Here is a 111,330-nt window from a genome sequence, read left to right as displayed (position 1 = left end):
GGGCGGTTGCTCGTCGTCCACGCGCACGGACGGGTAGACGTAGGTGCGCTTGCGTTCGACGACGTCGTCCATCAGCCGGGCGATCGGTATCAGGGTCGCGTCCGCGCCGCGTGACACCGCGGCGTCCCAGTCCTCGTACCGCAGCAGCCGGGCGGCCGCCGGCCGGCCGAGCGGCACGTCGAACCGGAACTGCCCGTCGCCCTCGCTCGTGCCCGCGACGGTGATGGTCTCGAGGTGCTCGCGGCGCGTCAGCGTCAGCACCGGACTGGCATCGCCGAAGCTGCCCGCGACGATCCGGCCGGTCACCGTGATCGTTTCGAGCCCGTACCAGATCTGGCCCAGCTCGGCGTGCTCCTCGCGGTTCCACGCGGCCACCGCGACGAACTTGTCCTTGGTCGCATAGGGCACGTTGCGTGTGAACGGCGCGGTCTCGGCCCCGCCGATCAGGTCGCGGACGTCGAGCACCCCGGCCCGGAGCCGGTGCAGGCGGCCGCGGCGGTCGGCCAGGAACAGGTCCCACCGGCCCTCGGCGAACACCGGGGACTCGGCGGGGAAGGCGGCCGACCACTGCGCCTGGTCTGCGCTGAGCGGGAACCGTAGGGCCTTGGTGACGCCCTCGATGCGGCGGGGGCGGCAGACCAGGTGAGTCATCTGGCGCGGCAGGCCGTGGCCGGGAACGGTGACGACCACCCGCCCGTTCTCCAGCCGGCACGCCGCGACGGGCGAGGTCTCGCGGCGGGACCTGAGGTCGGGCAGGACGCGGAACAGCGCCCGCCCGCCCGAGCGCAGCGTGCGGGCCGGGGCCCGCAGCCGCGCGGCGGCGGTCCGCCGCGGACGGTCGCCCGGCAGGTGCCGCTGGAACAGCTCCTCGTAGCGGGCCGCGATCGGCGCGGGATCGTAGCGGCGGGCGCTCTCCCGGGCGGCGGCGCCGAGCCGGACCCGCAACTCGTCGTCGTTCATCAGGCGGACCAGGGCGGCCGCGATGGCGTCGATGTCGCCGGTCGGCACCAGCAGCCCGTCCACGCCGTCGTCGATGATCTCCACCGGGCCGACCGGGCACGCCGTGCTCACCACGGGCACGCCGCACCGCATCGCCTCGACGATGGTCATGCCGAAGGACTCCTGGTCCGAGGTGACCGCCGCGATCGAGCCCTTCACCCACTCCGCGTCGAGGGGCGCGTAGCCGCCCATCCGGAAGACGTGGTTCTGCAGGCCCAGATCGGCGATGAGGGCGCCGAGCTGGTGGGACTCGCCGCCGCTTCCGTAGATGCGCAGCGTCCAGTCCCGTCGTTCGGTGACGACCTTGGCGAAGGCCCGCACGAGCAGGTCGTAGCGCTTGATCGGGTGCAGCCGGCCGGCCGCCACCACGACCTTGCGGTCACCGCGGGCCGGCGCCACCTGCGGCTCCGGGACGCTGTTCGGGATGGCCAGCACCGGCGGCGCGCCCGCTCCCAGCAGCTCGCGCACGGCGGCGGCGTCGGCCTCGGTGACCGCGGTGACCGCCGAGAGCCGGCGGTAGTGGAGCCGCATCTGTTCGTGCACCGAGGCCGGGATCATGTCCTGCGTCATGTGCTCCTGGGCGACACGTACGCTGCCCGCGCGGCCGAGCCGGGCCACGTAGAGGTTGAGCGCCGAGCGGGTGCCCACCACCACGTCGTACGGGGTGCGCCCGAGGTACTCGGCGACCCGGTCGTCGGTCAGCCGGCTGTAGAACCGGTAGAACTCCTCCTCGACCGGCACCAGCGCCGACATCTCGCGGCCGCCGGGGTCCTTGCTGTCCGCCGTGCCCTTGCGCAGGTCGACGAGGCCCACGACGGAGACCCGGGACGGGATCTCCATCATCGGCCGGTCGAGGCGGCGCAGGATCGACACGATCTCGACGTCGTGCCGGTGCGAGAGCTCGGCGGCCAGGTTGATGACGGTACGGTTCGTGCCGCCGACGCCGTAGACGTTGTGGACCAGGATGGCGATCCGCATGTCAGCCCTGCTTCTCGTACGGGCTCGGCACCGGGAAGTAGCCGTCCAGGAAGGGCCGCAGCACGGCGTCCTGCGCGGCGAGCTCGTCCTCGGTGGAGTAGGCGTCGTTGATGCAGTACGCCTCCCAGTCGCGCCGCTCCAGCGCCCGGGCCAGACGGGCCGCGAGGTCGGGGACGGCCAGCTGGACGTAGCCGTACTTCACCGTTCCGGGCAGCGCCCGGCCACTGAGGAACGCGTAGTGGTGGTAGAGGTTCGAGACCGGCGACAGGTCATCGGTGCTGCGGAAGCGGGACGCCATGGTGGCCGCGTACTCGGCCGGGAACTCCGCCTCGATCTCGGCCATGACGCTACGGCGCAGGGCGTACGGGACGTGCTGGAGGACCTGGGTGGTGACCGGGCCGAACCTCTCCTGCAGCAGGCGGCGGTTGTTCTTGTGCGCGGCGTCGACCGGGGTGTCGTCCGCCCGGACCGGGCCGACCGGCACCCGCCCCTGCGAGAGGAAGAACTTCGACAGCCCGTTGCCCAGGAAGAACGCCTGCGGCACCATCGGGCGGCCGAAGAACATGTCGTCGTTGAGGTAGAGGAAGTGCTCGGCCAGGCCGTCGATGCGGTGCAGCTGGCTCTCGATCGCGTGCGAGTTGAACACGGGCAGCGCTGCCGGGTCGCTGAAGATCTCCTTGTGGCTCACCACCCGGATGTTCGGCTGGGTGCTGTCCAGCCAGGGCGGCGTCTGCTCGTCGGTGACGATGTAGATGTTGCGGACCCAGGGCGCGTTCGCGTGGATCGACCGCAGCGAGTAGCGCAACTCGTCCCGGCTGAGGAACCGGGCCGCGCTGGCCGATTCGGCGTGGTAGGTCTCGCCGGTGACCTGCGCGCGCTTCTGCTGCCAGAGCGGATCGGCGCCGTCGACCCAGGTGTAGACCACGTCGATCGGGAAGGTCACGTCGTCCGGCAGCGTGATGGTCATCTCCGGGCGCGTGCGCACCGCGGGAAGGGTCCGCCCCACCCCCGCGTACCGGGTGAACAGCTCCATCGGCGCCTGGACCGGCGTGCTCTCGCCGGGCAGCGCCCGGCCCACGCGGTTGTGCCGGGGCGCCCACAGCCGGCCGTCCCGCGCGGTTCCCCAGAACTCGATGTCGCAACCGTGCTCCCGGCCGTACACCAGCTTCTGCGTGGGGTCGGTGCGGAACCAGACCAGGCGCAGCACCTTCGCGCCGGCGACCTTGCCCCACGCGCCGTCGTCGGCGCCGTCCAGGAGCACGTCACGCAGCGCGGGCTTGGGCATGATCGAGGCCAGGTATGCGCCGGTCCGCCGGGCGAGGGCGGCGAGCGCGGCGACGACCGCGGCGCGCTCGTCGGCGCGCACCCCGATCACCGGCGCCCGGTCCTCCAGGCCGCGCACCGCGAAGTGCTCGACCCCTGCGGCCTCGAGCGCCTGCGCGACCGCGGTGTGGTTGAGCGTGCACACCCGCAGGGGCGTCAGGCCCGGATGGACGTGCACCGTCCGCGGCGTCATCTGGATGGACATCTCCACCGCGTGCAACGGCTCTCCTCGTGTGGTTTCTCGGTTGTCCGGCGATCAGTTGCGCTGGAGCGTGCCGGCGTGCGGCGTGTACTGGTGCGGGATGACCGCGGTCGTTCCGTTGCGCGCCTGGCGGGCCAGCTCGGTCGCGCTGAACTGCGCGCGCTCGGCGGCCACGTCGTCGGGCAGCTCGAAGGGCGAGCGGAACGGGAAGTACTTCGGGAGGAAGTCGGCCATCATCGCCGCCTGCTCGTCGAGCGCCACGGCCGCCGAGTCGGTGTCGTTGAGGCAGAAGACGTCGCAGTGCCGGCGGGACAGCAGGAACGCGAGCTGCACCGGCGTCGAGGGATGGGCCAGGTCCGCGTACGTGTATTTGATGGTGCCCGGCACCGCGCGCTTGGTGAGGTACGCCCAGTAGTGCTGCAGCGACGACGGGATCGACAGGTCGGCCGGGTGCCGGAACTGGTGCTCGGCGGTCTTGCCCACCACGTCGGGCAGCCACTGCTCGATCTCCTCGAGCACGCTCTTCTGCAGCGGGTACGGCACGTGCTGCATCTTGCGGGTGATGGTGCGGTCGAACAGCTCCTGGATGTGCCGCCGGTTGTTCTTGCCGGCCGCGGTCACCGGCGCGTCGAAGACGGTGGCCGGCCCGGCCTCGAGCTGCGCCGTCGACGGGAAGAACTTGGCGAGGCCGTTGGCGTGGAAGAACGCGGTCGGCAGCACCAGCCGGCCCAGGAACATGTCGTCGTTGAAGTAGACGAAGTGCTCGGACAGATCCGGGATGCGGTGCAGCCGGGACTCGATGGCGTGCGAGTTGAACGTCGGAAGCTTGCCGGTGTCGCCGAACAGCTCGCTGTGCCGGATGACGGTGAGCCACGGGTCCTGGTCGTTGAGCCACGGCGGCAGCTGGTCGTCGGTCACCAGGAAGATGTGCCGCACCCAGGGCGCGAACGACACGATCGAGCGCAGCGAGTAGCGCAGCTCGTCCCGGCTGATGAAGCGCGACTGGTTGGTGGCGATCGTGTTGATCTGCTCCTGGCCGACCGCGGCCAGCGAGGCGTTCTTGCGCTCGAGCCAGTCGTGGTCGCTGCCGTCGACCCAGGTGTAGACCACGTCGATCGGGAAGCGGACGTCCTCGGCGGGCATGCCGGCGAACTCGCTGCGGGTGCGGTAGCGCGGCCGGGTGTCGGTCGGCGGGAGGATCGGGTTCAGCGCCACCGCGGGCGCCTGCACGTACTCGGCCTCGGCGGGCAGCGTGGTCGCCACCTCGTTGCGGCGCGGGCCGACGATCGCGTCCGGCGCGCCGCCGGCGCCCTTCACCGTCCGCCAGAACTCGATCTCGCACGCCGTGCCGCTGCCCAGCACCGTGGCGCCGTGCGGGTCGGTCACCGGGAAGAAGACCTGGACGCCCGTCTTCCCGATCCGGCTGGGGCGGAAGCCCTGGTCGGTCGCCTCGCCGGTGCGGATCCGCGCGCCGGCGAGCCCGGCGTCCGCCCGCAGGGCCTCGAGCGTGCGCTCCCGGTCACGCCGGTGCACGGCGAGGGAGCTGTGCAGCCGGTCGCTGGGCGGGCGCAGGCAGAAATAGTCGATGCCGGCCCGGTCGAGGACCGTGGTGACCGCGGTGAGGTTGCGGTGCCACGCGACTGCGGGCGTCGTGTCGAGCTCGACCTTGGCGTGGATCGTGGCGCCGGCGTCCCGTGCCTTGATCAGCGTGCCGGCGGCCGCCGGGCGGGCCTGCGAGCGCTGCCGGGTGAGCCGGCGGACCAACCACAGTTGTCGATGCGGCGGAAGCACCTGCACCAGCCGCAGCCTGTAGTCCTTCGGCAGCAGCCGGTAGAACCGCAGGGCGATCACGCCTCGCTCCTCGCGGGCCGCACGGCCCCTGAGCAGCCCAGATCACGTCCCTCTATGCACAGCATCGACTTACATCCCCGTTTCGCCTAGCAGCACGGCGCGATCGACCACGTTCACGTCTATCGGTCGCCGTAGCGGATGCAGGGTAACGAACCCATGAACCCGAGACAATCTCAAGGTTGCGTAGCTGGAAGGTTTCCGAACTTTTCTCGCCCGATGAGCGGCCGTTTGCCCCTTTTTCAGGCGCCGCAGATCTCGTGAATCGACAAATTTCGAGACAGCAATCGGGGCAAAAGGTAATCGCGCAGGCCGGACAGGGAGGCGTTCTCCTCGGCCAGCCGGTCACGCAGCGCGAACAAAGAACGGACACCCTGGGTGAATTCGGCGATTATCTCGGAGGGCGGCAGGAGTACCGGAACCGCCAGGGCGTGCGATCGATTGAGCCCGGGAACGGCCGAGTCCTGATTCATCCGGTCAAGACCCAGATTCAGCAGCATATGGTACGCATACACAAAACTCAGTTTTTCCGATTTTATATGCACATAATAGGTCGTGTCGATCGGGAAGAACCCCGCCGCCGACCAGTGGACCGAACCGACCGTGCCCTTGCGGCCGACGATCACGCCCGGGCCCGCGACCAGGGGCGTGTCGTGCATGCCGAGCCGGCCGCCGCTGCCGAAGACGGGCACCTCGCCGGGGCGCCGGAGCCTCGCCGGCAGCGCCCGGCCGTAGACCAGGTCGAGAACGTCACCCAGCCGGGCCTGTGCGCTCGCCTCGGCCTGCGCCCGCGCGAACTCGGCCGCGGCCAGGTCATGGGCGGTGCGCGCGGTCGCCGCGTTGGCCGCGATCTTGTCGTCGAGGGCGCCGAGAACCTCGGCGATCGCCACCTGATCGCGCAGCGGGGGGATCACTATCGGCAGGGCGGCGAGGATGCCGAGGTTGATGTGCGGCACCCCGGTCGTGATGGCGCAGTTACGGATCGTGTCGACCATGGCCCGCGATCGGAACTGGTAGTAAACGAAACGAGGGTCGGCCTCGGCGGGGTCGACGCGCAGCCGCATCTGACTCTGCGAAATCACGTAGTTGTCATATTTCGCGGGCACGATCCCGACTTGGCCGAGCGTGCCCCGCTGGGTGAAGACGACATCGCCGGGCCGGGCCCGATTGCCGGCCAATTCTCGCGCTTTCTCCGGCGTCACGAAAACGAATTCGGCGGGGTCGAAATAGCCGTCCGATCCCAGATTCACGCCGCGAATGACCGGGACGCCGGACGCGACGTAGTCCTTGCCGCCCAGCGAGGACCCGAACGGCCCGCCGACCAGCCCCTTCGGCGCGGCCACGTCGCGCAGCGTCCCGGTCCGCCAGTCATCCATTTCGCCAGTCATCCATCCAGCCGCCCGAGCTGCTCGCGCACGACGGCCTCCAGCCGGCCGGACTCCTCGAACCGGGCGTAGAGCTCCTTGGTGAGCCGCTCGATTCTCTCGGCGACCGGCTCGTCGTCCGCCCGGCTTTCGGCCGCGCCCACATAGCGGCCGGGGGTGAGCACGAAATCCTGCGCGGCGACGTCCGCGGTCGTCGCCGCGAAGCAGAACCCCGGCACATTTTCGTACTCGTCCTTGCGCCAGGCGTGGTAGGTGTCCGCGATCCGGGCGATGTCGGCCTCGGTCAGGACCCGCTCGGTGCGATCGACCATCGTGCCCATCGCCCGCGCGTCGATGAACAGGATCTGCCCGCTCCGATCGCCCTTGTCGCGGGCGAGAAACCAGAGGCAGGCCGGGATCGCCGTGGTGCGGAAGAGGTTTCCCGGCAGCGCCACCATGCAGGCCACCAGGTCGTCCCGGACGAGGGCAGCCCGGATCGCGCCCTCCCCCGACTGCCGCGACGACATCGACCCGTTGGACAGGACGACGCCCGCGCTGCCCCGGAGTTTCGCGGCGATGTGCTGAAGCCAGGCGAAGTTCGCGTTGCTCAGCGGCGGCACGCCGTAGACCCAGCGCGGGTCGGCGGGATCCCGCTGCCAGTCCGACTGGTTGAACGGCGGGTTGGCGAGGATGAAGTCGGCGCGCAGCCCCGGGTGCAGGTCGCGGGCGAACGTGTCGGCCCACGTCTCGCCGAGCCCGCCCGGGTCCATCCCGTGGATGGCGAGGTTCATCTTCGCGAGCCGCCAGGTGCGCTCGTTGCTCTCCTGCCCGTGCACGGCGACATCGCGCCCGCGAAACTTGGCGGCCTGCACGAACATGCCCCCCGACCCGCAGCACGGGTCGTAGACGTCCCCCTCGCCGGGCTCCAGCATCTCGACGAGCAGCCGCACCACTCCCGCGGGCGTGTAGAACTCCCCCGCCCGCTTTCCTTCGGCGCGGGCGAATCGCTCGAGGAAATATTCGTAGGCCTCTCCCAGCACGTCCTGCGCCGGCCGGTCACCGTCCTCGGTGAACCGCGCGTCCCCGATCAGCTCGACGATCTCGCCGAGCCGCTTCGGGTCGACCTTGCCGAACACCTTGGGCAGCACCCCGGCGAGCGCCGGATTGTCCCGCATGACCGCGTCCATCGCGGCATCCAGCCGCTGCCCGATCGCCCCGCCCCCCGCGGCGAGGGTCGCCCACCGCACCCCGAGCACCCGGGCGTCCGACACGTACTTGAGGAAGACGAGCCCGAGGATGAACTCCCGATACTGCCCGGCGTCCACCGACCCGCGCAGCTTGCCGGCCGCCCGCCACAGGATGTCCTGGATCTCGCGGGTGCTGGATGCGCGTGCCGGCATCCGCACAGGCTGCCACAGACCTCGCTTTCTTTGCGGGATGGCTGATGGTGGCGGAGAGTTTCTCTCATGGGAGACACCATCGGCGCCGCGGATCAGGTGCTCGACGACGCGACCGTGCGGGATTTCGTCATGGAACGGCTCAGCGGGGCCGGCCTCGACGGGAAGTCGGTCTGCGTGATCGTGCCGGACGCCACTCGTAGCTGCCCGCTGCCGTTGCTGCTGGGCGCGGTGCACTCGGCGCTAGCCGGCCGGGCCTCACGGGTCACCGTGCTGGTGGCGCTGGGCACGCACGCCCCGATGAGCGCGGCGCACCTCGCGAAACATCTCGGCGGGCCGTATCCGGGGTTCGACGTGCTCAACCACGAATGGTGGGTGCCGTCGGCGCTGGTCTCCCTGGGACACATCTCCGCCGAGCGGGTGGGCGAGCTCTCGGAGGGACGGATGCGGCGGGCCGTCGACGTCACGCTCAACCGAGCCGTGGTCGACCACGACGTCTGCCTGGTGGTCGGGCCGGTGTTCCCGCACGAGGTGGTGGGTTTCTCGGGCGGGAACAAGTACTTCTTCCCGGGCGTCGCCGGCCAGGAGATCATCGACTTCTCGCACTGGCTGGGGGCGCTGATCACCAGCGCCGAGATCATCGGGACCCGCGGGATCACGCCCGTCCGTGCGCTGATCGACGAGGCCGCGGCCCTGATTCCCAGCCGCCGGCTGGCGTTGTGCCTGGTCGTGCAGTCCGGCACGGGCGCCCTGCACGCGGCCTCCTTCGGCCCTCCCGACCAGGCCTGGGCGGCCTGCGCCGACATCTCGGCCGAGACTCACGTGCGCTACCTGGACGCTCCCGTTCGCCGGATCCTGTCGATGATCCCCGAGAAATACGACGACATGTGGACCGGCGCCAAGGGCTTCTACAAGGTGGAGCCGGTGGTCGCCGACGACGGCCAGGTGATTCTGTACGCCCCGCACATCACCCGCATCTCCGAGATGCACCCCGAGATCGAGGAGATCGGCTACCACTGCCGCGACTATTTCCTGAAGCAGTGGGACAAGTTCTCGCACCACCACTGGGGCGTCCTGGCCCACTCCACCCACCTGCGGGGCGCCGGCGCCTGGGACCCGGAAACCGGCGAGCACGACCGGGTCACCGTCACCCTGGCCACCGGAATCCCCGAGGACGTCGTCCGCCGGGCCAACCTCGACTATCTCGACCCGGCCGACGTCGACATCGAGGCCCTGACCGCCGACCCCGGCACCATGGTGATCCCCCAGGCCGGCGAGGTCCTCTTCCGCCTTCGCTGACCGCGCCGAACGTCCCGGGCCGTAGGGTCCTCGGGCCCTGCCCGGCGCCGGGTCGCGGCGCGAGGCTGGGGGTATGAACTCCCTGGTCGACGTCGTCCGGTTCGCGGGGCTCGCGCCCTCGCTGCACAACAGCCAGCCGTGGCGGTGGCGGGTCGCGTCGGAGCGTGCGCTCGAGCTGTTCCTCGAGCGGCGCCGGGTGCTGCCGGCCACCGACCCCGACGGGCGGCTTGCCGTGCTGAGCTGCGGGGCCGGGCTGCATCACGCGAGCCTGCAGCGGGCGGCCGACATCGCGCGGCTTCCCGACCAGGACGATCCGGACCTGCTGGCCCGGCTGACCCTCCGCGACGGCGTCCCGGTCGATGTGGACTCGGCGCGGCTCGCGGAGGCGGCGCTGTGGCGCCGCACCGACCGGCGGGTCACGCTGGGCGAATCGGTCGACCTTCATCGGGTACGCAGCGTGCGCGCGGCCGTGCTCGCCCGCGGCGCCGATCTCAGCGTCGTGCGCCCGGACCAGATCTTCGAACTGGCGGCGGCCGCGTCGGCGGCGGTGGAGAGCGAGGCCGCAGAGAGCGCCTGGCGCGACGAGGCGGCGGTCTGGGTCGGCGGCTCGAGGGTCTCCGGCGTCGGTGTCCCGTCGTCGGCGTTGCCGCCGGGGTTGCCCACGGGGTTGCCGCCGGGGTTGCTTTCGGGGCTGCCGCCGGGGTTGCTTTCGGGGCTGCCGCCGGGGTTGCTTTCGGGGTTGCCGCCGGACACGGCGATCACGTTGCCGGCGCTCGCTCTGCGCAAGGCCGAGGCGGCCGAGATCAGGGGGTCGCTGCGCCGGGCCTGGGTCTTCGCGGTTCTGCACACGACCGGCGACACCCGGCTGGACTGGCTGATCGCGGGCGAGGCGCTGTCCGCGGGATGGCTCACCGCCACCGACCTCGGGCTGGGCGTGCTGCCGCTCAGCGTGGTCACCGAGGTGGCCCGGAGCCGGGATCGGATTCGCAAACTGCTCGGCTGGGCCGGCTACCCGCACCTGGTGCTGCGTTTCGCGGCGGCCGGGGTCGCGACGGCGCCGGCCACGCCGCGCCTGCCTCTGGAAGGGATCGTGCGGAGATGAAAGCCCTGGTGGTCTACGAATCGATGTTCGGAAACACCGCGGCGATCGCGCGGGCGATCGCGGAGGGCCTGGCCGGCGGGTACGAGGTGACGCTCGCCGACGCCGCGGCCCGGCCGTCGGCGGCGGGGGTGGATCTGCTGGTCGTGGGCGGACCGACGCACGCGCTGAGCATGAGCCGGCCGGCCACGCGCGCCGACGCGGTCAAACAGGGCGCGTCGGAGCACAGTGGCGGCGGCCTTCGCGAATACCTGGACGCCTCCCCCGGGCTTGCGGGGCTCGCGGCGGCCACGTTCGACACGAGGATCGACACCCGCTACCCGACCGGGTCGGCGGCCCGGAAAGCCCGGCGAAAGTTGCGCCGGCTCGGCTGCCGCGTGGTGGCGCCGGCGGAAAGTTTCCGCGTCTCCGGCACAGCCGGGCCGCTGCTCGACGGCGAGACGGCACGGGCGAGGAAATGGGCGGCCGGGCTACGGGTCGCGTAGCCCGGCCGCCAAGAAACTTTCGGTCAGCGGGACGTGCAGGTGATGGCCGGCGTGGACGCCGTGCCGTTGGCCAGGAACCCGAACTGCGCGGTGGCGTTCGAGGCGAGGGCGCCGTTCCACGAAACATTGCGGACGGTCACCGTGGGCGCGCCGGAGACGAGCTCACCGTTCCAGATCTGCGTGATCGATTGGCCCGAGCCGAGCGGCCAGGTGACCGTCCAGCCGGTGATCGCGGCGCTGCCGGCCTTGACCGTGACCATGCCCTGGAAGCCGCCCTGCCACACGCTGGCGGTCTGGTAGGTGGCGGAGCAGGCCCCGGCCGGCGCGGTCGTCGGCGGGGTGGTGGGCGTGGTCGTCGGCGGTGTGGTGGGCGGGGTCGTCGGCGGTGTGGTGGGTGTCGTCGTCGGGACGGTGGTGGGCGGGGTGGTCGGCGGGTTCGGTGCGCTGCTGGCCAGGCTGTACGCGAGATCCGGCTGGAACGACCCCGCCGCGTAACGGCAGCCGTCCGCCTCGCCCGGCGGCTTCACCCACAGATACGCGTCGATGTTCGCGTCGCCGGTATTGGTCGTCGGGTACTGGCCGATCCGCCGGTCGGTGTTGTCGTCGCCGCACCAGTCGCCGGACGCGCCACCGTTGCGGCTCGTGTCGATGACCTGGCGCTTGCCGTTGACGCCCTGGCCGGAAAGGGAGGACAGGATGCTCCGCCCGTACGCGGCCTCGGAATTTGTGGGGTTGAAGTTGGAAACGTTCGTGTAGAAGCCGTCGGCGTTGGCGACCCCCGCGGCGACCAGACGCCCGGCCTGGTCGCCCGCGCTGTTCCACGTGGAGTGGCCGGCGTCGAGGTAGACCTTCGCGTTCGCGTTGGCCGCCTTGAGCGTCTGCGTGGCGGTGCGCAGGGCCTGGTCGCGGGCGGTCTTCTCGCTCGCGCTCAGGCAGGTCTGCAGGGCGATGGAGTCGGGCTCCAGCATGATCAGGACGGTGCTGCCGCCGAGGCCGCGGGAAATGTTTCCGATCCACGTCTGATAGGTGGCGAGGTCGGGGGCGCCGCCGGCGGACGCGCCGCCGCAGTCCCGGTTGGGGATGCCGTAGAGGGTGAGGGCGGGGATCTGGCCGGCCGAGTTGGCTGCGCTCACGTAGGTGGAAACCTCGGCCTGGACGGTGCCGAGGTTGAACGAGGACAGCCACCGCGAGGCCGGCTGGCTGGCGACCTTGTCGCGGATCACGCCGACGCGGGAGTCGCCCGGGTTGGCGGCGACCCAGCGGGCGACGGCCGTGTTGGGGTCGCGGTAGAGGGCGCCGCTGACGGTGCCGGCGCTGGCAGTGCCGGTGGAGACCCACACGCCGGTGGCGGCGGTGAGGCAGGCGACGGTGGCGATGGTCAGGCGCCTGGTAGCGGGGAGAGGAGGCATGGGGAATCCCTTCCAGAGACGACGGTCTATGGGAGCGCTCCCAACGTAGCCTGCCGGAAATGTTCCGGGCAACACATCTGGACACCCGTTTGGGTGAGGGTCTGGTTGAGCGGACCGGCTGCCTCGCCCCGGCTGCCGCGCCCGGTGCAGATCTTGACAGGTGGCGGTTCGCCGCGAACTGGAACTCATCAGTGTTAGCCAAGCTCGTTCAACACCCGGTCGATATAGGCGGATATCGCTATCGGCACTGATTGAGCTCGAGCAGCCGGTCGAGGATCTCGCGCCGGGCCGCGGGGCCGACCGTGTACCGGTTCTCGTGGAAGCCGTGATCCAGGAGCAGATCACCCCACCCGTACGCGTCGGCGACCGCGAAATCTATCTCCCGGTGCAGTTCCCGCAGCCTCGCGATGTCGGCGTCCCCGCATCGGGAGTCGAAAACCCGGTTGTACGTGGCGGTGAGGCCCGCGCCGCGGCTCAGCATCACGTCGCGCCGCTCGAGGTCGAGCCGTGCGCCCAGCTCGCGAAGGCGCGAGGTCAGCACGGGCAGCGGGAAAGTCTCGAAGGCGTCCGAGGGCGTGTAGCGCAGCGTGGTGCCGAGCGTCGATGCCCGCCGGGCGGCCCACGAGTAGTGGTGCGAGCCGGACAACAGCGCCAGCATGGCGGTGTCCTCGGTCGCGAACACGCCGAGCATGTGCGAGAAGACCTGGCCGGTCGGCACCATCGCCGGCATCACCGACTTGCCGACCAGCGTGATCGCGACGACCCGCTCGAGATCCGCGATCGCCCCGCGCAGGCCGGGCGCAAGTTTCTCGTACTGCCACCATTTCTCGCGGGTGGCGCGTTTCGCGTCGGGCAGCGCGTCGCGGGCCGGCTTGACCAGGCGCTCGACCCGGGCGAGGCAGGCCCGGTAGGCGGCGGCCCGCTCGAGCGGCCAGCCGTGGAAGTCGATGATCCAGCGGCTCGCGGCCTGCCCCGGATGGGTGTTGAAGTCGCGGCCGTTCAGGTAGCGGTGGACCACCTCGGCCGATCGGGGCTCGGCCGCGAGCAGCGCGTCGTGCTCCTCGTCGGACAACACGAAACCGATGCCGTTGACGAAGTTGCCGATGTACGCGATGCCGGCGCTGCCGCGCAGGCGTTTCGGGGTGCCGGAGACGCGCGACGCGGGCTCGAGCGAGGACGTGATCGCGGGGATCTCCGCGGCCGGGCGCACCTTGCTGGTCCAGGCGACGCAGTACTGCAGGGCGGCCGAGCGGGACGGCCAGCGGCGGCTCTTCACCGCGCGGGTGATCGTGACGCCGCGGGCGACCAACTGGTCGAGGCCGACCTCGCGGGTGTCGCCCTGGGCGAGCGTGTTGGTGCCGATCAGCCCGGTCTGCCCGGTCGCGTTGAGCAGGCTGTGCGCGCGCAGCGCGAAATAGGCGATGAGGTCGGCGTTGCCCTTCACACCGCGCCCGACCACGTCGACGAGGTATTTGCGGTAGGCGGGGCCGTGGGCGCCGCTGATCCGCTTGCCGCCGAGGAAGGGCGGGTTGCCGACGATCGCGTCGAAGCCGCCGTTCGCGAACACCTCGGGAAACACCAGTGGCCAGTGCAGCGGCCGGCGGTCGAAGCCGCCCACGCCCCCGCCGGCCCGCGCGTCGCGCTTTCCCCGCACGTCCGCGGGCTTGATACGGGCCAGGGCGGCGGCGGTGACCAGGTCGGCGTGCTCCTCGTCGGCGGGCGACCCGCCGAGCTCGGCGAGGCCGGCGATGCCCAGCAGGGAGTCGCCGGCGACCAGGCGGTCGTCGAGGAACGTGAAGGGGCGTTGCTCGTCGCCCGCGACCAGCCACAGGGAAAGTTTCGCCATCTCGACGGCCATCGGGTTGACGTCGGCGCCGTAGAGGCAGCGCTCGACCACCAGCTTCTCGGGCACGTAGCGGCCGAGGTAGCGGGCCGCGGCGACCAGGAACGCGCCCGAGCCCATGGCGATGTCGGCCACGTTGAGCGCGAAGATCTCGCCGGCGGGACGGCGGCGCCATCGCGCCGGGTCGGTGGTCCGCAGCGGCCCGGGGTCGTGGATCAGCGGGGCGAGCGCGTGTTCGACGATCTCGTCGGCCAGCTCGCGCGGGGTGTAGTGCGTCCCGGTGGTGCGGCGCAGCGCCGAGGCGGCCACCCGGGCCGAGCCGTCGTCCGCCCGGCAGCCCTCGAACGAGAGCAGCCCCTCGTAGATGTACCCGATCTCCTCGACCTCGCGGAGGTCACCGACCCGCAGCAGCTGCGCCACGACATGGCCGGGGACCTCGGCCGGCAGCCACGGCAGCCGGGCCGGATCGAACAGCGACCCGCCGTGGCCACGGTGCACGGCGTCGAACACGGCGATCAGGTCGCGCCAGGAGGCGACCCGGCTCGTCCCGTACGCGATCAGGAGACCGCGACGCTCGGCGAACCGCAAGAAAACGATGCGCATCATCACGACGACCGCGCCTCGATGAATTTCGCGGGCCTCGACCTCCGGGAGTGGCCCGAACGCGCCGACCAGGGACGCGACCGCCTGGCGCGCCATGTCAGCGGCGACGACTTCCGCTCGCTGAAGCACCCCCGCAGTCTAGGGTCGCGATTCAGACCTGCCGAGAGAAACTTTCGAGCACGACCGGCACCGGCGGGTCAGGACGCCGGCGACCGGGCCGCGCGGAATGCGGCCGGCCAGGCCCACCTCACCTCCGGCTCGACCTCCCGCCCGGCGTACCCGGTGTGGCGGAGGCTTTTGTGGCCCCGCGTCTTGTCTCGGCGGAGTCCGGCTGCTAGACATCGGATGTATGGAGCGGGATGAGGTCGTTATGCCGGGCAGCGCGAGGACGAAGCGGCACAGTCATCGGATCACGGCGGTCGAGACGCACGACATCCGGTTTCCCACATCGCTGGAGCTCGACGGCTCCGACGCCATGAACCCGGATCCCGACTATTCGGCGGCCTACGTCGTGCTGCGCACCGACGACCCGGCGGGCCACGAGGGGCACGGTTTCGCGTTCACCATCGGGCGCGGAAACGACGTGCAGACGACGGCGATCGCGGCGCTGAGGCCCTACCTGGTGGGGCGGCCGGTCGACACCGACCTCGGCGACCTGTGGCGCGAGCTGGTGCACGACTCGCAGCTGCGCTGGCTGGGGCCCGAGAAGGGCGTCATGCACATGGCGATCGGCGCCGTGATCAACGCCTTCTGGGACCTCGCGGCCAAGCGGGCGGGCCTGCCCCTGTGGCAGCTGCTGGCCCGGATGTCGCCGGAGGAGATCGTCGGCCTGGTCGACTTCCGCTACCTGACCGACGTGCTGACGCCGGACGACGCGCTCCGCATCCTGCGGGACAAGTCGGACAGCCGGCCGGCCCGCGAGGCCGAGTTGATCAAGGTGGGCTACCCGGCCTACACGACGTCACCGGGCTGGCTCGGCTACGACGACGAAAAGTTGCGGCGGCTGTGCAAGGAGGCCATCGACGACGGTTTCCGGCAGATCAAGCTCAAGGTCGGCGCCGATCTCGAGGACGACATGCGCCGGATGCGGATCGCCCGCGAGGTCTGCGGCCCCGACATCCGGATCGCCGTGGACGCCAACCAGCGCTGGGACGTTCCCGTGGCCATTGAGTGGATCAAGGCGCTGAGCCCGTACGACCCTTGGTGGATCGAGGAGCCGACCAGCCCGGACGACATCCTCGGCCACGCGACCATCGCCCGCGCGATCGAGCCGATCCGGGTCGCGACCGGCGAGCACGTGCAGAACCGCATCGTCTTCAAGCAGCTCCTGCAGGCCCGCGGCCTCGACTACCTGCAGATCGACGCGGCCCGGGTCGCGGGCGTCAACGAGAACATCGCGATCCTGTTGCTGGCGGCCAAGTTCGGCGTGCCGGTCTGCCCGCACGCCGGCGGCGTCGGCCTGTGCGAGCTGGTGCAGCACCTGTCCATGTTCGACTACGTCGCCGTGTCGGGCTCGATGGAGAACCGCATCATCGAGTACGTCGATCACCTGCACGAACATTTCGTCGATCCCGTGGTGATCCGCGACGGCCGCTACACCGCCCCGGCGGCCCCCGGGTTCGGCTCGACCATGCGCCCGGAGACCCTCACGACGTACGCGCACGTGTCATCGGATGGATGATGCGGAAATTCACGACGATCCCTTGATTTCGGGCGCACAACACTGGTAAACATCCGATGTATTGCAGGCATGTTACCGATCCCAGCCTCTGTTCAACGTGAATCGAGGACCACGATGAGGTACGCATTCCGTTCGGCGCTCGCCGCCGTTCTCATCCTTTCGACCGCCGCCGCCTGTGGAGACGACTCCGCCTCGACGGGCGCCGGCAGCAGCAACCCCCCGATCGGCGTGGACCTCCCCCGCGCCGACTCCGACTTCTGGAACTCGTACGCGAAATACGTCCCCAAGTTCGCGGGCGAGCTGGGCATCAACATGATGACGCCCACCAACTCCCAGAACGACGTGTCCAAGCTCGTCGCCAACACCCAGGCCCTGGTCAGCCAGGGCGCCAAGGCGATCGTGATGGCGCCGCAGGACACCGGCGCCATCGCCTCGACGCTCGCCACGCTCGACTCCAAGAAGATCCCGGTCGTCTCCGTCGACACCCGCCCCGACAAGGGCAAGGTGTTCATGGTGGTGCGGGCCGACAACCGGGCCTACGGGCAGAAGGCCTGCGAGTTCCTGGGCGAGAAGCTCGGCGGCAAGGGCAAGGTCATCGAGTTCCAGGGATCGCTCTCGTCGATCAACGGACGGGACCGGTCCGAGGCGTTCGCCGAGTGCGTGAAGACCAAGTTCCCGGGCATCGAGGTCTTCGCCGAGCCGACCGAGTGGGAAGGCGCCAAGGCGGCGGCCGCCCTGCAGACCCGGCTCGCCCAGCACCCCGACATCAAGGGCATCTACATGCAGGCCGGCGGCGTCTTCCTGGCGCCGACGCTGCAGGTGCTCAAGTCGAAAGGGCTGCTGGTGCCGCCGAGCGACCCGAAGCACATCTTCGCGGTCTCCAACGACGGCATCCCGCAGGAGTTCGACGCCATCCGCAAGGGCGAGATCGACGCGACAGTTTCGCAACCCGCCGATCTGTACGCGAAGTACGCGCTCTTCTACGCTAAGGCCGCCCTCGACGGGAAAACTTTCCAGCCGGGCCCGACCGACCACGACTCGACCATCGTCGACGTCGGCAGCGGCACCCTCGAGGACCAGTTGGCCGCTCCCCTGGTGACCAAGGACAACGTGGACGACAAATCCCTGTGGGGCAACCAGCTATGACCGCGATCGAGGCGCGTGGGATCACCAAACGGTACGGCGCGACAACCGCCCTCGACGACGCGGGCATCGCGCTGACCAGCGGGGAGACCCACGCACTCGTGGGACGCAACGGCGCCGGCAAGTCGACGCTCGTGTCCATCCTGACCGGCCTGCAGAAGGCCGACGCCGGGGAGGTCACGTTCGACGGCGAGCCGGCGCCGCCGCCCGCCGATCGGGACGCCTGGCGGCAGAAAGTCGCCTGCGTCTACCAGAAATCCACCATCATCCCGACGCTCACGGTCGGCGAGAACCTGTTCCTCAACCGCCAGCAGAGCCGGCGCGGGCTGATCGACTGGCGCGGCCTGCGCCGGCGGGCCGGTGACCTGCTCGACCGCTACGGCGTCGACATCGACCCGGCGACCGTCGCGGGCGACCTCACGGTCGAGCAGGGTCAGCTCGTCGAGATCGCCCGGGCGCTGTCGTTCGGCGCGAAATTCATCATCCTCGACGAGCCGACGGCGCGGCTCGACGCCGCGGCGATCGAACGGCTCTTCGAGCGCATGCGCGACCTGCGGGCGTCCGGGGTCACGTTCCTGTTCATCTCGCATCACCTGCAGGAGGTGTACGAGGTGTGCCAGCGCGTCACCGTTTTCCGCGACGCGAAACACGTGCTCACCGCGCCGGTCGACGACCTGCCGCACGACGACCTGGTGCGGGCGATGACCGGGGACGCGCCGGTCGTCACCTCGGCCGGCCGGAGTCTCGCCGATGGCGGCCCGGTCGTCCTCGACGTGCGGAAACTTTCTCTGGCCGATCGCTACGAAGACGTGGACCTGGAGGTGCGGGCCGGCGAGATGGTCGGGCTCATCGGCTCGGGCAGCAGCGGGAAGAACGCGCTCGCCCAGACGATCGCCGGGCTGCTCAGGGCCGACTCGGGCACGGTCACCGTCGCCGGGCGAGTTCCGCGGCCGGGCAGCGTGCCGGCCGCGCTCGACGCCGGCCTGGGCTATCTGCCGCAGGACCGGCACCGGGAGGGCCTGGTGCCGCTGCTGTCCGTCGCCGAGAACGCGACGATGACGATCACCAACCGTCTGGGTCCGGCGGGCGTGACGCTGCCGGGCCGTCGCCGGCAGGCGGCCGTCAAGATGATCGACGCGTACGACATCCGCACCAGCGGACCGGATCAGCCGGTGAGCGGACTCTCCGGCGGGAACGCCCAGAAAGTGGTGCTCGCCCGCGCCCTCGCCAGCGATCCCCGCGCCCTCGTCCTGGTCAGCCCGACCGCCGGTGTCGATGTGCGATCGAAACTTTCTCTGCTGGGCGCGGTGTCCGACGCCGCGGCCGCCGGCACCGGGGTGCTGATCGTGTCCGACGAGCTCGACGACGTACGGGCCTGCGACCGGGTCCTCGTCATGTTCCACGGCCGGATCGTCCACGCCGCCGCCCGCGGCTGGGACGACGCGTCTCTCATCGGCGCCGTCGAAGGCGTACGGTCTCAGCCGCTTGAAGGGGGAGTTTGAAGAGTGAGCGAGACGCAAAGCCTGGCCACTCCCCGCGCCGCTCAGCCGCGCTCGCGGTTGCGGCTCGCACGTTTCCGCGACCTCGCGCTGGTGCCCGCGATCGTGGTGCTGCTGCTGGTCGGGGCGATCATCGATCCGGTGTTCCTGAGCAAGGCCAACCTGGTCAACGTGCTGCAGCAGCAGACGGAACTTTCGCTGCTCGTGCTGGCCGAGGCGATCATCCTGATCGCCGGGAAGTTCGACCTCTCGCTCGAGTCGACGATCGGTCTCGCGCCGGCGCTCGCGCTCGGGCTGGTCATCCCGACGGCGTCGCACGGGCTGGGCACCGACTGGCCGACCGCCCTGGCGATCCCGTTGTGCCTGCTGACCGGCGCGGTGATCGGGGCCTTCAACGGGCTGCTGATCCTGCGGTTCCGGCTGTCGGCGTTCATCGTGACGCTCGGCATGCTGATCGTGCTGCGCGGCCTGCAGATCGGGCTGACCGGCGGGCAGAATCTTTTCGACATCCCGCCGTCGGTGCTCTATCTCGGCAACGCGACGTGGCTGGGACTGCCGGCGTCGATCTGGATCTGCGCGGTGCTGTTCGCGGCGGGCATCCTGGCGCTCGGTTTCCTCCGGGCCGGGCGCGCGGTCTACGCGATCGGTGGGAACGTCGACGCCGCCCGGGCGGCCGGCATCCGTACCGATCGCGTGGTCTGGATCGTGCTCGTCGTGGGCGGGCTGCTGGCCGCGCTGGCCGGGCTGCTGATGACCGGACGGCTCGGGTCGGTGGCGGCCGCACAGGGCGAAGGCATGATCTTCACGGTCTTCGCCGCGGCGGTGATCGGCGGGATCAGCCTGGACGGCGGAAAGGGAACGCTGTTCGGAGCGTTGTGCGGCGTGCTGGTGCTCGGCCTGATCAACAACATCCTGACGCTGGGCGGGGTGTCGGCGCAGTGGATCCAGGCGATCTACGGGGCGATCATCCTGGGCGCGCTGGTGCTGGCCCGGCTGACCTCGGGCAAGGCCCAAGACTGAAGGCACGGTACTGATGGAGCGCATCGCCCTGCACACCCGGCTGAAGCCGGGCATGGAGAACGAGTACGAGAAGGTGCACGCCGGCATTCCCGCCGCGCTCGACGGCGCGCTGCGGGAGGCCGGGGTGCGCTCGTGGGAGATCTGGCGGGACGGGCTCGATCTGTTCCACGTGGTCGAGGTGCTCGACTACCGGCGCATGCGGGTGTTCCTGCGCGACCATCCGGCCAACGTGCCCTGGCAGAAAAGGATGGCGGAACTGCTCGAGGTCGAGGACGACTACTCCGGCAAGGACAACGGCCTGCCGCTGGTCTGGGAGCTGCCGTGACTACATTTCCGAGCCGGCGCGAAAGCCCGGCGAGCCCCCAGGCCCCCCGGGGGCTCGCCGGGCTGAGCCGGGCCGGCCTGGGGTGTGCCCAGCTCGGCAACCTCTACACGGCGATCGACGATGCGACCGCCGAGGCGACGGTCGCGGCGGCCTGGGACGCCGGGGTCAGGTACTTCGATACCGCGCCGCACTACGGGCTGGGCCTCTCCGAGCGACGGCTCGGCGCGGCGCTGCGCGGACGGCCCCGCGACACTTTCGTGGTCAGCACGAAAGTGGGACGCCTCCTCGAGCCTTCGCCTGCCACGGCCGCGTCGCTGGACTCGGCGGGTTTCGTGGTGCCGGCGACCCACCGCCGGGTGTGGGATTTCAGCGCGGAGGGGGTCTTGCGGTCGCTGACCGAGAGCCTGGACCGGCTGGGGCTCAACCGGGTCGACCTCGTGCTGATCCACGACCCCGAGGACCACGCGAAGGAAGCCCTGGAGAGCGCCTATCCGGCGCTGCACGCCCTGCGGGACGAAGGGGTGGTGCGGGCCATCGGGGTCGGGTCGATCAGGGCCGAGATCCTCGACCAGTTCGCCGCGGAGACGGACGTCGACGCCGTGCTGGTCGCGGGCCGGTACACGCTGCTCGAGCAACCGGCGTTGGACTCGCTGCTACCGGCCTGCGAGCGGCGGGGGATCTCGGTGCTCAACGCGGGGGTCTTCAACAGCGGGCTGCTCGCGGTGGACCGTCCGCACGCGGGGCTCCCCTACGACTACGTGGACGCGCCGTCCGCGGTGGTCGCGAAGGCCCAGGCCATCGCCGAGGTCTGCGCACGCCACGGGGTTTCGCTCCCGGGGGCGGCGCTCGCTTTCGCCGCCGCTCATCCCGCCATCGCGTCCATCATCGTCGGCACCCAGACGCCGGAACAGGCGCGGCGCAACTTCGGTCTGGCCGCCGCCCCGCCGCCACCCGGCGACCTCTGGGCCGAGCTGGTGGCCAAGGGTCTCCTGCGCGAGGACGCCCCGGTCCCGTCCGGGGCGGCAGGCGGGTCCGGGCCGGCGGCCGGGGGGACCTCGTGATCGTCGACGCGCATCACCACCTCTGGCGGGACGACCAGGGCTACGCCTGGCTCGACGATCCGAACCTCACCCCGATCCGGCGGACCTTCTCCCCCACCGACCTCCGGGCCGAGCTCGCCGCCAACGGCGTCGACCGCACGATCCTGGTCGAGGGCGGGCGGGGCGACACCGGCGAGGCCCGCCTCCTGCTCGGCTACCTCGCCGACGCTCCCGAGATCGCGGGGGTGGTGGCCTGGGCGGATCCGGCTTCCCCCACTCTCCTGGAGACTCTCGCGGGGTACCGGGCCCTGCCGGGCGGGGACCGGCTGGTCGGGGTCCGGGCGCAGATCCAGGGCATCGACGACCCGGGCTATCTCGACCGCGACGACGTGCGGCTCGGGCTGCGGGCGATCGGCGACGCGGGTCTGGCCTTCGACCTCTGCATCCGGGCCGATCAGATCGCGGCGGCCGCACGGGCCGCGCGGGACCTGCCGTCCGTACGTTTCGTGCTCGACCACCTCGGCAAGCCGGCCATTCGCGACGGCGGGCTCGCCTCCTGGTCGGCCGACCTAGCCACGCTGGCCGGGCGCCCCAACGTCACCGCGAAACTTTCCGGGCTGGCCACCGAGGCCTCCTGGAAAACATGGACGGCCGACGATCTGCGCCCCTACATCGAGGAGGCGTTGCGGCTCTTCGGGGCCGAACGGCTGATGTTCGGGTCGGACTGGCCTGTTTGTCTGCTGGCGACGCCGTACGCGGAATGGGTCTCGGTGTTGACTTCGATCTTGCCGGCGGACGCGCGGGAGATGGTCTTCGGTGGGACGGCGGAGCGGACCTACCATCTGACTCGGGACTAGGGAGAACGCGCGTGGCAGTCACCGACGAGGCGATCGAGAAGATCAAGGCGATGATCGTCGCGGGTGAGTTGCGGCCCGGCGATCGGCTGCCGCGCGAGGCCGACCTGGCCGAGCGGCTCGGACTTTCGCGAAATTCGCTGCGCGAGGCCGTGAAAGCGCTGTCGCTGATCCGGGTGCTCGACGTACGGCAGGGCGACGGCACGTACGTGACCAGCCTGGCGCCGCAGCTCCTGCTCGACGCGCTGAACTTCATCGTCGATTTCCACCGCGACGACACGGTGCTGGAGTTCTTCGAGGTCCGGCGCATCCTCGAGCCGTCCGCGACCGCGCTGGCCGCGCAACGGATGAGCGACGACGACGTGAGCGAACTGCGGAAAGTTCTCGCCAGCCTGACCGACGACGCCAGCATCGACGAGCTGGTCGCCAACGACCTGGAGTTCCACCACCGGATAGCCGCCGGCGCCGGCAACGCCCTGCTCTGCTCGCTGATCGACAGCCTGTCCGGCCCGACCACCCGGGCCCGCATCTGGCGCGGCCTGACCCAGGCCGGCGCCGTCGAGAAGACCCGCGAACAACACGCCGCGATCCTCGACGCCATCGCCGCCCGCCAACCCGAACTGGCCCGTTCGTGGGCGACCGTCCACGTGGCGGGCGTGGAGGACTGGCTGCGGGTCGCCCTCCAGGGCGCCTGACGTCCCTCCGGACGGGTGATCGACTACGCCTGATCAGCGGAAGCCCGCGCCCACCCGGATGCCTAGCGTTCCTGCCAAGGTGAGGGGGCGACATGGGTTTGCTCGTTCGGTTACGCGAGCGCGTGCGGCGGGACCGGCTGCCGACCGAGTTGTTCGTGCCGGCGCCGGCTTTTCCGGCCTATCAACCGGGCCTGTTCACGCCGGATTTCGTCCGGGCCGGCGCCGACGTCCCGGACGCGCTACGACTGCGTTTCGAGCCGCCGTCACCGGGGTGATCCGTGTAGTTGTGCATCTTTCCAGCGACGGCGCCACTCGGTGTCGGTCGGCTCGCCGGCGGCCTCGGCCAGCGCGTTGAGGGTGGCGGCGAAGGCCAGCGGCCGGGTCAGCGACAGCTCGGCCACCAGCGCGGAGACCTGATCGCGGCGGCGGCGCATGACGTCGCCGACCAGGACCCGGCCGGGCTCCGTGAGGGTCACCCATGCCGCGCGCCGGTCCTCCGGGCGCGAAACTCGCGACACCAGTCCCTTGCGGACGAGGCGGTTGCACATCCGCGTCGCCGTGGACGAGGTCACCGCGAGTTCCTGGGCCAGGTCGACGACCCGCTGCGGACCCCGCGAGACCAGGACCACCAGGGTGCGGAACTGCGGGATGGTCACGTCCTCGTCCAGCTCGTTCAGGGACCGCGCGGCCACACCGACGAAGACGCGGCTCACCGCCAGCAACGCGCCGACGACCTCCTCCTCGGCGGGCGACAGGGTTTCCGGGGACAGCAGTGTTTCCGTCACGCCCGCAAGGCTAGCGACGCGTGCGCATGATGCGGATGCTGGCGAAGGCCGCGATCGCCAGCATGCCGATCAGCATCGTCCACAGCACCATGGGGCTCACCGGCGGCTTGGTCCCCGCGTTGGCCGTGGCCATCCCCAGCGCCGACAGGTCCTGGGCCGGCGGCATCGCGGCGGGCGGCAGCTTCTCGTACCGGACGAGGCCGGTGCTCTCCAGCATTTTCATGTGGTTCGAGACGAAGGTGTTGGCCTGGTCGGCGAGTTTGCGCACGACCGGGTTGCGGGTGGCCGCCCGCACCGCGCCGATGACCGGGAAGATCTTGCCGTGCGCGGCCCGCAGCCGGGTCACGAAAGTTTGGTCGAAGCGGGCGCCCTCGGCGTTCTGCATCTCGGTGAGCCAGCCCGACTGCTCGGTCGTCGGCGTCGCCGGGATGGTCGCACCCAGCACGTTCGCCGCGTCCACGACCAGTTGGTCGAGCTGCACGTGCTGGCCGGCGATGTACTGGCCGGCCGCCCGGACCTTCTCGCTGCTGCCCTTCTGCGCGGCCATCTGACCGGCGGGCATCTCCCACAGCCCGGCCTGGCGCACGCCGTTGAGCAGGGCCTGGTCGGCGGCGTTGAGCTGCGTGGGCACGCCCGGGGCCGCCATCGCGGGCGCCGGGACTCCGGCGAGCGCGGCGACCACGGCGGCGCCGGTGAGCAAGGTACGGATCATCGAGGACCTCCCATCGACGGTCAGTACGGGCCGCCGGCCAGAAAGGTTCACCTGTGCACGTAAATTTGGGACGGCATGATCGACACTGCTCGCGGGTATCCCAAAAGCATGACCAACCAACTGGACGCAGAGGACCGCAACTCGCTGCCGGAGAGCACGTTCGCCTTCCCGCGCGAGCGCAAGGAGCCGCTCACCGACGCGAAGCACGTGCGCAACGCGATCGCCCGCTTCGACCAGGTGCGCGACGTGACCGACCAGGAGCGCGACGAGGCTTTCCGGCGCATCAAGAAAGCCGCCAAGAAGCACGGCGTGCAGATGACCGAGACCCGCTGGCAGGAGCTGGGCAAGCCCTCGGCCGGCCGCAAGTCGTCGGACAAGCCGAAGTCGAAGGCCCAGCTCTACTCGGAGGCCCGCGCCCGCGGCATCGAGGGCCGCTCCCAGATGACCAAGGACGAGCTAATCCAGGCCCTGAGCAAAAAGCGCTGAGGTGGTCACGTCGGCCTGTCGCGGGAAGACTTTCTCGACCAGGACCCGGTGCACCTCGGGATCGTTGTCGAGGCAGCAGTCACCGACGACGGTCAGCCGGAAATCGAGGTCGGCCGCCTGCCGGAGCGTGGAGAGCACGACACCGCTCGTGGCGATCCCGGTCAGGATCAGGTGGTCGATCTCCCCGGCCCGCAGCACCACGTCGAGGTCGCTGCCCGCGAAAGCCGAGACCCGCCGCTTCGTGACCACGACATCGCCGTCCAGCGGCGCCACGTCCGGGTGGATCTCGTTGGATCCGCTTCCGGCTCGCGCGGCGATTCCCCCGAAGATCTTGTTTCGCGGGCTGACCTCGGGAAATCCCGGCCGGAAGCCCACCATCACGGAGATCACCGGCAGACCTCCGGCGCGCGCCGCCGCGATGACGCCGCGCAGGCGCGGCAGATAGCCGGGGTCCGGGAAGCGGGCGACATTCGCTTCCTGCACATCCATCACCAGCAGGGCTGTTCCGGTCACGCTTTTCCTTCCGTGCGGGTGGAAGCGGCCCAACTGGCGAGCAGCCGCAGGGCAGTTTCGGACTCGGATCCGGGCTCGGCGAGGCCGGCCGTGATCCGCAGGTCGGGTTCGGCGACGAGCGCCATCGATTCGAAGGTGACGGTGACCGACCCGACGACGGGATGGTGGAACCGCTTGACGCCGCTCCGGCGCCGCCGCAGGTCGTACTCCGCCCACATTTCCCGAAATATTGTGCTTTCGGTGGTCAGCTCGCGAACCAGATCGGCCAGTCGCGGCTCATGCGGGTCGCGGCCGGCCTCGGCGCGCAACACCGCCACGGCGTCGTGCGCGAGCAGCTCCCAGTCGGGAAAGAAGCCCTGCGAAGTTTCGTCCAGGAAGAGAGAACGCGCCTGGTTGACCGGCTCGCCGCCGGGCGGGAACAGGGGCAGGAAGAGCGCCCGCCCGAGCGCGTTGGCGGCAAGCACATCGAGCCGGCCGTTCCACACGTACGCCGGGGCGTCGGTCATCGCGTCGAGCAGACGCTGCACGCCCGGCCGCACCGCCGCGGGATTGCCCGCCGATTTGCCCGCCGGCTTCCTGGCCGCCGCGGCGTTGGCCGCGTGCACCAGGTCAAGCAGGTGCTCCCGTTCGACGTCGTCGAGCCGCAGGGCCCGGGCGACCGCCGTCAGCACCGCGTCCGAGATTCCGCGACATTTTCCGCGCTCGAGCCGGCTGTAGTACTCCACGCTGACCCCGGCGAGTTGCGCCACCTCCTCGCGGCGCAGGCCCGCCACCCGCCGCGGGCCGTAGCCCGGCAGGCCCGCCGCCTCCGGCGTGATCCGAGCCCGCCGCGAGAGCAGGAAGTCCCGGATCTCGTCCTTGATCGCCACGTCCTCCACCGTAGGACGGCGCGCGGCCGTCGTGGGAGGAACAGGTTGTCCCTGGCGGCGCGCCGTCAGCAGCGGAACCTGTCGCCGGCAGCGGAACGCGTCGTCAGTAGCGGAACGTGGAGATGACGTCCTGGAGCTGGGTGGAGATGCGGGCCAGGTCGGTCGCCGCGTTCTCAGTGGCGTCCGCCGCCTCGCGGGTGGTGCTGGTGACGTGGACGACGTCGGCGAGCTGGGTGCTGATGTCGCCGGTGCCGGCGGCCGCCCGGCCCAGGTCGTCGGTCATGCCCTTGGTGGTCGCGCTCTGCTGCTCGACCGCCGAGGCGATGGTGTTCTGGAAATCGTTGATGTTGCCGATGATCTGGCCGATGCCGGAGATCGACTCGACGGCCTCCTTGGCGTCGCGCTGGATCGCCTCGATGCGGCGCGAAATTTCCTCGGTGGCTTTCGCGGTCTCCTGCGCAAGGTCCTTGACCTCGCCGGCGACGACCGCGAAACCCTTGCCGGTCTCCCCCGCGCGGGCCGCCTCGATGGTCGCGTTGAGAGCGAGCAGGTTGGTCTGCTCCGCGATCGCGGTGATCGTCTTGACCACGCTGTCGATCTCGGCGGAGGACGAGTCCAGCTTGGTCATCAGCTTCTCGGCCTCGGCGGCGGTGTCGACCGCGCTGGAGGCGACCTTCGCGGCCTCGCTGGCGCTGATCGCGATCTCCCGGATCGCCGCGCCCATCTGCTCGGCACCGCCGGCGACCGCCTGCACCCCGGCGGTGACCGCCTCGGCCGCCTGGTCGATCGAGTTGACCCGGCTGGAGGTCTGCTCCACGCCCCCGGCCAGGTTGCGGCTGGCTTCCTGCATGTCCTCGGAGCGCTGGGCCAGGCCGGAGCTCGCGTCGGAGAGCGTCTGCATCGCTGTACGCATGTGGTCGACGGCTTCGGACGCCGAGCGCGACATCCGGCCGATCTCGTCGGTGCCGGCGTCGGGCTCACGGGACCGCAGGTCGCCGGCGGCCATCGCCGACATCAACTCGGCCAGCGACCCCAGCCGCCGGCCCAGGACGCGCGCCGCCAGCAGCGCGATCGCCGCGGCCAGCAGGACGCCCGCCACGAGCGTGAGGATGATCGTGAGGCGGGCGTTGCGAGCGGTCGACTGCGCGGCGGACGCCGCCGCGGCGGCGTTGCCCTTCGAGAGCTTCTTGAGATCCTCGATGTGGCCGACGGCCTCGACGATTGTCGGGTTCAGCTTGGTGGTGCGCAGTTCCTGCCACTCGGCGATCCGTCCGGCCTTCTGCAGGACCTGGAGTTCGTTGCGGACGCTAATGTACTGCTGCCAGGACGCCTGGACATTGGCCATACCGGCCCGCTCGGCCGCGCTGACGTCGAGCTTCAGGTAGTTGGCGATGCCGGCGTCGATCTGCGTGAACAGTGCCGCGGCCTCGTCGTTGTAGGCCTTGGCCTTGGTGGCGTCCGTGTTGGTCGACCCGGACAGGCCCGCCCACCGGGAGTGCCAGATCATCTGCTGGACGTCCTGCACGACGACCAGGGGCTGGAGCGACTTGCGGTAGATCGCGTCGGCCCGGCCGGCGATCTGGTTCATCCGGAGTATGCCCGCGACCCCGACCACCACGGCCAGGGCGAGGCCGATGGCCGCCACCATGAGCAGGTTGCTGCGCATGCTCATCGTGCTGAGCCGTTTCCCCAGCGACACCATGGACTATCACCGAGCCCTTCTCCGTCGGCGAAACGACAGACTCACCATAGGAGCCAGGACCGGACATGAAGGTTATTTCGAGATTATCTGATATGTCCGACTTCTAGCGGGATGCGTCAGGCGGCCGACAGCACCGCGCCGGCCGGGACGGCCACCATGAAACAGCCGGGCCGGCGCGAAACTTCGGGCGAAACATCGAGCAGCCGCGCCGCACGTACGAGAACGGCGGCCATCTCATGATCACCCAGCCGGACCGACATCAGCTCGCCCCGGCGGCGCCGGCCGCCGGCGAGCAGCGCGGCGCGCCACGCCGCGTGCGCGAGAGTCACGCGCTGCGTGTGCCGCGGCGACGAGGAGCCCAGCGTCTCGGTGGACAGCAGCGCCCGCCGGCCCTGACGCCAGGCGGCGGCCACCATCCGGTCGGCCGCGCGGCGCTGTGTCTCGGGCACCAGCACGCGCTGCAGGTCGTAGCGCCGTCGGCCGCCCCCCGTGTGCACCTCGTGCTCCGCCGCACAGCCGAGGCGGGTGAACAACGAGGTCAGGCGGCCGGCGGCGTCCTCCCGGTCGAACTCGATCATGGAGGCGGGCTGCCCCTGGGCGACCGCGCACCGCACGAGGCACGCCGCCTCGAAAGCCGTCGGCAGCGCCGCGGCGAGCACGATGTCCCGGACCTGATCGTGGTTCATATCGACACCGTGGCCGATGGGCCGTTCGGCGGGTACACCACCGAGCAGGACTTGAGGGAAACTTGCGCGGGTGATACGCCGCCGTGCCCTATTAGGGGGACTTGTCGCGCTGGCGGTGTCCGGCTGTGTCGGCCGGCAGCCGCGCCACCGCACCGTGCGCATCGCCACCGGCAGCCCCACCGCGGTCTACTACGCGATCGGCACGGCGTTCGCCCGGGTCATCGAGCAGGATCTGCCCGGCACCGACGCGAGCGTGCTGGTCACGGCCGCGTCGGCGGAGAATCTCCAGCTGATCGCCTCCGGGCGGGCCGAGATCGCCTTCAGCCAGTCGGACGTCCTGGTCTCCGGGGGCGCCGCGGCGCCGTCGATGGTCGCGCTGGCCCGGGTGTACGACGATCTGCTGCACCTGGTGGTGCGGGCCGGCAGCCCGATCCGTTCCCTGGAGGATCTGCGCGGCAAGAAAGTTTCGGTCGGCGCCCTGGGGTCGGGCACGGTGATCACCGTGCGGCGGCTGCTCACCGTGGCCCGGATGACCGGCATCGACGAGCGGCAACTCAGCCTCGACAACTCGACCGTGGCGCTGACCAGCGGCGAGATCGACGCGTTCTTCTTTTCCGGCGGCCTGCCGGTGACGGGCATCCAGCAGCTCAGCGCCTCGTCCCCGACGCGGCTCGTGGACCTGTCGAAGTGGGCGAGCGAACTACGAAAGGCCTACAGCGACGTGTACGTGGTGCGCGACGTCCCCGTGTCGGCGTACCAGATGCCGGCCGTCGCCACCGTGGCGGTGCCCAACCTGCTGATCGTCGCGGCGACGATGGCCGACGACCTGGCGTTCGACCTGACCCGGCTGCTGTTGGAGCGGCGCGAGGTGCTGGCGGCGGCCCACCCGGCGGCCGAGCGGCTGGACCTCCGCTCGGCGATCGCCACCCTGCCGGTTCCCCTGCATCCCGGTGCGGCCCGCTACTACCGCTCGATCAAGCCGTAGGGCCGGGGACACCGGCGACGTCGTCCGTGGACAACTCGCCGCGGGCGACGAGTTGGAGGGCGAGCGCTTGGGCGCGGTCCGGGCCCTGGTCGCGGCGAACAGCCTGCACGGCCTGCAGGTGGCGGTCGCGTATCCAGCCGTCGGGGTCGGCGTCGTAGCGCTCGCCGTGGGCCAGCCAGGTGCCGAACAGGGCGCGGGTGCTGCCGCTCGCGCCGTACAGCTGCTGGATGCCCATCGCGGTGATGGGGTCGTCGACGGCCTCGGGGGTCTCCTCGACCCAGGGCCGGACGCGCTCGTGGGTCTCCTCCGGGCCGCAGCGGCCGTCGAGCAGGTCCCGCCACCACGCCGCGACGGTCTCGCGCGACGGCCCGGCGACGGGGCGGTGAGCGGTCTCGTCCTGCGGGTCCCAGATGGTCAGGCCGTACTCGGTGGCCAGTTCCCAGATCAGCCCGATCGCCGGGTTGCTGCGCTCGCTGTAGCTCAGGCACATGGACACGTGATCGATGCCGACGCCCAGCGGCGTGCTCATCCATGGGCTTTCGTCGAGGTTCCCGAACGGCGGGTGGTCCGGAAATCGGGCGCGCAGCTTTTCGTAGAAGCCGACGACCCGCTCGTCGAGCTCGCCTTCGACGTGATTTCCGCCCTCGCAGCGGCCGACCATGGCGGCGACCTCGGCCCGGTCGATCCGGCCGTCGGTCGCCAGGACCCAGAGATCGAAGCTCACGTCGGTCATTCTGCGGTGCGGCGAAAGGGAAAACCAGCTTGCACGGCGGGCGGCGGCTCAGCATCGTGGCACGATGAGTGACGCACCTCGGCGGTGGACCCAGGCCACCATCTACGCCGACATGTGGGCGGACCCCGACGACGACCCGCGCAACAGCGACGGCCCCGCTCCGGATGGAGAGTTGCCGACGTTTGTCGATGTTCTGCAAAACTTTCGGCTTACCCTGCGGATGAAATGCGACGGGCTCGACCCGGCGCAGCTGGCCCGCCGGTCGGTGCCGCCGTCAACGATGTCGCTGCTCGGCCTCGTGCGCCACATGGCCGAGGTGGAACGCGACTGGCGCACCTGGATCCGCCCCGAACCGGCCTCGAAACTTTACGGCGCGCGCGACGCGGACTTCGACGGCGCCGTCGCCGACCAGGCGGTCGTGGACGGCGCTTTCGCGGATCTGGCCCGCGAGCAGGCGGCGACGGACGCGGCGTTGCTGTCGCATCCCGACCTCGGCGAACGGCTGGGAAAGGACGGCATCGCCGTCCGCGAGCTGTGGGTGCACCGCATCGAGGAGTACGCCCGGCACTGCGGCCATGCCGATCTGCTCCGCGAATGCGTCGACGGCCGGGTCGGGCAATAGCGGTCCTCGCGACCCTCGTCCTGTGACCCAGGCCGGGCGGCCGGAGCCCGGCGGCGCCGGCCGTCCCACCTCCTGGGTAACGTCCGGGGAGCCGTCGGGCGACGGCCGCGGTGGTGGAAAGGTCGGGCACATGACTGATGCGGGTGAGCTGGTGCGCCGGCTGCGCCGGGCGGGGATCGCCGACGTGCTGGACGACGCGACCAACCGCTCGATGTACGCGTCCGACGCCTCGCTCTACCGCGTGGTCCCGCAGGCCGTCGTGCGGCCCCGGTCGGACGACGAGGTGGCCGCGACACTTTCCGTCAGTCGTGACCTAGGCGTGCCGATCACCGCCCGGGGCGCGGGCACCTCGGTGGCCGGCAACGCGATCGGCCCGGGTGTCGTGCTCGATTTCAGCCGGTACCTGAACCAGGTTCTCGAGGTCGACCCGGCGTCACGGACAGCTCGCGTGCAGGCCGGCGCCGTGCAGGCGGTTCTGCAGGCGGCGGCGAAACCGCACGGCCTGCGTTTCGGCCCCGACCCGTCGACGCATACCCGCTGCACGATCGGCGGGATGATCGGCAACAACTCGTGCGGCTCGCGGACCCTCGGGTACGGCCGTACGTCGGACAACGTCTTCGGCCTGAGCGCGCTCACGATCGACGGCGAGCGCCTGGTCACCCGCGAGAAAAGTTTCGAGGGCGCCGACAAGATCACCACCGCGCTGCGTGAGGTGATCGGGGCCAGCCTCGCGGTCGGCCGCACCGAGTTCGCCCGGTTCGGCCGGCAAGTTTCCGGCTACGCGGTCGAGCATCTGCTGCCCGAGCACGGCTTCAACCTCTCCGAGTTCCTGGTCGGCAGCGAGGGCACCCTCGCCGTGATCACCGAGGCCACGGTGCGGCTGGTCGCCGATCCGAAGCATCGGATCCTGGTGGTCCTCGGCTACCCGGACTTCGGGACCGCCGGCGACGCCGTCCCGGGAATTCTCGAGTTCAAGCCGACCGCCTGCGAGGGCATCGACTCGCGGATCTGCGATGTGGTGCGCAGCCGGCGCGGGCCGGACGCGGTGCCTCCGCTGCCGGGCGGCCAGGCGTGGCTGATGGTCGAGATCGCCGGCGACGACCTCGCCGCGGCACGCGAACAGGCCGAGCGGCTGGCAAGATCCGCGGGCGCGGTCGACACGCTGATCGTCGAGGACGCGGCCGCCGCGGCTCCGCTGTGGCGGATCCGGGAGGACGGCGCGGGCCTCGCGGGCCGGGCGCCCTCCGGGCTTCCCGCCCACGCGGGCTGGGAGGACGCGGCGGTTCCGCCGGCGCGGATCGGGGCCTATCTGCGCGATTTCGACGCGCTCTGCGAGCAGCACGGGCTGAGCAACATGCCGTACGGGCATCTGGGCGACGGCTGTGTGCACGTACGCCTCGACTTTCCGCTCGACAAGCCGGGCGGCCCCGGAAGGTTTCGCGCTTTCCTCGAGGACGCGGCCGACCTCGTGGTCAGCTACGGCGGTTCGCTCTCGGGCGAGCACGGCGACGGCCGGGCCCGCAGCGAGCTGCTCACGAAGATGTACTCGCCGGCCGCGATCGCGCTCTTCCGCGAGATCAAGCACACCTTCGACCCCGGCAACCTGCTCAACCCCAGCAACATCGTCGAGCCCGACCCGGTCGACGCGAACATTCGCGTCGCGCAGGCCCGCCCGGTGCGCACGAAACTCGCGCTCGCCTATCACGCCGATCACGGCGACTTCAACCAGGCGGTGCACCGCTGCACCGGCGTGGGCAAGTGCCGCGCCGACACGACGGTGCTCGGCGGCGTGATGTGCCCGTCCTATCTGGCCACGAAGAACGAGAAGGACTCCACCCGGGGCCGGGCGCGTGTCCTGCAGGAGATGCTCGACGGCGACCTCGCCCCGGGTTGGCGCTCGGAAGCCGTACACGATGCGCTTGATCTTTGTTTGTCCTGCAAGGGATGCGCGAGCGATTGCCCGACCGGGATCGACATGGCGGCCTACAAGTCCGAGGTGCTGCACCAGAGCTACAAGCGCCGCGTCCGGCCGCGGTCGCACTATACGCTGGGATGGCTGCCGCGCTGGTCGCGCCTGGCCGCGAAAATGCCGCGCCTCGCCAATCGGCTGACCACGCTGCCCGGATTGCGAAAGCTGGCCCTCTTTGCCGCCGGCGTGGATGCCCGCCGCGACATTCCGCAGTTCGCGAACCAGACATTCCGGCAATGGTTTGCCGGGCAGCCGGCGAAACAGACCGGGAAACCCGTCGTCCTCTTCGTGGACAGTTTCACCGACCACTTTTCGCCCGAGGTCGCGAAGGCCGCCGTCGAGGTGCTCGCCGACGCCGGTTACGCCCCGCAGGTCACCACCAAGGACGCCTGCTGCGGCCTGACCTGGATCTCCACCGGCCAGCTCGACGCGGCGAAACGCATTCTCGGCAAGACCGTCGGTGAGTTGCGGAACGCGGCGGAAAGCGGGGTGCCGATCGTGGGGCTCGAGCCGTCCTGCACCGGGGTCCTCCGCGGCGACCTGCCCGAGCTGATCGACACCGACGTCGCTCGCGCGGTCAGCGCGGCCACCGTCACCGTGGCCGAGCTGCTCGCCCGTACACCTGAATGGAACGCGCCGTCGCTCGACGGCGTGAAGGTGATCGCCCAGCCGCACTGCCACCACCACGCCGTGATGGGCTGGGAGGCCGACGCGAAACTGTTGAAGCGGGCCGGCGCCGAGGTGGTCCGCCTCGGCGGCTGCTGCGGGCTGGCCGGCAACTTCGGGGTCGAGCGCGGCCACTACGAGGTCTCCGTGCAGGTCGCCGAGCAGCAGCTGCTTCCGGCGCTGCGGGACGCGAAAGACGGCGACGTCTTTCTTGCCGACGGCTTCTCGTGCCGTACGCAATCGGCCGATCTCGCCGGAATCCCCGGCACTCACCTGGTGCAACTCCTGGCCGGCAAGAAACCGCGCTGAAGCACAGGTGCAGTAGATTTGCCGCCCAGAGGATGGGCGGAGGCGGATGCGGATCTTGCTGGTGGAGGACGACCGCCGGGTCAGCGCGGTGATGGCCTCGATGCTCCAGCGGCGCGGGTACGAGGTCGAGCACGCGGCGACCGCGACCGCGGCGCTCGAGGCCGCCCCCTGCGACCTGGTGCTGCTCGACCTCAACCTGCCCGACGGCGACGGCGTCGACGTGTGCCGCATCTTGCGGGCCCGCGACGAAAATCTCGGCATCATCGCGGTGACCGCCCGCGGCGAGGAACGCGACAAGATCACCGGGCTGCGGGTGGGCGCCGACGACTACGTCGTGAAGCCGTTCTCGATGGCCGAGCTGCAGGCCCGTATCGAGGCGCTGCTGCGGCGCACGGTCCGGCAGGCGCCGGCGCGGGAGGTCGCCGAGATCGGCCCGCTGCGCATCGACCACGCCGCCCGCACCGTGCACGTCGACGGCACGCCGGTCGCGCTGACCCGCAAGGAGTTCGATGTGCTCGCGTCGCTCGCCCGGCAGCCCGGTGTGGCGCTGTCCCGCGAGCGCATCCTGCTCGACGTCTGGCAGACCACCTGGTCGGGCAAGCACACGCTCGAGGTGCACGTCGCATCCCTGCGGGCCAAGCTCGGCCGGCCCGAGCTGGTAGAGACCGTCCGCGGAGTCGGCTACCGTTTGCGGACCTGACTTTCGCCACCGTCCCGCCGGTTTCCGTCGGCACTTCCGCCGGCGCGAAAGCCCGGGTGTTCGTCGCCGGCGTTGCAACCGGGGACGACCGTCGCCGGCGCGAAAGCCGGGGCGTTGGTCGCCGGCGCGAAAGCCGGGGTGTACGTCGCCGGCGCGAAAGCCGGGGCGCGGGGAGGTGGCGTGCGAAACCGGCTGGTCGGCACCTATGTGCTGCTGCTCTGCATGGTGCTGCTCGCCCTCGAACTGCCGCTCGCGATCGCGCTGACCAACCGCGAAACCGAGCGCGTGGTCGCCGACCGGCTCGCCGACGCCACCCGCTTCGCGTCGCTCGCCGCCCCCGCGCTGCGCAGCGGGGAGCTCGAGTCCCTCACCGACGAACTGCGCAGCTACCACGACCTGTACGGCATCGCGACCATGGTGGTCGACCAGGACCAGCGGGTGCTGAGCGTCTTCGGCGACCCGGTGACCGGGGCGGACGGCGCCATTCGCGGCGCGCTCGCCGGCCGTCAGGTCAGCAGCCCCTCGACGGTCTGGCCGTGGCAGTCGCTGCCGCTGGTGGTCGCGGTGCCGGTCAGCGACGGCGGCGCGGTGCTGGGCAGCGTGCTGACCGCCTCGCCGACCGGGCCCAACCGGCGCTGGGTCGTCGTCACCTGGGCCGAGCTGGGCCTGGGCGGGCTGGCGGCGGTGGCCGCGTGCGTGCTGACCGCGCACCGGCTGGCCGGATGGGTGCTGCGGCCGGTGACCAGGCTCGACGCCGCGGCGCACGAGATCGCGGCCGGGTCGACCGACGCCCGGGTGCAGCCCGGCCTGGGACCGCCGGAGCTGCGGCGGCTTTCGGTCAGCTTCAACGAGATGGCCGATGCGGTGGCGTCGTCGCTGGAACGTCAGCGGTCGTTCGTCGCGCACGCCAGTCACCAGCTGCGCAACCCGCTCACGGTGCTGCGGTTGCGCATCGAGGACCTGGGTGGACGGCTCGCCGACGACTCGGCGCGGGACGACCACACCGTGGCGCTGGCCGAAACTGATCGTTTCGCGGACGTGCTGGACGGGCTGCTCGCGCTGGCCCGGGCCGAGCGCGGGCAGCATCAGGTCTCGCTCGTCGACGCGGCCACGGTCGCCCGGGATCGGGTCGCGGCGTGGCAGCCGCTCGTCGCACGGCGCGACATCTCGCTGGTCACGGAGCTGCCCTCCGACCCGCTGCCGGCCTGCGCGGTGGCCACCGCGCTCGACCAGTCGCTGGACGCCCTGATCGACAACGCCCTGAAATTCACGCCGGCCGGCGGCCGGGTCGAGGTTTCGGCCGCGGAACTTTCCGGCGGTGTCGCGATTCGCGTCCGCGACACCGGGCCGGGCATGACCGACGAGCAGTGCCGCCGGGCGACGGAAAGGTTCTGGCGCGCCGCCGACACGCAGAACGTGGACGGGGCGGGGCTGGGGTTGTCGATCGTCGCGGCGCTGATCGAGGCCTCGGGCGGGCGGTTCACGCTGGCGCCGGCGGACGGGGGCGGGCTGGAGGCCACCATCTGGCTGCCCGGCGGCAAGCTCACCCCGAAATGAGCCCGCGCGCCGGTGCCCAGGGTGGCCCGGTGGCCCAGGTTCCCGGCGGCCCCGGCGAATATCAGTCAACTGACCTGGGTGACCGACGCCTCACCCCGCAGGAGATCGTCACGCCCGGATGGTCATGCGGGCGACCAGGTCTCCCTCAGTCAGGAAGGTGAACGTGCTCGGCCCGTTGAAACCTTTCCCGCCGACCGCCGCGCTCACGACGGTCTCGTCGCCGCTGCGGCGCACCCGCTCGACCGTGAGGCTGACCTGCTTTCCGATGAACTCACGGTCGCTCCACCCGCGAATTTTCTCGGCTCCGCGGAAAACCCGCCCCCAGTCGTCGACCGCGCCGTCGGCCGTGAAGCCGGCCAGGAACGCGTCGATGTCGTTCGCGTTGGCCGCGTCGACCAGCCGCCGCGTGGCCTCGTCCAGTTCCTCCATCGGTGTTTCCCTTCTCGGTGGAAGTCTTGGTGGAAAGGCGTTGCTCGCCCCCGGCAGCCGGAAGTCAGCGCCGTCGCCTGAGGCCTCAGACGACGCAGAACTCGTTGCCCTCCGGGTCGGCCATCACGACGTGATCGGGGACACCTTCGTCGCGGGCGGCCTCGTGGAGCGTCCAGCAAACCAGATCCCCGGCCGGTCAGGCGACGACGAGCAGCACGAGGGCGACCAGCGGGGCCAGCCCCTGCACCGCCGCCGCGCGCAGCATGCGGCGGTTGGTGGCAAGCAGCACCAGCGCGGCGGCGAGCATGCTGCCGCACGCGGCGGCGACCAGCGCCCGGCCGGCCGGCTCGGACGAGGCGTGCAGCAGGATCAGGCCGACCGCCGCGATGATGGCGAGAAACAGGTTGTAGAAACCCTGGTTGAAGGCCCACGGCCGGACCGCCGGCAGCTCGGCCTCGCTCACGCCGAAGTTCTTGCGGGCCGACGGGCGGGGGAACAGCACGCTCTCCAGCACGAAGATGTAGACGTGGATGAGAGCCGCGATCGACGCGAAGACCTGCCCGGCAGCGTTCATGATCGGGGATTCTGCCCGCTGTGACGCGGCACGCGGCGGGCGGGGCCCGGCGGGGGCAGTATGGGTGGAATGCGACTGGATCTCTCCGGGAAGACCGCCCTCGTCACCGGCTCGACGCAGGGCATCGGCAAGGCCATCGCGGCCGGGCTCGCCGCGGCGGGCGCGCGGGTCGGCGTGAACGGCCGGTCGGCCGAGTCCGTCGATCGGGCGATCAACGACATGACCGGCGATTTCGTCGCTGTGGCGGCCGACGTGGCCACCACGGAGGGTGCGGACGCCGTACGCGAGAAGTTGCCGCACGTCGACATCTTGATCAACAACCTGGGGATCTTCGGCGCGCAACCGGCGCTGGCGATCACCGACGACGACTGGCGGCGGTACTTCGAGGTCAACGTGCTGGCCGCGATCCGGCTCACCCGGGCCTACCTGCCGGGAATGCGGGAGCGGGGCTGGGGCCGCATCCAGTACATCGCCAGCGACTCGGCCGTCGTCATCCCGGTCGAAATGATCCACTACGGGGTTTCCAAGACCGCGCTGCTCGCGGTCTCGCGCGGTTTCGCGAAAGAAGCCGCCGGCTCGGGCGTCACCGTCAACAGCGTCATCGCCGGCCCCACGCACACCGGCGGCGTCGAGGATTTCGTGTACGAGCTGGTCGACAAGAGCCTGCCGTGGGACCAGGCGCAGCGTGAGTTCATGCGAAAGCACCGGCCGCAGTCGCTGCTGCAGCGCCTGATCGAGCCCGAGGAGATCGCCAGCATGGTGGTCTACCTGTCGTCGCCGCTGGCCTCGGCCACCACTGGCGGGGCACTGCGGGTCGACGGCGGATACGTGGACGCCATTCTTCCCTAAACTCGGGCCGACCAAGGCCGATGCACCGGCCATGACACGCTGGTTTGGCACCGGGCACAGCACTCTGACCGATCCGGCCTCGGCCGGCGCCGCCGCGGCCGAGGCCGCCATCGAGGGGCGCGATCCAGTCCTCACGTTCGTGTTCTGCTCGGTCGGCTACCACGTGCCGGCGATGCTGAACGCCGTCCGGGAGAGGGTGGGCCCGGAGACCGTGATCGTCGGGGCCACCACCTCGGGCCAGATGGCGACCGGGGAGGTCAGCGGGGACGGGGTCGCCGTCGTCGCGCTCGGCGGGGACGGTTTCTCCGTCCGTACGAAAATCGCGCGTGGCGTGACCCCCCGCCTGCGTGACGCCGGCGCCGAGATCGCCGCCTGCCTCGACGAGGTCGACCGCCCGCACCGTGCCCTCCTGATGATCTGCGACGGGCTCACCGGAAACCAGCACGAGATGGTCCGCGGCGCCTTTTCGGTCGTCGGCGCGGCGGCGCCGCTGGTCGGGGGCTGTGCGGGCGACGATCTCACGTACGTGCAGACCTATCAGTTCTACGGCGGGCGGGACGGCGTCGAGATCCTCTCCGACGTGGCCATGGGCATCGCGCTCGGCTCGGACGCGCCGCTCGGCGTCGGCATCGCGCACGGCTGGCGGAAACTGGGCGACGCGATGGTCGTGACCAACAGCCGCGACGGCCGGGTCTACGAGCTCGACGGCGAGCCGGCGCTCGACGTTCTGATGCGCCGGCTGAGCCTGGACGAGTCGGTGCTCGACGACGAGGCGGGCTTTCGCGATCTGGTGTTCCTGCATCCGCTCGGGCTTTCCCGGCGCAGCGGCGAGGACATCCGCGTGATCCACGGCTTCGACCGGGACGACCGCTCGCTGCTCTGCCTCGCCGATGTGCCGCAGGGCGCGCTGGCCTGGCTGATGGAGAGCGACCACGACGCGATTGTCGACGGCGCCCGTGAGTCGGCGAGCCAGGCGCTCGACGGGCTCGACGGGCAGTCCGCGATCGGCCTGCTCGCCTTCGACTGCGCGGGCCGGCGCACCGTGCTCGGCGACGACGGCGTCCGGCAGGAGATCGGCGTGATCGGCAAGGAGCTGGGCGGCGTCCCGTACGGCGGTTTCTACACCAACGGCGAGATAGCGCGTCTGCGCGGCGCGCTGGGCATGCACCACTTCACATTGGTCACGCTGGCCCTGGCCTGAGGGGGAGACCATGAACCACTGGTCGACCCACCAGCTCACCGAGTTCTTCGCCGCGGTCGGCTCGTCGCGCGACGAGCGCTCGGCCACCATGGTCGCGATGGAACGGGCCAGCGAGGTCCTCGAGGCCGAGGTCGGCGCCGTGCTGATCGGCGGCCGGGTCGAGGTCGCGTGGGGCGTGCGCGGCGCCGACCTGGACGCCGCGCTCGCCGCCGCCCGCGAGGCCGAGACCATCGACGTGGCCGGCCTCGACGACCTGCACGTCGCGTCGGCCCGGTTCGGCGCGCACCACCGCGGCGACCTGCTGGTTGCCCGGATCGGCGAGCCGCTCAGCGCCGAGGAGCGGCAGCTGTTGCAGGCCATGGCGCAGACGCTCGGCCTGGCGCTGGACAACATCACGTTGCTCAGCGCCGAGCGAAACTTGCGCGAGGAGCGGGAGCGGGAGGCCGCCGAGCGGCTCGCCCTGCTCGAATCTCTGCGCGAGGCCCGGCACGACTCGCTGACCGGCCTGCCCACCCGGGTGCTGTTTCTCGAGAAGCTCGAGGAAAAGGTACGCGCCGCGACGCCCGCCAGCGTGCTGTTCATCGACCTCGACCGGTTCAAGGCGGTCAACGACAGCCTCGGCCACCGCGCCGGCGACGAGCTGCTCGGGCACGTCGCCGGCCGGATCCGGCACTGCCTGCGCCCCGCCGACGTGGGCGCGCGGCTCGGCGGCGACGAGTTCGCGGTCCTGCTCGACGACACGGGCGCCGCCGACGCGGTGCCGGTCGCGCAGCGGCTCATCGACGCGATCCGCCGGCCGTTCCACATCGCCGGCCGCGACGTGTTCATCGGCGCCAGCATCGGCATCGCCACCCACAGCGACGCCGCGCCCGTCGACCCGGGCGACCTGCTCGGCAACGCCGACGTGGCGATGTACAAAGCGAAGAAGGAAGGGCCCGGGAAGGTCGCAGTCTTCGCGCAGCAAATGCACGCCGAGGCGCTGACCCGGCTCACCCTGACCAGCGACCTCCAGCGGGCGCTCGAGCACGACGAGTTCCACCTGCAGTACCAGCCGCTGATCCGGCTCGCCGACGGCGCGACGGCCGGCGTCGAGGCGCTGGTGCGCTGGCGCCGGCCGGACGGACGCTACGTGCCGCCCGCGGATTTCGTGCCGATGGCCGAGGAGAACGGCCTGATCATCGACATCGGCCGCTGGGTGCTGCGGACCGCCGGCGAACAGGCCGCCCGCTGGCGCCGCGCGATGCCCGATCTCAGGCTCAACATCAACGTCTCCGGGCGCCAGCTCACCGACCCGTCGTTCGCCGCCGACGTGCAGCGGATGCTCGCCGGGACCGGCCTCCCGCCGACCGCGGTGACCCTGGAGCTGACCGAGTCGGTCGTGATGAACGACCCGGACACCGCGATCGCCTGCCTCACCGACCTCAAGGCGCTCGGCGTGGGCCTGGCCGTCGACGATTTCGGCACCGGCTACTCCTCGCTGTCGTACCTGCAACGCCTGCCGGTCGACGAGCTGAAGATCGACCGGGCCTTCATCGCGCACGCCGAGCCGACCGTCGAGGACCTCGCGGTGATCCGCGCGGTGGTCGGCCTGGCCAGGGCGCTGCGCCTGCGCACGGTGATCGAGGGCATCGAGACCGAGGCGCAACTGGTCGCGATGCGCCGGCTCGGCTGCGACCTCGGCCAGGGCTTCCACCTGCGCCGGCCCGCCGACCCCGAGCTCCTGCTCACGCCGGCGGCCGCCTGAGGAATCGACAATCGGCTATATGGTGAGCCGATGCGTATCGTACCGCTGCTGGTTTCTTCTTTGCTGGTGGCCGCTTTCGCGGCGCCGGCGGAAGCGGCCACGAAAACCGAAACCCTTCCGGTGTACGACTACAGCCAGGCCATCCGGGAACAAGTCTGGGTGCAGACCGCTGTGGACAGTGACTCCGACGGCGCGCCCGACCGGGTCGCCGTGCGGATCATCCGCCCCGCCGGCGCGCCCAAGGTGCCGGTCGTCTTCCAGGCGAGCCCCTACTACGCGGGCCTCAACGACGTCGCCAACCACGACGACGTCGACCGTGCGCTCAGCTTCAGCCGCGCGGAGACTGTCACGTTCGGCGGCTACCTCGACAACTATTTCGTGCCGCGCGGCTATGCGGTCGTCTTCGCCGACAGCCTCGGCACCGGCGGGTCGGACGGCTGCCCCACCTCCGGCGGCCGCAACGAGACGCTCGGCATGAAAGCCGTCGTGGACTGGCTCAACGGCCGGGCGCGAGCTTTCGACGCGGCAGGCGCCCCGGTGCGGGCGGACTGGTCGACCGGGCGCACCGGCATGATCGGCGTCTCCTACAACGGCACTCTGCCCAACGCGGTCGCCGCGACCGGCGTGCGCGGCCTCGAAACGATCGTGCCGATCGCCGCGATCTCCAGCTGGTACGACTACTACCGCGCCAACGGCGGCGTGGTCGCGCCCGGCGGCTTTCAGGGCGAGGACACCGATGTGCTCGCGAAAGCGGTGCTTACCCGCGCGAATCCTTCGGCCTGCGCCGGCGTCATGGCGAGCCTTGAGCGCGACCAGGACCGCGAAACCGGCGACTACAGCGCGTACTGGGCGGAGCGAAACTATCTGCCCGATGCCGGAAAGGTGCGGGCCAGCGTTTTCGTGGTGCACGGGCTGCACGACGACAACGTGCGCACCCAGCAGTTCGGTCAGTGGTGGGACGCGCTCGCCGCGAACCACGTGCCGCGCAAGATCTGGCTGCACCAGGGCGGCCACGCCGACCCCTTCAACCTCCGCCGTGACGTCTGGCTCGACACGCTGCACCGGTGGTTCGACCACTGGCTGTACCGCATCGACAACGACATCATGCGCGAGCCGATGGCCGATGTGGAGGTCGCGCCGAACGCGTGGCGCACGTCCCCGGCGTGGCCCGTTCCCGCGAGCAGGGCGGTACCGCTGCCTCTCGGCGGCGGCCCACGCCAGAGTTTCGTCGACAACCCCGCGCGTACGCCCGAAGAGCTCGCCGCCGACGAGACCGCAACCGACCCGAACCGCCTGGTCTTCCGCACCCCGCCGCTGCCGCGCGAAACCCGTCTTTCCGGAACCGTGGAGGTCACGCTGCGCGCCGACATCGCCGGCAAGTCGCCGTACCTGACGGCGATGCTGGTCGACTACGGCGAGGCGACCCGCTACGCCGGCACCCGCACACTGGCCACCCAGGACTGCATCGGCCCCGGCATCGAGGGCGACCCGGGCTGCTTCAACCGGCGCGAGTACGTCACCGCCACCACGCCGTACGAAATTGTCAGCCGGGGATGGCTCGACGTGCGCAACCGCTTCTCCCCCGCCGTGACCACGCCGATCGTGGCCGGCAAGCCGTACACGTTCCGCTGGAAACTTCAGCCCGAGGACCACGTCTTCGCCGCCGGGCACCGCATCGGCCTGGTCGTCATCTCGACGGATCGCGACCACACGCTGCGCTACCCGGCGGGCACGGTCGTCGGGGTCCGGCCGGCGCTGTCGCGGGTGGTGCTGCCGCTGGCATAGCGCCGTCCCGGTGCGGGCGTGCGAGAGCCCGCACGCTGAGCGGTGGGCAGACCGACCGGGCCGGCGCCCACGATCAGGACATCGCTCGTTGTCACGTCCGTCGATGACAGGGGCGCGGGTGCGTACTTGTTGTCCCTGGCCAGCCAGGTGACCATCGAGCGATGTCGACCACCGGTCCGCCGCCCTACCGGCTCATCGCCGCGGGCCTGCGCGACCAGATTCTCGACGGCAGACTCCCGGTCGGGGCGAAACTTCCGTCCCAGCACGAGCTCGCGGCGCGGCATCACGTCGCCCGCGCGACCGTGCAGTCCGCGCTGCGCACGCTCCGCAACGACGGCCTGATCACCGCGCGTAAGGGCGCCGGGCACTACGTGGTCGCCGGGGTCGCGGCCGACGGCAGCCGCTGCCCGGCCCGGTTCGAGCTCGACGCCGGCCAGCTCGCCTGGCTCGAGCAGTTGTCGCGGCCCGGCCGCGGGCCGGTCGTGCGGGTGCTGCGCTGCGAGCTGGAGCACGACCACGTGGGTCCGCACGCCTGCCTCGGCCAGCACGCCGGTGACACGGCGTGGTGGGTGCTCTGGACCCTGCAGGCCTCCGAGATCAACCCGCTGCGCGTATGTCCCGCGAAGCGCGATCCGGGCGACCCGGCCGCCGGCGGCAACGCGTGCTCGCTGTTCGGCCGGCACGAGGGCCGCCATTCCTACGGCGCCGGCTACTGGTAGACCGCAATTCCTGCGGCGCCGGCTACTGGTAGGCCGCCATTCCTGCGGCGCCGGCTACTGGTAGGCCGCCATTCCTGCGACGCCGGCTACTGGTAGATCGCCGCGACCGGGCCGGCCGGAAAGGCGGAAGACGAGCGGCCGGACCCCCGAACCGGGGATCCGGCCGATCGGCCCGCGGGACTACTGCGCGGCTTCCAGGATCGTCTGGGTGACGGCCTCCGGCTGCGAAACGCTCAGCGCGTGGGAGGCGCCGGCGATCTCGCGTACGCCCTTGCCGCCCGAACGCTGGGCCATGAAGCGGTGCAGCGCGACCGGGATGTTGAGGTCCTGGTCGCTGAAGACGAACCACGACGGGATGGTGCGCCAGGCCGGCTGGTCGGTCGCCACGGTGTCGGTGAGCGCGGTCTGGGTGGCCGGGCGCTGCGTGTGGTACATCAGCGCGGCCTCCTTCACCGGCACGTCGGCGCAGAACTGGTGGTGGAAAGCGTCCTGGCGGATGGCGAGCTCGTTGCCGCCGGTGCTGACCGGGTAGGCGTTCAGGGCATCGCCGAGGGTGCTGCCGGGGAACTTCGCGGACAGCTCGAACGCGGACTCGCCCGTCTCGGGAGCGAAAGCACAGACGTACACGAGGCCGGTGACCGACTCGAGGCCGGCGGCCGCCTCGGTGATGACCATGCCGCCGTACGAGTGGCCGGCGAGGACGATCGGGCCCGGGATCGACTTGAGCACGTCGCGGACGTAGGCGGCGTCACCGGCGAGGCTGCGCAGCGGGTTGGCGACGGCGACGCTGTCGTAGCCGGCGTCGTGCAGGCGCTCGATCACGCCGTTCCAGCTGGCGGACTCGGCGAACGCGCCGTGAACGAGGACGACGGTGGGCTTGGTCTCGGACATCAGTTGCTCCCTAGGGCCTTGCGAAGGATGGAGATGGCCTGCTCGATGGCGCCGGTCGCGGCGGCGGTGCCGCGAACGGGGTTGAGCATCATGAAGTCGTGGAGCGTGCCGTTGTAGCGGACCGCGGTGGTCCGCACGCCGGCCGCGGTGAGCTTGCGGGCGTACGCCTCGCCCTCGTCGCGCAGCACGTCGTTCTCGTCGACGATCAGGAACGCCTCGGGCAACCCGGCGAGGTCGTCGAGGGTCGCCCGCAGCGGCGAAGCCGTGATTTCGCTGCGCTTTTCCTTCTCCGGGAGATACGCGTCCCAGAACCAGGCCATGCTCTTGGCCAGCAGGTACGGCCCGGCTGCGAACTCGCGGTAACTTCCGGTGTCCTGCCCGGCGTCGGTGACCGGGTAGTACATCGACTGGTGGACGAAACTGACGTCGCCGCGCTGTTTCGCGAGGATCGCCACCGCGGCGGTCATGCAGCCGCCGACCGAGTCGCCGGCGATCGCGAGCCGCGACGCGTCGAGCCCCTCGGTGGCGCCCTCTTTCACGATCCACTGCGCCGTCGCGTACGCCTGCTCGATCGCCACCGGGTACCGGGCCTCCGGCGACCGGTCGTACTCGACGAAGACGACCGCGGCGTTCACCCCCACCGCGAGCTCACGGACGAGCCGGTCGTGGGTGCCGGCGTTGCCGAGGATCCAGCCGCCGCCGTGCACGTACAGGATGGCCGGGAGCGTCCCGGTGGCGCCGAGCGGCTTGACGATGCGGACGCGGACGTCACCGGCGTCGGCAGGCACCGTGATCCACTTTTCGTCCACGTCGGGTTTCGCGATCGGGGCGGCCTGGATGTCGTCGAGCAACTTTCGCGCTCCGGCGACGCCGAGGTCGTACAGGAATGGGGGTTTGCTGGTGGCGTCGGCGATCTCTTGCGCCGCGGGTTCGAGCACGTGGTCCGTCATTTGTCTGCCCTTTCTGACGTCTCGCTAGGCCAGACCGGGTGGCTCCGGAATCTGTGACAGCGGAGCCGGTGTTGCCCGGGGCACACTGGTGATCGGCTGCTCGCCGGGTGAGGATGGGGGGTCGACAAGCTGGGGGGAGACGAAGGCATGCTGGGGGATCTCGACGAGGCCGCCAAGATCTTCACGGGGGTGCGGCCGCGACTGTTCGGGATCGCATACCGGATGCTCGGCAGCGCCACCGAGGCCGAGGACCTGGTGCAGGACGTGTGGTTGCGCTGGCAGGCATACGACCGCGCCACGGTGGAAAACCCCGCCGCTTTCCTGGCGACCACCACGACCCGGCTGGCGATCAACGAGCTTCAGTCGGCCCGCGCCCGCCGGGAGACGTACGTCGGGCCGTGGCTGCCCGAGCCGGTCGACACCGCCGCCGACCCCTACCTGGGCGCGGAGCGCGGCGAAGCCCTCGAGTTCGCGGTGCTCATGCTGATGGAGAAGCTGACGCCGACCGAGCGGGCCGCCTACGTGCTGCGCGAGGCGTTCGACTATCCGTACTCGCAGATCGCCGACATTCTGCAGTCGACCGAGCCGGCCGTGCGCCAGCTGGTCAGCCGGGCCCGCAAACACGTCACCGGCGAGCGCAAGATCCCGGTTTCCGACGTCATGCAGCGCGAACTGCTCGCGACTTTCCTCGAGGCGGCCCGCTCCGGCGACCTGCAGGCCCTCGAGAAGCTTTTCGCCGCCGACGTGGCGAGCGTCTCCGACGGCAACGGCACGCGGAACGTGGCGCGCAAGGTCGTGGCGGGCGCCGAGCGGGTGGCGAAGTTCATCGCGGCGTTCTCGAGCTGGTACTGGGAGGGCGTCGAGATCCGCTGGGTCACCGCGAACGGGCAGCCCAGCGCCGTGATGACCCGCAAGGGCGAGCTGCTCGGCGTGGTCGCGCTGACCGCGTCGGCGGACGGTATCGACGAGCTGTTCTGGATGATGAACCCGGAGAAACTTTCAGCCATCCATTGATGTCACAAAACCGCACGGTTTCCTGTCTTAGCTGGCGATTGCTAGAGAACTGGAGTCACCGTGCGGACGATCTTGGTGGTCGGTGGGGGCTATGCCGGCTTCTACACCGCTTGGAAACTGGAGAAGAAACTCCGCCGGGGCGAGGCACGCGTCATCGTCGTCGACCCCCGGCCGTACATGACATATCAGCCGTTCCTGCCCGAGGTGCTCGCCGGCTCGGTCGAGGCCCGGCACGCCGCCGTGTCCCAGCGCCGGCACCTGCGCCGGACCAAGCTGATCACCGGGGCGGTGACCCGGATCGACCACGCTGATCGCACGGTCACCGTGCGCCCGGCCGAAGGACCCGAATTCCCCATCCCGTACGACATCATCGTCGTCACCGCCGGAGCATTGACCCGCAAGCTGGCCGTCCCGGGCATCGCCGAGAACGCGATCGGCATGAAGCACGTCGAGGAGGCCGTCGCCATCCGCGACCGCCTGCTGACCGCTTTCGACCAGGCGGCGACGCTTCCTCCCGGCCCGCGGCGCGAACGGCTGCTCACCGTGACGTTCGTCGGCGGCGGGTTCTCCGGCGTCGAGGGCTTCGGCGAGCTGCTTTCGCTGGCGACCGCGCTGGTCAAGCGCTACCCCGAGCTCAGCGCCGACGAGGTGCGCTTCCACTTGGTGGAGGCGCGCGACCGGATCCTGCCCGAGGTGACCGACAAGCCCGGCGAGTGGGTGGTGCGCTCGCTCGAGGAGCGCGGCGCGCGCGTACACCTCAACGCGCAACTCCTCGACGCGACCGACGGCCATGTGGTGCTCTCGACCGGGGAGGAGTTCGACTCCGAGCTGATCGTCTGGACCGTGGGCAACGGCGCGAACCCGATGGTGCACAACCACACCGACCTGCCGATCGACGCGCGCGGCATGCTCGTCGTGCGGGCCGACCTGCGGGTGGGCACCGACGAGGCGCCGGTCGAGGACGCGTGGGGCGCCGGCGACGACGCCGCGGTGCCCGACCTGGCGGCCTCACATGAGGGCGCCGCGACGGTGCCCAACGCGCAGCACGCCGTGCGGCAGGGAAAGTTGCTCGCGAAAAACATCATCGCCACGCTGCGCGGGCGCAAACCCAAGCCGTACGTGCACCACAGCCTCGGCACGGTGGCGACGCTCGGCCTCGGGCGCGGCATCTTCCAGTACCACCGCCTGGTCATCAAGGGATTCCCGGCGTGGGTGATGCACCGCGGGTACCACGTGCTGGCCGTGCCCACCTGGGAGCGCAAGGTACGCGTCCTGTTCGTCTGGGCGACCGCGGCGCTGTTCGGGCGCGACATCGTGTCGCTCGCCTCGGTGCAGCACCCGCGGGACGCGTTCGTCACGGGCGGTCTCGTCCTGCCCGCCGGGGAAGGCTCTCCGGCCGGGCAAGCCTCTCCGGCCGGGCAAGCCTCTCCGGCCGGGCAAGCCTCTCCGGCCGGGCAAAGCTCTTCGGCCGGGCAAGCCTCGAAGGAGCCGGGCGCCGAGGCCGCGGCCCGAGAGCTGGTGTCGTCGCGCTCCGATGCACCCCTCCCCTGACGACGTCGTACGCCGGCTGGCCCGGGCCTGCGCACGGGGCGACCTCGAGGCGCTCGAGGCGCTCCTGCACGGCGAGGCCGTGGCCCTCTGCGACGGCGGCGGGCAGGTTCTCGCCGCCGTCGCGCCGGTGCGCGGCCCGGCCGGCGTCGCCCGCCTGATCCTCGCCCTGCTCTCCGATCGGCCCGGGACCGAGCTGACCGTCGAGAGCGTCAACGGCCGTGCCGGCCTGGCCCTGCGCCGGGACGGCACCGCCGTGGCCGTGGTCGCCGTCGGCGCCACGGCGGACCGGATCACGACCGTATGGATCGTGCTGAATCCGGCCAAATTGCACCACTGGCACCGCCCCTGAACAGGAGTTTTTCATCATGAACAACGATCTTTCCGGCCAGCTCGCGGTCGTCACGGGCGCGAGCAGCGGTGTGGGGCTCGGCCTGGCCACCCGTCTCGCCGAGGCCGGCGCCGAGCTGATCCTCCCGGTCCGCGACCCCGCCAAGGGCAAGACCGCGCTCGACCGCGTCCGGGCCACGGCGCCGGACGCCCGCGTGTCGCTGGGCGAGCTCGACCTGGCCTCGCTGGACTCGGTCGCCGCGTTCGCGCGGAGCCTGGACCGGCCCGTCAACATCCTGATCAACAACGCCGGCGTGATGGCGCCCGCGACCCGGCACACCACCGCGGACGGCCTCGAGCTGCAGTTCGGCACCAACCACATCGGGCATTTCGCGCTCACCGGGCAGTTGCTGCCGCTGCTGACTGCGGGCAACGCCCGGGTCACGACCATGACCAGCGCCTCGGCGAAGCGGGCGGCGCTCAACTTCGACGACCTGCAGAACTCGGAGAAATATTCGGCGGTTAAGGCGTACGGGCAGTCGAAACTTGCCAACCTGCTTTTCGCGCTCGAGCTCCACCGTCGCGCGACGGCGGAGGGCTGGGGCATCCTCAGCAACGCCGCGCACCCGGGCACGACGCTGACCGGGCTCTACGCGGCCGGCCCGAACATGGGCCGCGAAAAGCCCTCCCCGCTCGAGAAGATCATGACCCGGTTCAACAAGTGGGGCCTGCTCGTGCAGGGCGTCGACCAGGGCCTACTGCCCGCGCTGTACGCGGCGACCGACCCGGCGGCGCGGGGTGGCCGGCTCTACGGCCCCGACGGCTTCGGCCAGTTCACCGGCGGGCCGACCGAGCTGCGGATCTATCGCCCGGCGCAGGACACGGAGGCGGCGACGCGCCTCTGGGAGGCCTCGATCTCGCTGGCCGACGTCAAGTACTGAGAAAGCAAAAGGGCGCCGGGTTTCCGGCGCCCTTTTAGAGTGTCGGACTACTTCTGCGTCGCCAGCCACTCGCGGAAGGTCGTGGTGGAAAGGATGGCGTTCGCCGGGGCGGTAAGCACGTCGCCCTGAACAGCCGCGAACATTCCGGCCGTGTTGTCGACGACGACCGCGCGCTTGTCGCCCTTGGCCTCGAGCACGATCCGGCCCAGCTCGTCGAGCGTGAAGACCTCCGGGCCGCCCACGTTGCGGATGCCGTTGAGCGGCTTTCCGGCGCTGACCTCGGCGACCGCCTTGGAGATGTCCGCGGACGCGATCGGCTGCACCGGTGTGGCGGGCAGGCGCACTGTGTTCTCGTCCGAGGTCCACGAAAGAACCGAGGGCATGAACTCGAAGAACTGGGTGGCGCGAACGATGGAGTACGGAACCGGGCCGGCCTCGAGGATCTTCTCCTGCAGCACCTTGGCCCGGTAGTAGGCGAGGTCGGGCACCTGGTCGACGCCGACGATGGAGAGGATGACCGCGTGGCCGACCCCCTCGCGCTTCGCGGCGACCAGCATGTTGTCCATGCTCGTCTGAAAGAAAGCCGGCGACGCGTCGTCGAACGTTGGTGAGTTCGTCAGGTTGACGACCACGTCGGCGCCCTTGAGCGCCCCGTCGAGCCCCTCTCCGGTGAGCAGGTCCACCCCGTTGGACGGCGACAGCGGCGTCGCATCGTGCCCGGCCGCTTCGAGGAGCTTGACGACCTGCGACCCGATGAGCCCGGTCCCGCCCAGGACGGCGATGTTCATGGCTTCACACCCTTTCCAGCAGCCGTTCTGCTGTCGCCACCTAAGACCGGGCGGGGAACCGATTTGTGACAGCCATCCTGGAGCGGCGGAAATTAACGATCAAACCGATGACATATACGAGGCAGCGCCGCGCTCAGCGTGGCGCGGTTGCCGGCGGCAGCACTGCCGACGTCGTGGGGAGGCGGCGCAGGGCGCGCACCACCGGGATTGTCGCGATCAGGCCGATCACCGGAATCAGGAACGCGGTGCGCAGGCCGACCGGCTCGGAGAGCGCGCCCAGCAGCACCGCGCCGACCAGCGCGCCGCCGTAGTTGAAGAGGTTGACCCGGGCGATCACCTCGTCGCTGTGGCCCGGCGAGGCCTCCCCCGCCGCGCTGAACGCCAGCGGAACGAGGATGCCGACGCCGATGCCGGCGAGCGCGAAACCGACGATCGCCGGGACGATCGCCGGGATGGCGACCACGATCCCGCAGCCGACCGCGCAGACCAGCAGACTCCCCGCCGCGGCGGGACCTCGTCCGATCCGCGGCACGACATGGTCGCCGGCCAGGCGCGAAACAAGCACGGCGGCCTGGTAGGCGGCGTAGCCGAGCGGGACCACGGCTGCCGAGGCGAGCAACGAGTCGTCGAGATAGACGGAACTCCACGTGGAGACGGCCGAGTCGGCGAGGAAAGCGGTGAAGATGAAGGCGCCGCACACCAGGACGACATGCCGGGTGCCGTCGCGGCGCTTGTCGCCGACCAAGTCGGGCATGACAGTTTTCGCGGGCTCGAGCGACGAGAAGCCCGCGAACACGACTCCGGCGGCGAAGACAGCGGCGGCCCCGACGGCCAGTGCCGCTCCCCCGCCCGAGGCGGCGAAACCGGACATGAGCAGGGCGGCGGTGATGGCGGCGGCGGTGTAGGCGGCGAAAAGGCGGCTCATCACGCTGCGCCCGAGGCGCGCCTGAACCAGGACCCCTTGCATGCTCAGGCTGGCGTCGACGGCGCCGAGCCCGATTCCGTACGCGATGAGGATGACCGTGAAAACCGGGGTCGGCGTGTGGAAAGTCGTGAGCCCGAGACCGGCGGCCACCGCGAGCAGGCCGCCGCTCAGCGCATAGCGGCTCCCCCAGCGCGCGGCGGCCTTGTCGGCGAGGATCGATCCGCCCGCCGCGGCCACGCAGACCAGCAGCAGGATGACGGAGACGAAACCGTCGTCGATCCCCTGCCGCTCCTTGAACGTCGGCAGGGCGGTGACCACCGCCGCGTAGCCGAAGCCCTGGGCGGCGTACCCGGCCCCGATCCAACCGGCCCGGCGCCCGCCGCTCACCTCTGTCCGCATCAACGGATCATCGTCGGAACGGGGCTTCGGGAACAGACCCCGCACCGATCCCCTTTCTGGAATCTTTCGCGTGCCGGGCGGCGGTCAGTTCGGGCCGCGATCGACCAGGCTGAACGTGGACAGCGGCGGTGCGTCGCCGACCTCCTCGACGAAAACGGTGTGCGTGGAGGGGCTGAACTGGACGAAACCGTAGGTCTCGTTGGCCAGGAAGTAGGTCGGGCGGCCCTTGTCGTCCTTGCCGTTCGCGGCGCTCAGCGAGAACACGGTCGCGGCGGTCGGCTCGCAGGCGGTGGGGGCCAGCGAGGCAGCGCCGTCCGGGACGATCTTCACGCCGAGACAGGTCTCCTCGGCCGCAATGGTGTCCCGCAGGGTCCTGATCATGTAGTCCACGCCGTACGGGACCAGGAGGAACAGCGACTTCGCGCCGGTGCCGTCGCCGGCGACGACCTGGTTGTCGTGCAGGTCGAGGGCGAGGTCGCGGTCGGCCTCGGCGATGTGGATCAGCGTGCGGTGGGTGCCGCGGAGGATCGCGGCGTGCGTGTCGACCGGAGCCGGCGCAGACCGGGAGGACGCGTTGGAGCCGCCGGACGGTGGGGTGGCCGCCGGCTCGGGCGTGCTCGCGGCGAGGAGCTCGTGCGAGGCGACAAGACCGGCGCCGGCCAGCACCAGGACGGCGACGGCGCCGATCGCTGCGGCGCGGAGGCGACGGCCGCCGGTGCGGGACGGGCCGGTGCCAGACGGGCCGGTGCGAGACGGACCGGTGGGAGACGGAAAGGCGTCCGGCTCGACGGGCGCCGGCGGGGCGAGAACCGCCGCGGGCGACACCGGCACGCCGACGGGTGGCGCGGGGGTCTCGGCGAGTGCCGGCACCACGGCCGTCGGGGCGGCGACCAGGATGTCGAGCAGCTGGCGGGCCGTGGGGCGGTCCTGCGGCTCCTTCGCCAGCGCCCACTCGGCCGCGTCGCGCAGCGAGGCCGGCAGGCCGGTGAGCTCCGGTGGCTGGGTCAGGATCCGTACGGCGGTCGCGGTGGCGGAGTCGGCGTCGAAGGGGGTACGGCCGGTCGCCGCGTACGCGACGACGGCGCCCCACGCGAAGATGTCCGCCGCCGCGGTGGTCGGACGGCCGGGCGCGGGATCGAATCGCTCGGGCGCCATGTACGCGACCGTGCCGACCATCTGATCGGTGCGGGTGTGCCGGCTGGTCGCCTCGAAGGCACGGGCGATGCCGAAGTCGATGACCTTGATGCCGCCCGGCGCGAGCAGCACGTTCGCCGGTTTGAGGTCGCGGTGGATCACTCCGGCGCCGTGGATCGCGGTGAGCGCGGTGGCGATGCCGATCGCGAGCCCGTGCAGCGCGGCGCCGGCGAGGGGCCCGTCCTCGCGCACTTTCGTGGCGAGGCTGGGACCGTCGACGTACTCGACGACCAGGTACGGCGGCTCGTGGTCGGGGTCGGCGTCGAGCACCTCGGCGGTGCAGAACGGCGGGACCTGCCGCGCGCGGTTGACCTCGCTGCGAAAGCGGGCGCGGAACTCGTCGTCGCCGGTGAAGTCGAGCCGGACGGTCTTGATCGCGACCGGTCGCCCCTCCGACGACCGGCCGAGGTAGACCGTGCCCATGCCGCCCTCGCCGAGCCGCCCTACCAGGTCGTACCGGCCGATCCGTGTGCCGTCACCCGGCCGGAGTGGCGTCGCCATCCGGTCCCCCTCCATCGACGCCCGTCGCGCGACGTAACCATAGAGCAGGGCGTCAACGCAGCCAGGCGGCGGCCTCCCCCGGCAGCGTGCCGTCGGCGTTCAGGGGCGCGCTCGCGAGGAGCACCTCGCCGGTAGGCAACGTGACCGGGTTCGTGCCGGTGTTGACCACGCAGACGAGCCGGCCGGGCATGCGGCGGAAGCAGAGAACCGATTCGTCGCCGTCGTCGAGCCACTCCAGGCCGCCGTCGCCGAGGTGCCGGCGGCGCAGGGCCAGCGCCTCCCGGTAGAGCGAGAGCATCGAGCCGGGGTCGCGCCGCTCGGCCTCGACTGTCCGGTTCGCCCAGGCGGCGGGCTGCGGCAGCCAGGGCGGCTCGCCGGCGCCGGGCGGGCTGAAGCCGAACGGCGGGGTGGCGCCCGACCAGGGCAGGGGCACCCGGCATCCGTCCCGGCCGCGCTCGGCGCCGCCCGTCCGCAAGAAATTGGGGTCTTGCCGCAAGGCGTCGGGAATGTCGAAAACCTCCTCGAGCCCCAGTTCCTCCCCCTGGTAGAGGTAGGCGCCGCCGGGGAGCGCCAGCATCATCAGCGCCGCCGCGCGGGCCCGCCGCTGCCCGGTTTCGCCGCCGCCGTACCGGCTCGCGTGGCGCACCACGTCGTGGTTGGAGAGCACCCAGGTGGCCGGCGCCCCGAACGGCGCGAGACCGGCGATCGTGTCGTCGATCGCCGTGCGGAAAGCTTTCGCGTCCCAGGGCGCGACCAGGAACGAGAAGTTGAACGCTGTGTGCAGCTCGTCGGGTCGCAGATAGAGGCCGAGCCGCGCGAAATCGTAGACCCAGGCCTCGGCGACGCTGACCCGATCGCCCGCGTACGCGTCGAGGATCCGCCGCCAGCCGCGCCAGATCTCGTGCACCTCGTCCTGGTCCCAGAACGGATGGCCGGGCTGGGCGACGTGCACGGGCAGGCCGGGGTCGAGGTCGCCGGGCAGCTCCCGAAGGTTCGGGTCCTTGCGCAGACCGTGCGCGACATCGATGCGAAACCCGTCGACGCCGCGGTCTAGCCAGAACCGCAGGATGCTCTCGAACTCGGCGACCACCTCGGGGTTCGTCCAGTCGAGGTCGGGCTGCTCGGCGTCGAACAGATGCAGGTACCACTGGCCGTCGTCGACCTGGGTCCACGCCGAGCCGCCGAAGACCGACTGCCAGCCGTTGGGCTTGTCGCGAAAGATGTACCGGGCGCGTGCCTCGGGGTCGCCGGCCAACGCGCGCTTGAACCAGGGGTGCTTCGAGGAGGTGTGGTTGGGCACGAGGTCGACCACGACGCGCAGGCCCAGCCGGTGCGCGTCGGCGATCAGGCGGTCGGCGTCGGCGAGGGTGCCGAAGAGCGGCTCGACGTCGCGGTAGTCGGCCACGTCGTAGCCGGCGTCGGCCTGCGGGGACGGGTAGAACGGGTTGAGCCAGATGGCGTCGACGCCGAGCTGGGAGAGGTACGGCAGGTGCTCGATCACGCCGGGCAGGTCGCCGACGCCGTCGCCGTCGGAATCCGCGAAGCTGCGCGGGTAGACCTGATAGATCACCGCGTCCCGCCACCAGGCCACCGGCTCGGCTCCCTTCGACGTGCTTTCTCGCCACCGTGGAAATCCAAGGATCTCACCTCGCCGAGCGGCCCGAGCCGGAACCGTGACGCCCGAAACCGGCCGCAGGGCGAGGCCGGCCGCAGGGCGAGGCCGGCCGCAGGGCGAGGCCGGCCGCAGGGCGAGGCCGGCCGCAGGGCGAGGCCGGCCCGGGGCGCCGGGCGGGCCGGCCCCCCGGGGGGTGCGCCTCCGTCTGGCGGATCGAGGCGCCCAGGGTGGCGAAGGGACGGGCGGCCTACCGGGGCGGGTCCAGCCAGTGCCGCGGGTCGGGCGTCAGGGCGTCCAGCTCGGCCCACAGACTTTCCGGGACAGGCGTCTCGGCGAGGGCGACGGTTTCGGCGACCCGCTCCGGCGACGAGACGCCGACCACCGTGGAGTGGACGAACGGGGCCCGCAACGAAAACTGCAGCGCCGCCGCGGCGAGCGGCACGCCAACCCGGGACGCCGCGTCGCGAATCGCGATGGCGGCCGCGGCGATCGTGTCGTCGCGCCGGCCGTAGGCGTACTTCTCCTGTTTCTCCGGGCCTTTCGCCAGCATGCCGCCGCCGTACGGCGCGGCGTTGAGCACCCCGATGCCACGCGCGTGCGCGTCGCGGAAAAGTTTCTCGGCCGAGCGGTCGAGCAGCGTGTACCGGTTGTGCGTGAGCACCACCTCGAAGACGCCGGTGTCCAGGTACTGCCGCATGAGCCCGACCGGTCCCCCGGCGACGCCCAGATGCTCGGCGAGCCCTTCCCGCTTCAGCTCGGCCAGCGTCTCGACCGGGCCGCCCGGCGCGGTGCCCTCCGCGAAACTGATCCGCTCGGGATCGTGCAGGTGCAGCAACTGCACCCGGTCGAGGCCGAGCCGTTCGAGGCTCTCCTCGAGCGACCGACGGACCCGCTTGCCCGAGAAATCGCCGGTGTGCGGATCGGGGTCGACCTTCGTGGCGAGCACGACGCCCGGCGGGAGCCCGCCGCGCCCGCGCAGCGCCAGGCCGATCCGGCGTTCGGCCGAGCCGTCGGCGCCGTAGCCGTTCGACGTGTCGATGAAGTTGATGGCGCCGCCGGAAAGCACCGCGTCGACGGTTTCCACCGCGCGGTGCTCACTCACCTCGTACCCGTAGAGGCCGGGCATGCTCGCGAGCGGGCTCGTGCCCACGCACAGGGCCGTGACCTGCAGTCCGGTGCTGCCGAGTTCGATCATGCGGGCACCCCCTTTGCAGCGAAAATATCGCGGGCGGCGTGGTAAGCGTCGACGATCCGGGTGAGGACGGCGTCGTCGCCGGCGTCGCCGCGGGTGCTCTCCGGGTGGTCGCGGCGCCAGGCGACCATGCGGTTCGCGGCGCGGTGGAAAGTGAGCCGCGGCGCGAATCCCGGCACGAAAGTGCGAATTTTCGTGTTGTCGAAGACCGCGCTGTGCCCGAGGTCGCCGACCATCTCGCCGGACCAGAACCACTCGGGCGCCACCAGCGGGAACATTTCGGAGGCGACGTGCACGAGGCGGGCCTCGACGCCGAGCGCGGCCGCCATGATCGTGTAGATCTGGTCCCAGGTGTACACGTCGGGCCCGGTGATGTTGAAGGTCTCCCCCGCGGTCCGGGGGTTGCCCAGCAGGCCGACGAGGCCCTGCGCGAAGTCCTCGGCGTGCGTGAGGGTCCACAGCGAGGTCCCGTCGCCGTGCACCGGAATCTCGGCGCCCCGGACCATGCGGTCGACGACGGTCCAGCCGCCGGGCAGCGGCGGGTTCGCGTCGTCGTAGGTGTGCGACGGGCGCACGATCGTCACCGGAAAGCCCTTCTCCGCGTACGCGTCGAGCAGCGCCCTCTCGGCGCGCCACTTCGCCGTCGCGTACGGGAGCGGGGGGTTGGGTCCGGTGGGTGTGGACTCGTCGATGGGCACCTGGCGCACCGGCTTGGCGTAGATGGAGCCCGAGCTGATGTGCACGTACTGCGCGGCGCGCGGCCCGAACAGGCCGGCCATCCGGAGCGCGTCGCTTTCGTCGTACGAAAGAAAATTGACCACCGAGTCGAAGGTGCGGTCGCCGATCGCGGAAGCCAGCGAACTTTCGTCGGCGACGTCGGCGACGAGCGTCTCCACCTCGTGGGGCAGCCCGCGTTCCTGCCGGTTGCGGCCGCGGTTGACGACCGTCACGCGCATTCCCGAGGCGACGGAAAGCCGCACGCAGGAGGCGCTGATGGTGCCCGTGCCGCCGAGGTAGAGCACGGACAAGGGGGCGGGGTCGATGCTCATTTTCCGGCGTACCAATCCTCGAAGCCGTTCTCGGTCAGGCTGATCAGCACGTCCTGCGGGCGGATGCCGAGGGGCTCGAGCCGGCCCACGACCGCCTCGAAGAACGCCCGTTTGGTGTTCACCGGGTACATGTGCACGGCGATCACCCGGATCACCAGCAGGTTGCGGCGGTCCACGTCGTTGTAGCCGGGGTCGAACTTGAGCTCGCCGGGACCGTGCGGCTGAAAGATCTGGAACCGGTCGTCGGCGGGGATGCCCAGCGCCTCGATCTGCGCGTCGTGGATCGCGTTCCCGATCTCCTCGTGAAGTTTCTCGAAAACCTCGCGGTCGAGGTGGACGTGGATGAGCGGCACGATGTCACCTGTCACTTTCACTTGATGGCGCCGGCCGAGAGGCCGCGCTCGAAGAGACGCTGGAGGCTGAGGTACGCGACGACCTCGGGAATGGCGGTGATGACGGCCGAGGCGAGAATCTTCGTCTGGTCGTTGCTGAACTCGCCGACGAAGAACTGCGGGACCAGCGTGATGGTCTGCAGGCTCGGCGACTGGAGGAAGACCAGCGGCATGAGGTAGTCGTTCCAGGCCGCGACCAGCGTGAAGATGATCACCGCGGCGGCGATCGGCCGGGTCAGCGGGATCACCAGGTAGCGGAAGCCGCGGTACGAGTTCGCGCCGTCCACCCGGGCCGCCTCGAACAGCTCGTCCGGCAGGCTGTTGATGAAGTTGCGGCTGAGCAGCACGGCGAACGGCACCTGCAGCGCCGCCAGCGGCAGGATCACCGCCCAATAGGTGTCGTAGAGGCCGAGTTTCGTGTCGGTCGCGAAAAGCGGGGCCAGCAGGACAACCTCGGGCAGCGTCAGGCAGGCCAGCAGCAGCCAGAAGTAGACCTCGCGGAATCGGATGTGCAGTTTCGCGAAACCGAACGCGGCCATCATGGTCACCGCGTAGACCAGCACGATGACGGCGGCCGCGACGATCACGCTGTTCACGAAGAAGCGGGCGAAGCCGGGCACGCCGAGGACCGCGCGAAAGTTCTGCACACCCTCGCCGGCGAACGCGCCCTTGACCATCACGATCAGCGGGAACAGGTACGGCAGCACGAGGATCGTCGCCACGATCTGCAGCAGGACCCGGCCGGCCCGGGAGCGGATCTCGAACATCAGCGCCGCCCCGCATCCCGCTCGCGCCCGGCGAGCTGCAGGACGAGGGCCATGACCAATGCCACCACCAGCAGGATGATGGAAAGCGCGGCCCCGTACCCGACGTGCGCGAGCGGGATGGTCTGTCGATAGATGTAGGTGCCGAGGAACTCGGTGGCGTAGTTCGGGCCACCGATCGTCACCAGGTACGGCACGTCGAACGTCTTCAGCGCGCCGATCGCGCCGAGGATGGCCAGCGCGATCGTGGTGCCGCGCAGCTCCGGCCAGATGATGCTGCGCAGCGTGCGCCAGTTGCCGGCGCCGTCCATCCGCGCGGCCTCGAGCACCGACGGGTCGACCTGCGTCATCGCCGCGTAGTAGAGGATGAACGTAACGCCCGTCCACTCCCAGACCGTGATGAACATGATCACCGGCAGAGCGGTGCTGGTCTGGCCGATCCACGGCTGGGCCAGCGAGCCGAGCCCGACGTGCGAGAGAACCGCGTTGAGCTCGCCGTCGGGGGCGAACATGTGCCGGAAGACCGGCGCCATGATGGCCGGCGCGAGCACCACCGGGATGAACACGATCACCTTGTAGAGACCGGCGAGCCGTAGACGCGAGTGTGCTATCACGGCGAACGCCAGCCCGAGCAGCGTCTGGATCACGAAAGTGACCACGAAGAAAACCACGGTGTGCCGGACCGCCGTCCAGAAAACCGGGTCGTGCAGGATCCGTGTGTAGTTCTTCGCGCCGACGCTTTCCGGGCCGGGGCTGATGCCGTCCCAGTTGAGCGTCGAGATGTATCCGGTGTAGCCGATGCCGTAATAGATCAGCCCGACGCTCAGCACCAGCGCGGGGAGGATCCAGGGCAGGCCCGGCGGCCGCCGCGGGCCGCGGCGCCCCGGCCGGCCGCCACCGCTCGCGGCGGCTCGCCCGGGGCGCGTCAGCGTGGACGACGCGGTCACTTGAAGGTCACTCCCGCGGCCTCGGCGGCCTGCTGGAGGGCCTTGGCCGCGTCGGCGGGGGTTGCCTTGCCGGTCGCCACCGAGGTGGCAGCGGCCAGGATGCCGGTCTGCACGTCGGCGTTGAGCAGCGCCTCACGCGGCTCGGTGACGCTGCCGACCTTCTCGATCAGCTGCTCCACCGGCTCTTTCTGCGAGGCCGGGTCGACCAGCTGGATGGTGCCGAAGTCGGGCTCGACGCCCTTGAGCGCGGGCAGGTCGTTCAGCTGGTTGGCGATCGCCTGCTGGCCCTCCTTGCTGGTGGCCATCCACTTCACGAAGGTTTCCGCGGCGGCCCGCGACTTCGCCTTGGTCGAGATGGCCAGGCCGAAATCGGCGTCGCCGTACATCTCGCTGGTGTTGCCGGCGCCGGCCACGTCGGGGAACGCGATGGGCAGAATCGGGAACGGCTTCGCGCCGCTGACGCCGGCGGCGCCGAGCGCGGCGGTCATCGCCTTGTTCGTGGCGTACTGGGTGTACCAGGTGCCCATCATGACCATGCCGTACTTGCCGGTCAGGAAGTCGTTGTTGGCGTCCGGGTACTGCTGGTAGCCGACTGCGCCGGGCTGCATGATCCCCTTGTCGAACAGCTGCTTCCAGATCTCGAGCGTCTTGACGATGCCGGGGTCGGTCCATTTGGCGTCGCCGGTGGAAGCTTTCGTCCAGAGACCGGGCTGCACCGAGTTGGCGATCGACTGCAGCGTGTCCTGGTCGAAGCCCTCCTGGGCCGCTCCCTGCACGAAGCAGCCGACCTTGTTCTGCTTGAGGACGTCGCAGACGTGCACCCACTCGGCGAGCGTGGTGGGCGGGTGCAGCGAGTACTTCTTGAAGATGTCACCGTTGATCCACAGCATGCCGGCGTAGACCGAGCCGACCGAGAGCGCGGTGAGCTTGCCGTCGGCGGACAGTCCGCTGATCCCGATCGGCGCGACCTTGGACTTCCAGTCGGCGCCGAGCGCGTCCTCGGCGATCTTCGTCTGGTCGACCGCGAAGGACTTGAATTGCGACACGTACGCCCCGGGCTGCATGTCGAAGACGTCGGGCCCGTTGCCGGAGGCCAGGGCGGGACGCAGGGCGGCGACCCAGTCGGAGATGTTGACCAGCTTGAAGTTGACCTTGATGTTCGGATACTGCTTGTTGAACGCGGCGATGTAGGTGTCGGCCGTCGCGTTGTCGGTCGGCGTCCAGCCCCACCAGTTCACGGTGCCGGAGGTCGCGCTCCCGGCATCGGCGGTGGTGTCGGAGCCGCCACCGCAGGCGGTCAGGGCGGACACGGCGAGAGTCGCGGCGGCGAGGACGGGCAGAAGGCGCATGGGACCCTCTCCACTTCTCATGGAGCTTGCGGGCATCAGGGAAATGAGAGGGCGGTCCGGACCAGTGGTCGGGACCGCCCTGGCTGTTGCCCGAGGCTAGGCCGCGCGAAACTTGCGCGTCAACGTTTCTTGATTAGTTGGAAACTTTCGTTGGCACGGTCGTGCTGGACCGGACCACCAGCGAGGTGTCGATGTCGATCCGGGTGAAGGCCAGCTCGGGCTCGCCGCCGAGCCGCCGGATCAGGTGCACGGCGTGCTGGGCCATCCCGGCCAGGGGGACGTGCACGGTGGTCAGCGGCGGCCCGGCCCACTGGGCGATCCGCAGGTCGTCGTAGCCCACCACGGACAGCTCGTCCGGGATGCCGATGCCCAGCGTGCGCGCCGCCTCGTACACGCCCAGCGCGTACAGGTCGGAGGAGGCGAAGATCGCGGTGGGCCGGTCCGGCCGGGACAGCAGCGCGAGGCCCTCGGCCAGGCCGTCGGCATGGTGGAACTGACCGGGACGGACGAGCTCGGGCTCGATCGCGATGCCGGCCCGGTCGAGCGCAGCGCGGAAACCGGAGAAGCGGGCGGTCGAGGCCATCATGTCGGGCGGGCCGGTGATGATCCCGATCCGGCGGTGTCCCAGGTCGATGAGGTGGCGGGTGGCCAGGTAACCGCCGTTCCAGTCGGCCGAGCCGATCGACGGGATGTCGGGCGCCGGGGTGCCGGCCGGGTCGATGACCACGATCTGGATGTTGCGCGAACGCAGCATCTTGCGATCGGCCTCGAGCAGGCGGCAGGCGATGAGCACGACGCCGACGGGCTGGCGGCTCAGGACGTCGCCGACCCACCCCGGATGCGGCAGGTTGTCGGCGTTCGAGCCGGTCAGCACCATGCCCAGGCCGTCCTGGCGTGCGGCCTGCTCGATGTGGGCCACCACCTCACTGCCGAACGGGCTGTCGATCTCGTAGCAGAGCACGTCGAGCAGTGGGGCGGTCGGCCGTTTCGTGGCCCGCGGCTGATGCGGTGTGTCCTGCAGGTACGCCTCGACCCGTGCGCGCGTGCCGGCCGAGACTCCCGTTCGCCCGTTGAGAACCTTGGAGACCGTCGATTCCGAGACATTGGCCAGCTTGGCGATGTCGGCCAGGCGAGGGCCGCGGGGCTTGCTGGGCATGTGCATCGTGCCTATCTGTGTGATTCCGGGCCGTTGACGGCGTGGAACGGGCGTACCTATGCTGCGGTTTCGCACGACACTTTCGCAATCTTCGGAGAAAGTTTCCATGACATCGAATCTCGATCACCGCTTCGGCGAGGTCACACTCACGGTGCTCGGACCCGACCGCCGACCGGTCGCCGAAAGGCTCGTCACCGTCGCGCAGCAACGGCACGCATTCGCCTTCGGCAACATCGGCTTCGATTTCGTTCCGCTCGTCGGCGGGCCCGATCCAGAAGTTATAGACGACGTCGAGGGCTTCGGCGGAGTTATCCACAGGGGGCCGGGGCTCAACGTCCTCGCCGGGCTGTGGACAAACCTCTTCAACGTCGCGACTTTGCCCTTCTATTGGGGCAGATATGAGCCGCTACCGGGCATGACAGATGCCGACCGGCTCGAGAAAACGGCACGGTGGTTGGCCGATCAGGGCGTCGCGGTGAAGGGCCATCCGCTGCTCTGGCACACGGTGCAGCCGGGCTGGCTGATGGGGCTGGAACTGGACGAGGTCGAGCGCCGGGTCCGCACCCGGATCCGCGACGTGGTCGAACGTTTCGCCGGGCTGATCGACACCTGGGACGCGATCAACGAGGCCGTGATCATGCCGGTCTTCGCGAACGGGGAGAACGCCATCACCCCGCTGGCCCGGGCCCGGGGCCGGATCGCGATGGTGCGGATGGCGTTCGAGGAGGCGCGCGCCGCCAACCCGTCCGCGACGCTGGTCCTCAACGACTTCGACCTGAGCTCGGCGTACGAAATTCTGATCGAAGGGGTTCTCGAGGCCGGGATAAAGATCGATGCGATCGGTCTGCAGACCCACATGCACCAGGGCTATCGCGGCGAGGAGTACACGACCGAGATGCTCGACCGGTTCGCGCGCTACGGGCTGCCGCTGTACATGACCGAGACCAGCCTCGTCTCCGGTCACGTGATGCCGCGCGAGATCACCGACCTCAACGACTACCGGATCTCCTCATGGCCGACGACGCCGGTCGGTGAGGCCCGCCAGGCGAACGAAATCGTCCGGCACTACCGCACGCTGGTCGAGCACCCGGCCGTCCAGGGCATCAACTACTGGGGACTGACCGATGACGGCGCCTGGCTCGGGGCGCCGATCGGGCTCCTCCGATCGGACGGCACGCGAAAGCCGTCGTACGACGCGCTCGAGTCGCTCATCAAGGACGAATGGTGGCTGCCGCCGACCGAGATGCGCACCGGAGCGGACGGCGGGCTGACGGTGCGCGGTTTCCACGGCGACTACATGGTTTCCGGTGTGCCGTTCTCGATCCGGGCCGGCGGGCCCGCGCGGACGGAGGTCGTGCTGCCGGCCGAGTAGATCGCCTCAGAGGTCGTAACGCTCGTAGATCGCCGATCGCGCGCCGTCCGGGTCGAGCCGGTGCAGGACGGAGTCGGCGATCGCGGCCAGCTGGATCACCTGCTCGTGGGTGAGCGCGTCGATCACGTACTCGCGAACGGTCGCGACATGGCCCGGCGCGCTCTCCTCGACCTTCTCCCAGCCCGCCTCGGTGAGGCGGGCGTTCGTCGCACGCCGGTCCTCGGGGCAGGGAAAGCGCTCGAGCAGACCACGCGTCTCCAGCCGCTGCACCACGTGCGAAAGCCGCGCGAGGGTGGCGGTCGTGCGCTCGGCCAGAGCGGTCATCCGGAGCGTGCGCCCCGGGGCCTCGGAGAGCATCGCGAGCACGTAGTAGTCGAAGTGGGTGAGCTGGGCGTCGCGCCGCAGCTGGGCGTCCAGCGCGGCGGGCAGCAGCTCCAGCACGGCGGCCAGTCGCACCCAGGCCGCCATCTCCCCCGTGTCGAGCCATCGCGTATCCACGATCACATTCTGACAGGAGCTTTAGTTGTTGCTACAACCTACGTCGCCGTGAGATGGTTGTTTCTACAACCAATTGGCTTCAGGAGGCCACCATGGCGCACATCAGCATCCTCGGCACCGGAAACATGGGTCAGGCGATCGCCGGCCTCGCGGCCAAGGGCGGCCACACGGTCGAGCTGCTCAACACCTCGCACGCGGACCAGGCGGTCACCGGCGACATCGTGGTGCTCGCGGTTCCGTACCCGTCGGTCGCGGCCGTTCTCGCCGAGCGCGCCGGCCAGCTGGCCGGCAAGGTCGTGGTGGACATCACCAACCCGATCGACTTCGCGACCTTCGACGGCCTCACCGTTCCCGCCGACAGCTCCGCGGCTGCCGAGATCGCCGCCGCCGTCCCCACCGCGCGGGTCGTGAAGGCCTTCAACACCAACTTCGGCGGCACCCTCGCATCGGGCAGCATCGGCGCCGAGACCACCACCGTCCTGATCGCGGGCGACGACGCGGACGCCAAGGCGCTGCTCTCCGGGGTGGTCGCCGCCGCCGGCCTCAAGGCCGTCGACGCCGGGTCGCTCAAGCGGGCGCGCGAGCTGGAGGCGCTCGCCTTCCTGCAGATCACGCTGGCCGCCGGCGAGAAGATTTCGTGGACCGGCGGGTTCGCCGTCACCGCCTGACGACTTTCGCGGCCGCACCTTCTAGTAGGCGACCCTCAGCGTCAACTGCAGCGAAGGCGCGGCCGGGTCGTCGGCGTCGACCACGGCCAGGAGCGTCGTTCCCGCGAAAGCCAGGCCCTCAACTTTCGCGTTCAGAACACCCACATCGCGTACGCCTTCGTCGTCCAGCAGCATCAGGGCAGCACCCGCGACCGGGCCGTCGTCGATCGCGTTGGACGTGTCCTCGGCGACCGCGCTGACCAGCACCAGCCCGTCGCCGGCCGCGACCGCGTCGGTCACCCCGAGCGCGACCCCGTCCACGTCGCCCAGGTCGTAGTGCCGGACGTTCCCGACCGCGACCTTTCGCTCCCCGCCCGCGAATGTTGCCAGCAACGCCTCCAGGTCGACATCGACGGAAACCGTCGGCGCTCCCGCGGCCCGATTGGCTCGCTGAAACCACCGCAGTCGATCTCCGACCACGCAGGCGCCCTCGAGGTTGAGCTGATCGGCCAGCCCCATCGCCGCCGCGACACGGCGATAGACCGGCGCAAGGTCCGCAACGGTGAAAGCCGGATTCCCGCCGGCATCGAGCCGCACCAGCGAGCCCCGCATCCGCGCCGGCGACGAGCCGGAGCCGAGCAGCAGCGCCGCGCCCCCGATCGCGCAGGCCGCCTCGAAATCGGGCTTGAGATGTTTCGTTCCGGCCGCCTCGCTGAACACGTCGAGCCCGTCGACGGCCTCGACCACCCGCACCGGCGTGATCCCCGACGGCCGTACCCACGCGGCGTGCGTCGCATCGTCCTGCACGACGAGCCAGCCGCCTCCGAAGGAAACGATCGCCGACGCGGCGCGTACCGGCGAGCCGTCCGCGAACGAAAGCGCGCTCGCCGACTCCACGACAACCTTCATGACTAATGAGGATCCGCCATCTCGCGGCCGTCGCTCCAGCGAGCGCGCCGAAAATCGCATGCGGCTGATCACATCGGTGGGCCGGCGTGGCGGGGGCGGCCGCCACTTCGGTCAGCGCATCATCCGTCGAGCGTCTTCACGTAGACAAGGCAGCGCTCCTGTTCCCGCACGATGCTGCCGTCGTCGCCCACGTGCTCGTGGAGCGTATCGAGCAGTTCGGGCCGCCATACGGCGAAACGTAGCCGCCGGTAGAGGCGGATGGCGCGGACGTTGTCGGTGCGCACGGCCAGGGCTACCCGGCGATGCTCGCGGGCGATCAACTGACGTTCGGCCTCCCCGATCAGTGCTCCTCGGCGGCGTCGACTGGAACGAGGCAACGCTGAACGCCATGCGCCTGACCCGGTGCCGGTGAAGCGGCACTCCGACGACGACCCGAGTCGGGGTTGCTTCCAGGTCGTTACCGGAGAGGAAACGCTGTCGTTCGCCCCCTAGTTCGAGGACCGCGGAGGTAACCGTGTCTTGGTGCAGGACGTGGGTCACCTGTTCCGGGCGCGAAATCCGATGAACCGCGAAAAGATCATCACCGTGTGCAACGGCATGTACGGCAGCGGCGTCTACGGTACGGTCCGAGCGCTCACCCACGACGTCTTCCGGGACAAGAACGCCGGCCATCTCGCGCGGGGATTCGCCGGGGACACCTTCAGCCTGCTCTTCCGCGTTCAGGTGCTGAACGGCCTGGCCGCGACACCGGACTGGACGGCGCCGGGCACCGTCCTGAACGCCTGGCCGGAGGCGTAGGGTGCCGGCCGACGACCCACCGAGTGCGGACGCCAGAGAACTCCACCACGGTTCCCACACCGGCCTCCTGGTGGACGAGGAGTTGTCCGACGACACGACGCCGGCGCGGCTGGACGCGATCATCGTGCCGACCGCCTGGCCGGTCGACGCGCTCCGGCACGTCATGCGGGTCGGCAAGGCCCTCCGCCGTCCGGTCGTGGCGCTGTGCAGCCGGGCCTCCTCGGCCGAACTGGCCCGGAAACTCGCCAAGCACGAACGCGCGCCCGTCATCGTGGCGGATGTCGACCAGTCGCTTGCCCGGAAACTGCCGTATTTCGAAACTGACCGGCTACTGCAGCGCGGGGGTTTCTACAACGGCAGCGATCTGAGTTTGAAACGAAATCTGGGGATTGTGCTCGCGCGCGGATCGAGCTGGCAACGCGTGCTGTTCCTCGACGATGACATCCACGTCAACGACATCACCGAGTTGGAGAAGGCAGCCGGGCTCCTGAACAAGAAGGATGAGGCCTATCGCGCCGTCGGACTGGCCAACCAAGGTTTCGAGGACAACTCGGTCGTGTGCCACGCGTACCGCAGCGTCGGTGGCCACCAGGAGACCTTCATCGGCGGTGGCGCGATGATCATTGATCCGCTCGGCACCCGGTCGTTCTATCCGAACATCTACAACGAGGACTGGCTCTTCCTGCTCGGGGACGGCATTCCCTTTCGAGCGGCACGTGCCGGAGCGGTGCGTCAACGCGCCTACGATCCCTTCGGCAACCCGCAGCGTGCCGCAGCCGAGGAGCTCGGCGACACCTTGGCCGAAGGACTTTTCTGGCTGCTCGAAAGCGACGGGTCCATCGATACGGCGCGGAGCGCGTACTGGGGTGATGCTCTCTTTCGCCGCCGCATGTTCATCGACTTCATCCTCTCCGAGCTGGACGACAAGCCGGAGCACGAGCGCATGCGCCGCTCGCTCGAGGCGGCCCGCGGCCGCAGCGCCGAAATCACCCACCGCTTGTGCCAGACCTTCGTGGAGCTGTGGCACGCCGATCTCGAGAACTGGCGCAAGTACCTGGATTGGGTGCCGATCAGTTCCGGGCCGAAGCAGTTCCTGCACGAGGTCGGCATGTCCGACCGGGTCACGTTCTCCGAGTACTACGAGGAAGCGCTTCGCCCGCCCCAGGAAGAGTCACCGTCGTTGGGCGGTTTGCTGTAACGCTTCGTCAGGGCCGCTGGGCGACGAGGATGATCTCGGGTGAGTCGGCGGCCGGCGTCGCGCGCTGCCAGTCGCCGTACTCGTGGATGACCGAGAAGCCCGCGTCCTCGAGCGACCGGACCAGGGCGGCAGCCTCGCGGAACGCGAGGATGTCGCGGTCCGAGGTCTCGGCGCCGGTGCGCGGATCGCGGGTGAGGGTGTCGTAGGCGACCAGTGGCAGCGACACCCACGCGGTTTCGTGCCAGAACTCGACTGGCCCTGCGAAACGCAGCGTCTCCGCGCGGGTCCAGCCCTCCCAGGCCCGGGCGGCCGGGTTGCGCGACTCGAAGGCCAGTACCCCGCCCGGAACGAGTGCCCGGTGCAGATCGGCGAGGGCGCGCGCCCACTCCTCGTCATCGCGGAACACCTGCGCCGCGTGGCCGGTCACGACCGCGAAATCCGCCGAGCCGGTGTCGGCGCGGTCGCTGTGCCCGAGCCGCCAATCGACCAGCGCGGCGCCGGGCTGCTCGCGGGCGACGCCCAGCATCGAGGCGTCGGGATCGATCCCAACGGCGGCGCGCCCCGGCGCCGCCAAGGCCCGCGTCAGTGTCCCGGTGCCGCATCCGAGGTCGAGCACCCGCGTCGCCCCGGCCTCGTCGGCGAGCGACCGGTAGAACAGATGATCGTCCCGGCCGGGGTTCAGCTCGTCGTAGGCGGCGGCGAAGTCGAAGCGTCCGCTAGGGTCCACGAAACCATGAAACCGTCCGTTGCCGTCCTCGGCGCCTCCGGGGTCTACGCCCGGCATCTGATCCCCCGCCTGGTGGCGCGGGGCCACCGCGTACGGGCCCTGGCACGCCGCCCCGATACGGCCACGGTCGCCCACGCCTGCGGCGCCGACGTCCGCCGGGCCGACATCTTCGAGCGTGACCAGTTGACGACCGCGCTGCGGGGCTGCGACGTCGCGCTCAACCTGGCGACGACGCTGCCCGGCCCGAGCGGGCCTGGCGATTTCGCGGCTACCGACCGCCTGCGCCGGGAGGGCACGCCGATCTGGGCCGCCGCCTGCCGCGACGCCGGAGTCGAGCGGGTGCTCCAGCAGAGCATTGCGCTGGTCAACAGCGGCGCCGGCGACGAATGGGCCGATGAGGACACCGCGTTTCCGCCCGACGACTCGACGGCCGGCCGGGCGATCGCCGCGGCGTTGTCGATGGAGGACAGCATCCGTCAGTCCCGGCTCGACTGGTGCATCCTTCGCGGCGGCCTCTTCTACGGCCCGGGCACGGGCCTCGACGACGACTGGTTCGCGCGGGCGCGCGAGGGTCGCCTCCGCCTGCCCGGCGACGGCAGCGACTACGCCTCCCTCGTCCGCATCGAGGACATGACCGCCGCCACCGTGCTGGCGATCGACCGCTGGCCGTCCCGCCGGTCGCTGATCGTCGCCGACGACCAGCCGTCGCGCTGGCGCGAAATTTTCGGCTTCATCGCCGCCGCGGTTGGCGCCGCTCCCCCACCGCCGGGCGGGCGCGCCGGTTTTCCGTCGTGGCGCGTCCGCAACGACCGCGCTCGCGACGCTCTCGGCTGGCAGCCCTTCCACGCGACCTACCGGCAGGGCCTCATCCGCTGATGGCCGCTCGCACCGCCGGGACGATCTCGTTGGCCCAGCGCTTGAGGGCAAGGTCGCCAGGTCCGCCGCCCTCCGGGGAGAAGAGCATGAAGCCCGCGGCGTTGTGGTCGAGGACCGCGCCGCTCAACTCCTCGATCCACTGCTCCACCGAGCCGCCGATCCAGCGCCCTTCCCGATTTCGCGTCGCGGCGAGCGGGCGGTCGGTGATGCGGCCCGGAAAGTTGAAGACGGTGCGGATGGAACCGGGGTCGCGTCCGGCCGCGACGGCGGCCTGGTCGATGAGGGGGCGCGACGAAAGAAAGCGCGGGCTCAGCCAGTCGGCCGCGTGACCTGGGATCCAGCCGTCGGCCACCCGTCCCGTTGCGGCCAGCGAGCGCGGCCCGACCGAGCCGGTCCAGATCTCGGGTGCGGGCGTCGGGGACGGCTCGATTTCGTCCAGCGAGTGGAACCTTCCGTGGAAAGTTACCGGCGCGCCGCCGCCGGAGAGCATGCGGACGACGAGCGCGGCTTCCTCGAAGGCGGCGACCGCATCGGACGGGGAGAGCCGCGGCACGCCCATCGCGGTGATCCGCTCCCACAGCCCGCCCGCGCCTATGCCGAGCACCACGCGGCCGCCGGAAAGGGCCGACAGCGACGTCACCGTCCGGGCCAGCACCGGCGCCGGGCGCAGCGGGACGTTGGTGACATTGGCGAAGCCGGCTATCCGCCGGGTGCTTCCCAGGAGAAAACCCAAGCTCGCGTACGCGTCGAGGCGCGCGCCCAGGTAGGGATGGTCGGACAGCGAGAACAGGTCGAGCCCGTCGTCGTCCGCCTGCCGGACCATCCGCGTCAGATCCGCCATGTCCGCGAAACCGCTGTGCGCGCCGAAACCGAAAACCACCATGACACCAAGCGTGCCGCGGCGCGGCCCCCGGAGGGAGGCCGCGCCGCGGCTGGTAGGGACAGGGTCAGGCTTACTCGCCGGAGGGAGCGGTGAGCGTGACGCCCAGGCCGACGGGAGAGCCGAAGTTCGGCGTGCCGTCGGCGTTCCAGGTGAACTTCTGGGCGCGGGTCGAGCGGTTCAGGTCGCAGTTGCCGCCGGAGTTGTTCGTGGCGTGGTAGACGATCCAGTCCTCGGTGCCGTCCGGGGACTTGAAGAAGCCGTTGTGCCCGGGCCCGTAGACGCCGGCCGCGTTGTTGCGCTGGAAGACCGGGGTCGACGACTTCACCCAGGACGACGCGTTCAGCGGGTCGCCGCCGTTGTAGGTGAGGATGCCCAGCTTGTAGTCGGGCGTGGAGCAGTGCGAGGCGGAGAAGACGATGAAAGTCTTGCCGTTGCGCTGCAGCACCTCGGCGCCCTCGTTGACCGCGCCACCGACCGTCTCCCAGCTGTAGGTGGGGCTGGAGAGCACGTGGCGGGTGCCGGCCGCGGTCCACGGGTTGGACAGCTCGCGGATGAAGTTGGGCTGGCTGCCGTTGTAGTAGGTGCCCAGCAGGTACAGCTTCCCGTTGAGCTGCATGATGCTCGGGTCGAGCTCCCACGTGTTGTTCGCCGTCGGATCGAGCAGGTCGGCCTTGAACGTGTACGGCCCCATCGGGTCGGTGCCGGACGACTCGAGCACGTGTATACGCTGCGTGCCCAGGTTGTACGGCTCCTGCCCGGCCACGTAGTACAGGTACCAGCGGGTGCCGCTCGGGCCGGTGAGCAGATGGAACTCGGGCGCCCACATGGTGCCGGCGCCGTTGGGCCGGGTCAGCGTGAAGATGGTCTGGTCGGCCGCCGAGGCGAGCCCGCCCAGCGTCGCCGACCGCCGCATCGTGATCTTGTTGTTCCAGGTCGTGGTGGCCAGGTAGTAGTAGCCGTTGTAGTACGTGAGCCACGGGTCGGGGCCCTGGACCTTCAGCGGATTCGTGAAAGTTTTCGTGGTGCCGCCGCCGGTCGGGAAGCCGGCCAGCCGCCAGACCCGGGAGGCGGCCGTCGTGCAGGGCAGCTGCACGAGCCCGGTGTCGGCGGCGGACGAGTCGCCGGCCGGGGCGATGCACTTGCCGGAGTGGACGGCGGCCAGGTTGAACGTGTTCGTGCCGACCGGGCGCAGCTGGAAGCGCTGGTTGTTCTGCCCGTTGCACGGCCACTGGATGATCTGCGCGTTGTCGGCGGTGCTCACGCCGTACACGTCGACGCAGTTGGTGTTGGCCGGGGTTGCGATCGTGTAGGTGTCGGAGCTGCCGGCGACGGGCGTCAGGGTGAAGGACTGGGCGCAGGCCGCCTGCGTCAGCTGGAGCGCCGCGGTGGTCGCGCCGCCCGGGACCGTGACGCAGTTGCTGTTCGCGGTGTTGGCGATGGTGCTGGCGAAAGTTGTCGCGGCGAATGCGCGACCGGGGACGAGCAGGGTCAGTAAGAGGGAGGCGGCGAAGACCGCCGCGGCACACCGTTTCATCGCGTTCTCCTTCTCAGGACAGGAAACTTCCGTACGGGCCGCTGAGGATCTGGCTCTTCTGTGCCGTGCTGAAATGCGTGTTCGGGTAGTTGTAGAAGGACGCCGACATCGGGGTGCCGTCGGTCGAGGAGGAGTCGGGCAGACCCAGCGCGTGGCCGAGCTCGTGCACCATCCCGCCGTACCAGCGGTTCATCGCGCCGTTGATGCCCGCCGCTCCGTCGGCGTCGTGCCCGCTGAGGATCACCCAGCCGTTGCCGCCGCCACCGCCCGCGCCGTCGCCCTCGGCGCTGATCTCGCCGACGTTGATCCACCGGCTGTCCGGCGCGCCGAGCCCGAACTTGCGACGCAGCTCGGTCTGCATGTTGCAGACCGTCCACCAGTACTTCTCCCCGCAGTTGGGGGTGTTCTCGTACCAGCTGCGCACCTGGTCGCCCGTGACCACTTCGACCACCGGGTTGTTCAGCGCGAAAGTTCTCCCGAGCTCCTGCCGGTAGTAGCGCTGCGCCTCCGCCAGGACGGCGGCGATGCCGTCCGGATAACGCTGGTCGAAGGGGACGTCGCTGGGGCGGAGCCAGAAGACGCGTACGGTGCGGGTGGCCGGCCCGGTGCTGGGCGTGAGCCCCGGCACCCGCCAGACCCGGCTAGACGTGCACGGCAGCTGCACGATCGAGGCGCCGGCGGCGGACACGCACTTTCCGGAGGAGACGGAGACGATGGCGTACGCGTTGCCGCTGGGCTGCACCCGCCAGCGCTGGTTGTTGCCGCTGTGGCAGGGCCACTGGATGATCGCCGCGTTGTCGGCGGTGGACGCGCCCGAGACGTCGACGCAGTTTCCGGCCGCCGGGGTGCCGATCGTGTAGGCGTCGGTGGCGCCGGACACCGGGGTGAAGCTGAAGGACTGCCCGCACGTGCCGAGGACGAGCTGCTGACCGGCCGTGCCGCCGCTCACCTGAAGGCAGTTCGTGCCGTCGGTGATGGCGCTGGTGAAGGCGGCGGCGGCCGTGGCCGGCCCCGCCGGGGTGAATGGTACGAGGACCGTGGCCAGGACGGTGGCCAGGAGCGCCCGGCGTAACCGGGCACGAGGTGTCGACATGCTGCTGCCCTCCGGTGGGGGTCGGGAGGTGGAACCGACGGAGGTGGGGAGGCACCCGGCGGTCGATGTTCCAAGCAGGTTGCGAAAACCTTTTCAGGACCATACCAGCGCATGTGATTTCGTCAATAGACGCAGGTGATCACGGCTTCGACGACAGTTTTGACGCTGGCGCGCCGAAACCTTTTCGTCGAAATATTTTCGGCGACGCCGGGATCGCGTACGGGCAGGACATCGAGCAGAATCGCAGCGGAACGGCCGCACCGGCCGGAGAGGCGAGGGGATCGCGTTGGGCTTCGACACCACCCGCAAGGGAACCCGTGGCGCCCGCCAGCCGCGCGGCGCGCTGCTGAACTGGGCCAACAAGATGACGATCAAGCGAATCCGCGGCAAGAAAGCCGGCGACATGCTGGTGCTCACCACCGTGGGACGCAAGAGCGGCGCCAGCCGCGAAACTCCGGTCCGCAGTTTTCCCGGCGGCGACGGCACGTGGCTGATCGTGGCGTCGGCGAACGGCGCGGCGGCCCATCCGGCCTGGTATCTCAACCTCGCGGCAAACCCCGACGTGACGATCGAGGTCGGCGGGCGGAAAGTTCCGGTGACCGGGACGCAACTGGCCGGCGCCGAGCGCGAGCAGGCCTGGCAGCAGATCAGCGACGCGGCGCCACGTTTCGCGGGTTATCAGCAGAAGACCGACCGCGAGCTGCCCGTCATCCGGCTCACCGAACGAGCCGCCTGACACGTGCGATCCCGGCTGCCGTTCCCGGTCGAGGTCGCGCTCGCGATCGTCGCGGGGGTGGGCTCCTTCATCGTGTCCGCGCTCGTCTGCTCGGCGGCCCGCGGGCACGCGCCCGATCTGCTGATGGGCCTGGCGCTGCTGGCGGTGGTGCTCGGGATCGCGCGCGTGGCGGGCATCCTCTACGCGCTGCCGACCGGGGTTGCGGCGATCCTCGCGTACGACTGGTATTTCCTGCCGCCGCTGCGGGACATCAACGACGCGGCGTACGCCGTGCTCGGGCTGTTCATCGTGATGGCGGTGATCGTCGGCTCGGTCACCACCTCGACGGGGCGGCGGGCGCTCGCCGCCGAGCGGGCCCGGGGCGACCTGGCCGAGACGCAGGCCTCGCTGCGGCGGGTCGCCCTGCTCATCGCGCGGGGCGAGTCGCCGCGGTCGGTCTTCGCGGCGGTCACCCGCGAGGTGCTGCGGCACTTCGGCGGCGGCACCGCACGACTGGTGCGGTTCGAGCGGGACGGCGGCGCGACCGACGTGGCGGCCGAGGGCGCGGTGACCAGCGCGGACGAGCTGATCGCGAAGGTTCGCCGCACCGGGCGGGCCGCCCGGGACGGCGACGCGCTCGGCATGCCGATCCACGTGGACGGCCGGGTCTGGGGGATGTTCCTGGTCTGCTCGGAAGATCGGCCGCCGCCGGACTCGGAGGCGCGGATGGCCGAGTTCACCGAGCTGGTGGCGACCGCGGTGGCCGACGCGCAGAGCCGGGCCGAGCTGGTCAGCTCGCGGGCCCGGATCGTGGCGGCCGCCGACGAGGCGCGGCGGCGGATCGAGCGGGACCTGCACGACGGGGCGCAACAGCGGCTGGTCGCGCTGTCGCTGCGGTTGCGCACCGCCGAGGCCGCAAATCTTCCCGAGCTCGCGGCCGACCTCACGACGGTGATCGACGAGCTGCGGGAGCTGTCGCGCGGGATCCACCCGGCGGTGCTGACCGACTCGGGGCTGCGGCCGGCGCTGCGGGCGATCGGCCGGCGATCGCCGGTGCCGGTCGAAGTTTCCGTCGATCTCGCGAAAAGGTTGCCGCAAGCCGTGGAGGTCGGCGTCTATTACGTGGTCTCGGAGATGGTGACCAACGCGGTGAAACATGCGGACGCGGCGGTCGTCGAGGTCAATGCGTCACTCGACGGCGACACCCTGGTGCTCGTCGTGCGCGACGACGGGGCCGGCGGGGCGGATGAGGCCAAGGGTTCGGGGCTGGTCGGGCTCAAGGACCGGATCGCCGCGCTCGGCGGGACGTTCGAGCTGGTCAGCCCCGCGGGCGGCGGCACGACGGTGCGGTGCCGGATCCCGGTCTAAGCCGCCAGCGGGACCCGCGCCTTCCGGGGCGCACGCCGGCGCAGAGGTGTGACCGTAGCGGGCCGGGCGGCGGCGTCGAGGACGATCGCGCCGTTGCACAGCATGCTCCAGCCGAGCTCGGCGTGGTGGACGAGGACGTGGGCGGAGTCCCAGCCGGGCTGGTCGATCGGCGGGCACTCGGGGTGGTGATCGCACATACCAAGAGCCTCGCGAAACGCGGCCTTGAGCACATCGAGGGCAGCACGACTCCTCGTTACCGGCTAGCCGGTATTTAATGCTTCGGTGACCGGTCTACGAGTGGTGCTGGCGGAGGACGACGTCCTGCTGCGTGAAGGGCTGGCAAGCCTGCTCGAGCGGTCGGGCCTGACCGTGCTGGGCCAGGCCGGCGACGGCGCGGAACTGCTGGAGCTGGCCCGGCGCACGAGACCCGACATCGTGGTCGCGGACGTGCGGATGCCGCCGTCGCACACGACCGAGGGGCTCGAGGCCGCCCGGCAGCTGCGCAAGGAGCTGCCGGAGGTGGGGATCCTCGTGCTCTCCGCGTACGCGGACGTCGACCAGGCCATGGAGCTGCTGGCCGGCGGGCGCGCCATCGGGTACATGCTCAAGAGCCGGGTCACCGACGTCTCGGAGTTTCTCGCCGCGCTGGAAAGAATCGCCGACGGCGGCTCGGTCATCGACCCGGGCCTGGTGGCGGAGCTGGTCACCGCGCGGCGGCGCAACGACCCCCTGGCCGTGCTGAGCGCCCGCGAGCGGGAGGTCCTGGGGCAGATGGCCGAGGGGCAGTCCAACGCCGGGATCGCGCGGCGGCTGTTCATCACCGAGGGCACGGTCGAGAAACACGTACGCGGCGTGCTGACGAAACTGAACCTGGCCGACACCGACGACCACCACCGGCGGGTGCTGGCGGTGCTGGCGTTCCTGGAGGCGCGTTAGGCGTCCAGGAGCTGTTTCACCGCGCTGGCGGACAGCGCGGTCTTCGCGAGGAAGCCGATCGCGCGGCTCTCCTCGACGAGGTCGATGTAATCGTCGCCGGAATGCGTAGAGATCATGATCACGGGGGTCGGGCGGAGGCGCTCGGCCAGCTCGAAGCCGCTCTCGCCGCCCAGGTTGATGTCGACCAGGGCCACGTCGGGGCCGAGGTCGGCCGCCTGCCCGACGGCGTCGGCGATGTGCCCGGCGGTGCCCACGACGGTCAGGCCCTCGCGCTCGAGCAGGTCGCGTGCGGCGGCGAGGAACTGGGAGTTGTCGTCGACGAGGAGGCAGCGCAATGTCACGCTTCCAGGGTGACAGGGCTTTTCCGCGTACGCATTCCTGCTAACCCGAAATAGCAAGCGTCGAACCACTCCATTCCGGCGAGACGGCGATCATCCGGCTGATGTCGGACGCCCCGACCGGGCGGGTGTAGAAGTAGCCCTGCGCCGCGTCGCAGCCCAGCTCACGCAGTTTCGCCAGGGTCGGCTCGTCCTCGACGCCCTCGGCGATCGCGCGCAGGCCAAGCGCGTGCGCCAGCGCGATCATCGCGTGCACGACGCCCTCGCGGGCGGGGTCGTCGGTGAAGTCCGATACGAAACTGCGATCGATCTTCAGTGCGTCCCAGTGCCGGTCGGCCAGCCGGGACACCGACGAGTAGCCGGTGCCGAAGTCGTCGACCGCCACCGCCACGCCGTGCCGGCGCAGCTCGGCGAGGGTGCCGGTCATCACCGCCTCGTCGACCAGCGCGGTCTCGGTGACCTCGAGGATCAGGGCGGACGGCGGCACGTCATGTGCCTCGAGCGCGGCCAGCACCACCGGGATCAGCCGGCTGTCGTTGAGCTGCCGCGGCGACACGTTCACCGCGACCGTGGGGCGCCAGCCGAACTCGGCGAGCCAGCCGTCCTGGGCGGTCAGCACCTGGTCGAGGACCTGCTCGAAGAGCTGGCCGATGATGCCGTGTGTCTCGGCGTGCGGCACGAACTCGTCCGGCGAGAGCAGGCCGCGCTCGGGGTGCTGCCAGCGGACCAGGGCTTCGAGGGCGTAGAGGCGGCCGGTGACCAGGTCGATCTCGGGGTGGTAATGGCAGAGCAGCTCGCCGTTGACCAGCGCGTGCCGCAGCTCGGTGTCCAGCCGGAGGCGGGCGCTCGCCGCCGCCGCGTACCGGTCGTCGAAGCGCTCGGCGCGGCCGCGGCCACCGCTCTTCGCCTGGTACATCGCGGTGTCCGCGTCGCGGAGCAGCTCGGCCGGGTCGGCCTGGAAGTCGTCGGTCGTGCGGACGCCGACCGACACCGACGGGAACAGCTCGACGCCGTCGATGACGATCGGCTCGGTGAACGTGGTGACCAGCCGCTCGGCGACCGCGTCGGTGTCCTCGTCGGTCGCGCCCGGCATGAGGATGACGAACTCGTCGCCGCCGAGCCGGAAGACGATGTCCTGGTCGCCGCGGACGGTGGCGACGATGCGATCGGCGATCGTCACCAGCATGCGGTCGCCGGCCTCGTGGCCGAGGCTGTCGTTGACGTCCTTGAAGCGGTCGAGGTCGCAGAAGAGCAGCGCGACCTTGCTGCTGCCGTCGGAGGGAAGCTCGGCCAGCGCGAAAGTGAGCCGGCGCAGAAGCTCGGTGCGGTTGGGCAACCCGGTCAGCGCGTCCTGTGTGGCGCGCCGGCCCATGTCGCGCAGCGGGCGGCGGATGCGCACCGCCGCCAGCGTCGCGGAGACCAGCACGGCCAGGCCGACCAGCCGCGCCACGCCGTGGGCACTGAGGGCGGCGTACGCGTCGAGCGCCAGCACCCCGGCGATGACGACCAGGTAGCGGCGCACGCTGAGAATGTTCGTGGAAACATGCAGCGGCACGTTGAGCTGCGGCATCTGCGGGTGCAGCGCGGCCGCGCCGAGCAGCAGGGGCATCAACATCCAGCCCAGGTCCATCCAGCCGCCGGCGGTGTAGGTGCCGTTCAGGCTGGCGGTCGCGTAGTAGGCGTCCGGGACGAACCAGCAGACCATGCCGGCCACCAGCAGCCGGGCCGGCATCTTTCGCATCTCCATGGAAAGGCCGGCGCGCAAGGCGCCGAAGAGCACGATCAATGTGCTGACCGGGGTGACCACCGCGACGAGTACGGCGAGAGCGTTGCCCTGGTCGTGCATGGTAGGGCTGATGATGTGGATCCAGTACTGCAGCGCCAGCGGGACGGTCAGGACGCCCGCCTCGAGGAAACTGTCGCGCCCGGCGTGGTGGCTCAGGCGGACGACCGCGGCGGCGGCGAGCAGGTGTGCGGCGATGTAGAGGACGTCGGCGACCGACGGGAACGGCGGCTCCGCCTGGAAGAGGTCGTAGCCGGCGAAGATGATGTCGCCGACGGCCGAGAGCGCGAGCGCGGTGGCCAGCATGGTCCAGGCCGAGCGGTTTCGCGGCCGGTTGCGGCGCAGCCCAATGAACGCGGCGATGCCGCCGGTCGCGTTGACCAGCGGAAAGATCCAGTTCGTGGCCTGGTTCGCCGGCAGCACGATGTACGCGACCGCGACGACCGTGCCGACAAGCAGGTACCAGAGCCACGCGCGATCACGGTTCAGCATGCTGGAGCTCCACTCGGAGCGGGGGGTGGACTCCGTAGTGATCGGCGCGGCCGGGCGGAAACTTAAACGTTCGACCTTTGCCCATATGGGTAAAGTTTCTTTACAGATGACTCGACATTTGGTTATGTCGATCCCATGACTCGAAAGCGCCTGCTCATGGTGCTCGCCGCGGCGGTGTTCTCCCTGATCGCCGCGGCGGGCGTCGTGATCCCCAGCACGGCATCCGACGCGGCCGCGGCCTGCGTCACCCCCTACAACAGCGCCACGGTGTACACCGGAGGCATGACCGCGTCCTACAACAGCCACAACTGGACCGCCAAGTGGTGGACGCAGGGCGAGGCGCCCAGCACGGGCGGCTCGGGCGTCTGGCAGGACAACGGGACCTGCGGCTCGTCCGGCGGAGGCGGCGGCACCACCTGCAACTACCCGAACTGGGTCGCCGGACAGTACTACGCCGTCGGCGCGATCGTGCGGTACTCGAACGGCCTCGACTACCAGGCGACGCACGAGAACCCGGGGTACGACCCGACGATCAGCACCTGGTTCTGGTCGCCGTACAGCTGCTCCGGCGGCGGCGACCCCGGCGGCGGCGGAAACAGCGGGTTCGTCGTGTCCGAGGGGCAGTTCAATCAGATGTTCCCGGGGCGGAACTCCTTCTACACGTACGCCGGACTCACCGACGCGATGCGCAAGTACCCCGCCTTCGCGACCAGCGGCAGTGACACCGTCAAGCGACAGGAGGCCGCCGCGTTCCTCGCCAACGTGAGCCACGAGACCGGCGGGCTCGTCTACATCGACGAGATCAACCAGGCGAACTGGCCGCACTACTGCGACTATTCGCAGCCCTACGGGTGCCCGGCCGGCCAGTCCGCCTACCACGGCCGCGGGCCGATCCAGCTGAGCTGGAACTTCAACTACTACGCGGCCGGCAACGCGCTCGGCGTCGACCTGCTGAACAACCCCGGCCTGGTCGGCACGAACTCGTCGATCTCGTGGCAGACCGGTCTGTGGTACTGGATGACCGGTACCGGGGCGGCCGGCACGACCTCGCACAACGCGATGGTCAACGGCCAGGGCTTCGGCACCACGATCCGGGCCATCAACAGCATCGAGTGCAACGGCGGGAACCCGGCCCAGGTGCAGAGCCGCATCAACCTGTACACCCAGTTCGCCGGCATCCTCGGCGTCCCGACCGGCGGCAACCTGAGCTGCTAGTCGTGGTCCATCGCGTCGGCCACCGTGACGCCGTCCAGGCGGGCCAGCACCATCTCGTGGAAGCGGGGGCAGGCGCGGTGGTCGGCGTGCCGGCAGCGCAGGCCGTGTTCCAGCATCTTCTCGGAAAGTGCCAGCTGAGCCAGGCGCTCGCGCACCTGGGTCAGCTGGCTTTCGAGCATCGCCCGCCGGCGCACCGGGTCGTCGAGCTCGCGGATGTCCTCGAGGCTGAAGCCGGCCGCCTTGCACAGCTGGATCTCGGCGACACGGGCGACGTGGGTGTCGTCGTACACCCTTCGTCCCGCGACGCGCCGTTTCGGATCCAGCAGCCCGGCGTCCTCCCAGTGACGCAGCACGTGGGTCGCCAGCCCGAAGCGTGCCGCCAGTTCGCCGATCGAGTACTCCACGGGCATCGCCTCCGTTGACTTCAGGTCGACCTTAAGTCGGATAGTCGGCGGCATGCACAGTGCCTTCACCGATTCCGAGAACCTGATCCGCATGCTCGACGCGGCCGAGTCGATCGCCGGGGCTGCCGAGCTACGCGTACGCAGCTATGAGCAGTTGTCCCTGAAACCGGGCGCGACCGTGGTCGACGCGGGGTGCGGCGCCGGGCGGGCCGTGGCCGAGCTCGCGGAACGCGGGGCGCGGGCATCCGGGGTGGATCTCGACCCGGTCATGGTGCGCGCCGCCCGCGAAAGGTTTCCGGCGATAGACGTACGCGAAGCCGATGTGCTTTCGCTGCCGCTGGCCGACGGCGAGGCCGAGGGATATCGGGCCGACAAGGTCTATCACGTGCTGCCGTCGCCGGCCGAAGCGCTGGCCGAGGCCCGGCGGGTACTCACTCCCGGCGGCCGCATCGTGCTGGTCGGGCAGGACTGGGACACCATGGTGATCGACTCGTCGTTCCCGGAGGTGACGCGGCGGATCGTGCACGCGCGGGCCGACACGATCACGCATCCGCGGATCGCCCGCGGCTACCGCAACCTGCTCCTGGACGGCGGGTTCGGCGACGTCACGCTCGAGGTGCACACGGCCGTCTTCACCGACGCGAGCGCGCAGCAGTTGCTGCCCGGGCATGCCGCGGCGGCGCGGGCAGCGGGGGTGATCAGCGAGGCGGAGTCGGCGGAGTGGCTGAGCGACCAGGCCACCCGGGCGGCGGACGGGCGTCTGATGATCGCCGTCCCGATGTTCCTGGCCGCCGGAACACGCCTGCCCTGAACTCGCGCGGTTCCTCTGTAGAGTGTCCGCGTGGAGCGGGGGTGGCCGGGCCGCGGGCCCTGGATGATCACGGCTACGTCGACCGGCGTCGATTGGCGAGTGGCGGCCACGGTGCTGGCGGCGGCCGCCGGCGTGCCGGTCGCGGTCGTCGTCGTGGGCGGCCGCGTCGCCGGGGAAGACCCGATCCGTGGCCACCTCGCCGGGGTGCTCGAGCTGACGGCGGCCGATCAGCTGAGCCTCGAGCAGGCGCGCAACATGGTCGTGACCATGGGCTGGGCGCACGGACTCGTGCTCGTGGGGGCCGATGCCGGGCTGCTCGTGCCGGTCGGGCGGGACGGGTGGACGCTCGCGGACCTCGCCGCCGCCGTCAACGCGCCGGCCGTGGTGGTGGCCGGGCCGGGACCGGACGCGGTCAACCACACCACGCTGGCGCTCGGGGCGCTCGCCGGGCACGGGATCGTCGCGGCCGTCGTGACGATCGGAGAGGTCGACGACCAGAGCCTGCCGGTCACGCCGGCCGGACGGATCCCGGCGAAGCTGCCGGACGACCTCTCGGGGGCGGCCGAGTGGCTCGATCCCACCTTGCGAGCGACGCCCGCGCCGGCGCCGCCCGCGCCCGCGGTCGTCTCGCCGCCGGCGCCCGGCCGGGCGCCGGTCAGCGGGAAACGGCTCGTGCTCGGTCTGCTGACGGTTTTCGCGGTGATGGTGCTCGCGGTGTGCGGGCTGGCGTGGTCCGGGCGCGGCTCGTCCGATGTGGAGTACCACGCCACCCTGCGGCCGGCCCCCCGGCTCTCGCTGTACGTGGCGCCGGTGACTCCGCAACGGACGCGGATCGCGGTCGATGCCTGCCCGCAGTACGCGGGCAAGGTCGCCGTCACCGGGCCGGACGCGGCCGGCGCCGCCCGGGTGAACGCGGCCTGGCAGCGGATCGAGAAGTGGCTCGCCGGCCATGCCCCAGCCGCCGCCCGAACGCTACGACCGGGCGCGCCGGCGGCGCGGATCGACGCGGTCCAGCGGCAGATGTCGGTGACGTTCCCGCCCGATCTGGTGGCCTCGCTGCGCCGGCACGACGGTGTCGCCTCGCTGGCCGGCTTCTCGCTGCCGCCGTTCTACGTCCCCGAGACCATCGACGGGATTCTCGGCGACTGGAAGGTGACCTGCAGCGTCCTGTCCGGCCAGGACACCGCCTGGGGAAGGGAGAATCCCTGGTGGGACAAGGCTTTCGTCCCGTTCGCCCAGGACGGCAGCGGCGGATGCCTGTTCGCCGACCAGCGGGCGGGCGGACACGGGCGGATCGGCGAGTTCTATCCCGAGGACGGCACCAGTTTCGAGCGTTGGCCGGCGTCTTTCGTGGAACTTCTGGAGGGGACCGCGACGTCGCTGGAAACCGGGCGACCGTACGCGGGAAACTATCGGCCGCGGGTCGGCACGGACGGGGCGCTCGACTGGGAGATCATCTGAAGCAGCGGATCCAGGCGGTGGCGAAGTCGACCAGCTCGCGCTGGGGCATCAGGCGGGCGACCGCGTCGCCCACCATCCCGACGGCCAGCGCGCCGCTTTCCTCGTAGGCGCCGCCTAGTTTCGCGAAATCGGAGCTGTCGGCCAGCGGCGCGGTCCAGGTGACCCAGCGGGAAGCGCCGCCGGGCAGGCATACGGCCGCGCCGTAGTCGGTCATCACCGGCCGGTCCTGCCGGCATTCGGCCAGATGCAGCGAGGTGTTGCGGTCGTGGCTGCAGCCGATCAGCAGCACCCGGCCGCGCAGGCGGTAGATCGCGCCGAGCGGCGAGGCCTCGCCCAGTCCCTCCTCCAGGCGGTGGTCGCGCACGACAGTTCCGGCCTGGGCGCCGACCGCGGCGAACGACATCTGTGGGTGATCGCTGCGGAGGGCGCCGGGCCACTTTCGTACGATCTCGGGCAGCGTCCCCACCCACCAGCTGGGCGTCCTCGCCGGATCGAAGCCGGGGCTCTGCTCGCGGATGACCGGCCACCACTCGGGTGGGACCGGCGGGTTCCGCCAGCCGGCCGGATCGGAGTTGAAGGTGGTGTGGGTCGGCACGACCAGCGTGCCGGCCGGGCCGAGCACGTCGAGCAGCGCCTGGACGACGGCCTGCGCGAGGCCCGCGACGAAACCGATAGCGCGCAGCGAGGAGTGGACCAGCACGGTGTCCCCGGGGGCCAGCCCGAGGGCGCGCAGGTCGGCGGCCAGTGACCGGGCGGTGTGCGGCAGCCTCTGCGTCACCGCGCCAGTATGCCGAGGAGGAGCCGATTCCGGCAGACGCACCTTCACGGGGCACGCTGCCGGCCGCCTGACCGCCGCTCAGCCCTCTCGCGCGGCGAGCGCCTCCATCGCGTTGACGTACTGATGGTCGGTGATGTCGCCGGCGGCCAGTTGGGCCGCGAGGACGCCTTCGGTGCTCGACATCATGGGATCCGCCCGCCATGGGCGCGCCGCGGCGGGCTCGCGGCCCACCCGTTTCCAGATGGACAACGCGCAGACGGATAAAACCACCAAAACAAATACGTACACGAACATCATGCCCCCGTTCACCTCTGAAAACCCATGCTGGGACGGCGGCCGGGTTGATCGGAAGGGTGGCGTCGGCTTGGCGACGCGGGGCTCTCGGGTGAGACAGTCACGCCATGGCCAACGATCAGCTGCCCAAGACGCTCCGCTTCCAGGGCGTCGCGAACCGGATCGTACGGGTGCTGCTGCGCACGCCGCTGATAGCGCGCGGCGTCGGCGCCCGCCTGATCACCCTCTATGTGGTCGGACGAAAGTCCGGCAAGCGGTACACCGTGCCGGTCGCCTACACCGCCCACGAGGGCGCGCTGCTGATCGGCACGCCGTTCGCGTGGGCGCGCAACCTGCGCACCGGCGACACGGTCGAGGTCCGCCACAAGGGTCGCCGCCGTCAGGCCGGCGTCGAGGCGCTCACCGATGAGGCGTCGGTGATGTGGGGGTACGGGGTGATCGCGCGTGACAACCACAGCTTCGCCGGCTTCAACAACATCGCGCTGGACGCCGGCGGGAACCCGGACGAGGCCGACCTGCGCCGATCCTGGGAGGTCGGTGGCCGCGTCATCCGCCTGACGCTGCGCTGAACAACGCGCTCGACCCCGGCCTACAGCGTCGGAATCTCCTCGCCCTCGACGGTGGCCTCGGTCATCCGCTGCAGCCAGGCGTTGACGACCGCGATCTCCTCGGCGGTGAAGCCGGCCGCGAGCCGCGCCTCGACCTCGCGCACCGTGGGCACCGCCTCGGCGAGCCGTTGCCGGCCCGCGCCGGTCAGGAAGATCTGCTGCGTCCGGCGGTCGCTGGGGTGCGGCCGGCGCTCGACCAGACCGGCCCGCTCGAGGCCGCCGAGCATCTCGTTGGCCGACTGCCGCGCCGTGGAGACTTTCCGCGCCACGTCGGCCACCGACAGGCCGGGCCCCTCGTCGAGCATCAGCAGCGAGGCGAACTGGGCGACCGACAGGTCGTGCTGGACGAGCGCCTCGGCGACGACGCCGCGCAGCGCGAGCCAGGCATGGCGGACCAGGAACGTCGAGCAGCCGTCGGGTGGGTTCACGTGACCATTGTGCGTCAGGCGGTATTGACAGGGACCTGACAATCTTGCCAGAGTGAGGCTCATGACCGTCAGGGACCTGTCAACCAGCGTACCGCGGCAGCGCCGCGTGCTGTCCGTCCTCGTTTTCGCGGCGGTGCTCATCTGGATCGACACCACGATCCTGGGCATCGCGCTCGAGCGCATCGCCGACCCGCGCACCGGCCTGGGCGCCACCCCGGGCCAGCTCCAGTGGGCCGTCGGGGCGTACGCGCTGCTCTTCGCGACCGCGCTGTTCGCCGCGGGCGCGCTCGGCGACCGCTACGGCCACCGCACGATCCTGGTGCTCGGCCTGCTCTGTTTCGGCGCCGCGTCGGTCTGGGCCGCCTGGGCCGGCGACGCGACCGGCCTGATCCTGGCCCGCGGCCTGATGGGGCTCGGCGGCGCGATGATGATGCCGACCTCGATGGCCATCATCGGGGCGACCTTCCCGCCCGAGCGCCGGGCCGGGGCGATCGCCGCCTGGTCGGCCTCGAGCGGGGTCGGCGTCGCGGTCGGTCCACTGCTCGGCGGGGTGCTCGTCGACCACTTCTGGTGGGGCTCGGTGTTCCTGGTCAACCTGCCCGTGGTCGCGCTGGCGCTGGCCGGCATCGCTTTCGTCGTACCCGATCCGAAGCTGGCGGCCCGCCGCCGCCCGGACCCCATCGGTCTCGTCCTGTCGACCGCCGGACTGGCCCTGCTCGCCTACGGCCTCATCGAGGCCGGGCAGGACACCGACTGGGCGCGCACGCGGGTGTGGGCGCCGGTGCTCGCCGGGCTGGCGCTGATCGCCGCGTTCACCGTCTTCGAGTGGCGCTCCCCCGAGCCGTCGTTCGACCCGCGCCTGTTCCGCAACGGCCGGTTCAGCGCCGGCAACCTCGCGCTCGGCGCGCTCTTCTTCGGCATCACCGGCCAGATGTTCTACGGAAATTTCTATCTCCAGGGCGCCCGCGGCATGACGGCGCTCGAGACCGGCCTGGCGTTCCTGCCGGGCGCGGTCGGCCTGGCCGCCGGCTCGCCGCTCGGCGCGCGCCTGGCCAGGCGGCACGGGGTGGGATTGGTCAGCGGGATCGGGCTGCTCGTGGTGGCGGCGGCGTTTTTCGCGAATCTGACGTTCGATGTCGACACGCCACTGGCGTGGTTCTGCACGGTCGGTTTCGTCAGCGGCGTGGCGATGGGCCTGGCGATCGCGCCGACGGTGGCCGCGGTGATCGCGGTGCTGCCGGTCGACCGGATGGGCGCGGGCTCGGCGGTCAACAACACTGTGCGGCAGGTCGGCAGCGTGCTGGGGATCGCGCTGCTCGGCACGATCCTGACCACCGCCTACCGCGACCGGATCGCGCCCGCGCTGGCCTCGCTTCCGGCCGCGGCCCGCGACGCCGCCGCGCCGTCGGCCGAGCACACCCGGGCGGTCGCCGACGCCCTGCAGCGACCGGACCTCGCCGACTCCGCCAACGAATCTTTCGTCGCGGCGATGCATGTGACCGCGGCCTTCGCCTCCCTGGCGCTGGTGCTGGGCGCGGCGCTGCTGCTCGTCGCCTTCCGGCGGCGCCGCGATCCGGGGCCGTCGCCGCAAACCCCGGAGGTGGTGCTGGAGAGCGTCTGAGTCACGATCAGCGGACCACGGTCACGGCGCATTTCGCGTACGCGGCGACGTGCTGACTCACCGAGCCCAGCACCAGCCCCGCGAAGCCGCCGTGGCCGCGATGGCCGACGACCAGCAGGTCCGCGCCCGCCGACTCGTCGATCAGCACTTTCGCCGGCCGGCCCTGCTTGACCTGGGCCTGGACCCGCACCGGCGGATCGTCGCCGAGCTCGGACTTGATGACCTGGACGAGCTCGTCGGTCGTGCTCTGGCTCGGTTCGGGCACGTAGTGCTCGGACACGCTGACGCTGCCCGCCGGCGGGAGCAGGGTGTGCTCCCACACATTCACCACGAGCAGGTCCGCACTGTGATCCGCAGCCTCGGCGGCGGCCCAGGCCAGCGCCTTGCGGCTGCCGGGCGACCCGTCGACGCCCACCACGATCGTTTTCCATTGATGCACGGTCGTCTCCTTCCGCGGCTTCCTCCCGAACGTATTACACGAGATGTGACCAGTCGAGAGATCGACATCCGCAGTTGCGTGGAATGTGGAACCGACTTAGCGTCGGTGACACAGGTCACGTTCGTCGAAGGGGTCGCCATGACCGCCACGACATCGGAGTCCATCTCCCCGGCCGGCCAGGTCGAGCGCAAGCCGCTGATGACCGGCAGCGCCATCCTGATGATGAACCTCGGGTTCTTCGGGGTGCAGTTCAGCTTCGGCCTGACCCAGTCGGCGGTGAACCCGCTGTTCCTGCTCATCGGGGCCGACCCCGACCAGCTGCCGATCCTGAACCTCGCCGGCCCGGTCACCGGGCTGATCATCCAGCCGCTGATCGGCGCGATCAGCGACCGCACCTGGAGTCCACGCTGGGGACGGCGGCGGCCGTTCGTGACCGCGGGCGCCATCCTCTGCGCGATCATCCTGTTCGTCTTCCCGTTCGTCGGCGTGCTCTGGGCCGGCGTGCTGTGCTTCTGGCTGCTCGACGCCGGCAACAACACCTCGATGGAGCCGTACCGGGCGTTCATCTCGGACCGATTGCCGAAATCCCAGCTCGCCCGCGGATTCCTGACGCAGAGCATGTTCACCGGCGCGGGCGCGGTGCTCGCCAACGTCTCGCTGTTCCTGCTGCAGAAAGTTTCCGCGCTCGACAAGACCGCCGGGAACGGCGTTCCCTACTGGATGTACGTCTGCTTCATGATCGGCACGGTGTGCATCCTGCTCACGGTGCTGACGGCGATGGCGCGCACGAAGGAGATCGCCCCCACCGACGAGGAGCTCGCCGAGATGCGGGCCCAGCCGAAGGGGGTCGGAGGTTTCGTCCGGGACATCGCCGACGCCGTGCGCACCATGCCGGTCGCGATGCACAAGATCGGCGTGGTGTTCCTCTTCCAGTGGTACGCGATGTTCGTCTATTGGCAATTCCTGGCGGTCAGCCTCGGCGAGACGATCTTCGACGCGAACCCGGAGCAGGGCGGCCCGGCGTGGGACAGCGCCATCGCCTGGAGCGGCCTGATGAACGGCGCGTACAACTTCGTCACGATGATCTCCGCACTGTTCTTGATCGGCCTCTCCCGGCAGCTGGGCGCGAAGCGCGTGCACGCGATCGCGCTCGCGCTGGCCTCGGTGGCGCTGATCTGGCTGGCGCACATCAGCAACCAGTACGTCGCGCTGATCTCGATGATCGGGCTCGGCATCTTCTGGGCGAGCGCGGTCGGCGTGCCGTACCTGATGGTGGCCAGCATGGTCCCGGCCAAGCGAACCGGCGTCTACATGGGCATCCTCAACATGATGATCGTGGTGCCCATGCTGATCGAGACGGTCACCTTCGGCTGGATCTTCAACACGTTCCTGGACGGCAAGGGCTCCAACGCGATCCTGGTGGCCGGAGTGCTGATGGGCGTCGGCGCCGTGGCGATGCTGTGGGTCAACCCGCCCGACGAGGCCGACGAGTCCCCGATCGTGCCGCTCGGATCGAAACGAAGCATCAGCGTGTACGACCGGGTCGTGGTCGGCTCGGACGGCACGGCGACCAGCCTGTACGCCGTGGACCGCGCCGCCGAGGTCGCGCAGGCCGCACAGGCGAAGCTGGTGGTCGTCACCGCGTACCGCGCGGATTCAGGGAAATCGGAGCCGGCGAACACGGAGCCGCCGGCCGGCTCCCACCGCGACATCTTCGGGGTCGACACCGCCCGCGAGGCCCTCGAGAAGTCGGTGACCGGCCTGACCCGCGAGCGGGCCCGCTACATCGAGCAGCGGCTGGTCGAGGGCGACCCGGCGCAGGCCCTGCTCGACACGGTCGGCGCGAACCCGGCGAACCTCATCGTCGTCGGCAACCGCGGCCTGGGCGCGAGCGAGGGACAGATGCTCGGCTCGGTCCCGGCCGGCGTGGTCCGCAACGCGGTCTGCGACGTGCTCGTCGTGCAAACCTCCGCGCTGGACGAGGAGCGGCTGTTCAAGGCTTGACACCCCGATAGCTAACCGTTAGACATAGGGCTAACGGTTAGATAGGGGTGCGCAGATGCAGCAGGAAGTCGTGCTGGCGATGCTGGCCAAGGAACCCACGCACGGGTATCAGTTGCGCGCCCGGCTGCGCGACGCTCTCGGCCCGCTCGGCGACGGGATGAACGCGGGACAGGTCTACGTCACGCTGACCCGCCTCGAGAAGGCCGGGCTGCTCGTGGCCGAGCGGGCCGACGGCGAGCGGGCCGACCGCAAGGTCTACGCGCTCACCCCGCAAGGGCAGCAGCGGGTCGCCGAGTGGATCGCGGAGGTGAGCTGGCCGCGGCCCGACCTCGCCGAGTTCCACCTCAAGCTGATCGCGGCCGCCTCGGCCCGGCTGGCCGACCCGCTGACCATTGTGGACGCGCAGCGGCGCGAGCTGTTGCGCCGGCTGCGCGACGCCCAGCGGGCCGCCATGGCCGAGCCGGCCGGCTCCGGCGCGGCGCTGCTGCTGGAGGGGGTCGTGCTGCGGTTGCAGGCCGACCTGCGCTGGCTGGAGGCGTGCGAGCAGAACTGGACCCGTCGAAGGAGTGGATCGTGAGCAACGTGCTTCGCGCCCGCGGGCTGCGCAAGGAGTACGGCCGGGGCAGCGCTCTGGTGCGGGCCGTCGACGGGATCGACCTCGACATCGCCGCCGGCGAAACGGTCGCCGTCATGGGGCCGAGCGGCTGCGGGAAGTCCACGCTGCTGCATCTGCTCGGCGGCCTCGACCGCCCCTCGGCCGGCGAGGTGACGCTGAACGGCCGCCGCATCGACGACATCGGCGAGCGGGCCCTGGCCCGGATGCGGCGTACCGATGTCGGCTTCGTCTTCCAGTCGTTCCACCTCATGGAGGAGCTGACCGCCGTCGAGAACGTCGAGCTGTCGGCGCTGCTCGCCGGCCGCTCGCCCCGGGCCGCGCGGCGCCGGGCCGAGGAGTTGCTGGAGCGGGTCGGGCTCACCGACCGGGCACGGTTCCTGCCGGCGGCGCTCTCCGGCGGCCAGCGGCAGCGGATCGCGGTCGCCCGGGCGCTGAGCAACGAGCCGTCGATCGTGCTGGCCGACGAGCCGACCGGCAACCTCGACAGCGCGGCCACATTGGACGTGCTCCAGCTGTTCGACAGCCTGCACGAAGCCGGGCAGACGCTGGTCGTCGTCACCCACGACGCGCGGATAGCGGCGACCGCGGACCGGATGATCTCGATGCGGGACGGCGCGTTCGTCGACGAGACCCGGCTGACCGGCGGCACGACCGGGCGGCTCGGTGCGCTGATCGGGCTGGAGGACTGACGATGGGCCGTCTGCTTCTGGTGTGCCGTCTCGCCGTACGCGATCTGCGTCGCCGCCGCGTCGAGGCCGCCCTCCTGCTCGTCGCCATCCTCGCCGCCACCACCACGCTGACGCTCGCCCTCGTCGTGCGCGACGCGGCCGGCGACCCCTACCAGAGCACCCGCGAGGCGACCCAGGGCCCCGACGTGGTCTCCATCGGCATGAAGGCCGAGGAGCTGTCCGGGCTGTCCCAGGCGGCGGGCGTAATCGGCCACAGTGGACCCTTCCCGGTCACCGGTGCGAAGATCCAGACCAGCACGCGTACGGCGGATGCGCAGGTCGTGGGCCGCGACAGCGCGCCGACAACGGTCGACCAGCCGGCCACCGTCCGCGGCGGATGGGTCCGCGAGGGCGGCGTGGTCGTCGAGGCCGCCTTCGCCGCCGAGCTCGGCCTGCACGTCGGCGACCGGGTCACCCTCAGCGGCAAGTCCTTCGAGGTCGCGGGCGTCGCGGTCACCGCCGCCATCGCCCCCTATCCGGGCGCGTCCTGCATCACCTTCACCGGCTGCGTCAGCGGCGCCGCTCCCGGCGAGCTGCCGCAGCTGCTGCACGACCCCGGCCTGGTCTGGGTCGCCCGGTCCGACATCGACGGCATGGCGGCCGGCACCTACATGATGAACCTGCGGCTGGCCGACCCGGCGCAGGCGCCGGCCTTCGCCGAGGCGCACAACGGCACCCCGTGGCAGAGCGTGCTCGCCGACGCCACCGAGGTGGCCGGCGACACCCAGATCCTGCTGATGATCGGCGCCTGGCTGCTCGGCCTGCTCGCCGTGGCCAGCCTCTCGGTGCTGGTGGGCGGCCGGATGGCCGACCAGATCCGGCGCGTCGGCCTGCTCAAGGCGGCCGGCGGCACCCCCGGCCTGGTCGCCGCCGTGCTGCTCGCCGAGTACCTCGTCGTCGCCGTCGTCGCGGCCGCGGCCGGGCTCGCCCTCGGCGCGCTGACCGCGCCGCTGCTCATCCAGCCCAGCGCCGGCCTGCTCGGCAGCGCGGGAACCCCGGCGCTGACCCCGCTCACCATCGGCGTGGTGACCGCCGTGGCGCTCGGCGTCGCGGTGCTGGCGACACTCGTCCCGGCCCTGCGCGCCGCCCGGTCCAGCACCGTCGACGCCCTCGCCGACGCGCCGCGCCCGCCTCGCCGCGTCGGCTGGTTGATCACGGCCTCGGCCCGGCTGCCCGTGCCGATGCTGCTCGCCGTGCGGGTTGCCGCCCGCCGCCCGCGCCGGGTCGTGCTGGCCGTGACGGGCGTGGCGATCACCGTGAGCGGCATCTACGTCGGGCTGATTCTCAACGCCGTCCTCGACACCCTGCCGGACCGCGCCGCGGCGCTGCGCGAGGTGCTTCTGGTGTGGACGGTGATCCTGCTCTGCCTGGCCGGCGTGAACGCGGTCGTCATCACGTGGGCGACCGTCCTCGACAACCGGCACGCGTCGGCGCTGGCCCGGGCGCTGGGCGCGACGCCGCGCGAGATGACGGCGGCGCTGTCGGCCGCGCAGGTGCTGCCGGCGCTGCTGGGCGCGGTCATCGGCGTCTTCCCCGGCGGTTATCTGCTGTTCGTCGCCATCATCGCGATCACCGGCGGCGACCGCGACGAGGCCACGCTTCCCTCGTTCTGGCAGGCGGGGGCCGTGGTGGTGGCCACCGTGGTCGTGGTGGCGGCGCTCACCGCGGCGCCGGCTCGCCTCGGGGCCCGGCGCCCGGTGGCGGAGGCGCTGCGCGCCTACTGAGAGCTGGCCGCGCCGCCGCGCCTATTGGTAGGGGTCGGTGACTTCGCGCAACCGCGTCAGGTGCTGCCGCAGCTGCGTCATCCGCTGCTTGCCGAGGTGCGCGTCCCACTCGGCCTCCACCTCGGCCACGATGGCCGCCGCGATCGGGACGGCAGCCGCGCCGCGCGCAGCGATGCAGACGAGCCGGGCTCGCGCGTCGGTCGGGTCGGGCGCCCGTTCGATGTAGCCGGCCCGTTCCAGCTGATCGACGAGGAATCCGGCCGACTGCTTGGTGATCTGCGCCTGGTAGGCCAGGTCGGTCAGCCGGCTGCCATCGGGCGCGATCCGCTGGAAGACCCGCGCTTGAGCCGGCGTGAAATCGTCGAAGCCGGCCTTGGCCAGCCCCGCGAAAACCCGCTGTTCCATGGCCCGATAGGGGATGAACAGCAGCAGCCCCAGGTTCAGATCCGACACGCCGCCTCCCTTGACAAGTGGTCAGAGTCTCTGACTAATTTAGTCAGAGACTCTGACGATATCAGGAGGCGAGGATGGACGGCGAACAGAGCTGGCGGGCGATCGCCGGCATGCGGCTCGCGCTGGCCGGCCTGCTCGACCGGCTCGGCGAGGCGGATTGGGAGAAGCCGTCGCTCTGCGCCGGCTGGCGGGTGCGAGACGTGGCGGCGCACGTCGCCCTCACCCCACAGGCTCCAGGGGTACGCGTATTGCTCGCCGACGCCGTGCGCGCCCGCGGCAGTTTCCATCGGCTCAACCACGACCTCGCGGTCCGGCACGCCGCGGACCGCTCCCCCGCCCAACTGGTCGACGAGCTGCGCCGGCACGCGTCCTCACGCCGGCTGCCCGCGGTCACCAACTACCGCAACGTCGTCCTCGACGTCCTCGTGCACAGCCAGGACATCGCGATCCCGCTCGGCCGCGACCTCCCGGTCGTTCCGGACGCGGCGGTGGCCGCCGCAACCCGGGCGTGGACCATGGGCTGGCCGTTCTGGGCCAAGCGACGGTTGCGCGGCCTGCACCTGATCGCCACGGACGCCGACTGGTCGGCCGGCCACGGCGATCAGGTGCACGGCCCGATCGCCGCGCTCGTCCTGCTGCTCACGGGCCGCACCGAAGCGGCGGCCTCGCGGCTGACCGGCCTACGTGGCCAGGTCGAACCGTAGCCGCGGCAGCACCCGTCCCGGGATGTCCGACGACGCGACCTCGCCCAGGGCGAGAAGGTCGGGGACGTTCGACCAGAGCCCACCGCTCGGGCGGCGCGCCTCCGGGTAGTCGATCGGGGGCAGCGCGGCCGGACCGTCCCACCCGCCGACCGATCCGTCCGGCATGTCGAAGCTCGTGCGGGAGATGCCCCACGGCTCGAGGAGGCGCTGTGCCAGGGCTTTCTCGAAGGACGTGATCCCCGCGACGGCCGCCGGCACGTCGCGGAGATCGTCGAGCGCGTCCCGGAGATTCACGCCTCGAATCTAGGCGCTGCGATCCGCCGGCCCGCCCGCGGCCACCCTGTCGAGTGGCGCGTCCGTCTCGGCCACTCCCCCGAGCGGCGCGTCCGTCTCGGCCACTCCCCCGAGCGGCGCGTCCGTCTCGGCGGCCGACTCGCGCTGGGCGCGGACATCGGCCAGGCGGGCGGTCAGGGCCGTCTCGATGCTCCCGAAAGCGTCGGAGCCCAGCACCAGCCGCCGCGGCGCCGGGTCCTGCTCGGCTGCGGTGATCATCGCCGCCGCCATCCGGGCCGGGTCGCCGATTCCCTGGGTCGTGCGCTCGGTGAGGATCCGGCGGATTCCCGCGGCCGGTGTCGCGTCGTACGCGTCGATCCGCTCGGCCAGCACCGAGCTCCCGTAGCGAAAGTTGGTGCGCGCCCCGCCCGGCTCGACGATCGTGACGCCGATGCCGAACGGCGCCACCTCGCCGGCGAGGGCGTCCGCGAAACCTTCGATCCCCCATTTCGTGGCGTGGTAGAGCGAGCCGCCCGGCCAGGCCACCTGCCCGCCGACCGAGGAAAGCTGCAGGATCCGCCCACCGCCCTGCCGGCGCAGGTGCGGCAACACGGCCCGGATCAGCCGGATCGAGCCGGTCAGGTTGGTGGCGATCTGATGCGTGACCTGCTCGTCGGTCAGCTCCTCGGCGGCGCCCATCAGGCCGTACCCGGCGTTGCTGACCACGACGTCGATCCGGCCGAGCGCCGCCCACGAGGAGTCGGCCACCGCGGTGATCTCCACCGGGTCGGTGATGTCGAGATGCGCGGCCCGGAAAGTTTCCGGCCAGCGTGCGGAGATGTCGTCGACGCTGCCGGTCGCGCGAAACGTGCCGACGACCCGGTCGCCGCGGGTGAGGAGTTGTTCGCTGAGGTGCCGGCCGAAGCCGCTGTTCGCGCCGGTGATGAGCCACCTAGTCATGCCGGAAGCCTGCGCCCGACGCTCGTGACCAGCCATTCCTCTGCTGAGAGGGGTGCCGCCAGGGCTACCTTTGTTACTCGCGATTCGTCCTATCGTCGAAGGCGTGAACCTCATCGGCGAATACCTGCGGGCCCGGCGCGAGCTGATCCGGCCCGAGGACGTGGGTCTGCCCGACAACGGCCATCGGCGGGTGCCGGGCCTGCGGCGCGACGAGCTGGCCATGCTCGCCGGGATCAGCACCGAGTACTACACCCGGCTCGAGCAGGGCCGGGACCGCCGCCCGTCGGCCCAGGTGCTCGACGCGCTCGCCCGCGCGCTCGGCCTCGACGAGGACGCCACCGCCCACCTGCACGCGCTCGGCGCCCCCGAGACGCCACGACGCCGGCGTCCCGAGCGGGTCCGGCCGGGACTGCGGCAACTGCTCGACGCGTGGCACACCACTCCCGCGTACGTGCAGGGTCCGTTCCAGGACGTCCTGGCCGCCAATCCGCTCGCGGTGGCGCTGTCGCCGATCTTCACGCCCGGCACCAACATCCTGCGCTCGGTGCTGCTCGATCCCGGGGTGCAGGAGCTCGTGCCCGGCTGGCGGGACCGGGTGGGCAACCTCGTCGCCGCCCTGCGCGTGATGGCCGGCCCCGGCGTCGACGACGCGCGCCTGACCGAGCTGGTCGGTGAGCTGTCGGTGAAGAGCGACCTGTTCCGGCGCCTGTGGTCACGCCACGACGCGAAACCCCACCCCGGTGGCGGCCTGCACCACCTGCGCCACCCCCTCGTCGGCGACCTGGAGCTCCACTACGAGAAGTTCGCCGTCACCGAGGCCGACGGCCAGTTGCTGGTCGTCTACCACGCCGCACCCGGCTCCCCGAGCGCCGACGCGTTGACCCTGCTGGGAGCATTTCCCGCGGCGAACCGGCCGAACAGTACGGCGAACCGGCCGAACAGTACGGCGAACCGGCCGGACAGTACGGCGAACCGGCCGGACAGTGCGGCGGACCGGCCGAACAGTGCGCAGAACCGGGCGGCCAGTAAGGTGCGGACATGAGCGACCTGAGGAAGCAGATCCTGGCGGAGCTGGGCGTCAAGGCCACCATCGATCCCGCAGCCGAGATCCGCGACCGGATCGATTTCCTCAAGGACTACCTGCGTTCCTCCCCCGCCCAGGGCTACGTGCTGGGCATCAGCGGCGGGCAGGACAGCACCCTGGCCGGCCGGCTCTGTCAGCTGGCCGCCGAGGAGCTGCGGGCCTCGGGCCGGGCCGCGACCTTCGTCGCCGTCCGGCTCCCCTACGGCGTGCAGGCCGACGAGCACGACGCCCGGACAGCGCTGGACTTCATCCGCCCCGACCGCTCGGTCGTCGTGAACGTCAAGCCCTCCGCCGACGCCGCGGCCGCCGAGTCCGCTCTCGGGCTCACCGAGCTGCTCGGCGGCGCGCCCCGCCTGCGCGACTTCGTCCGCGGCAACATCAAGGCCCGCGAGCGCATGGTGATCCAGTACTCGATCGCCGGCCAGCTGAACATGCTGGTCGCCGGCACCGACCACGCCGCCGAGGCCGTGACGGGCTTCTTCACCAAGTACGGCGACGGCGGCGTCGACATCACCCCGCTGACCGGCCTCACCAAGCGCCAGGGCGCCGCCCTGCTGCGCGAGCTGGGCGCACCCGCGAGCGTCTGGGAGAAGATCCCCACCGCCGACCTCGAGGACGACCGCCCGGCCCTGCCCGACGAGGTCGCCCTGGGCCTGACCTACCACCAGATCGACGACTACCTCGAGGGCGTCGACGTCACCCCCGAGCTCGCCGCGAAGGTCGAGTCGGTGTTCGACGCGACTCGCCACAAGCGCGCCGTTCCGGTGACCCCGCTCGACGACTGGTGGCGCTGACCCCACCGGAGGACCCGGCCCGGCGCAGTCCCTAGGATGGGGACATGACCGATGAGACCACGGCCGAGCAGCTGCGTCAGGAACTCAAGGACGTCGACGCGGAGCTCGCCGAGCTGCGCCGGCTCGTCGGCGACGCCCAGGCGCGCCGCGGGCAGGACAGCGACACCTCCGAGGGCTTCGTCGAGCCGGAGGAGATCGCCACCGAGCTGACCGGCATCAGCGAGACCGAGGCCGTCATCGACGTGCTCGAGCAGCGCCGCGAGCGCATCGAGGCGCGGCTCACCGCCCTTGGCTGAGACGGGCAGAGGGGGCGGCGCGTGGCGACCTATGTGACCTACGCCCTGGCGGTGTGGGAGGGCGAGCGCCCGGCCGGCGACCAGGACGCCCGCGCGGTCTTCGACGCGCTGTACGCGCAGTACGTCGGCCGCCCCCGCGGCGAGCCGGCGGTGCCGCCGACCCCGAGGATCGAGGCCTACATGCGGGCGCTGCTGGCCCGCTATCCGCAGAACCTGACGGGCGACTCGCCGGTCGACCCGGAAGCCAGCCCGTGGACGACCAGGCTCACCCACGAGGTGACGGGGCCGCTGATGTATTTCCCGATCACGATCAGCCACTACGTCAAGGTCTCCTACTCGGCGGCGCAGCTCGCCGCCGAGCACGGCCTGATCTGCTACGACCTGCAGTGGAACAAGCTGCGCCCGTAGGGCCGGGACTTGCGGGGCGGCCGCTTCGCGGCTAAGAAGTCCATCGTGGACGTGACGCCGGTGATGCTGACGACGCTCGGGGGCGCGCTCTCGGCGACGCTCGGCGTGCTCGTCGGCGGCGCGGTCACTCGGCGGGTCCAGGAGCGGCACTGGCTGCGGGACCGGCAGCTGCAGGCCTATCAGGAGCTGTTCTCCCAGTACGCCTCGTTCATGATGGCCCTGCGGCGGGGGCACCTCGACCGCCGGCAGGTGGACGTCGACTGGGCCGCCTGGAGCGCCGCGCTCACCGCCGCCAGCCTCGTCGCGCCGCTGGAGGTCGCCCGGTCCATCGACCAGTTCGCGAAGGCCGTGGCGGTCTTCCTCGGCAGTGTGGCCTCGCGCGACCCGGCAACGAACCCGGTCGACGAGAAGGGCCTCACCGAGGCGTCCCGGCCGGCCGCGGCGGCTCACCTCGCCCTGCTCAACGCGATCCGCCGGTCGCTCGGGCGCTCCCTCGAGAGCATGCCGTTCTATCTGGGCGGCACGCTGGGCGACCACGCCGAGGGCGCCGATCAGGGGGACACCGCGGCGTAGCGGCCGACGATCAGGGGAAGACCGTGGCGTGGCGGTCGAAGTCGTCGCTGTGCCGGGGGATCACGCAGAGCAGGTGGCCGCCGGGCGCCCGCAGGATGCGGCACTCCAGCCACTGCCCGATCTGCACGGCCCCGTGCCCGATCAGCCGCGCCGTCTCGGCCTCGAGGTCGTCGGTCTCGAAATCCACGTGATAGCGCGCCTGGTCGTCGACCGCCTGGATCGCCAGGGTCAGCCCGGGCAGCGCGCCCGGCAACGACGTGAACTGCTCCTCGCCGGGCACGGGCCGGGCCGGCACGCCCAGCGCCGCCGACCAGAAGGCCGCTGCCTCCCCGGCGGCAGCGGACGGCACATCGATGAGCACGGTGGACAGTCGGCTGCGATGCACGGCGAAATCCTAACTCGTACTTTCGGCCAGCCCTCGGCACCCTTTTGTTTAAACATGGGCGCTTTGCCGAGAATATATCCGGGCAATATTGGGCAAACCGCCAACGTCTGACCTATCGAGAGCGGGGTCCCCCATCGCTCGAAATCCTCACACAGGAGGTCAGACATATGAGCACGATCAAGCGGATGATCGCGGCGGTCGTCCTGGCCGGCGCGGCCGGTTCGGTGGCCACGCTGGCCGCGGCCGGCCCGGCGTCCGCCATGCCGCGCGGCCCGCAGCCGGTCAGCAACCGGCTCACCGCGGTCAAGGCGAACACGGCCAGCTGGGTGAACATCTACTGGCGCACCGACCGACCCGTCTGCGACGCGAAGGTGGCCGTCGACGGCGGCCGCGAGGTGCGGGTCTCGTACCCGGGCCTGCGCCGCACGACCACGTTCACCACGGGCGACACGCTGCGTCCGGGCCGCACCGCCGCGACCCCGATCCGGGTCAGCCCGGTCGCCCGCCGCAGCGGCGTGGTGGTGCTGCGCGCGTCGATGTCCTACACGGACTGCGGCCGGCACGCCCGCACGCAGTGGACCCGGGCCAACCTGACCCTGCCGGTGATCCGGCAGATCGGCGGCTTCCCGGGCAACCACCGCCCGGGCCACCACTGAGGAAAGCCGCCTCGAGGAAAGACCGCCACAGCGGTGTTGCCGGGCGCGCGAAGGGCGCGCCCGGCAACACCCGTTCTCAGGGCCGCAACAGCGGCGGGTGCAGCAGCGTCGCCACCCCCCGGCGATACAGCTGGGCCGGCCGCCCTCGCTCACGGATCGCCGTCGTACCCGTCGGCTCCACGAAACCTTCCGCCCCGGTCACCTTGCGATGAAAGTTTCGCGGATCGAGCCGGGTACGCCACACCGTCTCGTAGACCGTCCGCAGCTCGGCGATGGTGAACTCCGGCGGGCAGAACGCGGTCGCCAGCGGCGTGTACTCGAGCTTGGACGACGCCCGCTCGATCCCGTCGGCCAGGATCCGTGCGTGGTCGAAGGCCAGCGACTCCACCGACGACACGGCAAGCCAGGAAGCCCCCGCGGCGTCGCTGCCCGCTACCGGTATCGGCAGGTCCGGGAGCAAAGCCAGATACGCGATCGTGACGACCCGCCCGCGCGGGTCACGTCCGGGCGTCCCGTAGGTCGCGAGCTGCTCGAAATGGCCCGACGACGGGTCCAGCCCGGTCTCCTCGCGCAGCTCGCGGGCGGCGGCATCACCCAGGTCCTCGTCGGGCAGGACGAACCCGCCCGGCAACGCCCACGCGCCCTCGAACGGCGGGATCCCCCGCCGGATCAGAAGCACCTCCAGCTCAGGCGCAGCAGAAGGCGCGGCAGAAGGCGCGGCAGAAGCGGAAGAGGAGTGGATCGTGAGCAGCACCAGGTCCACCGTGACGGCCACCGTGTTTAGCGTCATGTTGACGATAATAGCGTACATGCTTTATCGTCAGTGTGACGACAAAGTGGGAGGACGGCCGACATGGCTGACGTGACACGACGACTGCACCTGCGGCACCTGCGCGGCGCCCCGACGAGCTGGGTCAGCCACACCAAGGGCGGCCGCCTCCAGAAACAGGGCACCGGGCGCTCCTTCTGGTACCGGCCGCTGACCGCGGTCCTCTCCGAGGTGCCGGTCGACGACCGGGAGCTGCCACTGCTGTTCCACGCCCGCACCGAGGACTTCGCCGACGTGACCGTGCAGGCCACCGTCACGTACCGGTTCAGCGAGCCGGCCGCCGCCGCGACCCGCCTCGACTTCTCGATCGACCCGTACCGGGGACGACGGCGCGGGCAGCCGCTCGACCAGGTGGCGACGCTGCTCGCCGAGCTCGCCCAGCAGCCGGCGCTCGACGTGCTGGCCCGGGTGCCCCTCGCCGAGGCGCTGACCACCGGAATCGCGCCGGTGCGGCAGGCGGTGGCGGACGTGCTCGCCGGCGACCCCCGGCTGACCGAGACCGGCGTGACCGTGGTGAGCGCCCGGGTGGTGGCGATCCGGCCCGAGCCCGAGCTGGAGCGGGCGCTGCAGACGCCGACCCGCGAGCAGGTGCAGCAGGACGCCGATCGGGCCACCTATGCCCGCCGCGCCAACGCCGTGCAGCAGGAGCGGGCGATCGCCGAGAACGAGCTGCAGAGCAAGATCGAGCTGGCCCGGCGCGAGCAGCAGCTGGTCGACCAGCGCGGCGCGAACACCCGGCGCGAGGCCGAGCTGCACGCCGAGGCCCAACTGGTGGCAACCCGCGGCGAGGCCGAGCGGCAAGCGGTGGCCGCAACGTCAGAGGCAGAGGCCGCACGCGTACGGGATGACGCCCGTGCCGCCGGAGCACGGGTCGTCGGCCTGGCCGAGGCGGAGGCCGAGGCCGCGCGCCTGGCCGCCTACCGCGACCTCCCGCCGGCCGTCCTGCAGTCGCTCGCGCTCAAGGAGCTGGCCGCGCACGTGCCCGCGATCGGCGAGCTGACCGTCACCCCCGACCTGCTCGGCAAGCTGATCGGGCGGCTCGGATGAGCACGCCCGCCTCCCGCAGCACCCTGGCCCCGCGCGTGGTGGTCGTGTCGCGGCGCAGCGAGCTCGACGAGTTGCTCGCCCGGCACGGCACCCGCGGCGCGGCCGCCTACTTCCTGCGGCAGCGCGGCCGCGACCTCGACGAGGTGACCGCCCGGCACGAGGCGCTGCGGACCGCGCTGACCGAGGTGGGCGCCGCGATCCCGGCCGACTGGCGGCGCGGCCACGTCGAGCGCGCCGACCTGCCGCGGTTCCTCTTCGGCCCCGAGGACATCGTGATCGCGACCGGCCAGGACGGCCTGGTCGCGAACGTCGCGAAGTACGTCGACGGCCGGCCGGTCATCGGCGTCGACCCCGAACCCGGCCGCAACCCCGGCGTGCTCGTGCGGCACACCGCGGCGGAGGTGGCGAGCCTGCTGCGGCCGGCGGAAGTAAAAGGGCAGAAGCGGACGATGGTGGTGGCGCGGCTCGACGACGGCCAGGAGCTGTACGGCCTCAACGAGGTGTACGTCGGCCACGCGAGCCACCAGTCCGCCCGCTACCTGCTGACCACTTCGGACGGTCGCCGCGAGCGCCAGTCCTCCTCCGGCCTGATCGTGGGCACCGGCACCGGCGCCACCGGCTGGTGCGCCTCCATCGCCCACGAGCGCGCCGCACCCCTGGCCATGCCGGCGCCGGACGAGCGGGCGCTGTGCTGGTTCGTACGCGAAGCATGGCCCTCGCCGACGACCGGCGTGCAGCAAGCCGCCGGCTCTTTGAAAGCGGGCGAGGAGGTCGAGCTGATCAGCGAGTCGGAGCGGCTCGTCGTGTTCGCCGACGGGCTCGAATCCGACGCGCTGGAGCTGTCCTGGGGCCAGAAGGTACGTGTCGGCGTCGCGGAGCGAGAGCTGCTCCTGGTCTGAACTCTTGATCAAGGTTGGCGGCGCGGGTATAGGGTGATCGCCGATGTCCGCTCCCCTGTCGCTGCCGCCCCCGCCCCCGCGCGCCCCGGAGTTCGGCGCCGAGGCGCTGATCGCCTGCGAGAGCCTGGTGCGCATCTACCAGTCCGGGCCGGTCGAGGTGCAGGCCCTGCAGGGTCTCGACCTGGTCGTGGAGGCCGGCGAGATGGTCGCCGTGGTCGGCGCCTCCGGGTCCGGCAAGTCGACGCTGCTGTCGATCCTCGCCGGGATCGACGCGCCGACCGCCGGCCGCGCCCGGGTCGACCGCTGGAACCTGCTGTCGATGTCCCGCGCCGACCGGGTGCGCTACCGCCGGCACACCGTCGGGTTCGTGCGGCAGCAGACGGCGAGCAACCTGGTGCCGTACCTGACCGCCCGGCAGATGGTCGACCTGCCGATGGCCGCGGCCCGGGTGCCGGCCACGACCCGCCAGAAGCGCAGCCTCGACCTGCTGGGCGCCCTCGGCGTGGGCGAGCTGGCCGACCGGCGGCCCGGGCAACTCTCGGGCGGGCAGCAGATGCGGGTCGCCATCGCCGTGTCGCTGGCCAACGAGCCGCGCGTGCTGCTCGCCGACGAGCCGACCGGCGAGCTCGACACCGCCACCTCGGCCGAGGTGTTCGGCGCGCTGCGCGACGTCAACCGCGACCTGGGGGTCACCATCGTCGTCGTCACCCACGACCCCGCGGTCAGCGGCCAGGTGGAGCGCACCGTCGCCATCCGTGACGGCCGCACCAGCAGCGAGGTGCTGCGCCGCACCGCCACCGCCGACGACGGCGGCGAGCATGTCATCGCCGAGGAGTACGCCGTGATGGACCGGGCCGGCCGCGTGCAGATCCCGGCCGACTACCGCGAGGCGCTCGCGCTGACCCGCCGCGTGCGGCTGGCGCTCGAGCCCGACCACGTCACGATCCGGCCCGACGCGTGAGCGCGCCGCTTCTCACGGTCGAGGGCGTGCACCGCACCTTCGGATCGGGACCCGCCGCCGTGCACGCGCTCGACGACATCTGTTTCGAGGTCGAGCCGGGCACGATGGTGGCGCTGGTCGGCCGCTCCGGTTCCGGCAAGACCACCCTGCTCAACGTCATCGGCGGCCTCGACCGCCCCGACGCCGGCTCGGTCACCGTCGACGGGGTCGACGTCACCGGCCTCGACGAGGACGGCCTGTCCCGGCTGCGGCGCGAGAAGGTCTCGTACGTCTTCCAGACCTTCGGCCTGATCCCGGTGCTCTCCGCGGCCGAGAACGTGGGCGTGCCGCTGCGGCTCGCCCGCGCCGAGGCCGGCGAGCGCGAGCGCCGCGTCGGGCTGCTCCTCGAGCTGGTCGGGCTGGCCGACCACGCCCGGCAGCGGCCCGGCGAGCTCTCCGGCGGCCAGCAGCAGCGGGTCGCGATCGCCCGCGCCCTCGCCGCGTCGCCCCGGCTGCTCATCGCCGACGAGCCGACCGGGCAGCTCGACGCCGAGACCGGCCTGTCGGTGATGGCGCTGCTGCGCGGCATCGTCGAGTCGGAGGGCGTCACCGCGCTCGTCTCCACCCACGACCCGGTGATGATGGCGCTCGCCGACCGGGTCATCCAGATCGCCGACGGACACCTCGTCCCGTGATCGCGCTGCTCGCCCGGCGCGCCCGCGCGCAGTGGCCGCTGCTGGCCTCCCTGCTCGCCGTGCTCACCGTCGGCGCCACGCTGCTCGGCGCCTGCGCGCTGCTGGTGACCCGCACCTCCGAGCGGGCGGTGGAGGTCGCGGCAACCCGGGCCGACCCCGACGACGTCGCGGTCACCGCGTACACGGTCACCATCGCCCCCGGGGACGCGCGCTCGGTCGCCGCCGACACCCGCAGCTTGCTGACCTCGGCGATCGCGCCGTTCCCGGCGACCACGGCCACCCGCGCCTCGTCGGTGATGCGCGCGCTGCCGGGCGACCGCGAGGCGTACCTGTCGGGGGTCGAGGGTCTCTCCTCGCGCGCCACCCTCATCGCGGGGCGGTGGCCGCGGGCCGCGGCGGACGCCGCCACGACCGGCACGCCGCTGGAGGCCGCGCTCTTCGACAACACCGCGCGGCTGCTCGGCGTGAAGGTCGGCAGCCGGGTACGGCTCGGTCAGGAGATGACCCGCGACCCGGCGCCGCCTCTCGACGTGACCGTGGTCGGGCTGGTGCACCCGCTGCCGGACGCGGGCTGGGACCGCGACCCGCTCGCCGGCGAGGGCTTCGACCCCACGCCCACCGACAGCGCGTTCGGGCGCCAGGTGCAGGCGTACGGGCCGTTCCTGGTCGACCTCGCCGACCTGCTGGCCGGCGGCTCGGCGCTGGACCGGCTCGAGATCACCGCGCGGCCCGACCTGTCCGCGCCGCGGGCCCGCGACCTCGACAAGCTCGCCGCCTCGCTGCTCGGGGCCGACCGCAAACTGGCGGGGACGCTCGGCGACCGCGTACGCATCGAACGCGTCACCTCCCCGCTCCCCGAGACCCTGCTCGGCGCCCGATCCCAGCAGGAGCTCACGGCGGGCGCGGTCCTCGCGCTCGCCCTCATCGGCCTGGTGCTCACCGCGATCGCGCTCGCCCTCGCCGGCCGGCTCGCCACCGGTGTGCGCGCCGAGGAGAGCGACCTGCTCACGGCGCTCGGCACCAGCCGCGGCCAGTTCGCCGCGGCCGCGACCGTCGAGGCTCTCGGGCTCGCCGCGCTGGCCGCTGCGCTGTCGATCCCGGCCTCGTCGGTGCTGCACGCGGCGCTGACCCACCTGCCACCGCTCTCCGGCGCCGGGCTCTCCGCCCGCCCGGCCGTGACCACCGTGCAGGTGCTCGCCGTGACGTGCGGCGTGCTGGCGCTCGCGCTCCTGCTGGTCTCGCTGGCGGTCTGGCCCACGATTCCCGCGGGCGACCGGCGCCGGCGGCGCGAGCTTCTCGCCCGGTCCGGCGCCGACGTGCTGCTGGTGGCGCTGGCCGGGGTCGGCTGGTGGCAGCTGAGCACGCAGCCCGCGGCCTCGGGCACGCGCGCCGACGCCGTACGCGTGCTCGCCCCCGCCCTGCTGCTCACCGCCGGGACCGCGCTCGCCCTGCGGCTCGTGCCGCCGGCGCTCGCCCGGGCCGAGCGGCTCGCCGCCCGGCGACGCGGGCTCGTGCTGCCGCTCGCCGCGTTCCAGGCCGCCCGCCGCCCGCAGGCCATCGCCGCCGGGCTGCTGATCGGCCTCGGCTGCGCGGCCGCCACGTTCGGCACCGCGTTCGGCGACACCTGGAACGCCTCCCAGCACGACCAGGCCGACCTCTCGGTCGGCACCGACCTCGCGATCGCGCTCGGCGCCCCGCCGGTCACCGGCCAGAGCTCCGCCGTCGCGTCCGCCGCCGGCGGCGTGGTGAGCCCGGTCGCCGAGCACAGCATCGCCGTCGGCCAGTGGCTCGGCGGGCCGGACGCGTCGCCGCAGCTGGTCGCCGTCGACACCCGGAACGCGGCCGGCCTGCTGCGCGGGCGCGCCGACGGCGACCGCACCTGGCCGCAGGTCGCGAAGCCGCTCAGCCCGGCCACGCCGGTGGCCGGCCTCGCGCTGCCCCAGGGCGCCACCCCCGTGGTCTCCGGCACGGCGACCGGCAAGGCTGCGGTCTCGGTCACACCCTGGCTGCTCCTCGAGGACGAGACCGGGCTGCGCACGTCCTGCTCCGGGCCCGGCCTCCCGCTCGACGGCCGCCCGCACCGGGTGCCTGGCTGCGTGCCGATCCCGGGCCTGCGGCTGATCGCCGTGGCCCTGCCGATCAGCGGCGTCCCCTTCGACTGGAACGCGATCAGCGACGTCGACGCCACGATGACCCTCCCCGGCGTGCGCGGCAACTCACCACAGTGGACCGCGCGAGCCGCTTCCCCCGAGTCGCACCAGCTCACCGACCCCAAGGTCAGCGTCTCCGGGGACCGGATCCGGATGACCGGCACCGTGCAGTTCGCCGACCCGGCCGACGCCAGCCGAACGCTGGTCGCCACGGCCTTCGCCGACCCGGGCCCGGTGCCGATCGCGGTGTCGGCCGCGCTCGCCCGCGACGTCGGCGCGAAGGCCGGCAGCAAGCTCAGCCTCACCTTCGGCGTCACGCCGGTGAACACGGTGGTCACCGAGATCGTGCCGACCGTGCCGTCCGCGCCCGGCGCCGCCGCGGCCCTCGCCGACGTCGACGCGCTCTCCCGCGCCCTGATCGTCCGTGGCGACCTCGACTCCCCGGTCAGCGCCTGGTGGGTCGGCGACCCGCGGGCGGACGCGCAGCAGCGCCTCGACGGGCTGCACCTCGGCGCGATCACCACCCGGGCGAGCGAGACCGAGCGGCTCACCGGCAGCCCGCTGCGCGCTTCGCTGCCGGCGGTGCTGCGGGTGCTGGTCGCCGCCGCGGTCGTGCTGCTGCTCGGCGGGGTGATGCTGCACGTGACCTGCGACGTGCAGATCCGGGCGCTCGAGGTGGCGCGGCTGCGCGGACTGGGCATGTCCCGCCGCGACATCCGCCGGGCGCTGCTCGGCGAGCACGCCGCGGTGCTGCTGCCGCTGCTCGCGGCGGGCGCGGCGGTCGGAGCCCTCGCCACCTGGGTGGTCGCGCCCCTGATGATCCGCTCGGACACCGGGGCGGCGCCGGTGCCGGCCGCGGTGGCGCACTGGCCGTGGCTCGCCGAGACACTGCTGCTGGCGCTGCTCGTCGCCGGGACCGCGCTGGCGGTCGCGGCGGTCGTCACCGTGCAGGCCCGCCGGGCCGACGCCGCCCATCTGCGGGTGGCCTCGTGAAATTCCTCCCGGTTCTGCATTGGCCCAGCGTTCGCGGGCGGGCGCGCGCCGACGCGGGTCCGCTGCTGCTGGTCGCCATCGTGGTGGCGGCGATCAGCCTGCTCGCGGCCGCGGTGCCGCCGCTGCTGCGGGCCACCGCCGACGACGCCGCCCGGGACGCGATCCGGGAGGCGCCCGACGAGTCCGCCGTGCGGGTCGACGCCCGGTGGGAGGACGACTACGGGCCCAACGGCGGACGCCTGCGAAACGCCGGCCTCGCCGAGGACGTCGCGGGCCTGCGCTCTCGGGCCGAGTCGACGCTGGACCCCGGTCTGCGCGCCGCGCTGCGGCCACCGGTCACCACCGTCACCAGCCTCTCCCTGGTGGTCACCGACGGCAGCGTGCAGCGGCACTTCCTGCTCGCCTACCTGCGCAGCGGCGACGACGGCCCGGCGGTGACCTGGGTCGCCGGCGGCGCGCCGAAGGCCACGGTCGAGGGCAACCAGGAGATCGCGCTCAACGGCGCGCCGTGGGAGGTGCAGGTCGGGCTCTCCGAGGCGGAGGCGGCCGCGCTCAAGATGCGCCCCGGCGACCACATCCCACTGCAGGACGAGCAGCGCAACAAGTACAACGTGAAGGTCAGCGGCATCTTCAAACCGGTCGACACCGCCGACCCCGCCTGGCAGCGGACGCCATGGGTGCTGCGGCCCGCCCTGGGGCTCGACGGGGCCGGGACCACCCGGCTCGGCGGTCTGCTCTCGGACGACTCGCTGCCCGACGCGCGGCTCGCCACGTTGCAGGACCAGCTGCGGCGCACGGTCTGGTTCTCGGCCGAGCCCGACCGGCTCACCTGGGAGTCCGCGCAGCGGCTCGCCGCGACCGTCACCACGCTCAAGGCCGAGTCGGCGTCGTCGGCCGAGCGCGACGACTCGCTCAAGTGGCAGACCCAGCTCGACGGGGTGCTGCGCAAGGTCCGCGAACAGGTCGATGCGGCCACCGCGCAGGCGTCGGTGCTGCTCATCGCCGTGCTGACCGGGGGCGTGCTGGTGCTGCTGCTCGCCGCCGACCTGCTGACGCGGCGGCGCTCGGTGGCGCTCACCGCGGCACGGCAGCGCGGGGCGTCGCTGCCCGGCCTCGCGTCCGAGTTGCTGATCGAGTCGGTGGCGGTGACCGTGCCGGCCGCAGCCATCGGGGTGCTCCTCGCCTTGGCGGTCGCCGGGAGCGCGGCGGTCGCCTGGGTCTGGCCGGTAGCCGCGTGCGCGATCCTGGCGGGGCCGGGCTTCGGGACGGTCGCGGCCGCCCGGGCCACGCGCGACCGGCGTACGCCCGCGAACCGTGCCGCCCGCCGCTGGCAGCAACGCACCGCCCAGTTACGACGGGCGGCGCTCGACGCCGCCATCGTCCTCGCGGCGGCCGGCGCGATCGTGTCGCTGCGGCAGCGCGGCGTCGGCGACTCGGCGCTGCCCGCCACCGCGCCCGCCCTCGGCGCCGTCGCCGGCACGCTCCTGCTGCTGCGGCTGATGCCGGCCGGCACCGGGCTGGCGCTGCGGCAGGCCCTGCGGTCGCGGCGGCCGCTCGCGGTGTTCGGCGCCGCGCAGGCCGCGTCCACGGCCACCCGGGTGCTGCCGCTGCTGGTGCTGACCACCACCACGGCGCTGGCGTCGTTCGCGGTCACCCTCTCCGCGACCATCTCGCAGGGGCTCGATGACGGCGCCTGGCACACGGTCGGCGCCGACGCACGCCTCGACGTGTCGCCCGACGCCACCGGGTCCGCATCCTCGCTGGCCGCGAAGATCGCCGCGTCGCCGGGCGTGACGGCCGCCGTCGCGGGCGAGGTCATCGCCGGCGTACGGGTCGTCACGAACGACACCTCGGTCACCCCCAGCCTCGTGATCGTCGACGCGGCGGCGTTCCAGCGCCTGCTGAGCGAGACGCCGCTGCCGGACGCGCCGGAGCTGTCCCGGCTCGCCTCGGGCGGCGCTCTCGTCCGCACCGCCGACGGCAGCCTGCGGCCCGGCCAGTCGCTGCGGCTCTACCTGGGCGACGACGCCGACATCATGGGCATCAGCGGCTACGGCGTCGACGACCCTGACAAGTCGATCGAGCTGACCGCGATCGGCGCCGCTCCCGAGATCGACAACCTCGGTGACGTCGTGGTGGTCGACGCCTCGGCGCTGCCGAGCGAGCCGGACACGATCTGGGCCACCGGGCCCGGCGCGGCTCGCGCGGTGAACGCCGTAGCGGCCGGCGGGCATCCGGTGCTGCGGGCCGACGTGCTCTCGGCGCGGCGCTCGTCGGCGCTGACGGCCGGGCTGATCGCGCTCGACCTGGCGACGGCGGTGACATTGCTGCTGCTGGGGCTGCTGGGGTTGGCGCTGGGCGCGGCGGCCACCGCGCCCGAGCGGTGGCGGACGCTGGCACGGCTGCGCACGCTCGGGTTGCGTCCGCGCGACACGCAGCGGGTGGCGGCCGGTGAGCTGCTGCCGCCGGTGCTGGCGGCGGCGGTGTTCGGGCCGCTGCTCGGGGTGTTGCTGGTGTGGCTCAGTTTCGGGGCGCTCTCGCTCAGCCTGATCACCGGGCAGTCGGACTCGCCGGTGACGGTCGTGCCGTGGTGGCTGCTCGGGGTGATGGCCGTCGGGCTGCTGGTCGCGCTGGTCGTCGTGGTGGCGGCCGAGGCGGCGGTGCGGCGCCGCCGAGGCCTGGGCGACCTGCTGCGCGCCGGCGAATGACTTACCGCTGCGCTTCGAAATGCTCCTTCATCGACGGGTAGTAGTCGTCGAAGCCCGGCATCGGCAGGCCGTCGCGGGCGGCCACGAGGGCGTCCAGGTAGAACTCCCAGCCCGGTCCGACCTCGCCGACGCCGTCCTTGGTGGTCAGGTGCTGCGTGAACCGCAGCTCGGTCACGCCCGCGCTCTCGGCGAGAGTCAGGTCGAGGCGCCAGCGGTCGGGCTCCTCCCCGGCGGAGAGCGCGAGCCGGCTCGGCGCCTCACACGCGTCGACCGTCATGTCCATCCAGGGCTTGCCCTCCTCCTGCGCCATCTGCACCTTGATCGTGCGCCCCGGCGCCGCGTCGCCCTCCCACCGGCCGAACCAGCGCGCGGTGCGCTCCGGGTCGGTGAGGCTCGCCCAGACGTCGGCGATCGGGGCGCGGAACGTGCGGGTCAGCACGAGGTCGTCGCCGAACAGGCGGCCGGTCGGTGTCGGGCTCATGCGATCTCCTCCTGGGAGTGGTTGCGCCCGGCGGCCCGGAGCCGCTCGCGGCGGGTGCGGTAGACCTCGGTCTCGAGCGTGTCGAGGCGGTGCTGCCAGCCGGACGGCCGCGTCAGCCGCTCGAGCCAGCCGGCCAGATCGGCGAGCGGCGCGGTTTCCAGCGCGTAGACCCGCCGGCGCCCGTCGGCCGAGTCGCGGACCAGGCCGGCCTCGCGCAACACGCGCAGGTGCCGGCTGATCGCCGGCCGGCTGATCGCGAACCGGCCGGCGATCTGGCCCGCCGAGAGCGGCTCGTCGCGCAGCATCAGCAGGATCTCCCGCCGCACCGGATCGGCGATCGCGCCCGCCACCTCGTCCACGCCGGGAAGCGTAACAGGATGGTTACGCGTTCGCCATGCCCCCCGGTCTTCCCGCCCTGATCCTGATCGGCCACTGACGGAGGTCGTAGGGTCGATCCATGAAGGCCATCATCTACCGCGACAACGGCGGCCCCGACGTACTCGAGCTCGTCGATCGCGACGCGCCCACTCCCGGCCCCGGCGAGGTCCGGGTCCGATTGGCCGTCTCCGGGGTCAACCCCACCGACTGGAAGACCCGGTCCGGCGCCACCAACCCCAAGCAGCACGCCGAGGTCATTCCGCAGCTCGACGGCGCCGGGGTGATCGACGCCGTCGGGGCCGGGGTCGACCAGGGGCGGGTCGGGCAGCGGGTCTGGCTGTACCTGGCCGGCGCGGGACTGGCCGGCGGCACCGCCGCCGAGCTCACCGTCGTGCCCGCCGGGCGGGCGGCGCCGCTGGCCGACGAGGCCGGCTTCGACGTCGGCGCGTCGCTGGGCGTCCCGGCGCTCACCGCGCACCGCGCGCTCACCGTCGCCGAGGACCGGCCGCGCCGGCTGCGACCGGGCGCGCTCGACGGCAAGGTGGTGCTCGTCGCGGGCGGCGCCGGGGCGGTCGGGCACGCGGCCATCCAGCTCGCCCGCTGGGCCGGCGCCACCGTGATCAGCACGATCAGCGGGCCCGAGAAGGCACGGCTGGCGGCCGCCGCCGGCGCCCACCACGTCATCAACTACCGCGAAGGCGACCCGGCCGCCGAGATCCGCGCGATCGCCCCGGACGGCGTCGACATCGTCGCCGAGGTGGCGCTCGGCGCGAACCTCGCGCTCGACCTGGCCGTGCTGCGCACGCGCGGCACGATCGCGACCTACGCCAACGACGGCGGCAAGCCGGTCGAGCTCGACGTGCGGCAGAACATGATGATCAACACCCGGTTCCAGTTCCTCGTGCTCTATACGGTGGGCGACGAGGCGCTCGCCGCGGGCGCCGAGGACGTGTCCGCCGCCGTCCGCGACGGCGCCCTCCCGGTCGGCGAGGAGCACGGGCTGCCGCTGGTCCGCTTCCCGCTCGGCCGCACCGCCGACGCGCACCGGGCGGTGGAGGACGGCGCGGTCGGCAAGGTCCTGGTGGACATCGACGCGTGAGCGGGCGCCGGGCGCCTTCCCCAGGTTTGCCGCGGGCCGTCCCGGGGCATCCCGTCGGCCCCCTGGATGGTGCTGGAGGAACGCGTGGTGCGCCTGCGACGCAGCGATCTGACGAAGGCGGGCCTGTCCCGCCGCCGGTCCGGCCGCGGCTTCACCTACCTGGGCGCGGACGGCGCCCGGGTCACCGACGCCACGACGATCGAGCGCATCCGGGGTCTGGTCATCCCGCCGGCCTGGCGAGATGTGTGGATATCGCCGGATCCGCGCGGTCATATCCAGGCCACCGGCGTCGACGCGGCCGGGCGCAAGCAGTACCTCTACCACCCGGACTGGCGTACCGGTCGCGACGAGGAGAAATTCCGCCGCGTACGCGAAATCGCAGCTCGCCTGCCACGCGTGCGCCGCCGCCTGCAGGCCGACCTCACCACCGGCCGCGGACTGGCGAAAGATCGCGTGCTCGCCGCCGTCGTCAGCATCCTCGACATGGGCATGTTCCGGATCGGCAGCGAGGAGTACGCCGCGCGGGACGAGGACCCCTCTTTCGGACTGTCCACGCTGCGTCCCGCGCATGTACGGACACGCGGCGGCTGTGCATTGCTCCAATTCCCCGGCAAATCGGGCGTCGACCACAGCGGCAGGGTCGAGGACGGCGAGGTGTGCGCCGTGCTGACCGCCCTCAAGAAACGCCGCCGCGGCGAGGAGCGGCTGTTCGCGTACTGGGACCCGCACCTTCGGGCGTGGCGCAACGTCGACGCCGCAATGATCAACGACTATCTCGAGGAGATCAGTGGGGAGCGGATGACGGCGAAGGATTTCCGCACGTGGCACGGCACCGTCAAGGCGGCCGTGGAGCTCGCCGTGGCCGGTCCGCAACCGACCGAGGCCAAGCGCAAGAAGGCCGTCGCCCACGCCATGAAGGAGGTCGCCGGCATGCTCGGCAACACGCCCGCGGTGGCCCGGGCGTCGTATGTGGATCCGCGGGTGATAGACCGCTATGCGGACGGCGAGACAGTCGAGCACGATACCGAACGGGCGGTGCGTGACCTGCTCTCCGACGAATCTTGAGTAGGTTGTACCCCATGGGCGTCGACAGCATGCGGGACGATGAGCGCCTGCGCCGTCTCGAGGCGATCACCGACGCCACGCTGTCCCGGCTTGACACCTCCGACATGCTCGATGAGCTGCTCGAACGCGTACGCGATCTGCTCGGCGCCGACACCGCGGCGATCCTGCTGCTCGACCCGCACTCACGACAACTCGTCGCCACCGCGGCCAAGGGCCTCGAAGAAGAGGTACGCCAGGGCGTGCGTATCCCGATCGGGCGGGGTTTCGCCGGCCGGGTAGCGGCGACCGGGCGGCCGGTCGTGCTCGCCGAGGTGACGCCCGCGGACGTGCTCAACCCGATCCTGCTCGAGAAGGGCCTGCGCTCGCTGCTCGGCGTCCCGATCCTCGCCGCCGGCAACGTGATCGGGGTGCTGCACGTCGGCATGCTCACCCCGTACGAGTTCGGCGCCGACGACATCCAGCTGCTCGAGCTGGCCGCCGACCGGGCCGGCGCCGCCGGGCAGATCCGCAGCCAGA

The 111,330-nt window shown here is 71.3% G+C and carries 112 protein-coding genes (2 of these 112 cut by a window edge); 60 read left to right on the top strand and 52 right to left on the bottom strand.

The annotated features are described in order from the left end of the window. From ACIA5D_RS08840 to ACIA5D_RS08820, 5 genes are all read right to left on the bottom strand, one after another. A protein-coding gene (locus ACIA5D_RS08840; protein WP_396029275.1) for a glycosyltransferase family 4 protein crosses the window boundary here: on the bottom strand, positions 1–1,977 show its 5' portion. The gene continues 99 nt to the left of window position 1, outside the view; the window shows 1,977 of its 2,076 coding nt (coding positions 1–1,977); it begins with the start codon at positions 1,975–1,977; the stop codon falls past the left edge of the window. A 1-nt stretch (position 1,978) separates the two neighbouring features. After that, positions 1,979–3,511 carry a stealth family protein gene (locus ACIA5D_RS08835; RefSeq protein WP_396029503.1) on the bottom strand — a complete coding sequence of 511 codons (1,533 nt, stop codon included), beginning with the start codon at positions 3,509–3,511 and terminating at the stop codon, positions 1,979–1,981. A 45-nt stretch (positions 3,512–3,556) separates the two neighbouring features. Beyond that, entirely contained in the window at positions 3,557–5,353 is a 1,797-nt protein-coding gene (locus tag ACIA5D_RS08830) for a stealth family protein (RefSeq protein WP_396029274.1), read from the bottom strand. 239 nt (positions 5,354–5,592) lie between these two features. Beyond that, the gene (locus ACIA5D_RS08825; RefSeq protein ID WP_396029273.1) at positions 5,593–6,726 is read right to left on the bottom strand and encodes a restriction endonuclease subunit S; all 1,134 of its coding nucleotides are present in this window, start codon (positions 6,724–6,726) and stop codon (positions 5,593–5,595) included. 8 nt (positions 6,727–6,734) lie between these two features. After that, entirely contained in the window at positions 6,735–8,153 is a 1,419-nt protein-coding gene (locus tag ACIA5D_RS08820) for an N-6 DNA methylase (protein ID WP_396029502.1), read from the bottom strand. A gap of 27 nt (positions 8,154–8,180) precedes the next feature. Between ACIA5D_RS08820 and ACIA5D_RS08815 the strand changes: the two genes are divergently transcribed. The 3 genes from ACIA5D_RS08815 to ACIA5D_RS08805 all read left to right on the top strand — a co-directional run bounded on the left by ACIA5D_RS08815 (position 8,181) and on the right by ACIA5D_RS08805 (position 10,994). After that, on the top strand, positions 8,181–9,410 hold the full coding sequence (locus ACIA5D_RS08815; protein WP_396029272.1) for a lactate racemase domain-containing protein: 1,230 nt from the start codon (positions 8,181–8,183) through the stop codon (positions 9,408–9,410). 73 nt (positions 9,411–9,483) lie between these two features. After that, the gene (locus ACIA5D_RS08810; protein WP_396029271.1) at positions 9,484–10,512 is read left to right on the top strand and encodes an Acg family FMN-binding oxidoreductase; all 1,029 of its coding nucleotides are present in this window, start codon (positions 9,484–9,486) and stop codon (positions 10,510–10,512) included. After that, the gene (locus ACIA5D_RS08805; protein ID WP_396029270.1) at positions 10,509–10,994 is read left to right on the top strand and encodes a flavodoxin family protein; all 486 of its coding nucleotides are present in this window, start codon (positions 10,509–10,511) and stop codon (positions 10,992–10,994) included. The genes ACIA5D_RS08810 and ACIA5D_RS08805 overlap by 4 nt, the downstream gene beginning before the upstream one ends. Positions 10,995–11,017: 23 nt before the next feature. Here the strand turns inward: ACIA5D_RS08805 and ACIA5D_RS08800 are convergent, their stop codons facing one another. Continuing rightward, complete coding sequence (locus ACIA5D_RS08800) at positions 11,018–12,403, bottom strand: glycoside hydrolase family 6 protein (RefSeq protein WP_396029269.1); 1,386 nt, start codon at positions 12,401–12,403, stop codon at positions 11,018–11,020. 238 nt (positions 12,404–12,641) lie between these two features. Beyond that, entirely contained in the window at positions 12,642–14,978 is a 2,337-nt protein-coding gene (locus ACIA5D_RS08795) for an Eco57I restriction-modification methylase domain-containing protein (RefSeq protein WP_396029268.1), read from the bottom strand. Positions 14,979–15,219: 241 nt separating this feature from the next. Here ACIA5D_RS08795 and ACIA5D_RS08790 point away from each other — a divergent pair, with 241 nt between their 5' ends. The 9 genes from ACIA5D_RS08790 (at position 15,220) to ACIA5D_RS08750 (ending at position 23,381) form a co-directional block, all read left to right on the top strand. After that, positions 15,220–16,530, top strand: a complete 1,311-nt coding sequence (locus ACIA5D_RS08790; protein ID WP_396029267.1) for an L-fuconate dehydratase — start codon at positions 15,220–15,222, stop codon at positions 16,528–16,530. 114 nt (positions 16,531–16,644) lie between these two features. Further along, the gene (locus ACIA5D_RS08785) at positions 16,645–17,676 is read left to right on the top strand and encodes a sugar ABC transporter substrate-binding protein (protein WP_396029266.1); all 1,032 of its coding nucleotides are present in this window, start codon (positions 16,645–16,647) and stop codon (positions 17,674–17,676) included. Beyond that, positions 17,673–19,175 carry a sugar ABC transporter ATP-binding protein gene (locus ACIA5D_RS08780; protein WP_396029265.1) on the top strand — a complete coding sequence of 501 codons (1,503 nt, stop codon included), beginning with the start codon at positions 17,673–17,675 and terminating at the stop codon, positions 19,173–19,175. Before ACIA5D_RS08785 ends, ACIA5D_RS08780 begins: the two co-directional genes overlap by 4 nt. A 3-nt stretch (positions 19,176–19,178) precedes the next feature. Further along, complete coding sequence (locus tag ACIA5D_RS08775) at positions 19,179–20,192, top strand: ABC transporter permease (RefSeq protein ID WP_396029264.1); 1,014 nt, start codon at positions 19,179–19,181, stop codon at positions 20,190–20,192. Between the two features lie 13 nt (positions 20,193–20,205). Then, a complete protein-coding gene (locus ACIA5D_RS08770) occupies positions 20,206–20,517 on the top strand; it encodes an L-rhamnose mutarotase (RefSeq protein ID WP_396029263.1) in 312 nt (103 codons plus the stop codon). After that, entirely contained in the window at positions 20,514–21,578 is a 1,065-nt protein-coding gene (locus ACIA5D_RS08765) for an aldo/keto reductase (RefSeq protein WP_396029262.1), read from the top strand. The genes ACIA5D_RS08770 and ACIA5D_RS08765 overlap by 4 nt, the downstream gene beginning before the upstream one ends. Continuing rightward, positions 21,575–22,414, top strand: coding sequence for an amidohydrolase family protein (locus tag ACIA5D_RS08760; protein ID WP_396029261.1), 840 nt, complete (start codon positions 21,575–21,577; stop codon positions 22,412–22,414). Before ACIA5D_RS08765 ends, ACIA5D_RS08760 begins: the two co-directional genes overlap by 4 nt. A gap of 11 nt (positions 22,415–22,425) precedes the next feature. After that, entirely contained in the window at positions 22,426–23,106 is a 681-nt protein-coding gene (locus tag ACIA5D_RS08755) for a FadR/GntR family transcriptional regulator (RefSeq protein ID WP_396029260.1), read from the top strand. A gap of 92 nt (positions 23,107–23,198) precedes the next feature. After that, positions 23,199–23,381 carry a hypothetical protein gene (locus tag ACIA5D_RS08750; protein ID WP_396029259.1) on the top strand — a complete coding sequence of 61 codons (183 nt, stop codon included), beginning with the start codon at positions 23,199–23,201 and terminating at the stop codon, positions 23,379–23,381. Here ACIA5D_RS08750 and ACIA5D_RS08745 read toward each other — a convergent pair. Together ACIA5D_RS08745 and ACIA5D_RS08740 are read right to left on the bottom strand one after the other, a co-directional pair. After that, positions 23,370–23,891: a MarR family winged helix-turn-helix transcriptional regulator gene (locus tag ACIA5D_RS08745; protein ID WP_396029258.1), complete on the bottom strand. Its 522-nt coding sequence runs from the start codon at positions 23,889–23,891 to the stop codon at positions 23,370–23,372. The genes ACIA5D_RS08750 and ACIA5D_RS08745 overlap by 12 nt on opposite strands. 10 nt (positions 23,892–23,901) lie before the next feature. Continuing rightward, entirely contained in the window at positions 23,902–24,603 is a 702-nt protein-coding gene (locus ACIA5D_RS08740) for a DUF4142 domain-containing protein (protein ID WP_396029257.1), read from the bottom strand. Positions 24,604–24,711: 108 nt separating this feature from the next. Here ACIA5D_RS08740 and ACIA5D_RS08735 point away from each other — a divergent pair, with 108 nt between their 5' ends. Further along, a complete protein-coding gene (locus tag ACIA5D_RS08735; protein ID WP_396029256.1) occupies positions 24,712–25,089 on the top strand; it encodes a DUF6582 domain-containing protein in 378 nt (125 codons plus the stop codon). Here the strand turns inward: ACIA5D_RS08735 and ACIA5D_RS08730 are convergent. The 4 genes from ACIA5D_RS08730 to ACIA5D_RS08715 all read right to left on the bottom strand — a co-directional run bounded on the left by ACIA5D_RS08730 (position 25,060) and on the right by ACIA5D_RS08715 (position 28,859). After that, positions 25,060–25,602 (bottom strand): cysteine hydrolase family protein, encoded by a 543-nt coding sequence (locus ACIA5D_RS08730; RefSeq protein ID WP_396029255.1) that lies wholly within the window; start codon positions 25,600–25,602, stop codon positions 25,060–25,062. The genes ACIA5D_RS08735 and ACIA5D_RS08730 overlap by 30 nt on opposite strands. Then, positions 25,599–26,471, bottom strand: coding sequence for a helix-turn-helix transcriptional regulator (locus ACIA5D_RS08725; RefSeq protein ID WP_396029254.1), 873 nt, complete (start codon positions 26,469–26,471; stop codon positions 25,599–25,601). The genes ACIA5D_RS08730 and ACIA5D_RS08725 overlap by 4 nt, the downstream gene beginning before the upstream one ends. Before the next feature lie 103 nt (positions 26,472–26,574). Next, complete coding sequence (locus tag ACIA5D_RS08720; RefSeq protein WP_396029253.1) at positions 26,575–28,173, bottom strand: methyl-accepting chemotaxis protein; 1,599 nt, start codon at positions 28,171–28,173, stop codon at positions 26,575–26,577. Positions 28,174–28,289: 116 nt separating this feature from the next. Further along, a complete protein-coding gene (locus ACIA5D_RS08715; RefSeq protein ID WP_396029252.1) occupies positions 28,290–28,859 on the bottom strand; it encodes a hypothetical protein in 570 nt (189 codons plus the stop codon). A 73-nt stretch (positions 28,860–28,932) separates the two neighbouring features. On the opposite strand from ACIA5D_RS08715, the gene ACIA5D_RS08710 reads away from it, so the two are divergent. After that, the gene (locus ACIA5D_RS08710; protein WP_396029501.1) at positions 28,933–29,844 is read left to right on the top strand and encodes a TAXI family TRAP transporter solute-binding subunit; all 912 of its coding nucleotides are present in this window, start codon (positions 28,933–28,935) and stop codon (positions 29,842–29,844) included. Here ACIA5D_RS08710 and ACIA5D_RS08705 read toward each other — a convergent pair. Continuing rightward, positions 29,834–30,568 carry a hypothetical protein gene (locus tag ACIA5D_RS08705; protein WP_396029251.1) on the bottom strand — a complete coding sequence of 245 codons (735 nt, stop codon included), beginning with the start codon at positions 30,566–30,568 and terminating at the stop codon, positions 29,834–29,836. The two genes, ACIA5D_RS08710 and ACIA5D_RS08705, sit on opposite strands and share 11 nt — an antisense overlap. Positions 30,569–30,641: 73 nt before the next feature. Between ACIA5D_RS08705 and ACIA5D_RS08700 the strand changes: the two genes are divergently transcribed. The 4 genes from ACIA5D_RS08700 to ACIA5D_RS08685 all read left to right on the top strand — a co-directional run bounded on the left by ACIA5D_RS08700 (position 30,642) and on the right by ACIA5D_RS08685 (position 36,400). Continuing rightward, entirely contained in the window at positions 30,642–31,199 is a 558-nt protein-coding gene (locus tag ACIA5D_RS08700) for a DinB family protein (protein WP_396029250.1), read from the top strand. Between the two features lie 130 nt (positions 31,200–31,329). Next, positions 31,330–34,143: an FAD-binding and (Fe-S)-binding domain-containing protein gene (locus ACIA5D_RS08695; RefSeq protein WP_396029249.1), complete on the top strand. Its 2,814-nt coding sequence runs from the start codon at positions 31,330–31,332 to the stop codon at positions 34,141–34,143. A gap of 46 nt (positions 34,144–34,189) precedes the next feature. Continuing rightward, positions 34,190–34,843 (top strand): response regulator transcription factor, encoded by a 654-nt coding sequence (locus tag ACIA5D_RS08690; protein WP_396029248.1) that lies wholly within the window; start codon positions 34,190–34,192, stop codon positions 34,841–34,843. Between the two features lie 180 nt (positions 34,844–35,023). Continuing rightward, entirely contained in the window at positions 35,024–36,400 is a 1,377-nt protein-coding gene (locus tag ACIA5D_RS08685; RefSeq protein WP_396029247.1) for a sensor histidine kinase, read from the top strand. 108 nt (positions 36,401–36,508) lie between these two features. On the opposite strand, the gene ACIA5D_RS08680 is transcribed toward ACIA5D_RS08685, so the two are convergent. The 3 genes from ACIA5D_RS08680 to ACIA5D_RS08670 all read right to left on the bottom strand — a co-directional run bounded on the left by ACIA5D_RS08680 (position 36,509) and on the right by ACIA5D_RS08670 (position 37,403). Further along, on the bottom strand, positions 36,509–36,829 hold the full coding sequence (locus ACIA5D_RS08680; RefSeq protein ID WP_396029246.1) for a nuclear transport factor 2 family protein: 321 nt from the start codon (positions 36,827–36,829) through the stop codon (positions 36,509–36,511). Positions 36,830–36,914: 85 nt separating this feature from the next. Beyond that, the gene (locus ACIA5D_RS08675; RefSeq protein WP_396029500.1) at positions 36,915–37,013 is read right to left on the bottom strand and encodes a VOC family protein; all 99 of its coding nucleotides are present in this window, start codon (positions 37,011–37,013) and stop codon (positions 36,915–36,917) included. A 12-nt stretch (positions 37,014–37,025) separates the two neighbouring features. Next, entirely contained in the window at positions 37,026–37,403 is a 378-nt protein-coding gene (locus tag ACIA5D_RS08670; protein WP_396029245.1) for a DUF1304 domain-containing protein, read from the bottom strand. A gap of 69 nt (positions 37,404–37,472) precedes the next feature. On the opposite strand from ACIA5D_RS08670, the gene ACIA5D_RS08665 reads away from it, so the two are divergent. From ACIA5D_RS08665 to ACIA5D_RS08645, 5 genes are all read left to right on the top strand, one after another. Further along, positions 37,473–38,252 (top strand): SDR family NAD(P)-dependent oxidoreductase, encoded by a 780-nt coding sequence (locus ACIA5D_RS08665; protein WP_396029244.1) that lies wholly within the window; start codon positions 37,473–37,475, stop codon positions 38,250–38,252. Positions 38,253–38,283: 31 nt separating this feature from the next. Then, positions 38,284–39,453 (top strand): FIST signal transduction protein, encoded by a 1,170-nt coding sequence (locus ACIA5D_RS08660; RefSeq protein WP_396029243.1) that lies wholly within the window; start codon positions 38,284–38,286, stop codon positions 39,451–39,453. A gap of 10 nt (positions 39,454–39,463) precedes the next feature. Beyond that, positions 39,464–41,197: a putative bifunctional diguanylate cyclase/phosphodiesterase gene (locus tag ACIA5D_RS08655; protein WP_396029242.1), complete on the top strand. Its 1,734-nt coding sequence runs from the start codon at positions 39,464–39,466 to the stop codon at positions 41,195–41,197. 30 nt (positions 41,198–41,227) lie between these two features. Further along, complete coding sequence (locus ACIA5D_RS08650; RefSeq protein ID WP_396029241.1) at positions 41,228–42,982, top strand: Xaa-Pro dipeptidyl-peptidase; 1,755 nt, start codon at positions 41,228–41,230, stop codon at positions 42,980–42,982. Positions 42,983–43,143: 161 nt separating this feature from the next. Further along, positions 43,144–43,701: a GntR family transcriptional regulator gene (locus ACIA5D_RS08645; protein WP_396029240.1), complete on the top strand. Its 558-nt coding sequence runs from the start codon at positions 43,144–43,146 to the stop codon at positions 43,699–43,701. A gap of 180 nt (positions 43,702–43,881) precedes the next feature. Here the strand turns inward: ACIA5D_RS08645 and ACIA5D_RS08640 are convergent, their stop codons facing one another. Both ACIA5D_RS08640 and ACIA5D_RS08635 read right to left on the bottom strand, forming a co-directional pair. Next, on the bottom strand, positions 43,882–44,592 hold the full coding sequence (locus ACIA5D_RS08640) for an alpha/beta fold hydrolase (RefSeq protein ID WP_396029239.1): 711 nt from the start codon (positions 44,590–44,592) through the stop codon (positions 43,882–43,884). Then, the gene (locus ACIA5D_RS08635) at positions 44,592–45,542 is read right to left on the bottom strand and encodes an alpha/beta hydrolase (protein ID WP_396029238.1); all 951 of its coding nucleotides are present in this window, start codon (positions 45,540–45,542) and stop codon (positions 44,592–44,594) included. The genes ACIA5D_RS08640 and ACIA5D_RS08635 overlap by 1 nt, the downstream gene beginning before the upstream one ends. A gap of 147 nt (positions 45,543–45,689) precedes the next feature. Here ACIA5D_RS08635 and ACIA5D_RS08630 point away from each other — a divergent pair, with 147 nt between their 5' ends. From ACIA5D_RS08630 to ACIA5D_RS08615, 4 genes are read left to right on the top strand one after another with little or no spacing between them, the layout of a single operon-like run. Next, positions 45,690–46,556 (top strand): RNA polymerase sigma-70 factor, encoded by an 867-nt coding sequence (locus ACIA5D_RS08630; RefSeq protein WP_396029237.1) that lies wholly within the window; start codon positions 45,690–45,692, stop codon positions 46,554–46,556. Between the two features lie 60 nt (positions 46,557–46,616). Further along, positions 46,617–48,107, top strand: a complete 1,491-nt coding sequence (locus ACIA5D_RS08625; protein WP_396029236.1) for an FAD-dependent oxidoreductase — start codon at positions 46,617–46,619, stop codon at positions 48,105–48,107. Then, positions 48,091–48,456 carry a siderophore-interacting protein gene (locus tag ACIA5D_RS08620; RefSeq protein ID WP_396029235.1) on the top strand — a complete coding sequence of 122 codons (366 nt, stop codon included), beginning with the start codon at positions 48,091–48,093 and terminating at the stop codon, positions 48,454–48,456. The genes ACIA5D_RS08625 and ACIA5D_RS08620 overlap by 17 nt, the downstream gene beginning before the upstream one ends. A 16-nt stretch (positions 48,457–48,472) precedes the next feature. Next, the gene (locus ACIA5D_RS08615; protein WP_396029234.1) at positions 48,473–49,375 is read left to right on the top strand and encodes an SDR family oxidoreductase; all 903 of its coding nucleotides are present in this window, start codon (positions 48,473–48,475) and stop codon (positions 49,373–49,375) included. 47 nt (positions 49,376–49,422) lie between these two features. Here ACIA5D_RS08615 and ACIA5D_RS08610 read toward each other — a convergent pair whose 3' ends face one another. The 11 genes from ACIA5D_RS08610 to ACIA5D_RS08560 form a co-directional block, all read right to left on the bottom strand. Then, positions 49,423–50,163 (bottom strand): SDR family oxidoreductase, encoded by a 741-nt coding sequence (locus ACIA5D_RS08610; RefSeq protein ID WP_396029233.1) that lies wholly within the window; start codon positions 50,161–50,163, stop codon positions 49,423–49,425. A 133-nt stretch (positions 50,164–50,296) separates the two neighbouring features. Beyond that, entirely contained in the window at positions 50,297–51,487 is a 1,191-nt protein-coding gene (locus tag ACIA5D_RS08605; RefSeq protein WP_396029232.1) for an MFS transporter, read from the bottom strand. A gap of 84 nt (positions 51,488–51,571) precedes the next feature. Beyond that, on the bottom strand, positions 51,572–53,182 hold the full coding sequence (locus tag ACIA5D_RS08600) for a protein kinase (protein WP_396029231.1): 1,611 nt from the start codon (positions 53,180–53,182) through the stop codon (positions 51,572–51,574). 52 nt (positions 53,183–53,234) lie between these two features. Next, positions 53,235–54,773 carry a glycoside hydrolase family 13 protein gene (locus tag ACIA5D_RS08595; protein WP_396029230.1) on the bottom strand — a complete coding sequence of 513 codons (1,539 nt, stop codon included), beginning with the start codon at positions 54,771–54,773 and terminating at the stop codon, positions 53,235–53,237. A 271-nt stretch (positions 54,774–55,044) separates the two neighbouring features. Beyond that, positions 55,045–55,992: an aldo/keto reductase gene (locus ACIA5D_RS08590; protein ID WP_396029229.1), complete on the bottom strand. Its 948-nt coding sequence runs from the start codon at positions 55,990–55,992 to the stop codon at positions 55,045–55,047. After that, a complete protein-coding gene (locus ACIA5D_RS08585; RefSeq protein ID WP_396029228.1) occupies positions 55,989–57,038 on the bottom strand; it encodes an NAD-dependent epimerase/dehydratase family protein in 1,050 nt (349 codons plus the stop codon). Before ACIA5D_RS08585 ends, ACIA5D_RS08590 begins: the two co-directional genes overlap by 4 nt. Beyond that, on the bottom strand, positions 57,035–57,406 hold the full coding sequence (locus ACIA5D_RS08580) for a tautomerase family protein (RefSeq protein WP_396029227.1): 372 nt from the start codon (positions 57,404–57,406) through the stop codon (positions 57,035–57,037). Before ACIA5D_RS08580 ends, ACIA5D_RS08585 begins: the two co-directional genes overlap by 4 nt. Before the next feature lie 2 nt (positions 57,407–57,408). Further along, positions 57,409–58,197, bottom strand: coding sequence for a carbohydrate ABC transporter permease (locus ACIA5D_RS08575; protein WP_396029226.1), 789 nt, complete (start codon positions 58,195–58,197; stop codon positions 57,409–57,411). Then, positions 58,197–59,141 (bottom strand): carbohydrate ABC transporter permease, encoded by a 945-nt coding sequence (locus ACIA5D_RS08570; protein ID WP_396029225.1) that lies wholly within the window; start codon positions 59,139–59,141, stop codon positions 58,197–58,199. Before ACIA5D_RS08570 ends, ACIA5D_RS08575 begins: the two co-directional genes overlap by 1 nt. After that, entirely contained in the window at positions 59,138–60,490 is a 1,353-nt protein-coding gene (locus ACIA5D_RS08565) for an extracellular solute-binding protein (protein ID WP_396029224.1), read from the bottom strand. The genes ACIA5D_RS08570 and ACIA5D_RS08565 overlap by 4 nt, the downstream gene beginning before the upstream one ends. Before the next feature lie 133 nt (positions 60,491–60,623). Beyond that, a complete protein-coding gene (locus ACIA5D_RS08560) occupies positions 60,624–61,646 on the bottom strand; it encodes a LacI family DNA-binding transcriptional regulator (RefSeq protein WP_396029223.1) in 1,023 nt (340 codons plus the stop codon). Positions 61,647–61,752: 106 nt separating this feature from the next. Here ACIA5D_RS08560 and ACIA5D_RS08555 point away from each other — a divergent pair, with 106 nt between their 5' ends. After that, positions 61,753–63,018, top strand: a complete 1,266-nt coding sequence (locus ACIA5D_RS08555) for an endo-1,4-beta-xylanase (RefSeq protein ID WP_396029222.1) — start codon at positions 61,753–61,755, stop codon at positions 63,016–63,018. Between the two features lie 6 nt (positions 63,019–63,024). On the opposite strand, the gene ACIA5D_RS08550 is transcribed toward ACIA5D_RS08555, so the two are convergent. Then, positions 63,025–63,516 carry a MarR family winged helix-turn-helix transcriptional regulator gene (locus tag ACIA5D_RS08550; protein WP_396029221.1) on the bottom strand — a complete coding sequence of 164 codons (492 nt, stop codon included), beginning with the start codon at positions 63,514–63,516 and terminating at the stop codon, positions 63,025–63,027. Between the two features lie 92 nt (positions 63,517–63,608). On the opposite strand from ACIA5D_RS08550, the gene ACIA5D_RS08545 reads away from it, so the two are divergent. Next, on the top strand, positions 63,609–64,184 hold the full coding sequence (locus ACIA5D_RS08545) for an NADPH-dependent F420 reductase (protein WP_396029220.1): 576 nt from the start codon (positions 63,609–63,611) through the stop codon (positions 64,182–64,184). Between the two features lie 21 nt (positions 64,185–64,205). Here ACIA5D_RS08545 and ACIA5D_RS08540 read toward each other — a convergent pair whose 3' ends face one another. Together ACIA5D_RS08540 and ACIA5D_RS08535 are read right to left on the bottom strand one after the other, a co-directional pair. Next, the gene (locus ACIA5D_RS08540) at positions 64,206–65,072 is read right to left on the bottom strand and encodes a DUF6910 family protein (RefSeq protein WP_396029219.1); all 867 of its coding nucleotides are present in this window, start codon (positions 65,070–65,072) and stop codon (positions 64,206–64,208) included. 119 nt (positions 65,073–65,191) lie between these two features. Beyond that, on the bottom strand, positions 65,192–65,392 hold the full coding sequence (locus ACIA5D_RS08535) for a hypothetical protein (RefSeq protein WP_396029218.1): 201 nt from the start codon (positions 65,390–65,392) through the stop codon (positions 65,192–65,194). A gap of 202 nt (positions 65,393–65,594) precedes the next feature. Here ACIA5D_RS08535 and ACIA5D_RS08530 point away from each other — a divergent pair, with 202 nt between their 5' ends. Both ACIA5D_RS08530 and ACIA5D_RS08525 read left to right on the top strand, forming a co-directional pair. Further along, on the top strand, positions 65,595–65,870 hold the full coding sequence (locus tag ACIA5D_RS08530) for a hypothetical protein (RefSeq protein WP_396029217.1): 276 nt from the start codon (positions 65,595–65,597) through the stop codon (positions 65,868–65,870). Between the two features lie 70 nt (positions 65,871–65,940). Then, positions 65,941–67,068 (top strand): hypothetical protein, encoded by a 1,128-nt coding sequence (locus ACIA5D_RS08525; protein WP_396029216.1) that lies wholly within the window; start codon positions 65,941–65,943, stop codon positions 67,066–67,068. 7 nt (positions 67,069–67,075) lie between these two features. Here the strand turns inward: ACIA5D_RS08525 and ACIA5D_RS08520 are convergent, their stop codons facing one another. Then, positions 67,076–67,795, bottom strand: a complete 720-nt coding sequence (locus tag ACIA5D_RS08520; protein WP_396029215.1) for a class I SAM-dependent methyltransferase — start codon at positions 67,793–67,795, stop codon at positions 67,076–67,078. A 6-nt stretch (positions 67,796–67,801) separates the two neighbouring features. Here ACIA5D_RS08520 and ACIA5D_RS08515 point away from each other — a divergent pair, with 6 nt between their 5' ends. Then, positions 67,802–68,671 (top strand): NAD-dependent epimerase/dehydratase family protein, encoded by an 870-nt coding sequence (locus tag ACIA5D_RS08515; protein WP_396029214.1) that lies wholly within the window; start codon positions 67,802–67,804, stop codon positions 68,669–68,671. Here the strand turns inward: ACIA5D_RS08515 and ACIA5D_RS08510 are convergent. From ACIA5D_RS08510 to ACIA5D_RS08500, 3 genes are all read right to left on the bottom strand, one after another. Continuing rightward, positions 68,661–69,554: an LLM class flavin-dependent oxidoreductase gene (locus ACIA5D_RS08510; RefSeq protein WP_396029213.1), complete on the bottom strand. Its 894-nt coding sequence runs from the start codon at positions 69,552–69,554 to the stop codon at positions 68,661–68,663. The two genes, ACIA5D_RS08515 and ACIA5D_RS08510, sit on opposite strands and share 11 nt — an antisense overlap. 70 nt (positions 69,555–69,624) lie before the next feature. Then, on the bottom strand, positions 69,625–71,088 hold the full coding sequence (locus tag ACIA5D_RS08505) for a family 43 glycosylhydrolase (protein WP_396029212.1): 1,464 nt from the start codon (positions 71,086–71,088) through the stop codon (positions 69,625–69,627). Positions 71,089–71,101: 13 nt separating this feature from the next. Further along, positions 71,102–72,181, bottom strand: a complete 1,080-nt coding sequence (locus tag ACIA5D_RS08500) for an RICIN domain-containing protein (RefSeq protein WP_396029211.1) — start codon at positions 72,179–72,181, stop codon at positions 71,102–71,104. A gap of 286 nt (positions 72,182–72,467) precedes the next feature. On the opposite strand from ACIA5D_RS08500, the gene ACIA5D_RS08495 reads away from it, so the two are divergent. Together ACIA5D_RS08495 and ACIA5D_RS08490 are read left to right on the top strand one after the other, a co-directional pair. Next, a complete protein-coding gene (locus tag ACIA5D_RS08495) occupies positions 72,468–72,917 on the top strand; it encodes a nitroreductase/quinone reductase family protein (protein WP_396029210.1) in 450 nt (149 codons plus the stop codon). A gap of 3 nt (positions 72,918–72,920) precedes the next feature. Then, positions 72,921–74,264 (top strand): ATP-binding protein, encoded by a 1,344-nt coding sequence (locus tag ACIA5D_RS08490; RefSeq protein WP_396029209.1) that lies wholly within the window; start codon positions 72,921–72,923, stop codon positions 74,262–74,264. Here ACIA5D_RS08490 and ACIA5D_RS08485 read toward each other — a convergent pair. Next, the gene (locus ACIA5D_RS08485) at positions 74,261–74,461 is read right to left on the bottom strand and encodes a DUF5999 family protein (protein ID WP_396029208.1); all 201 of its coding nucleotides are present in this window, start codon (positions 74,459–74,461) and stop codon (positions 74,261–74,263) included. The genes ACIA5D_RS08490 and ACIA5D_RS08485 overlap by 4 nt on opposite strands. A gap of 85 nt (positions 74,462–74,546) precedes the next feature. On the opposite strand from ACIA5D_RS08485, the gene ACIA5D_RS08480 reads away from it, so the two are divergent. Continuing rightward, the gene (locus ACIA5D_RS08480) at positions 74,547–75,200 is read left to right on the top strand and encodes a response regulator (protein WP_396029207.1); all 654 of its coding nucleotides are present in this window, start codon (positions 74,547–74,549) and stop codon (positions 75,198–75,200) included. Here ACIA5D_RS08480 and ACIA5D_RS08475 read toward each other — a convergent pair. Next, complete coding sequence (locus tag ACIA5D_RS08475; protein WP_396029206.1) at positions 75,197–75,541, bottom strand: response regulator transcription factor; 345 nt, start codon at positions 75,539–75,541, stop codon at positions 75,197–75,199. The two genes, ACIA5D_RS08480 and ACIA5D_RS08475, sit on opposite strands and share 4 nt — an antisense overlap. 40 nt (positions 75,542–75,581) lie before the next feature. Further along, positions 75,582–77,813 carry a putative bifunctional diguanylate cyclase/phosphodiesterase gene (locus ACIA5D_RS08470; protein ID WP_396029205.1) on the bottom strand — a complete coding sequence of 744 codons (2,232 nt, stop codon included), beginning with the start codon at positions 77,811–77,813 and terminating at the stop codon, positions 75,582–75,584. 135 nt (positions 77,814–77,948) lie between these two features. Between ACIA5D_RS08470 and ACIA5D_RS08465 the strand changes: the two genes are divergently transcribed. Next, positions 77,949–79,028: a glycoside hydrolase family 19 protein gene (locus ACIA5D_RS08465; RefSeq protein ID WP_396029204.1), complete on the top strand. Its 1,080-nt coding sequence runs from the start codon at positions 77,949–77,951 to the stop codon at positions 79,026–79,028. Here ACIA5D_RS08465 and ACIA5D_RS08460 read toward each other — a convergent pair. Beyond that, positions 79,025–79,432, bottom strand: a complete 408-nt coding sequence (locus ACIA5D_RS08460; RefSeq protein ID WP_396029203.1) for a MerR family transcriptional regulator — start codon at positions 79,430–79,432, stop codon at positions 79,025–79,027. The two genes, ACIA5D_RS08465 and ACIA5D_RS08460, sit on opposite strands and share 4 nt — an antisense overlap. Positions 79,433–79,484: 52 nt before the next feature. Between ACIA5D_RS08460 and ACIA5D_RS08455 the strand changes: the two genes are divergently transcribed. Then, positions 79,485–80,243 (top strand): methyltransferase domain-containing protein, encoded by a 759-nt coding sequence (locus ACIA5D_RS08455; RefSeq protein WP_396029202.1) that lies wholly within the window; start codon positions 79,485–79,487, stop codon positions 80,241–80,243. Between the two features lie 30 nt (positions 80,244–80,273). Further along, entirely contained in the window at positions 80,274–81,704 is a 1,431-nt protein-coding gene (locus tag ACIA5D_RS08450; protein WP_396029201.1) for an SMI1/KNR4 family protein, read from the top strand. Here ACIA5D_RS08450 and ACIA5D_RS08445 read toward each other — a convergent pair. Continuing rightward, positions 81,697–82,482, bottom strand: coding sequence for an aminoglycoside N(3)-acetyltransferase (locus ACIA5D_RS08445; protein WP_396029200.1), 786 nt, complete (start codon positions 82,480–82,482; stop codon positions 81,697–81,699). The two genes, ACIA5D_RS08450 and ACIA5D_RS08445, sit on opposite strands and share 8 nt — an antisense overlap. A 78-nt stretch (positions 82,483–82,560) precedes the next feature. Continuing rightward, complete coding sequence (locus ACIA5D_RS08440; RefSeq protein ID WP_396029199.1) at positions 82,561–82,779, bottom strand: hypothetical protein; 219 nt, start codon at positions 82,777–82,779, stop codon at positions 82,561–82,563. Between the two features lie 104 nt (positions 82,780–82,883). Between ACIA5D_RS08440 and ACIA5D_RS08435 the strand changes: the two genes are divergently transcribed. Then, positions 82,884–83,345, top strand: coding sequence for a nitroreductase/quinone reductase family protein (locus tag ACIA5D_RS08435; RefSeq protein WP_396029198.1), 462 nt, complete (start codon positions 82,884–82,886; stop codon positions 83,343–83,345). Between the two features lie 20 nt (positions 83,346–83,365). Here ACIA5D_RS08435 and ACIA5D_RS08430 read toward each other — a convergent pair whose 3' ends face one another. Further along, positions 83,366–83,812: a MarR family winged helix-turn-helix transcriptional regulator gene (locus tag ACIA5D_RS08430; RefSeq protein WP_396029197.1), complete on the bottom strand. Its 447-nt coding sequence runs from the start codon at positions 83,810–83,812 to the stop codon at positions 83,366–83,368. A 61-nt stretch (positions 83,813–83,873) separates the two neighbouring features. On the opposite strand from ACIA5D_RS08430, the gene ACIA5D_RS08425 reads away from it, so the two are divergent. Further along, entirely contained in the window at positions 83,874–85,433 is a 1,560-nt protein-coding gene (locus tag ACIA5D_RS08425; RefSeq protein WP_396029196.1) for an MFS transporter, read from the top strand. A 7-nt stretch (positions 85,434–85,440) separates the two neighbouring features. Here the strand turns inward: ACIA5D_RS08425 and ACIA5D_RS08420 are convergent, their stop codons facing one another. Beyond that, the gene (locus ACIA5D_RS08420; RefSeq protein WP_396029195.1) at positions 85,441–85,872 is read right to left on the bottom strand and encodes a universal stress protein; all 432 of its coding nucleotides are present in this window, start codon (positions 85,870–85,872) and stop codon (positions 85,441–85,443) included. Positions 85,873–86,010: 138 nt separating this feature from the next. Between ACIA5D_RS08420 and ACIA5D_RS08415 the strand changes: the two genes are divergently transcribed. From ACIA5D_RS08415 to ACIA5D_RS08400, 4 genes are read left to right on the top strand one after another with little or no spacing between them, the layout of a single operon-like run. Next, positions 86,011–87,876, top strand: coding sequence for an MFS transporter (locus ACIA5D_RS08415; protein ID WP_396029194.1), 1,866 nt, complete (start codon positions 86,011–86,013; stop codon positions 87,874–87,876). A 55-nt stretch (positions 87,877–87,931) separates the two neighbouring features. Next, positions 87,932–88,453: a PadR family transcriptional regulator gene (locus tag ACIA5D_RS08410; RefSeq protein WP_396029193.1), complete on the top strand. Its 522-nt coding sequence runs from the start codon at positions 87,932–87,934 to the stop codon at positions 88,451–88,453. Beyond that, positions 88,450–89,181 carry an ABC transporter ATP-binding protein gene (locus ACIA5D_RS08405; protein WP_396029192.1) on the top strand — a complete coding sequence of 244 codons (732 nt, stop codon included), beginning with the start codon at positions 88,450–88,452 and terminating at the stop codon, positions 89,179–89,181. The genes ACIA5D_RS08410 and ACIA5D_RS08405 overlap by 4 nt, the downstream gene beginning before the upstream one ends. A 2-nt stretch (positions 89,182–89,183) precedes the next feature. Beyond that, on the top strand, positions 89,184–90,944 hold the full coding sequence (locus ACIA5D_RS08400) for an FtsX-like permease family protein (protein ID WP_396029191.1): 1,761 nt from the start codon (positions 89,184–89,186) through the stop codon (positions 90,942–90,944). A 21-nt stretch (positions 90,945–90,965) separates the two neighbouring features. Here ACIA5D_RS08400 and ACIA5D_RS08395 read toward each other — a convergent pair whose 3' ends face one another. Beyond that, a complete protein-coding gene (locus ACIA5D_RS08395) occupies positions 90,966–91,397 on the bottom strand; it encodes a MarR family winged helix-turn-helix transcriptional regulator (RefSeq protein WP_396029190.1) in 432 nt (143 codons plus the stop codon). A 74-nt stretch (positions 91,398–91,471) separates the two neighbouring features. Between ACIA5D_RS08395 and ACIA5D_RS08390 the strand changes: the two genes are divergently transcribed. Then, entirely contained in the window at positions 91,472–92,101 is a 630-nt protein-coding gene (locus ACIA5D_RS08390) for a maleylpyruvate isomerase family mycothiol-dependent enzyme (RefSeq protein WP_396029189.1), read from the top strand. Here the strand turns inward: ACIA5D_RS08390 and ACIA5D_RS08385 are convergent. Both ACIA5D_RS08385 and ACIA5D_RS08380 read right to left on the bottom strand, forming a co-directional pair. Beyond that, entirely contained in the window at positions 92,078–92,395 is a 318-nt protein-coding gene (locus ACIA5D_RS08385) for a hypothetical protein (RefSeq protein ID WP_396029188.1), read from the bottom strand. The two genes, ACIA5D_RS08390 and ACIA5D_RS08385, sit on opposite strands and share 24 nt — an antisense overlap. 9 nt (positions 92,396–92,404) lie before the next feature. Beyond that, positions 92,405–93,334: an SDR family oxidoreductase gene (locus ACIA5D_RS08380; RefSeq protein ID WP_396029187.1), complete on the bottom strand. Its 930-nt coding sequence runs from the start codon at positions 93,332–93,334 to the stop codon at positions 92,405–92,407. Positions 93,335–93,437: 103 nt separating this feature from the next. Between ACIA5D_RS08380 and ACIA5D_RS08375 the strand changes: the two genes are divergently transcribed. The 5 genes from ACIA5D_RS08375 to ACIA5D_RS08355 are packed head-to-tail and all read left to right on the top strand — an operon-like array spanning position 93,438 to position 96,489. Further along, positions 93,438–94,376 carry a helix-turn-helix domain-containing protein gene (locus tag ACIA5D_RS08375; protein ID WP_396029186.1) on the top strand — a complete coding sequence of 313 codons (939 nt, stop codon included), beginning with the start codon at positions 93,438–93,440 and terminating at the stop codon, positions 94,374–94,376. Continuing rightward, entirely contained in the window at positions 94,373–95,212 is an 840-nt protein-coding gene (gene nadE / locus ACIA5D_RS08370) for an ammonia-dependent NAD(+) synthetase (RefSeq protein ID WP_396029185.1), read from the top strand. Before ACIA5D_RS08375 ends, nadE begins: the two co-directional genes overlap by 4 nt. Positions 95,213–95,256: 44 nt before the next feature. After that, complete coding sequence (locus ACIA5D_RS08365; RefSeq protein ID WP_396029184.1) at positions 95,257–95,508, top strand: hypothetical protein; 252 nt, start codon at positions 95,257–95,259, stop codon at positions 95,506–95,508. 21 nt (positions 95,509–95,529) lie between these two features. After that, on the top strand, positions 95,530–95,916 hold the full coding sequence (locus ACIA5D_RS08360) for a hypothetical protein (RefSeq protein ID WP_396029183.1): 387 nt from the start codon (positions 95,530–95,532) through the stop codon (positions 95,914–95,916). Between the two features lie 45 nt (positions 95,917–95,961). After that, entirely contained in the window at positions 95,962–96,489 is a 528-nt protein-coding gene (locus ACIA5D_RS08355) for a hypothetical protein (protein ID WP_396029182.1), read from the top strand. A gap of 10 nt (positions 96,490–96,499) precedes the next feature. Here ACIA5D_RS08355 and ACIA5D_RS08350 read toward each other — a convergent pair whose 3' ends face one another. Continuing rightward, positions 96,500–96,874, bottom strand: coding sequence for a VOC family protein (locus tag ACIA5D_RS08350; RefSeq protein WP_396029181.1), 375 nt, complete (start codon positions 96,872–96,874; stop codon positions 96,500–96,502). Between the two features lie 167 nt (positions 96,875–97,041). Here ACIA5D_RS08350 and ACIA5D_RS08345 point away from each other — a divergent pair, with 167 nt between their 5' ends. Beyond that, entirely contained in the window at positions 97,042–97,530 is a 489-nt protein-coding gene (locus ACIA5D_RS08345; RefSeq protein WP_396029180.1) for a hypothetical protein, read from the top strand. 76 nt (positions 97,531–97,606) lie between these two features. Here ACIA5D_RS08345 and ACIA5D_RS08340 read toward each other — a convergent pair whose 3' ends face one another. After that, positions 97,607–98,320, bottom strand: a complete 714-nt coding sequence (locus ACIA5D_RS08340; RefSeq protein WP_396029179.1) for an NUDIX domain-containing protein — start codon at positions 98,318–98,320, stop codon at positions 97,607–97,609. Positions 98,321–98,383: 63 nt separating this feature from the next. Between ACIA5D_RS08340 and ACIA5D_RS08335 the strand changes: the two genes are divergently transcribed. The 6 genes from ACIA5D_RS08335 to ACIA5D_RS08310 are packed head-to-tail and all read left to right on the top strand — an operon-like array spanning position 98,384 to position 107,791. Next, positions 98,384–99,406 (top strand): SPFH domain-containing protein, encoded by a 1,023-nt coding sequence (locus ACIA5D_RS08335; RefSeq protein WP_396029178.1) that lies wholly within the window; start codon positions 98,384–98,386, stop codon positions 99,404–99,406. Further along, complete coding sequence (locus tag ACIA5D_RS08330) at positions 99,403–100,305, top strand: hypothetical protein (protein WP_396029177.1); 903 nt, start codon at positions 99,403–99,405, stop codon at positions 100,303–100,305. The genes ACIA5D_RS08335 and ACIA5D_RS08330 overlap by 4 nt, the downstream gene beginning before the upstream one ends. Before the next feature lie 43 nt (positions 100,306–100,348). Beyond that, on the top strand, positions 100,349–101,266 hold the full coding sequence (locus tag ACIA5D_RS08325) for an ABC transporter ATP-binding protein (protein WP_396029176.1): 918 nt from the start codon (positions 100,349–100,351) through the stop codon (positions 101,264–101,266). Next, positions 101,263–101,940: an ABC transporter ATP-binding protein gene (locus tag ACIA5D_RS08320; protein WP_396029175.1), complete on the top strand. Its 678-nt coding sequence runs from the start codon at positions 101,263–101,265 to the stop codon at positions 101,938–101,940. The genes ACIA5D_RS08325 and ACIA5D_RS08320 overlap by 4 nt, the downstream gene beginning before the upstream one ends. After that, the gene (locus ACIA5D_RS08315; RefSeq protein ID WP_396029174.1) at positions 101,937–105,083 is read left to right on the top strand and encodes an FtsX-like permease family protein; all 3,147 of its coding nucleotides are present in this window, start codon (positions 101,937–101,939) and stop codon (positions 105,081–105,083) included. The genes ACIA5D_RS08320 and ACIA5D_RS08315 overlap by 4 nt, the downstream gene beginning before the upstream one ends. Beyond that, entirely contained in the window at positions 105,080–107,791 is a 2,712-nt protein-coding gene (locus ACIA5D_RS08310; RefSeq protein ID WP_396029173.1) for an FtsX-like permease family protein, read from the top strand. The genes ACIA5D_RS08315 and ACIA5D_RS08310 overlap by 4 nt, the downstream gene beginning before the upstream one ends. 1 nt (position 107,792) lies before the next feature. Here the strand turns inward: ACIA5D_RS08310 and ACIA5D_RS08305 are convergent, their stop codons facing one another. Together ACIA5D_RS08305 and ACIA5D_RS08300 are read right to left on the bottom strand one after the other, a co-directional pair. After that, on the bottom strand, positions 107,793–108,272 hold the full coding sequence (locus ACIA5D_RS08305) for an SRPBCC family protein (RefSeq protein WP_396029172.1): 480 nt from the start codon (positions 108,270–108,272) through the stop codon (positions 107,793–107,795). Further along, complete coding sequence (locus tag ACIA5D_RS08300; RefSeq protein ID WP_396029171.1) at positions 108,269–108,631, bottom strand: metalloregulator ArsR/SmtB family transcription factor; 363 nt, start codon at positions 108,629–108,631, stop codon at positions 108,269–108,271. The genes ACIA5D_RS08305 and ACIA5D_RS08300 overlap by 4 nt, the downstream gene beginning before the upstream one ends. Before the next feature lie 98 nt (positions 108,632–108,729). Between ACIA5D_RS08300 and ACIA5D_RS08295 the strand changes: the two genes are divergently transcribed. From ACIA5D_RS08295 to ACIA5D_RS08285, 3 genes are all read left to right on the top strand, one after another. Beyond that, positions 108,730–109,749 (top strand): NADPH:quinone reductase, encoded by a 1,020-nt coding sequence (locus tag ACIA5D_RS08295; RefSeq protein ID WP_396029170.1) that lies wholly within the window; start codon positions 108,730–108,732, stop codon positions 109,747–109,749. An 87-nt stretch (positions 109,750–109,836) separates the two neighbouring features. Beyond that, positions 109,837–110,814 carry a DNA topoisomerase IB gene (locus tag ACIA5D_RS08290; RefSeq protein ID WP_396029499.1) on the top strand — a complete coding sequence of 326 codons (978 nt, stop codon included), beginning with the start codon at positions 109,837–109,839 and terminating at the stop codon, positions 110,812–110,814. Between the two features lie 14 nt (positions 110,815–110,828). Next, on the top strand, positions 110,829–111,330 hold the beginning of the coding sequence (locus tag ACIA5D_RS08285) for a PP2C family protein-serine/threonine phosphatase (RefSeq protein ID WP_396029169.1). It continues 722 nt past the right edge of the window; 502 of the gene's 1,224 nt are visible here — the first part of the coding sequence; it begins with the start codon at positions 110,829–110,831; its stop codon lies off the right edge, out of view.

Source organism: Actinoplanes sp. NPDC051513 (assembly GCF_044454685.1).
Classification (GTDB): Bacteria; Actinomycetota; Actinomycetes; order Mycobacteriales; family Micromonosporaceae; genus Actinoplanes.
The sequence above is the reverse complement of the archived record's forward strand: the minus strand, read 5'-3'. Positions and strand labels throughout refer to the sequence as shown.

Excerpts from the sequence above, each read along its gene's own strand:
- ACIA5D_RS08640 (WP_396029239.1), bottom strand. The coding sequence starts at position 44,592 with ATGTCCGAGACCAAGCCCACCGTCGTCCTCGTTCACGGCGCGTTCGCC.
- ACIA5D_RS08435 (WP_396029198.1), top strand. The coding sequence starts at position 82,884 with ATGGCCAACGATCAGCTGCCCAAGACGCTCCGCTTCCAGGGCGTCGCG.
- ACIA5D_RS08670 (WP_396029245.1), bottom strand. The coding sequence starts at position 37,403 with ATGAACGCTGCCGGGCAGGTCTTCGCGTCGATCGCGGCTCTCATCCAC.
- ACIA5D_RS08410 (WP_396029193.1), top strand. The coding sequence starts at position 87,932 with ATGCAGCAGGAAGTCGTGCTGGCGATGCTGGCCAAGGAACCCACGCAC.
- ACIA5D_RS08515 (WP_396029214.1), top strand. The coding sequence starts at position 67,802 with ATGAAACCGTCCGTTGCCGTCCTCGGCGCCTCCGGGGTCTACGCCCGG.
- ACIA5D_RS08485 (WP_396029208.1), bottom strand. The coding sequence starts at position 74,461 with ATGTGCGATCACCACCCCGAGTGCCCGCCGATCGACCAGCCCGGCTGG.
- ACIA5D_RS08735 (WP_396029256.1), top strand. The coding sequence starts at position 24,712 with ATGACCAACCAACTGGACGCAGAGGACCGCAACTCGCTGCCGGAGAGC.
- ACIA5D_RS08825 (WP_396029273.1), bottom strand. The coding sequence starts at position 6,726 with ATGGATGACTGGCGGACCGGGACGCTGCGCGACGTGGCCGCGCCGAAG.
- ACIA5D_RS08345 (WP_396029180.1), top strand. The coding sequence starts at position 97,042 with ATGAGCACGATCAAGCGGATGATCGCGGCGGTCGTCCTGGCCGGCGCG.
- ACIA5D_RS08295 (WP_396029170.1), top strand. The coding sequence starts at position 108,730 with ATGAAGGCCATCATCTACCGCGACAACGGCGGCCCCGACGTACTCGAG.
- ACIA5D_RS08330 (WP_396029177.1), top strand. The coding sequence starts at position 99,403 with ATGAGCACGCCCGCCTCCCGCAGCACCCTGGCCCCGCGCGTGGTGGTC.
- ACIA5D_RS08365 (WP_396029184.1), top strand. The coding sequence starts at position 95,257 with ATGACCGATGAGACCACGGCCGAGCAGCTGCGTCAGGAACTCAAGGAC.
- ACIA5D_RS08340 (WP_396029179.1), bottom strand. The coding sequence starts at position 98,320 with ATGACGCTAAACACGGTGGCCGTCACGGTGGACCTGGTGCTGCTCACG.
- ACIA5D_RS08500 (WP_396029211.1), bottom strand. The coding sequence starts at position 72,181 with ATGTCGACACCTCGTGCCCGGTTACGCCGGGCGCTCCTGGCCACCGTC.
- ACIA5D_RS08415 (WP_396029194.1), top strand. The coding sequence starts at position 86,011 with ATGACCGCCACGACATCGGAGTCCATCTCCCCGGCCGGCCAGGTCGAG.
- ACIA5D_RS08695 (WP_396029249.1), top strand. The coding sequence starts at position 31,330 with ATGACTGATGCGGGTGAGCTGGTGCGCCGGCTGCGCCGGGCGGGGATC.
- ACIA5D_RS08440 (WP_396029199.1), bottom strand. The coding sequence starts at position 82,779 with ATGATGTTCGTGTACGTATTTGTTTTGGTGGTTTTATCCGTCTGCGCG.
- ACIA5D_RS08655 (WP_396029242.1), top strand. The coding sequence starts at position 39,464 with ATGAACCACTGGTCGACCCACCAGCTCACCGAGTTCTTCGCCGCGGTC.
- ACIA5D_RS08700 (WP_396029250.1), top strand. The coding sequence starts at position 30,642 with ATGAGTGACGCACCTCGGCGGTGGACCCAGGCCACCATCTACGCCGAC.
- ACIA5D_RS08810 (WP_396029271.1), top strand. The coding sequence starts at position 9,484 with ATGAACTCCCTGGTCGACGTCGTCCGGTTCGCGGGGCTCGCGCCCTCG.
- ACIA5D_RS08455 (WP_396029202.1), top strand. The coding sequence starts at position 79,485 with ATGCACAGTGCCTTCACCGATTCCGAGAACCTGATCCGCATGCTCGAC.
- ACIA5D_RS08555 (WP_396029222.1), top strand. The coding sequence starts at position 61,753 with ATGACATCGAATCTCGATCACCGCTTCGGCGAGGTCACACTCACGGTG.
- ACIA5D_RS08805 (WP_396029270.1), top strand. The coding sequence starts at position 10,509 with ATGAAAGCCCTGGTGGTCTACGAATCGATGTTCGGAAACACCGCGGCG.
- ACIA5D_RS08690 (WP_396029248.1), top strand. The coding sequence starts at position 34,190 with ATGCGGATCTTGCTGGTGGAGGACGACCGCCGGGTCAGCGCGGTGATG.
- ACIA5D_RS08540 (WP_396029219.1), bottom strand. The coding sequence starts at position 65,072 with ATGAAGGTTGTCGTGGAGTCGGCGAGCGCGCTTTCGTTCGCGGACGGC.
- ACIA5D_RS08560 (WP_396029223.1), bottom strand. The coding sequence starts at position 61,646 with ATGCCCAGCAAGCCCCGCGGCCCTCGCCTGGCCGACATCGCCAAGCTG.
- ACIA5D_RS08590 (WP_396029229.1), bottom strand. The coding sequence starts at position 55,992 with ATGATCGAACTCGGCAGCACCGGACTGCAGGTCACGGCCCTGTGCGTG.
- ACIA5D_RS08770 (WP_396029263.1), top strand. The coding sequence starts at position 20,206 with ATGGAGCGCATCGCCCTGCACACCCGGCTGAAGCCGGGCATGGAGAAC.
- ACIA5D_RS08750 (WP_396029259.1), top strand. The coding sequence starts at position 23,199 with ATGGGTTTGCTCGTTCGGTTACGCGAGCGCGTGCGGCGGGACCGGCTG.
- ACIA5D_RS08620 (WP_396029235.1), top strand. The coding sequence starts at position 48,091 with ATGCACCCCTCCCCTGACGACGTCGTACGCCGGCTGGCCCGGGCCTGC.
- ACIA5D_RS08615 (WP_396029234.1), top strand. The coding sequence starts at position 48,473 with ATGAACAACGATCTTTCCGGCCAGCTCGCGGTCGTCACGGGCGCGAGC.
- ACIA5D_RS08630 (WP_396029237.1), top strand. The coding sequence starts at position 45,690 with ATGCTGGGGGATCTCGACGAGGCCGCCAAGATCTTCACGGGGGTGCGG.
- ACIA5D_RS08390 (WP_396029189.1), top strand. The coding sequence starts at position 91,472 with ATGGACGGCGAACAGAGCTGGCGGGCGATCGCCGGCATGCGGCTCGCG.
- ACIA5D_RS08565 (WP_396029224.1), bottom strand. The coding sequence starts at position 60,490 with ATGCGCCTTCTGCCCGTCCTCGCCGCCGCGACTCTCGCCGTGTCCGCC.
- ACIA5D_RS08660 (WP_396029243.1), top strand. The coding sequence starts at position 38,284 with ATGACACGCTGGTTTGGCACCGGGCACAGCACTCTGACCGATCCGGCC.
- ACIA5D_RS08505 (WP_396029212.1), bottom strand. The coding sequence starts at position 71,088 with ATGAAACGGTGTGCCGCGGCGGTCTTCGCCGCCTCCCTCTTACTGACC.
- ACIA5D_RS08425 (WP_396029196.1), top strand. The coding sequence starts at position 83,874 with ATGACCGTCAGGGACCTGTCAACCAGCGTACCGCGGCAGCGCCGCGTG.
- ACIA5D_RS08585 (WP_396029228.1), bottom strand. The coding sequence starts at position 57,038 with ATGAGCATCGACCCCGCCCCCTTGTCCGTGCTCTACCTCGGCGGCACG.
- ACIA5D_RS08815 (WP_396029272.1), top strand. The coding sequence starts at position 8,181 with ATGGGAGACACCATCGGCGCCGCGGATCAGGTGCTCGACGACGCGACC.
- ACIA5D_RS08785 (WP_396029266.1), top strand. The coding sequence starts at position 16,645 with ATGAGGTACGCATTCCGTTCGGCGCTCGCCGCCGTTCTCATCCTTTCG.
- ACIA5D_RS08510 (WP_396029213.1), bottom strand. The coding sequence starts at position 69,554 with ATGGTGGTTTTCGGTTTCGGCGCGCACAGCGGTTTCGCGGACATGGCG.
- ACIA5D_RS08680 (WP_396029246.1), bottom strand. The coding sequence starts at position 36,829 with ATGGAGGAACTGGACGAGGCCACGCGGCGGCTGGTCGACGCGGCCAAC.
- ACIA5D_RS08800 (WP_396029269.1), bottom strand. The coding sequence starts at position 12,403 with ATGCCTCCTCTCCCCGCTACCAGGCGCCTGACCATCGCCACCGTCGCC.
- ACIA5D_RS08740 (WP_396029257.1), bottom strand. The coding sequence starts at position 24,603 with ATGATCCGTACCTTGCTCACCGGCGCCGCCGTGGTCGCCGCGCTCGCC.
- ACIA5D_RS08665 (WP_396029244.1), top strand. The coding sequence starts at position 37,473 with ATGCGACTGGATCTCTCCGGGAAGACCGCCCTCGTCACCGGCTCGACG.
- ACIA5D_RS08470 (WP_396029205.1), bottom strand. The coding sequence starts at position 77,813 with ATGCTGAACCGTGATCGCGCGTGGCTCTGGTACCTGCTTGTCGGCACG.
- ACIA5D_RS08715 (WP_396029252.1), bottom strand. The coding sequence starts at position 28,859 with ATGAACCACGATCAGGTCCGGGACATCGTGCTCGCCGCGGCGCTGCCG.
- ACIA5D_RS08600 (WP_396029231.1), bottom strand. The coding sequence starts at position 53,182 with ATGGCGACGCCACTCCGGCCGGGTGACGGCACACGGATCGGCCGGTAC.
- ACIA5D_RS08335 (WP_396029178.1), top strand. The coding sequence starts at position 98,384 with ATGGCTGACGTGACACGACGACTGCACCTGCGGCACCTGCGCGGCGCC.
- ACIA5D_RS08305 (WP_396029172.1), bottom strand. The coding sequence starts at position 108,272 with ATGAGCCCGACACCGACCGGCCGCCTGTTCGGCGACGACCTCGTGCTG.
- ACIA5D_RS08605 (WP_396029232.1), bottom strand. The coding sequence starts at position 51,487 with ATGCGGACAGAGGTGAGCGGCGGGCGCCGGGCCGGTTGGATCGGGGCC.
- ACIA5D_RS08400 (WP_396029191.1), top strand. The coding sequence starts at position 89,184 with ATGGGCCGTCTGCTTCTGGTGTGCCGTCTCGCCGTACGCGATCTGCGT.
- ACIA5D_RS08610 (WP_396029233.1), bottom strand. The coding sequence starts at position 50,163 with ATGAACATCGCCGTCCTGGGCGGGACCGGGCTCATCGGGTCGCAGGTC.
- ACIA5D_RS08645 (WP_396029240.1), top strand. The coding sequence starts at position 43,144 with ATGTCGACCACCGGTCCGCCGCCCTACCGGCTCATCGCCGCGGGCCTG.
- ACIA5D_RS08790 (WP_396029267.1), top strand. The coding sequence starts at position 15,220 with ATGCCGGGCAGCGCGAGGACGAAGCGGCACAGTCATCGGATCACGGCG.
- ACIA5D_RS08465 (WP_396029204.1), top strand. The coding sequence starts at position 77,949 with ATGACTCGAAAGCGCCTGCTCATGGTGCTCGCCGCGGCGGTGTTCTCC.
- ACIA5D_RS08635 (WP_396029238.1), bottom strand. The coding sequence starts at position 45,542 with ATGACGGACCACGTGCTCGAACCCGCGGCGCAAGAGATCGCCGACGCC.
- ACIA5D_RS08780 (WP_396029265.1), top strand. The coding sequence starts at position 17,673 with ATGACCGCGATCGAGGCGCGTGGGATCACCAAACGGTACGGCGCGACA.
- ACIA5D_RS08575 (WP_396029226.1), bottom strand. The coding sequence starts at position 58,197 with ATGTTCGAGATCCGCTCCCGGGCCGGCCGGGTCCTGCTGCAGATCGTG.
- nadE (WP_396029185.1), top strand. The coding sequence starts at position 94,373 with ATGAGCGACCTGAGGAAGCAGATCCTGGCGGAGCTGGGCGTCAAGGCC.
- ACIA5D_RS08720 (WP_396029253.1), bottom strand. The coding sequence starts at position 28,173 with ATGGTGTCGCTGGGGAAACGGCTCAGCACGATGAGCATGCGCAGCAAC.
- ACIA5D_RS08650 (WP_396029241.1), top strand. The coding sequence starts at position 41,228 with ATGCGTATCGTACCGCTGCTGGTTTCTTCTTTGCTGGTGGCCGCTTTC.
- ACIA5D_RS08545 (WP_396029220.1), top strand. The coding sequence starts at position 63,609 with ATGGCGCACATCAGCATCCTCGGCACCGGAAACATGGGTCAGGCGATC.
- ACIA5D_RS08380 (WP_396029187.1), bottom strand. The coding sequence starts at position 93,334 with ATGACTAGGTGGCTCATCACCGGCGCGAACAGCGGCTTCGGCCGGCAC.
- ACIA5D_RS08325 (WP_396029176.1), top strand. The coding sequence starts at position 100,349 with ATGTCCGCTCCCCTGTCGCTGCCGCCCCCGCCCCCGCGCGCCCCGGAG.